This window comes from Corynebacterium sp. NML 150383 (genome assembly GCF_002285085.1).
Classification (GTDB): domain Bacteria; phylum Actinomycetota; class Actinomycetes; order Mycobacteriales; family Mycobacteriaceae; genus Corynebacterium; species Corynebacterium gottingense.
The window spans coordinates 282,383-394,581 of sequence record NZ_NSGK01000001.1; the positions used below are offsets into that span (position 1 = coordinate 282,383).

The 112,199-nt window shown below is 65.8% G+C and carries 106 protein-coding genes, 2 tRNA genes and 2 pseudogenes (2 of these 110 running past the window's edge); 51 read left to right on the top strand and 59 right to left on the bottom strand.

Going from position 1 to position 112,199, the window contains the following annotated elements:
- Positions 1–23, top strand: the end of a protein-coding gene (locus CKJ85_RS11950) for a hypothetical protein (RefSeq protein ID WP_095553182.1). It extends 493 nt beyond the left edge of the window; the window shows 23 of its 516 coding nt (coding positions 494–516); the start codon falls outside the window, past its left edge; the stop codon is at positions 21–23.
- A gap of 91 nt (positions 24–114) precedes the next feature.
- On the opposite strand, the gene CKJ85_RS01370 is transcribed toward CKJ85_RS11950, so the two are convergent.
- Positions 115–918, bottom strand: coding sequence for a Bax inhibitor-1/YccA family protein (locus CKJ85_RS01370; protein WP_095553183.1), 804 nt, complete (start codon positions 916–918; stop codon positions 115–117).
- A 116-nt stretch (positions 919–1,034) separates the two neighbouring features.
- Between CKJ85_RS01370 and CKJ85_RS01375 the strand changes: the two genes are divergently transcribed.
- The 7 genes from CKJ85_RS01375 to CKJ85_RS01395 all read left to right on the top strand — a co-directional run bounded on the left by CKJ85_RS01375 (position 1,035) and on the right by CKJ85_RS01395 (position 5,963).
- Complete coding sequence (locus tag CKJ85_RS01375) at positions 1,035–2,027, top strand: suppressor of fused domain protein (RefSeq protein WP_095553184.1); 993 nt, start codon at positions 1,035–1,037, stop codon at positions 2,025–2,027.
- A gap of 20 nt (positions 2,028–2,047) precedes the next feature.
- On the top strand, positions 2,048–2,143 hold the full coding sequence (locus CKJ85_RS12065; RefSeq protein ID WP_198947123.1) for a deoxyribodipyrimidine photo-lyase: 96 nt from the start codon (positions 2,048–2,050) through the stop codon (positions 2,141–2,143).
- Positions 2,140–2,355, top strand: coding sequence for a deoxyribodipyrimidine photo-lyase (locus CKJ85_RS12150; RefSeq protein ID WP_233126903.1), 216 nt, complete (start codon positions 2,140–2,142; stop codon positions 2,353–2,355). Before CKJ85_RS12065 ends, CKJ85_RS12150 begins: the two co-directional genes overlap by 4 nt.
- Before the next feature lie 116 nt (positions 2,356–2,471).
- A complete protein-coding gene (locus CKJ85_RS12070; protein ID WP_095535684.1) occupies positions 2,472–2,714 on the top strand; it encodes an FAD-binding domain-containing protein in 243 nt (80 codons plus the stop codon).
- Positions 2,715–2,758: 44 nt separating this feature from the next.
- Complete coding sequence (locus tag CKJ85_RS01385) at positions 2,759–3,517, top strand: SDR family NAD(P)-dependent oxidoreductase (protein WP_095553186.1); 759 nt, start codon at positions 2,759–2,761, stop codon at positions 3,515–3,517.
- Between the two features lie 37 nt (positions 3,518–3,554).
- Positions 3,555–5,111 carry a phytoene desaturase family protein gene (crtI, locus tag CKJ85_RS01390; RefSeq protein ID WP_095553187.1) on the top strand — a complete coding sequence of 519 codons (1,557 nt, stop codon included), beginning with the start codon at positions 3,555–3,557 and terminating at the stop codon, positions 5,109–5,111.
- 27 nt (positions 5,112–5,138) lie between these two features.
- On the top strand, positions 5,139–5,963 hold the full coding sequence (locus tag CKJ85_RS01395; RefSeq protein WP_143340119.1) for a hypothetical protein: 825 nt from the start codon (positions 5,139–5,141) through the stop codon (positions 5,961–5,963).
- A 4-nt stretch (positions 5,964–5,967) separates the two neighbouring features.
- Here CKJ85_RS01395 and CKJ85_RS01400 read toward each other — a convergent pair.
- Positions 5,968–6,041, bottom strand: a tRNA-Leu gene (locus CKJ85_RS01400).
- A 156-nt stretch (positions 6,042–6,197) separates the two neighbouring features.
- On the opposite strand from CKJ85_RS01400, the gene CKJ85_RS01405 reads away from it, so the two are divergent.
- Positions 6,198–7,223, top strand: a complete 1,026-nt coding sequence (locus CKJ85_RS01405) for a DNA cytosine methyltransferase (RefSeq protein WP_095553189.1) — start codon at positions 6,198–6,200, stop codon at positions 7,221–7,223.
- Positions 7,220–8,104 carry an NgoMIV family type II restriction endonuclease gene (locus CKJ85_RS01410; protein ID WP_095276872.1) on the top strand — a complete coding sequence of 295 codons (885 nt, stop codon included), beginning with the start codon at positions 7,220–7,222 and terminating at the stop codon, positions 8,102–8,104. The genes CKJ85_RS01405 and CKJ85_RS01410 overlap by 4 nt, the downstream gene beginning before the upstream one ends.
- Positions 8,105–8,517: 413 nt before the next feature.
- Here CKJ85_RS01410 and mfd read toward each other — a convergent pair whose 3' ends face one another.
- Together mfd and CKJ85_RS01420 are read right to left on the bottom strand one after the other, a co-directional pair.
- Positions 8,518–12,150 (bottom strand): transcription-repair coupling factor, encoded by a 3,633-nt coding sequence (mfd, locus tag CKJ85_RS01415; RefSeq protein WP_095553190.1) that lies wholly within the window; start codon positions 12,148–12,150, stop codon positions 8,518–8,520.
- Positions 12,147–12,830 carry a TetR/AcrR family transcriptional regulator gene (locus CKJ85_RS01420; RefSeq protein WP_095553191.1) on the bottom strand — a complete coding sequence of 228 codons (684 nt, stop codon included), beginning with the start codon at positions 12,828–12,830 and terminating at the stop codon, positions 12,147–12,149. Before CKJ85_RS01420 ends, mfd begins: the two co-directional genes overlap by 4 nt.
- 270 nt (positions 12,831–13,100) lie before the next feature.
- Between CKJ85_RS01420 and CKJ85_RS01425 the strand changes: the two genes are divergently transcribed.
- Positions 13,101–15,143, top strand: coding sequence for an acyltransferase family protein (locus CKJ85_RS01425; RefSeq protein ID WP_095553192.1), 2,043 nt, complete (start codon positions 13,101–13,103; stop codon positions 15,141–15,143).
- Here the strand turns inward: CKJ85_RS01425 and CKJ85_RS01430 are convergent.
- Positions 15,118–16,575, bottom strand: coding sequence for a multicopper oxidase family protein (locus tag CKJ85_RS01430; protein ID WP_233126904.1), 1,458 nt, complete (start codon positions 16,573–16,575; stop codon positions 15,118–15,120). The two genes, CKJ85_RS01425 and CKJ85_RS01430, sit on opposite strands and share 26 nt — an antisense overlap.
- A gap of 80 nt (positions 16,576–16,655) precedes the next feature.
- Here CKJ85_RS01430 and CKJ85_RS01435 point away from each other — a divergent pair, with 80 nt between their 5' ends.
- The 8 genes and pseudogenes from CKJ85_RS01435 to CKJ85_RS12155 all read left to right on the top strand — a co-directional run.
- Complete coding sequence (locus tag CKJ85_RS01435; RefSeq protein WP_095553193.1) at positions 16,656–17,891, top strand: MFS transporter; 1,236 nt, start codon at positions 16,656–16,658, stop codon at positions 17,889–17,891.
- 66 nt (positions 17,892–17,957) lie between these two features.
- The gene (gene glmU, locus CKJ85_RS01440) at positions 17,958–19,397 is read left to right on the top strand and encodes a bifunctional UDP-N-acetylglucosamine diphosphorylase/glucosamine-1-phosphate N-acetyltransferase GlmU (RefSeq protein ID WP_095553194.1); all 1,440 of its coding nucleotides are present in this window, start codon (positions 17,958–17,960) and stop codon (positions 19,395–19,397) included.
- Positions 19,398–19,406: 9 nt separating this feature from the next.
- On the top strand, positions 19,407–20,384 hold the full coding sequence (locus CKJ85_RS01445; protein WP_095553195.1) for a ribose-phosphate diphosphokinase: 978 nt from the start codon (positions 19,407–19,409) through the stop codon (positions 20,382–20,384).
- 79 nt (positions 20,385–20,463) lie between these two features.
- Positions 20,464–21,825, top strand: coding sequence for an amino acid permease (locus CKJ85_RS01450; RefSeq protein WP_233126905.1), 1,362 nt, complete (start codon positions 20,464–20,466; stop codon positions 21,823–21,825).
- A gap of 6 nt (positions 21,826–21,831) precedes the next feature.
- A complete protein-coding gene (gene hisC / locus CKJ85_RS01455; RefSeq protein ID WP_095553196.1) occupies positions 21,832–22,866 on the top strand; it encodes a histidinol-phosphate transaminase in 1,035 nt (344 codons plus the stop codon).
- A 472-nt stretch (positions 22,867–23,338) separates the two neighbouring features.
- The gene (locus CKJ85_RS01460) at positions 23,339–23,992 is read left to right on the top strand and encodes a 50S ribosomal protein L25/general stress protein Ctc (RefSeq protein WP_095276890.1); all 654 of its coding nucleotides are present in this window, start codon (positions 23,339–23,341) and stop codon (positions 23,990–23,992) included.
- Positions 23,993–24,012: 20 nt separating this feature from the next.
- A complete protein-coding gene (pth, locus tag CKJ85_RS01465; RefSeq protein ID WP_095535694.1) occupies positions 24,013–24,576 on the top strand; it encodes an aminoacyl-tRNA hydrolase in 564 nt (187 codons plus the stop codon).
- A 9-nt stretch (positions 24,577–24,585) separates the two neighbouring features.
- A pseudogene (locus CKJ85_RS12155) lies at positions 24,586–25,383 on the top strand (fumarylacetoacetate hydrolase family protein); the annotation flags it as partial.
- A gap of 581 nt (positions 25,384–25,964) precedes the next feature.
- Here the strand turns inward: CKJ85_RS12155 and CKJ85_RS01475 are convergent.
- Entirely contained in the window at positions 25,965–26,876 is a 912-nt protein-coding gene (locus CKJ85_RS01475) for a nitronate monooxygenase (protein WP_095553198.1), read from the bottom strand.
- A gap of 4 nt (positions 26,877–26,880) precedes the next feature.
- On the opposite strand from CKJ85_RS01475, the gene pth (CKJ85_RS01480) reads away from it, so the two are divergent.
- A complete protein-coding gene (pth, locus tag CKJ85_RS01480; protein ID WP_095546394.1) occupies positions 26,881–27,459 on the top strand; it encodes an aminoacyl-tRNA hydrolase in 579 nt (192 codons plus the stop codon).
- A 1-nt stretch (position 27,460) separates the two neighbouring features.
- Here the strand turns inward: pth (CKJ85_RS01480) and CKJ85_RS01485 are convergent, their stop codons facing one another.
- The 3 genes from CKJ85_RS01485 to CKJ85_RS01495 all read right to left on the bottom strand — a co-directional run bounded on the left by CKJ85_RS01485 (position 27,461) and on the right by CKJ85_RS01495 (position 30,095).
- Entirely contained in the window at positions 27,461–27,997 is a 537-nt protein-coding gene (locus tag CKJ85_RS01485) for an NADPH-dependent FMN reductase (protein WP_095537688.1), read from the bottom strand.
- Positions 27,998–28,075: 78 nt separating this feature from the next.
- Positions 28,076–28,750, bottom strand: a complete 675-nt coding sequence (locus CKJ85_RS01490; protein WP_095553199.1) for a TrkA family potassium uptake protein — start codon at positions 28,748–28,750, stop codon at positions 28,076–28,078.
- Complete coding sequence (locus CKJ85_RS01495) at positions 28,743–30,095, bottom strand: TrkH family potassium uptake protein (RefSeq protein WP_095553200.1); 1,353 nt, start codon at positions 30,093–30,095, stop codon at positions 28,743–28,745. The genes CKJ85_RS01490 and CKJ85_RS01495 overlap by 8 nt, the downstream gene beginning before the upstream one ends.
- Before the next feature lie 63 nt (positions 30,096–30,158).
- On the opposite strand from CKJ85_RS01495, the gene CKJ85_RS01500 reads away from it, so the two are divergent.
- The gene (locus tag CKJ85_RS01500) at positions 30,159–31,748 is read left to right on the top strand and encodes a peptide chain release factor 3 (RefSeq protein ID WP_095548458.1); all 1,590 of its coding nucleotides are present in this window, start codon (positions 30,159–30,161) and stop codon (positions 31,746–31,748) included.
- On the opposite strand, the gene CKJ85_RS01505 is transcribed toward CKJ85_RS01500, so the two are convergent.
- Positions 31,735–32,619 carry a patatin family protein gene (locus CKJ85_RS01505; protein ID WP_095553201.1) on the bottom strand — a complete coding sequence of 295 codons (885 nt, stop codon included), beginning with the start codon at positions 32,617–32,619 and terminating at the stop codon, positions 31,735–31,737. The two genes, CKJ85_RS01500 and CKJ85_RS01505, sit on opposite strands and share 14 nt — an antisense overlap.
- A gap of 21 nt (positions 32,620–32,640) precedes the next feature.
- On the bottom strand, positions 32,641–33,531 hold the full coding sequence (locus tag CKJ85_RS01510) for a patatin family protein (protein WP_095537759.1): 891 nt from the start codon (positions 33,529–33,531) through the stop codon (positions 32,641–32,643).
- Between the two features lie 83 nt (positions 33,532–33,614).
- Between CKJ85_RS01510 and CKJ85_RS01515 the strand changes: the two genes are divergently transcribed.
- A complete protein-coding gene (locus CKJ85_RS01515; protein ID WP_095553202.1) occupies positions 33,615–35,969 on the top strand; it encodes an MMPL family transporter in 2,355 nt (784 codons plus the stop codon).
- Complete coding sequence (locus CKJ85_RS01520) at positions 35,950–36,525, top strand: TetR family transcriptional regulator (RefSeq protein WP_158221598.1); 576 nt, start codon at positions 35,950–35,952, stop codon at positions 36,523–36,525. Before CKJ85_RS01515 ends, CKJ85_RS01520 begins: the two co-directional genes overlap by 20 nt.
- Here the strand turns inward: CKJ85_RS01520 and CKJ85_RS01525 are convergent.
- Entirely contained in the window at positions 36,522–37,658 is a 1,137-nt protein-coding gene (locus CKJ85_RS01525) for a YihY/virulence factor BrkB family protein (RefSeq protein ID WP_095553204.1), read from the bottom strand. The genes CKJ85_RS01520 and CKJ85_RS01525 overlap by 4 nt on opposite strands.
- Positions 37,659–37,872: 214 nt before the next feature.
- Between CKJ85_RS01525 and CKJ85_RS01530 the strand changes: the two genes are divergently transcribed.
- Together CKJ85_RS01530 and CKJ85_RS01535 are read left to right on the top strand one after the other, a co-directional pair.
- A complete protein-coding gene (locus tag CKJ85_RS01530) occupies positions 37,873–39,357 on the top strand; it encodes an HNH endonuclease signature motif containing protein (protein ID WP_143340120.1) in 1,485 nt (494 codons plus the stop codon).
- 9 nt (positions 39,358–39,366) lie between these two features.
- Positions 39,367–39,771 (top strand): hypothetical protein, encoded by a 405-nt coding sequence (locus CKJ85_RS01535; protein WP_095553206.1) that lies wholly within the window; start codon positions 39,367–39,369, stop codon positions 39,769–39,771.
- Positions 39,772–39,775: 4 nt separating this feature from the next.
- Here CKJ85_RS01535 and CKJ85_RS01540 read toward each other — a convergent pair whose 3' ends face one another.
- From CKJ85_RS01540 to CKJ85_RS01565, 6 genes are all read right to left on the bottom strand, one after another.
- Positions 39,776–41,227 carry a DASS family sodium-coupled anion symporter gene (locus CKJ85_RS01540; protein WP_095535706.1) on the bottom strand — a complete coding sequence of 484 codons (1,452 nt, stop codon included), beginning with the start codon at positions 41,225–41,227 and terminating at the stop codon, positions 39,776–39,778.
- 190 nt (positions 41,228–41,417) lie between these two features.
- Positions 41,418–43,637, bottom strand: coding sequence for a hypothetical protein (locus CKJ85_RS01545; RefSeq protein ID WP_143340121.1), 2,220 nt, complete (start codon positions 43,635–43,637; stop codon positions 41,418–41,420).
- Between the two features lie 47 nt (positions 43,638–43,684).
- Positions 43,685–45,199, bottom strand: coding sequence for a YPDG domain-containing protein (locus tag CKJ85_RS01550; RefSeq protein WP_095553208.1), 1,515 nt, complete (start codon positions 45,197–45,199; stop codon positions 43,685–43,687).
- 36 nt (positions 45,200–45,235) lie between these two features.
- On the bottom strand, positions 45,236–47,383 hold the full coding sequence (locus CKJ85_RS01555) for a hypothetical protein (RefSeq protein WP_095553209.1): 2,148 nt from the start codon (positions 47,381–47,383) through the stop codon (positions 45,236–45,238).
- Between the two features lie 515 nt (positions 47,384–47,898).
- Positions 47,899–50,217, bottom strand: a complete 2,319-nt coding sequence (locus CKJ85_RS01560) for a hypothetical protein (protein ID WP_095276923.1) — start codon at positions 50,215–50,217, stop codon at positions 47,899–47,901.
- Between the two features lie 12 nt (positions 50,218–50,229).
- A complete protein-coding gene (locus CKJ85_RS01565; RefSeq protein ID WP_158221599.1) occupies positions 50,230–53,538 on the bottom strand; it encodes a Rib/alpha-like domain-containing protein in 3,309 nt (1,102 codons plus the stop codon).
- A 295-nt stretch (positions 53,539–53,833) separates the two neighbouring features.
- Here CKJ85_RS01565 and CKJ85_RS01570 point away from each other — a divergent pair, with 295 nt between their 5' ends.
- Entirely contained in the window at positions 53,834–55,030 is a 1,197-nt protein-coding gene (locus tag CKJ85_RS01570) for an NAD-dependent epimerase/dehydratase family protein (RefSeq protein ID WP_095553211.1), read from the top strand.
- Positions 55,031–55,034: 4 nt separating this feature from the next.
- Entirely contained in the window at positions 55,035–56,153 is a 1,119-nt protein-coding gene (locus tag CKJ85_RS01575; protein WP_095553212.1) for a glycosyltransferase family 1 protein, read from the top strand.
- On the opposite strand, the gene CKJ85_RS01580 is transcribed toward CKJ85_RS01575, so the two are convergent.
- The gene (locus CKJ85_RS01580; RefSeq protein WP_095553213.1) at positions 56,131–56,571 is read right to left on the bottom strand and encodes a hypothetical protein; all 441 of its coding nucleotides are present in this window, start codon (positions 56,569–56,571) and stop codon (positions 56,131–56,133) included. The genes CKJ85_RS01575 and CKJ85_RS01580 overlap by 23 nt on opposite strands.
- 8 nt (positions 56,572–56,579) lie before the next feature.
- Positions 56,580–58,031, bottom strand: a complete 1,452-nt coding sequence (locus CKJ85_RS01585) for a glyceraldehyde-3-phosphate dehydrogenase (RefSeq protein ID WP_095535715.1) — start codon at positions 58,029–58,031, stop codon at positions 56,580–56,582.
- 276 nt (positions 58,032–58,307) lie between these two features.
- Here CKJ85_RS01585 and CKJ85_RS01590 point away from each other — a divergent pair, with 276 nt between their 5' ends.
- Positions 58,308–58,493, top strand: coding sequence for a hypothetical protein (locus tag CKJ85_RS01590; RefSeq protein WP_095276937.1), 186 nt, complete (start codon positions 58,308–58,310; stop codon positions 58,491–58,493).
- A 6-nt stretch (positions 58,494–58,499) separates the two neighbouring features.
- On the opposite strand, the gene CKJ85_RS01595 is transcribed toward CKJ85_RS01590, so the two are convergent.
- The gene (locus CKJ85_RS01595; RefSeq protein WP_095553214.1) at positions 58,500–59,501 is read right to left on the bottom strand and encodes a 3-hydroxyisobutyryl-CoA hydrolase; all 1,002 of its coding nucleotides are present in this window, start codon (positions 59,499–59,501) and stop codon (positions 58,500–58,502) included.
- A gap of 62 nt (positions 59,502–59,563) precedes the next feature.
- Between CKJ85_RS01595 and CKJ85_RS01600 the strand changes: the two genes are divergently transcribed.
- A complete protein-coding gene (locus tag CKJ85_RS01600) occupies positions 59,564–60,358 on the top strand; it encodes an HAD family hydrolase (RefSeq protein ID WP_095553215.1) in 795 nt (264 codons plus the stop codon).
- Positions 60,355–60,918: a DNA-3-methyladenine glycosylase gene (locus tag CKJ85_RS01605; protein ID WP_095553216.1), complete on the top strand. Its 564-nt coding sequence runs from the start codon at positions 60,355–60,357 to the stop codon at positions 60,916–60,918. Before CKJ85_RS01600 ends, CKJ85_RS01605 begins: the two co-directional genes overlap by 4 nt.
- Before the next feature lie 2 nt (positions 60,919–60,920).
- Here CKJ85_RS01605 and ppk2 read toward each other — a convergent pair whose 3' ends face one another.
- Entirely contained in the window at positions 60,921–61,802 is an 882-nt protein-coding gene (gene ppk2, locus CKJ85_RS01610; protein WP_095537708.1) for a polyphosphate kinase 2, read from the bottom strand.
- Positions 61,803–61,849: 47 nt separating this feature from the next.
- Positions 61,850–62,176, bottom strand: a complete 327-nt coding sequence (locus CKJ85_RS01615; protein ID WP_095276950.1) for a putative quinol monooxygenase — start codon at positions 62,174–62,176, stop codon at positions 61,850–61,852.
- Between the two features lie 191 nt (positions 62,177–62,367).
- Here CKJ85_RS01615 and CKJ85_RS01620 point away from each other — a divergent pair, with 191 nt between their 5' ends.
- The 4 genes from CKJ85_RS01620 (at position 62,368) to CKJ85_RS01635 (ending at position 67,202) form a co-directional block, all read left to right on the top strand.
- Positions 62,368–63,009 (top strand): GntR family transcriptional regulator, encoded by a 642-nt coding sequence (locus CKJ85_RS01620; protein ID WP_095545963.1) that lies wholly within the window; start codon positions 62,368–62,370, stop codon positions 63,007–63,009.
- A gap of 128 nt (positions 63,010–63,137) precedes the next feature.
- Positions 63,138–63,908 carry a LamB/YcsF family protein gene (locus CKJ85_RS01625; RefSeq protein WP_095535722.1) on the top strand — a complete coding sequence of 257 codons (771 nt, stop codon included), beginning with the start codon at positions 63,138–63,140 and terminating at the stop codon, positions 63,906–63,908.
- Complete coding sequence (locus tag CKJ85_RS01630) at positions 63,905–65,461, top strand: urea amidolyase family protein (protein WP_095553217.1); 1,557 nt, start codon at positions 63,905–63,907, stop codon at positions 65,459–65,461. The genes CKJ85_RS01625 and CKJ85_RS01630 overlap by 4 nt, the downstream gene beginning before the upstream one ends.
- Positions 65,454–67,202 carry a biotin carboxylase N-terminal domain-containing protein gene (locus tag CKJ85_RS01635; protein ID WP_095553218.1) on the top strand — a complete coding sequence of 583 codons (1,749 nt, stop codon included), beginning with the start codon at positions 65,454–65,456 and terminating at the stop codon, positions 67,200–67,202. Before CKJ85_RS01630 ends, CKJ85_RS01635 begins: the two co-directional genes overlap by 8 nt.
- A gap of 6 nt (positions 67,203–67,208) precedes the next feature.
- Here CKJ85_RS01635 and CKJ85_RS01640 read toward each other — a convergent pair whose 3' ends face one another.
- The 7 genes from CKJ85_RS01640 to CKJ85_RS01670 form a co-directional block, all read right to left on the bottom strand.
- Positions 67,209–67,997 (bottom strand): putative hydro-lyase, encoded by a 789-nt coding sequence (locus CKJ85_RS01640; protein WP_369825009.1) that lies wholly within the window; start codon positions 67,995–67,997, stop codon positions 67,209–67,211.
- Positions 67,988–69,151 carry an NRAMP family divalent metal transporter gene (locus CKJ85_RS01645; protein ID WP_198947128.1) on the bottom strand — a complete coding sequence of 388 codons (1,164 nt, stop codon included), beginning with the start codon at positions 69,149–69,151 and terminating at the stop codon, positions 67,988–67,990. Before CKJ85_RS01645 ends, CKJ85_RS01640 begins: the two co-directional genes overlap by 10 nt.
- A gap of 145 nt (positions 69,152–69,296) precedes the next feature.
- On the bottom strand, positions 69,297–71,099 hold the full coding sequence (locus CKJ85_RS01650; RefSeq protein ID WP_095553220.1) for an ABC-F family ATP-binding cassette domain-containing protein: 1,803 nt from the start codon (positions 71,097–71,099) through the stop codon (positions 69,297–69,299).
- A gap of 13 nt (positions 71,100–71,112) precedes the next feature.
- A complete protein-coding gene (locus tag CKJ85_RS01655) occupies positions 71,113–72,099 on the bottom strand; it encodes a 4-(cytidine 5'-diphospho)-2-C-methyl-D-erythritol kinase (RefSeq protein ID WP_095553221.1) in 987 nt (328 codons plus the stop codon).
- The gene (gene rsmA / locus CKJ85_RS01660) at positions 72,096–72,944 is read right to left on the bottom strand and encodes a 16S rRNA (adenine(1518)-N(6)/adenine(1519)-N(6))-dimethyltransferase RsmA (RefSeq protein ID WP_095553222.1); all 849 of its coding nucleotides are present in this window, start codon (positions 72,942–72,944) and stop codon (positions 72,096–72,098) included. The genes CKJ85_RS01655 and rsmA overlap by 4 nt, the downstream gene beginning before the upstream one ends.
- Positions 72,945–72,983: 39 nt before the next feature.
- Positions 72,984–74,126 carry a resuscitation-promoting factor gene (locus CKJ85_RS01665; protein WP_095535730.1) on the bottom strand — a complete coding sequence of 381 codons (1,143 nt, stop codon included), beginning with the start codon at positions 74,124–74,126 and terminating at the stop codon, positions 72,984–72,986.
- A 164-nt stretch (positions 74,127–74,290) separates the two neighbouring features.
- Positions 74,291–75,127, bottom strand: a complete 837-nt coding sequence (locus CKJ85_RS01670; protein ID WP_095553223.1) for a TatD family hydrolase — start codon at positions 75,125–75,127, stop codon at positions 74,291–74,293.
- A gap of 12 nt (positions 75,128–75,139) precedes the next feature.
- Here CKJ85_RS01670 and CKJ85_RS01675 point away from each other — a divergent pair, with 12 nt between their 5' ends.
- Both CKJ85_RS01675 and CKJ85_RS01680 read left to right on the top strand, forming a co-directional pair.
- Complete coding sequence (locus CKJ85_RS01675; RefSeq protein WP_095553224.1) at positions 75,140–75,535, top strand: DUF3806 domain-containing protein; 396 nt, start codon at positions 75,140–75,142, stop codon at positions 75,533–75,535.
- Between the two features lie 22 nt (positions 75,536–75,557).
- Positions 75,558–76,016 (top strand): GyrI-like domain-containing protein, encoded by a 459-nt coding sequence (locus CKJ85_RS01680; protein WP_095553225.1) that lies wholly within the window; start codon positions 75,558–75,560, stop codon positions 76,014–76,016.
- Here CKJ85_RS01680 and CKJ85_RS01685 read toward each other — a convergent pair.
- The 4 genes from CKJ85_RS01685 to rsmI all read right to left on the bottom strand — a co-directional run bounded on the left by CKJ85_RS01685 (position 76,013) and on the right by rsmI (position 81,615).
- Positions 76,013–76,810, bottom strand: coding sequence for a PHB depolymerase family esterase (locus CKJ85_RS01685; RefSeq protein WP_095553226.1), 798 nt, complete (start codon positions 76,808–76,810; stop codon positions 76,013–76,015). The genes CKJ85_RS01680 and CKJ85_RS01685 overlap by 4 nt on opposite strands.
- 4 nt (positions 76,811–76,814) lie before the next feature.
- Positions 76,815–78,668, bottom strand: coding sequence for a methionine--tRNA ligase (gene metG / locus CKJ85_RS01690; RefSeq protein ID WP_095553227.1), 1,854 nt, complete (start codon positions 78,666–78,668; stop codon positions 76,815–76,817).
- 117 nt (positions 78,669–78,785) lie between these two features.
- Entirely contained in the window at positions 78,786–80,606 is a 1,821-nt protein-coding gene (locus tag CKJ85_RS01695) for a BCCT family transporter (protein ID WP_095553228.1), read from the bottom strand.
- Positions 80,607–80,748: 142 nt separating this feature from the next.
- Positions 80,749–81,615, bottom strand: a complete 867-nt coding sequence (gene rsmI, locus CKJ85_RS01700; RefSeq protein WP_095553229.1) for a 16S rRNA (cytidine(1402)-2'-O)-methyltransferase — start codon at positions 81,613–81,615, stop codon at positions 80,749–80,751.
- Here rsmI and CKJ85_RS01705 point away from each other — a divergent pair.
- Entirely contained in the window at positions 81,566–83,278 is a 1,713-nt protein-coding gene (locus CKJ85_RS01705) for a dolichyl-phosphate-mannose--protein mannosyltransferase (protein ID WP_095277203.1), read from the top strand. The genes rsmI and CKJ85_RS01705 overlap by 50 nt on opposite strands.
- Before the next feature lie 4 nt (positions 83,279–83,282).
- Here the strand turns inward: CKJ85_RS01705 and CKJ85_RS01710 are convergent, their stop codons facing one another.
- Positions 83,283–83,924 carry a zf-HC2 domain-containing protein gene (locus CKJ85_RS01710; protein WP_095553230.1) on the bottom strand — a complete coding sequence of 214 codons (642 nt, stop codon included), beginning with the start codon at positions 83,922–83,924 and terminating at the stop codon, positions 83,283–83,285.
- Positions 83,917–84,324 (bottom strand): DoxX family protein, encoded by a 408-nt coding sequence (locus CKJ85_RS01715; RefSeq protein ID WP_095535738.1) that lies wholly within the window; start codon positions 84,322–84,324, stop codon positions 83,917–83,919. Before CKJ85_RS01715 ends, CKJ85_RS01710 begins: the two co-directional genes overlap by 8 nt.
- A 52-nt stretch (positions 84,325–84,376) precedes the next feature.
- On the opposite strand from CKJ85_RS01715, the gene CKJ85_RS01720 reads away from it, so the two are divergent.
- On the top strand, positions 84,377–85,009 hold the full coding sequence (locus tag CKJ85_RS01720) for a DNA-3-methyladenine glycosylase I (RefSeq protein ID WP_095537725.1): 633 nt from the start codon (positions 84,377–84,379) through the stop codon (positions 85,007–85,009).
- Positions 85,010–85,021: 12 nt separating this feature from the next.
- Here the strand turns inward: CKJ85_RS01720 and CKJ85_RS01725 are convergent, their stop codons facing one another.
- Positions 85,022–85,630 (bottom strand): cation transporter, encoded by a 609-nt coding sequence (locus tag CKJ85_RS01725; protein WP_095553231.1) that lies wholly within the window; start codon positions 85,628–85,630, stop codon positions 85,022–85,024.
- A gap of 355 nt (positions 85,631–85,985) precedes the next feature.
- Complete coding sequence (locus CKJ85_RS01730; RefSeq protein WP_095545977.1) at positions 85,986–86,684, bottom strand: hypothetical protein; 699 nt, start codon at positions 86,682–86,684, stop codon at positions 85,986–85,988.
- A gap of 64 nt (positions 86,685–86,748) precedes the next feature.
- Here CKJ85_RS01730 and CKJ85_RS01735 point away from each other — a divergent pair.
- Positions 86,749–86,994 (top strand): annotated as a pseudogene (locus CKJ85_RS01735) (IS110 family transposase); the annotation flags it as partial.
- 38 nt (positions 86,995–87,032) lie between these two features.
- Here the strand turns inward: CKJ85_RS01735 and CKJ85_RS01740 are convergent.
- From CKJ85_RS01740 to CKJ85_RS01760, 5 genes are all read right to left on the bottom strand, one after another.
- Positions 87,033–87,105 (bottom strand) — tRNA-Ala (locus tag CKJ85_RS01740).
- A 54-nt stretch (positions 87,106–87,159) separates the two neighbouring features.
- Positions 87,160–88,233 (bottom strand): gephyrin-like molybdotransferase receptor GlpR, encoded by a 1,074-nt coding sequence (gene glpR / locus CKJ85_RS01745; RefSeq protein ID WP_095553232.1) that lies wholly within the window; start codon positions 88,231–88,233, stop codon positions 87,160–87,162.
- Between the two features lie 114 nt (positions 88,234–88,347).
- Entirely contained in the window at positions 88,348–89,010 is a 663-nt protein-coding gene (locus CKJ85_RS01750; protein ID WP_095537727.1) for a GNAT family N-acetyltransferase, read from the bottom strand.
- Between the two features lie 12 nt (positions 89,011–89,022).
- Positions 89,023–90,324 carry a gephyrin-like molybdotransferase Glp gene (glp, locus tag CKJ85_RS01755; RefSeq protein WP_095535741.1) on the bottom strand — a complete coding sequence of 434 codons (1,302 nt, stop codon included), beginning with the start codon at positions 90,322–90,324 and terminating at the stop codon, positions 89,023–89,025.
- Positions 90,325–90,344: 20 nt separating this feature from the next.
- Entirely contained in the window at positions 90,345–91,301 is a 957-nt protein-coding gene (locus CKJ85_RS01760) for a UTP--glucose-1-phosphate uridylyltransferase (protein ID WP_095545979.1), read from the bottom strand.
- 77 nt (positions 91,302–91,378) lie between these two features.
- Here CKJ85_RS01760 and CKJ85_RS01765 point away from each other — a divergent pair, with 77 nt between their 5' ends.
- The 3 genes from CKJ85_RS01765 to mscL all read left to right on the top strand — a co-directional run bounded on the left by CKJ85_RS01765 (position 91,379) and on the right by mscL (position 93,161).
- Positions 91,379–91,963, top strand: coding sequence for a 5-formyltetrahydrofolate cyclo-ligase (locus tag CKJ85_RS01765; protein ID WP_095545980.1), 585 nt, complete (start codon positions 91,379–91,381; stop codon positions 91,961–91,963).
- 36 nt (positions 91,964–91,999) lie between these two features.
- Positions 92,000–92,629 carry an SAF domain-containing protein gene (locus CKJ85_RS01770; protein ID WP_095535744.1) on the top strand — a complete coding sequence of 210 codons (630 nt, stop codon included), beginning with the start codon at positions 92,000–92,002 and terminating at the stop codon, positions 92,627–92,629.
- A 91-nt stretch (positions 92,630–92,720) separates the two neighbouring features.
- Entirely contained in the window at positions 92,721–93,161 is a 441-nt protein-coding gene (mscL, locus tag CKJ85_RS01775; RefSeq protein ID WP_095553233.1) for a large conductance mechanosensitive channel protein MscL, read from the top strand.
- Here mscL and CKJ85_RS11735 read toward each other — a convergent pair.
- From CKJ85_RS11735 to CKJ85_RS01810, 8 genes are all read right to left on the bottom strand, one after another.
- Positions 93,158–93,352: a hypothetical protein gene (locus CKJ85_RS11735; RefSeq protein ID WP_133064050.1), complete on the bottom strand. Its 195-nt coding sequence runs from the start codon at positions 93,350–93,352 to the stop codon at positions 93,158–93,160. The genes mscL and CKJ85_RS11735 overlap by 4 nt on opposite strands.
- Complete coding sequence (locus tag CKJ85_RS01780) at positions 93,349–93,915, bottom strand: molybdenum cofactor biosynthesis protein B (protein ID WP_095535746.1); 567 nt, start codon at positions 93,913–93,915, stop codon at positions 93,349–93,351. The genes CKJ85_RS11735 and CKJ85_RS01780 overlap by 4 nt, the downstream gene beginning before the upstream one ends.
- A gap of 66 nt (positions 93,916–93,981) precedes the next feature.
- Positions 93,982–95,271 carry a S1C family serine protease gene (locus CKJ85_RS01785; RefSeq protein WP_095553234.1) on the bottom strand — a complete coding sequence of 430 codons (1,290 nt, stop codon included), beginning with the start codon at positions 95,269–95,271 and terminating at the stop codon, positions 93,982–93,984.
- A gap of 180 nt (positions 95,272–95,451) precedes the next feature.
- Positions 95,452–96,915, bottom strand: a complete 1,464-nt coding sequence (locus tag CKJ85_RS01790; RefSeq protein WP_233125473.1) for a cell wall metabolism sensor histidine kinase WalK — start codon at positions 96,913–96,915, stop codon at positions 95,452–95,454.
- Entirely contained in the window at positions 96,912–97,610 is a 699-nt protein-coding gene (locus CKJ85_RS01795) for a response regulator transcription factor (RefSeq protein WP_095535748.1), read from the bottom strand. Before CKJ85_RS01795 ends, CKJ85_RS01790 begins: the two co-directional genes overlap by 4 nt.
- Before the next feature lie 95 nt (positions 97,611–97,705).
- Complete coding sequence (rpmF, locus tag CKJ85_RS01800) at positions 97,706–97,879, bottom strand: 50S ribosomal protein L32 (RefSeq protein WP_095277040.1); 174 nt, start codon at positions 97,877–97,879, stop codon at positions 97,706–97,708.
- 21 nt (positions 97,880–97,900) lie between these two features.
- The gene (locus CKJ85_RS01805) at positions 97,901–98,173 is read right to left on the bottom strand and encodes a type B 50S ribosomal protein L31 (RefSeq protein WP_095277043.1); all 273 of its coding nucleotides are present in this window, start codon (positions 98,171–98,173) and stop codon (positions 97,901–97,903) included.
- A gap of 137 nt (positions 98,174–98,310) precedes the next feature.
- A complete protein-coding gene (locus CKJ85_RS01810; protein WP_095535749.1) occupies positions 98,311–99,075 on the bottom strand; it encodes a CPBP family intramembrane glutamic endopeptidase in 765 nt (254 codons plus the stop codon).
- A 37-nt stretch (positions 99,076–99,112) separates the two neighbouring features.
- Between CKJ85_RS01810 and CKJ85_RS01815 the strand changes: the two genes are divergently transcribed.
- From CKJ85_RS01815 to CKJ85_RS01845, 7 genes are all read left to right on the top strand, one after another.
- Positions 99,113–100,231 (top strand): sensor histidine kinase, encoded by a 1,119-nt coding sequence (locus CKJ85_RS01815; RefSeq protein WP_095545983.1) that lies wholly within the window; start codon positions 99,113–99,115, stop codon positions 100,229–100,231.
- A complete protein-coding gene (locus tag CKJ85_RS01820; protein ID WP_095545984.1) occupies positions 100,228–100,830 on the top strand; it encodes a response regulator transcription factor in 603 nt (200 codons plus the stop codon). The genes CKJ85_RS01815 and CKJ85_RS01820 overlap by 4 nt, the downstream gene beginning before the upstream one ends.
- Before the next feature lie 217 nt (positions 100,831–101,047).
- Positions 101,048–101,284 carry a 50S ribosomal protein L28 gene (gene rpmB / locus CKJ85_RS01825; RefSeq protein WP_095277046.1) on the top strand — a complete coding sequence of 79 codons (237 nt, stop codon included), beginning with the start codon at positions 101,048–101,050 and terminating at the stop codon, positions 101,282–101,284.
- Positions 101,284–101,448 (top strand): 50S ribosomal protein L33, encoded by a 165-nt coding sequence (gene rpmG, locus CKJ85_RS01830; RefSeq protein ID WP_006841072.1) that lies wholly within the window; start codon positions 101,284–101,286, stop codon positions 101,446–101,448. The genes rpmB and rpmG overlap by 1 nt, the downstream gene beginning before the upstream one ends.
- A 3-nt stretch (positions 101,449–101,451) precedes the next feature.
- Complete coding sequence (gene rpsN, locus CKJ85_RS01835; RefSeq protein WP_095277048.1) at positions 101,452–101,757, top strand: 30S ribosomal protein S14; 306 nt, start codon at positions 101,452–101,454, stop codon at positions 101,755–101,757.
- Between the two features lie 14 nt (positions 101,758–101,771).
- Entirely contained in the window at positions 101,772–102,020 is a 249-nt protein-coding gene (rpsR, locus tag CKJ85_RS01840) for a 30S ribosomal protein S18 (protein ID WP_095277051.1), read from the top strand.
- 199 nt (positions 102,021–102,219) lie between these two features.
- Complete coding sequence (locus CKJ85_RS01845) at positions 102,220–102,897, top strand: TetR/AcrR family transcriptional regulator (protein WP_095277054.1); 678 nt, start codon at positions 102,220–102,222, stop codon at positions 102,895–102,897.
- Positions 102,898–102,906: 9 nt separating this feature from the next.
- On the opposite strand, the gene CKJ85_RS01850 is transcribed toward CKJ85_RS01845, so the two are convergent.
- From CKJ85_RS01850 to CKJ85_RS01880, 7 genes are all read right to left on the bottom strand, one after another.
- Positions 102,907–103,782 (bottom strand): hypothetical protein, encoded by an 876-nt coding sequence (locus tag CKJ85_RS01850; protein ID WP_233126907.1) that lies wholly within the window; start codon positions 103,780–103,782, stop codon positions 102,907–102,909.
- Positions 103,776–104,402, bottom strand: a complete 627-nt coding sequence (locus CKJ85_RS01855) for a hypothetical protein (RefSeq protein WP_095553235.1) — start codon at positions 104,400–104,402, stop codon at positions 103,776–103,778. Before CKJ85_RS01855 ends, CKJ85_RS01850 begins: the two co-directional genes overlap by 7 nt.
- 135 nt (positions 104,403–104,537) lie before the next feature.
- Positions 104,538–105,032 carry a hypothetical protein gene (locus tag CKJ85_RS11740; RefSeq protein ID WP_143340122.1) on the bottom strand — a complete coding sequence of 165 codons (495 nt, stop codon included), beginning with the start codon at positions 105,030–105,032 and terminating at the stop codon, positions 104,538–104,540.
- A gap of 53 nt (positions 105,033–105,085) precedes the next feature.
- A complete protein-coding gene (locus tag CKJ85_RS01865; protein WP_095545987.1) occupies positions 105,086–105,997 on the bottom strand; it encodes a hypothetical protein in 912 nt (303 codons plus the stop codon).
- Between the two features lie 88 nt (positions 105,998–106,085).
- Positions 106,086–107,612 carry a bifunctional phosphoribosylaminoimidazolecarboxamide formyltransferase/IMP cyclohydrolase gene (gene purH, locus CKJ85_RS01870; protein WP_095545988.1) on the bottom strand — a complete coding sequence of 509 codons (1,527 nt, stop codon included), beginning with the start codon at positions 107,610–107,612 and terminating at the stop codon, positions 106,086–106,088.
- Positions 107,596–108,207 (bottom strand): phosphoribosylglycinamide formyltransferase, encoded by a 612-nt coding sequence (gene purN / locus CKJ85_RS01875; RefSeq protein ID WP_095535756.1) that lies wholly within the window; start codon positions 108,205–108,207, stop codon positions 107,596–107,598. The genes purH and purN overlap by 17 nt, the downstream gene beginning before the upstream one ends.
- Positions 108,200–109,498: a DUF6350 family protein gene (locus CKJ85_RS01880; protein WP_143340123.1), complete on the bottom strand. Its 1,299-nt coding sequence runs from the start codon at positions 109,496–109,498 to the stop codon at positions 108,200–108,202. The genes purN and CKJ85_RS01880 overlap by 8 nt, the downstream gene beginning before the upstream one ends.
- A 394-nt stretch (positions 109,499–109,892) precedes the next feature.
- On the opposite strand from CKJ85_RS01880, the gene CKJ85_RS01890 reads away from it, so the two are divergent.
- Positions 109,893–110,630, top strand: a complete 738-nt coding sequence (locus tag CKJ85_RS01890; RefSeq protein WP_095553236.1) for a M23 family metallopeptidase — start codon at positions 109,893–109,895, stop codon at positions 110,628–110,630.
- Between the two features lie 465 nt (positions 110,631–111,095).
- The gene (locus tag CKJ85_RS01895; protein WP_095277078.1) at positions 111,096–111,788 is read left to right on the top strand and encodes a M23 family metallopeptidase; all 693 of its coding nucleotides are present in this window, start codon (positions 111,096–111,098) and stop codon (positions 111,786–111,788) included.
- On the opposite strand, the gene pcrA is transcribed toward CKJ85_RS01895, so the two are convergent.
- Positions 111,785–112,199, bottom strand: partial view of a DNA helicase PcrA gene (pcrA, locus tag CKJ85_RS01900; protein WP_095553237.1) — the 3' end only. 1,922 nt of this gene lie beyond the right edge of the window; only the last 415 of its 2,337 coding nucleotides appear in the window; the start codon falls outside the window, past its right edge; it ends in the stop codon at positions 111,785–111,787. The two genes, CKJ85_RS01895 and pcrA, sit on opposite strands and share 4 nt — an antisense overlap.

Consider the following 112,199-nt stretch of genomic DNA (forward strand, 5'->3'; position numbering starts at 1 on the left):
TGTACCCGGAGCGCGACATGTAAGTTCGCCCTCCCTCAGGACACGCGAAACGCGCCCGGCCCGCAACCTTGATTCCTTGCAAGGTGCGGGCCGGGCGCGTTTGGTATTCAGTGATTAATCATCATTGAAGATGGACAGGAAGCGCAGGATCTCGGTGTAGAGCCAGATGAGCGTCACTGCCAGGCCGAGGGCGACGCCCCAGGCAGCCTTTGCCGGTGCACCGGAACGCACCAGCTTGTCAGCCAGGTCGAAGTCCTGCAGGAAGGACAGCGAGGCGATCACGATGCAGACGAGGCTGAAGATGATGGCCATCACGCCGTCACCACGCAGCGGGTTGATACCGGTGAACATGGCGAGCAGGAAGTTGCCCAGCGCGAGGATGGCGACACCAAAGATCATGCCGGTCAGTGCGCGGTTGAAGCGCGGGGTGACGCGGATCGCGCCAGTGCGGTAGACAAACAGCATGCCGATAAACACGCCGATCGTGCCCAGGATTGCCTGGAAGATGAGCTCACCGGCCGTCCCGCCGACGAGGAAGGAGAAGCCGCCGACAAACAGGCCTTCAAACGCCGCGTAGAGCAGCGTGACGGTCGGCGAGCCAAAGCTCTTGGAAAACGAGTGGACCAGCACAGTGATGAACGCGGCGATACCGCCGACGAACGTCAGGATCATGCCGATGCCTTGGTTCACGCCCATGCACAGGGCGAAATTCACCGCGGCGAACGCGACGATCACCGCGAGGGTGATGCCGGTCTTCGACACAATGTCATCCACCGTCATCGGGCGCTGTGAGTCCTGCGGGGCCCGCGGGGCCTCAGTCTGGACGCCACCGTAGGGGGTGTGCTCGTTGCTCCCGTATCCGTAGCCCTGCTGCTGGGCCTGGGGCAAGTTCTTCAGTACCGGATTGCTACTTCGCATCTGGTTTCCATTCCTTTCCTTGTCCATCGTCCGTGTCACCTTATGTAACGCCCCACCTTCCCAGATAGTTCCCATCCGCGTATGAAGCTCACGGCACACGGGCCTAAAGTGTGAGTATGCATCTGCCCGAATGGGGCGCGCCGGAGCTGTTTTCCCGCGCCCACCAGCAACGGTTTCGCCCCGCCGCGGTAGGCGACGCCGTGCACGAGCGGCTGCTCGAGCTCACGGGGGATGCGCACCCGTTTGCTGCGCAGTACGGGGACGTGGAAATCCTGGCCTTTCGGATCAGCCACCCGGTGGACCACTACCTGTTCAGCACGTTCGGTCTGGCGCCGGTGCGCTCCTCGCTCCCGCTCGCCGGCACGCACACCGAGCTGACGCTCCGGGTTCCCGCAGCCGGCGCGCCGCTTCCCCCGGGTTGGCCCGCGTCGGTGCTGGGCCGGTTGGTCCGCCACATCCGGAGGACTGGCCGCCCCATCGAGCCCGGCCACTACTTCGACTTCCACGCGCCGGTCGCAGATGGCGCGCGGCTTTCCGCGTTCAGCTTCGTCGCGGACCCGCTGCTTGGCGTCGTCGATTCGCGCCTGGCCGTGGTCCGCTTCACCTACGCCGTGGGATTGACCGCGCGCGACCTCGAGGACGCGCTGGCGTGGGACCCGCTGAAGTTCACGGGCGTACTCGGAGACACGTTCCCCCTCGGGCTGAGCGATCCGGGGCGCGCGGACGTAGCCACGCACCGCGCCGCCCGCCGCATCGTCACCGCGGCCACCGCCCGCGAGGGATCGACCGTGGGCGCCGTCGAGTCGCGCCTGCTCGGCGTCGAGGGCACCGGGCGTATCGACGTCTCCGTCGACGGCGCCCGCGCGATCCTGCGCGCCATGCGCCACCGCCTCCCCTTCGGCAGGCCGTTCGCCCTGGTGGCAGGTCACAACTGGCTGCTGTTCGACCCCGACCTCCCAGGAGCCATCGCCGCAGAGGAGGACGGTCTGCGCGTGCCCACCTCCCCGGACGTGCGCAACGAGATCCTGGCCAAGCTGGACGCAACACCGGGGACGTACCGGCTCGTCACCGCTCCGCTCGAGTTGCACGTCGTGGATACACAGCGCTAAACCGCACTAGCATCGGTGCAATGAGCCACGAAGCAGACGCCCCCACCACCCTCATGTGGTTCCGCGATGACCTGCGCCTGCACGACAATGCGGCGCTTGCTTCGGCGCCGCGGTGACGTGGAACCGCCGCTACCACCTCACCGACATCGACGCGCAGGTCAAGGAGGCCACCGGCGCGGTTTCGCACCCCGGCTTCCTGCTCACCGAGCCCTGGGAGGTCCGCACTGGTTCCGGCACGCCCTACCGCGTATTCACGCCCCTTTTCCAAGAAGGCACAGGGCATGCTTCTCGACGCCCCTCCGTCCCCCACACCCGCCCCTGCCGTTGAGGGATTGGAGGGGGTCGAGTGGGCGTCGACAAGCGTGGACGAGCCCGAGTCGAGCGCAACGCTTGCGGCGCACTGCACCCCCGGCGACCGTATGGCACGCGGTCGCGCACCCAGAGATGGACCCCGATGCGCAACACCTCGAGCAGCTCGCCCGCTGGCAGCGCGGGGAGACGGGCGTGCCGTACTTCCGTATCTTCAATCCGCTCACGCAGCAGCAGAAGTTCGACCGTGACGGCGCGTACGTCAGCCGCTGGGCACCCGCGGTGAGTACCCCCGCCTATCCTGGGCCGATGGTGGATGTACAGGCATCCCGCAAGGTGGCGTTAGCGGCCTACGACGACATCGCGGCGCATCATTAGTCTGGTGCGAAGATCCCATCCACCTCCACCGAAAGGACATCCCTATGGGCATCTTTGACAACCGCGTCGCGCTGGTCACCGGCGCAGCATCCGGCATCGGCAAGGCCGTTACCGCCGACCTCGCCGCCAACGGCGCGAAGGTCGTCGTCGCCGACATCAACGAGGACGCCGCCCGTGCAGTCGCCCAGGACATCGAGGCGGCCGGCGGCACCGCAGCCGCGCTCAAGCAGGACGCCGCGAGCGCGCAAGAGAACGAAACAGCAGTGAAGTTCGCTGTGGAGACGTTCGGCGCGCTCCACCTCGCGGTGAACAACGCCGGTATCGGTGACCAAGTCCCGCTCGCGGAGAAGAAACTCGAGGACTGGGACCGAATCATCAACCTCAACCTCAACGGCGTCGCCTACGGCTGCCACTACCAGCTCAACCAGATGCTTACGCAGCAGGATGGAATCCCGTGCGCGATTGTCAACATGTCCTCCATCCACGGCTCCGTCGCCCGTCAAGGCGGGATCGCGGCGTACGCCGCCGCGAAGCACGGCGTGATCGGGCTGACCAAGTCCATCGCCGCGGACTACGCCGCCAAGGGCATCCGCTGCAACGCCGTCGGCCCCGGCTACATCGACACCCCGCTGCTCAACCGCCTGTCTGAGGAGATGCGCCATCAGCTCATTGCCCGCCACCCGCAGGCTCGCCTCGGTCGCGCGGAGGAGGTCGCAGCCATGGTCCGCTTCCTGCTCAGCGACGAAGCCTCCTTTGTCAACGGCTCCTACCACCTCGTCGACGGCGGATACACTGCTGTCTAGGCCTTCTAGCCCCCTCGAAAAGAAAGGTGTACTTCCCGTGTCCACTTCAGCCTCGTCACCAACCGCAGCCGTGATCGGCGCCGGGTTCGCCGGCCTCGCCACCGCCGCGCTCCTGGCCCGCGAGGGATACGAGGTGACCGTCTTCGAGCGCTTGAACGCAGTTGGCGGGCGGGCCGGGGAGGAAACCTTCGACGGGTTCCGCTTCGACATGGGCCCGTCCTGGTACCTCATGCCGGACGCGTTTGACCACTTCTTCGCGCTCTTTGGCTACCGCACGGAGGAGCTGCTCGACCTCGTTCCGCTGGACCCCGCGTACCGCCTGTTCCCCGAGTGCCAGGCGCCACTCGACGTCCCCGCGGACCCCGCGCGCGCTGCGGCGCTTTTTGAGTCCATTGAGGCCGGCGCGGGCGCGAAACTCACCGAATACCTCGACTCCGCCGAACGCACCTACGACCTGGCGTTGCGTCACTTCCTCTACACCACATTCTCCTCCCCCGCCGCGTTCCTCGCGCCGGAGGTGCGCGCCGGCTACGCCGACCTGGCCAGGTTCCTCACCACCCCGCTCGACCGCTTCGTGGCGCGCCGCTTCAGCGATGTCCGCCTGCGCCAGATGCTCACCTACCCGGCGGTGTTCCTGTCGTCGCACCCCTCGAAGACCCCGTCGCTCTACCACCTGATGAGCCACACCGACCTCACCCAGGGCGTGCGCTACCCGCTGGGCGGATTCGCCGCCGTCGTCGACGCCATCTACCGCATCGCCCGCGAGCAGGGCGTCCGCTTCCGCCTCGGCACGGAGGTCACCGCCATCACGCACTCCGGCGGCCGCGCCACGGGTGTGCGCGTTGGCACGGAGCAATTGCTTTTCGACGCCACCGTCTCCGCCGCCGACCTCCACCACACCGAAACACGCCTGCTCCCGGCGGACAAGAGGACCTACGACGAGCCCTACTTTGCCAAGCGCAACCCCGGGGTCAGCGCCGTCCTGCTCACCCTGGGGGTGCGCGGAGCACTGCCCCAGCTGGCGCACCACAACCTGCTGTTCAGCCGCGAGTGGGGCGCGGACTTTGACGCGGTGTTCGACGGCCCCGTCGACGCGCGCCCGCTGGGCGCCTCGCGCTCAATCTACGTATCCAAGCCGTCGGCCACGGACCTCGGCACGGCGCCCGAGGGGCACGAGAACCTCTTCGTCCTCGTCCCGGTGCCCGCCCAGACGGATGTTGGCGGCGGAGATGCGTACGGAGACGGGGCGTCGACAAGCGTCGAAGCGATCGCCGACGCTGCCCTGACGCAGATCGCGGAGTGGTGCGGCATCCCGGACCTGCGCGAGCGGATCGTCGTGCATAAGACGGTCGGGCCCGCAGACTTCGCGGACCGCTACCGCGCGTGGTCCGGAGGCGCGATCGGCCCGGCGCACACGCTGCGGCAGTCGGCGTTTCTGCGCGGGCGCAACGCGTCTCGCACACTGGACGACCTCTACTATGCGGGCGCGACGACGGTGCCGGGGGTAGGCGTGCCGATGTGCCTCATTTCTGCCGAGAACGTGGTGAAACGGCTCCGCGGCGATAAAAGTTCTGGGCCTTTACCTACCGCCTGACGGCGTCGATCACGTATGGTCGGTCGCATGAAACGACACACCGTAATTGCCGCGACACTGCTGACCTCGGTGAGCCTGGCGCTTGCCGGCTGCTCGGCCGATGACTCGACCAGCACCGACACGAGCGCAACGGCATCGCAGGAGTCCCCAGCGTCTGAGAGTTCTGAAAACACTGAAAACACTGGGAGTTCTGTGGAAGCTGCGTCGGCGGAAGACCGAGGCACCGGCGAGCCGCCCGCCGAGTACGGCGAGGAAGCCAACAAGGTCATCGCCGCGTTCAAGGAGCAGTACCCCACCGCGGAGGAAACGGACCTGAATGCGCTCTACGAGCAGATGGGCGGCGACGACCAGTCGATGGAGACGCCCAGCGATGTCACCGTGGATCCGCCGCAGTGCGACTTCTCCGACGAGACCAAGGTCCTGGACAACCTCATGACCAAGCACTCGAAATCCACCCTGCTGTCCAAGCCAGCAGAGATGCCCGAGGGCCAAGACCCGGCCAGCGGTCCGTCGGTGGACCTGGTCGTCGCGGAATTTGGCAACGAGGACGACGCGAAGGATCTGCTGAAGCGCAGCGACGTCTACAGCGGCGACTGCACGGACATCACGATCACGTCCGGCACCGGAGAGCAGGCCGTCTCTTCCCACAACACGTACGAGAAGTCGGACCTGAAGTTTGAGGGCGCGGACGATTCCTTCTCCGGCGTAACCACCGTCGAGGGCGCAATGTCCTACACCGGAGAGACGGTCTACGGCCGCTTTGGCAACACCGTTGTCCAAATCACCGGTTCCGGCGAGGACCCGGAGCAGGTCACGCGGCTGCTGCAGGACGCCGTTGACGCGGTGAGTTAATCGGTGCCCCCAGTGGGACTCGAACCCACACTGAATCGATTTTAAGTCGACTGCCTCTGCCGATTGGGCTATAGGGGCAACAGGCAGTCATCGTACCCTGCGCCCCCGACGCGCGAAGAATTGCCTACCCCTCCTGAGATTAAGAACATATTTTCGATTCCATCCTCTTGGTGTTGGCTCCAAAAGTAGACTCATTACCCCAAACGGTAAGCACTATATAAAGTAGGTCTCACGATGGAAAAACAACTCACCTCGGTAGAAATTTGTGCTGGAGCTGGCGGTCAAGCGCTCGGTCTTGAGCAGGCAGGCTTTCACCACCGAGCTGTAGTGGAAATTGATGATCACGCAGTGGCAACACTTCGCTCGAACCGTCCGGAGTGGAATGTAATTCACCACGATGTTTTAGAGTTTGATATTTCCCCTTACACAGACAACCTCGACCTCTTTGCAGGTGGTGTCCCCTGCCCGCCGTTCTCCATCGCGGGAAAGCAATTAGGTCAAGACGATGAACGCGATCTATTCCCTCGCGCGATCGAACTCATCGCTAGCTCAAACCCGAAGGCAGTATTGCTGGAGAACGTTAAGGGACTGGCGCAGCCTCGTTTTGCGGCCTACAGAGATAAACTCGTCAACCAACTCGCAGAGCTTGGCTACCAGTCGTACTGGGAACTCGTTACTGCTGCAGACTATCGAGTTCCCCAACTTCGGCCGCGATTCATTTTGGTTGCACTGAAAGAGGAGTATGTCGAGTATTTCGCCTGGCCAACGCCATACGAGAACCGCCTCACGGTAGGGCAGGCTCTCGAACCGCTTATGGGTGCAAACGGCTGGCCAGGCGCAAAACGCTGGGCGCAACAGGCAAACGCCATTGGGCCGACTCTCGTCGGCGGATCTAAGAAACACGGCGGACCAGATGTCGGTCCAACCCGAGCCCGAGAAGCTTGGAAGAAATTAGGCGTCCGTGGCACAAGTATCGCAGAAGAGCCTCCTCACCCGGATTTTCCAACCGATCTCTCTGAAAATTTACCTCGCCTCACCGTGAAGATGGGCGCCGTAATCCAGGGTTTTCCTCCAGAGTGGAAATGGGAGGGGGGCAAGACTGCGGCGTGGAAACAGGTGGGGAACGCGTTCCCACCACCTGTGGCCCACGCGATCGGTGTTCGAATTGCATCTGCACTACGAAAGGAGCCTCTGCAGGGCCTCTCCCCGGCCACAGCGATCATCCCTCACGCACCGTTACTCGAGGAGCTATCATCATGAAACCGCGTCCAGCTTTAATTACATCATCGCGCCGCGCCTTACATCAGCAACTTGTTGAATCAGGCACCCTTTCCATCGCGGAGACACCACTTGGCAAGATCGCATCAAACGCTGACAAGAGTCAGTCATCGTCCCGGGCGCTTTCTCTCCACGTCGCGGAACAGCTCCATGCACACACTGCCAAGAAAAAGCCTGGACAGAGCGCTGGAGCGGGCTTCGAACACATCATTGCTGAATTCCTGGAAGCAACGTTCCCCTATATGCAATCTGTGCGCCCGGGCGATTGGTCCATCCTCAATGTGGGCAGCTCACGCCGTAGAGACCATCTCGCAGTGTATGAGCCATATACGCACCTTGCGAGTTTGGCAGAAGCAATCCGCCTTAACCCCGACTTAGGCGCGTCCCTGGGCAACAACTATGTCATATCACCGGACATTTTGGTTCTCCGAAATGCAATCTCAGACGACGTGCTAAATCAAGACCGTGTCATCGTCGATGAACACACTGGAACCCTCTCCCCTGTACGCGCTGCAAACCGCGCGGCTCCCACAGCGCATGTGCACGCTGTCATCTCCTGCAAATGGACAATGAGGAGCGACCGATCTCAGAATACGCGTGCGGAAGCGCTCAATCTGATTAGAAACCGAAAAGGTCGGTCTCCGCATATCATCGCTGTCACAAATGAACCAACGATGAGTAGGATAGCTAGCCTTGCTCTGGGCACTGGCGACGTCGACATGGTGTACCACGTTGCGTTGAATGAGCTTATGATCGCGATTGAAGAGAAGGGAAGCGACGACGCCAAGGAATTAATGCATACCTTGGTGGACGGTGACCGCCTGCGTGACATCGCTGACCTTCCACTCGATCTTTCGGTCTAATTAAATGCTCAGTAACCCTGCGTCCACTTTCCTTGTACCCATCGGCGCAGCATTCGGTCTCACATTTCATAGTGGAGGTGCTCGTGGTTAGTCGCAATCCGCTATTCGCGGGCACCTGCTGCTGAACTGACTGCCGTCATGCAAGAGACGGGCTGGCGCCAACGCTTGCAGCCCTCGTATTCAGGGCATCGTCGAGGGGCGCATCCACCGCAACCTGGTTCCACGCCACCTGCGCCCTCTCGGTGCGAATACCTGCGCCACGAAAGGCAGTCCCCACGGCTCGACGTCCTAGCACAGTCGAGATGGGCTTGGCACTACTTCTGCCACGAAGCGAACGGGCGCTTCTATTCCCCGGTCGCCACCGGCTTCAATGCGGAGCATCTTCTTGGTACTCATCTCCCCGAATCGGCTGCTTACTCGCTGACCGAGATGACCTTCTTCTTGCCCTTCTTGCCCTCCCCTCCGGCAGGCTTGGGGCCGTTGACGTCAATCTCCTCGACATCGAACATGCTGGACAGGAAGTCGGCTACCCACTGGACGAGTTCCACGTCGCGCAGATTCGGGCTGTTGATGGCCTTCGACTCGCGCGGCATCGGCACCTGGAGCGTCTTCGCGGCGGCGCGGTAGTTCGCCCCCGAGTACAGGCGCTTGAGCCGCACCTGCTTCGAGTCCGGCAGCTCCACGGGGTGGAACTTGATGCGCGTGCCCTGCACCAGGATGTCGGAGACCCCGGCCTTGCGCGCCTGGTGGCGCAGCCGCGCCACGGCCATCAGGCGCGACACCTCGACCGGCATCGGCCCGAAGCGGTCCACCATTTCCTCGGTGACGCGCGCGAGGTCCTGTTCTTCGCGCGCCTCGGCGAGCTTGCGGTAGATCTCCAGGCGTAGGCGTTCTGCGTTGACGTAGGTTTCCGGGATGTGGGCGTCGACAGGCAAATCGACCCGGATCTCCTTGGGGCCCTGGTCGGTGCCGTCGACGGTGCCGCCGTCCATCATGGTCTTAAACGTTTCGACCGCCTCGCCGACGAGCCGGACGTACATGTCAAAGCCGACACCGGCGATGTGGCCGGACTGCTCGGCGCCCAGCACGTTGCCGGCGCCGCGCATCTCCAAGTCCTTCTGCGCCACCGCGATGCCCGCGCCCAGGTCGTTGTGCTGGGCGATCGTGGCCAGGCGGTCGTAGGAGGTCTCTGTAAGCGTCTTTTCCTTCGGGTAGAGGAAGTAGGCGTAGCCGCGCTCGCGGGAGCGCCCCACGCGCCCGCGCAGCTGGTGCAGCTGCGACAGGCCCATGTTCTGGGCATTTTCCACGATGAGCGTGTTCGCGTTGGCGATGTCCAGGCCGGTCTCCACGATGGTGGTGCACACCAGCACGTCGTACTCGCGGTCCCAGAAGCCCTGCACGGTCTGCTCGAGCACCTGCTCGCTCATCTGCCCGTGGGCCACCACCACGCGGGCCTCCGGCACGAGCTGGCGCAGGGTGCGGGCGGTCTTCTCAATGTCGGAGACCTTGTTGTGGATGTAGAAGACCTGGCCGTCGCGCAGCAGCTCGCGTCGGATCGCCGCGGCAACCTGCTTGTCCTCCTGTGGGCCCACGTAAGTGAGCACCGGGTGGCGGTCCTCCGGCGGCGTGGTGATGCTGGTCATCTCGCGGATGCCGGTCAGGCTCATCTCCAGGGTGCGCGGGATCGGCGTCGCCGTCATGGTGAGCACGTCCACGTGGGATTTGAGGGCCTTGATGTGCTCCTTGTGTTCCACGCCGAAGCGCTGCTCCTCGTCCACGATGATCAGGCCGAGGTTCTTCCACTGCACGCCGGTGGTGAGCAGGCGGTGGGTGCCAATGACTACGTCCACGGAGCCGTCGGCAAGCCCGCCCGTGATCTCCTTCGCCTCCTTGGCCGAGGTGAAGCGGGACAGCTCGCGGACCGTCACCCCGAAGCCGTCCATGCGTCCGGCGAAGGTGTTGTAGTGCTGCTGGGCCAGCAGCGTCGTCGGCACGAGTACCGCGACCTGCTTGCCGTCCTGCACGGCCTTGAACGCGGCGCGGACGGCTACCTCGGTCTTGCCAAACCCGACGTCGCCGACGATGACGCGGTCCATCGGCGTCGGCTTCTCCATGTCGTCCTTGACCGCGTCGATGGCCGCCATCTGGTCCTCCGTCTCCACGAACGGGAACGCGTCTTCCATCTCCTGCTGCCAGGGCGTATCCGGGGCGAAGGCGTGGCCCGGCGCGGCCTGGCGCTTGGCGTAGAGCTCGATGAGCTCGCCGGCGATCTCGCGCACGGCCGCGCGGGCCTTGCGCTTCGTGTTCTTCCAGTCCGAGCCGCCCATCTTGCTCACGCGCGGGGCCTCGCCGCCGGTGTACTTACTCAGCAGGTCCAGCGATTCCATGGGGACCCACAGCTGGTCGCCGGGCTGGCCGCGCTTGGCGGGCTGGTACTCCAGCACGATGTACTCGCGCCGCGAGTCCTCATCGCCCGTCTTGATGGTGCGCTCGGCCATCTTCACAAACTTGCCAATGCCGTGTGTGTCGTGGACGACAAAGTCGCCCGGCGTGAGCGCGAGCGGGTCGACGCGGTTGCGGCGGCGCGGGGCGCGGCGTTTGGCGCCGGCGATGTCGCCGACCCTGTTGCCGGTCACGTCCGTCTCGGTCACCACAACCAGGTTCGGGCCCCGGAACACCATGCCCGCGTGGCTGAGCGCCTGGTAGAGGGTCACGGCGCCGTCGACGGGCTCGAGCCCCGGCGTGGCGATGCGCGCGGACACGCCGTGCTCGCGCAGGCGCTCTGCGGTGCGCTCCACGGAGCCCTTCGCCGGGGCGACGAAGGCGACCTTGCCGTGGTTCTGCTGCACGTGCAGCTTCAGGGTGGCGTAGAGCTTCTCAATCTCCTTCGGGTCGCCCTTCGGCGCGGGCGCGGGGTCGAACTCGAGCGGGAGCGTCTCCGTGTCGTCCGCGGCGAACATGCCGGGCGGTGCGAAGGTCCACCACGCCGCCCCCGCGTTGCGCGCGGAAACCTCCAGCGACTCGTAGGAACGGAAGGAGGATGCGGACAAGTCGAGGCCCTCCACGGCGACGGGTCCCTCAGCGCCCATGGCGGCGGCCTCCCAGCCGGCCTCGAGGAATTCGTGGTCAGTGGCCTCCAGGTCGGCGATGCGGGTGCGCACCTTCTCCGGGGAGGTCACCATCACGATCGCGCCGGACGGCATCAGCTCCGGCAGCGCCGCGTACTTCTGCTCGGTGAGCGCGGGGATGAGCGCCTCCATGCCGTCGGCGTGGATGCCCTCGGACACGCGGGTGAGCAGCTGCACCAGGGTTGGGTTGGACGGGAACTTCCTGGCAAGCTCGTCGGCTTTGGCGGACACGGTGGCGTCGATAAGCAACTGCCTGGCGGGGAACACCTCGACGGCCGCGACCTCGTCGATGGTGCGCTGGTCCGCGACGGAGAAGCTGCGCAGGTCGGTGACCTCATCGCCCCAGAACTCGATGCGGACGGCCTGCTCGGCGGTGGTGGGGAAAATATCGATGAGGCCGCCGCGGGTGGCAAACTCGCCGCGCTTAGCCACCATGTCCACGTGCTCGTAGCCGAACAAGGAAATCCGCTCGGTGAGCTGGGAAAAGTCGTACTCGCGGTCGGCTTCGATCCGGATCGGCTCCGGCGCGGGGAGGACGGGCTGGCACGCGGCGCGCGCGGCGGCCACGATCACCCGCGGCATCTCCCACAGCACCTTCGAGCGCCGCCCCACCACGTCCGGCGCGGGCGAGAGCCGCTCGTGCGGCAGCGTCTCGTAGGCGGGGAAATGCCCCACCTTCGCCTCGCCGAGCAGCGCCTTGAGCTCTGCAGCGAGGTCCTCCGCTTCGTGCCCCGTGGCGGTAATGAGCAGCAGCGGCACCTCGCGCGCGATCGCCCCGGCCGCCCAGGCGCGCGCCTGGTCCAGCCCCGTCACATGCAGCGAATCCATCCCTACGTTGGCCACCAGCCCCTTGAGCTTGGGGTCGGTCATGGCCATGGTGAGCAGCCCGCCAAGCGCGGGCACGGTGTCCTGTGTCATTCGTCCTTCTCCCCATCCGTGGGCTTGTAGTGCTTGTCGACGCCACCTTCTCCGCCTCCACCCGCACCCGAAAGTTCACACGGCACGATGTGGGGCTGCGCTTCCAGGCCGCGGAGCCCGTTCCAGCACATGTTGGCGATGTGGGCGGCAGTGGTGTACTTGTCCGGCTGGCGCTCATCCAGCCACCACAGCGCGGTGTTGGAGACCGTGCCGACCAGCGCCTGACCGTACAACGCCGCAACCGAGTCATCTAATCCACGCTGGCGGAACGCCTGTGCTAACAGCGCGGAGACCTGCGAGGTGACGCGGCTGAGCAGTGTGGTGTAGGTGGGCTCTTCCCCCGGCGCTTGGCCGCGCACGATAATGATGAACCCGTCGGTTTCCTCCTCGACGTACTCCAGCACCGCGACCACCCCCTTCTCGATGCGCTCGCGCCACCGCCCGTCCTGGATCACCGCGGAGATCCGCGTTTCCAGCTTCTGCATCTCCACGTCGATGACGGCGCGGTAGAGCCCCTCCTTGCCGCCGAAGTGCTCGTAGATGACCGGCTTGGACACCTCGGACCGGCTGGCGAGCTCCTCCACCGAGATACCGTCGAGCCCACGCTCCGCGAAGGCGGCGCAGCCCACGGCAATGAGTTGGTCCCGGCGTTGCTTGCCGGTCATTCGCTGACGAGCCATGCGTACTACTTTACGTCCGCGCTGCCCGCACCCGTCGAGGCCTCACCGCTGGAGACATTTTCTGGAATCGCGCGCGATACGCTAGACTGTCTTCTTGTCATTCCCCATGGTGTAATCGGCAACACTACGGTTTTTGGTACCGTCATTCTAGGTTCGAGTCCTGGTGGGGAAGCTTTTTTATGCAGCGGATTCGCTAGGCCCAATGAGCAGATTCAATCCTTTTCCGACTACACTGCCATTGTTTTAACGGCTAGTCGGAAGGCCTCCCTTATGCCGCGCCCAATTCACAGCTCAACCCGGTATGTCCCTGCGCTCGACGGGCTCCGCTCGATCGCGGTGCTGTTGGTCATTGCGTACCACCTAAACCTTCCGGGCTTTGGCGGCGGGCTGCTCGGCGTCGGCGTCTTTTTCACGCTCTCCGGCTACCTCATCACGCTCAACCTGATGAACGGCCACCTGCGCGACAACTCGCTGCACCTGGGCACCTTCTGGCTCCGCCGGTTCCGTCGTCTCGCGCCGGCAATGTTGGCCACCGTCCTGGCGGTCCTGCTTCTCTCCGTCGCCTTCGACGCCGAGCACCTGCGCGACCGCGCCTTCGAGGCTCTCAGCTCGGTGTTCTACGTGAACAACTGGCACAACATCGCCACGGGGGCGTCCTATCTTGACCAGTTCAACGGGCCCGGCCCGCTTGACCACATGTGGTCCCTGGCCATCGAGGAGCAGTTCTACCTCTTGTGGCCGCTCCTGCTCTGGGTCCTGCTCAAGGTGCTGCGCCGCCCATGGCTGGTCGCCACCGCCACCGTCCTCCTGGCCGCCGCCTCCTTTGGGTGGATGTGGGCGCTGGCCACACCCGACGTGGACCCGACCCGCATTTACGAGGGCACCGACACCCGCGCCGGCGGCCTGCTGTTGGGCGCGGCGCTCGCCATCATCGTCGCTGCGCGCCGCAACGCCGGGAAGCAGGTGGCCGCTTCACCGGTGGCCGGCACGCTCGTCGGCGCAGTCGGCTTTGCCGGCATCATCGCGCTGAGCATGGTGGTCGCCCAGGAGAACATGTTCCTGTACAAGGGTGGCATCCTCCTGCTCAACGCGGCGACTGTCCTGGCCATCTACGCCGTTTTGGGCACGCGCGGCCCCTGGCCCGCGATCCTCGGCTGGGAGCCGCTGCGCTGGATCGGCGAACGCTCCTACGGCATCTACCTGTGGCACATGCCGGTCATCTACTTCATGCCGGATACGTGGCTGCAGGAGCACCTGTTCTGGGCCTCCGTGCTCACCGTCGGTTTGTCTGTGGCGCTCGCAGCGCTCAGCTGGACCCTGTTTGAAAACCCGATCCGCCGCCACGGTGTGTTCGGCCCACTCAAGGCGTACAAGACGAAGCCGCTGCAGGCGCTGCGCCCAGTATCGCTGGGGTCCACGGTGACGTTGATCAGCGTGATCGCCATCGGCATCCCCGCCCTGTTCGCCATGGATACCGGCAGCCCCGCGAAGCCGGCGATGGCGCTGCCCGACTCCGCGAAGAGCAGCGGTAACAGGGAACAGGAGGCCGAGGAAACGACCGAATCTATGACGACGACTGAGCCGGCGGCGTCGTGGAGCGACCAGGACGCCGACGTCACCACCGCCTGCGGCCAGGTCATCCACGTGGGCGATTCCACCTCGATCGGCATGTTCGACCCCGGCCAGCTCCCCGAGGGCGCGGAGACCGCGATCGACCGCTACCTGGACGCCGGGGCGAGCAGCGTCGAGACGAGCGTCTTCGGCGCTCGCGCCACCAACCAAGGGTTTAGCGGCAACGGCGAAAACTACCCGTCTGCCATCGAGTCCGTCCAGCAGCTCCAAAACATGGGCGTGCCTGATGAGGACACCTGCTGGGTGATCGCCACCGGCGTCAATGACGCGGCCAACGCGGACGCCGCCCGCTCCTACGGCTACGACACCACCGGCGAGATCGAGACCAACATTCGCACGATGCTCGAGCTTCTCGACGGCTACCGCGTCATGTGGCCGACCGCCGCCACCGGCAACCCGAGCAACGGCTTCTACTCCAACGAGAACATGCAGGAGTTCAACGACGCACTCCGCAAGGTCGCGGCAGAGCGTCGCGACGTGGTGGTCTACGACTGGGCGTCGGAGGCTCGCGGCCACCTGGATTGGTTCCTGGCCGGAGACGAGGTGCACTACAACGTCACGGGCAACGACGCGCGCGGGAAGCACTTCGCCTCAGCGCTGTCCCACGCATTCCCACAAGGCATCGAGACCAGCGACATCCCGAAGGACGCGGAGGTTACTGCGGACGGTCCAAAATCTTAAACTGGCCCATCATCCCCTCGTCCTCGTGGAACAGCATGTGGCAGTGGTACATGTAGGCGTACTCGGAGTTGGGGAGGAACGGGATGTCCACGTAGAGGCGGACCGTGGCCAGCGGCGGGATGTAGACGGTGTCGTGCCAGCCGTCCGTGAACGCTAACTCGCCGCCTTCCACGCCGAGCACGCGGAAGCGCGCGTTGTGGATGTGGAAGTTGTGGGGCCAATCCGCGTTCTCGTTAGTCACGGTCCACACCTCCGGCCCCTCCTTATCAATGACAAAGTCGATCCGGTCCATGTCCATGGACTGCTCGTTGATCTGGAACCCGTTGAGGCGGAACTCTCGCTCCACCGCTGCCTGGACATCGTCGGAGCTCACCTCCGGCGCCGCAGCGAGCGAGGACGGCAGGTCCCCACTGCTCCCGGACGCAGGCCCGGTGATTTCCAGCAGGTCGAACGTGTCGCCCAGCCCGAAGCCGTTGGCCACCTCCTCGTCCGGGAGTCCGCCGCCGTCCGGTACCCCGATGCTGCGCAGCTTCGCGGTCTTGCCCGACTCAAGGTCCAGGATGACCTCGGCGCGCTCGCCCGGGCTGAGCAGGATCGAATCCACCTCGACGGGGCGCTCCAGCAAGCCCTGGTCCGTAGCGATGACGTGGACCGGCGTGCCGAAGCTGAGGTTGTGGAACCGCATGGTGGTCCCGTTGAGCAGGCGCAGCCGCAGCCGCGACGCTTGGGCCTCCAGCTTCGGCTTCGTAATGCCGTTGATCAGCGGGGTGTCCCCGAGCAGGCCGTAGGTCGGGTCGATCGTCTCGTCCAGCTGGCCGTCGTCGGTGAACTTGGCATCCGTGATCACCACCGGGATGTCGTCCACGCCGTAGGTACTGGGAAGGCCGAGGGCGTCCGCGCCGTCGTCGGCAATCACGATGCCTCCGGCGAGGCCGCGGTACGCGTGCAGCGCGGACACCCCGTGCGGGTGCGGGTGGTACCAGACGGTGGCGGCGTCCTGTCGCACGGTCCACTCCGGCTGCCACTGCTCCCCCGGCGCGAAGGCGAGCGCGGGGCCGCCGTCCGCATCAGCGGGAAGGTGCATGCCGTGCCAGTGCACGACGGTGGGCTCGCTCACCTGGTTGCGCACCGTCATCCGCACGGTCTCGCCGTTGCGCATGTACAGGGTCGGCCCGAGGAAATCGCCGTTGAAGCCCCAGGTCTTAGTGCGCACCCCGGGCAGGATCTCAGCGTGCCCCTCCTGCGCGGTCAGCTCGAACTCACGCGCTCCCCCGACCAACCGGCCCTGGTCCAACGGCGGGATAGGCAGGGGCCGTGCCTCCTCTTTCGCCCCGCGCGGGGTGGGTTGCCCGCTCGCGCAAGCGGCGAGTACCGCCGCACTCGAGAGGACGATGCCCCGGAAAAAGGTCCGCCGATTGATACCGCGTGCCACGGTCAAAGCCTCCTGCTCAGCCGAAAAGTTTGGTGCGCCTCATTCTGCGCACGCCACCCCTCAACTCTACTATTCCCCACATGAGCAACAGCCCGAAACCGCATCAGGAGTACAACGCGCGCAGGTTCATCTGGTCGAACGGCCTGCAAGGCATCGGCGACCAGATCGTCGCCCCCAAAACGGTCCTGCCCTGGCTCTTCACGGCGGCAGGCGTGCCGCACGTCTTCACTTCTTTCCTCGTCCCGATCCGCGAGTCCGGCTCGATGCTCCCCCAGGCCGCGCTCAGCCCGTGGGTCACCTCGCAGGCGCAGCGCAAACGCGCCTGGCTCATCGGCTCGTGGGGCCAGGCGATCTCCGCAGGCTTGATCGCGCTCAGTGCAATGCTTATCGACGGCACCGCCCTCGGCGCCGCAGTCGTCGTCCTCCTCGCAGCGCAAGCGGTGTTCCGCGCGCTGTGCTCCATCGCGGGCAAGGACGTGCAGGGGCGCACCATTGAGAAGGGACGCCGCGGCCGGATCACGGGCCGCGCCGCCGCGCTGTCCGGCGGCTTCACCCTCGCCGTCGGCCTTCTCCTCTCTTTTCTCCCCAACGACTTGCCCCGGTGGGTGATCGTGGCGCTGCTGGCTGGCGGCGCGTCCACGTGGGCGTTCGCCTCGCTGGTCTTTGGCACGATCAAGGAGCCCGCCGAGGAGCCGACTCCTGCGTCCAACACCAACTGGGCGAAGGCCACCTACGGCCTGGTCAAGGGCGACCGCCAGCTGCAGAAGTTCCTCGTCGTGCGCTCGCTGATGTTGGTCACCGCCCTGTCCACCCCCTTTATCGTGGTGCTGGCGCAATCGGAGGGCGCGAACCTCTCCAACCTGGGCTCGTTCATCATTGCCTCTGGCGGCGCGGCGCTCATTGGTGGGCGCATCTCCGGCATCTGGTCCGATAAGTCGTCGAAGACGACGATGGCTTGGGCGGCGGCGGTGGCGTCGATAAGCCTGCTCCTGCTCGTCGCGAGCGCAAACCTGCTGCCCGCGGCCGCCAACGCGTGGATCATGCCGCTGGGCTTCTTCGTGGTCAACCTGGCGCACACCGCCGTGCGCGTGAGCCGCAAGACGTACCTGGTGGACATGGCGGACGGCGACCGCCGCACGATGATCACGGGGGCCGCGAACACCGTGATGGGCGTGGTGTTACTGGTGGTCGGCGCGATCTCCTCAGCGATCTCGGTGCTCGGACCGCAGACCACGCTGGTGTTCCTGGCCCTCGTCGGCTTCGTTGGTGTGTTCTCCGCCGCGAACCTGAAGGATGTCTCTGCCCGCAACGCGTAGGCGTTATGCGTTAACGTAAACAGGACGATAGTTACTCAACTCAAAGCCATACATAAGGAGCCAAGAGTGCCAAACCACTCCCAGTGCGCCGTCGTTGTGCTCGCCGCAGGCGCCGGTACCCGCATGAAGTCGACGAAGCAGAAGACGCTGCACGAGATCGGTGGGCGCAGCCTGCTCTCCCACTCGCTGCATGCCGCAGCCTCCGTGCACCCGGAGCACGTCGTCGCCGTCGTCGGCCACCAGCGCGACCAAGTGTCTCCGGCGGTGGACGAGATTGCCCAGGAGATGGACACCACCATCCTCCAGGCGGTGCAGGAGGAGCAGAACGGCACCGGCCACGCGGTCCAGTGCGGCCTGACCGCCATCCCCGACTTCGACGGCACAGTCGTGGTCACCAACGGCGACGTCCCGCTCCTGCAGCCGGAGACCCTCGAGGCGCTCATCAGCGAGCACGAGCGGGCGCAGGCCGCCGTGACGGTGCTCTCCTTGGAATTCCAGAACCCCACCGGCTATGGCCGCATCATCCGCGACGAGTCCGGCGACGTGCGCGAGATCGTCGAGGAGAAGGACGCCAACGACGAGCAGAAGGCCGTCAAGGAGGTTAACTCCGGCGTCTTTGCGTTCGACGGCGCCGTGCTGCGCGACGCGCTGACCCGCATCAACTCGGACAACGCACAGGGCGAGCTGTACATCACCGACGTGCTCGGTATCGCCCGCGGCGACGGCAAGACCGTCGCGGCCTTTGTGGCGCCCGACGCCCGCGAGCTGGCCGGCGTGAACGACCGCGTGCAGCTGGCTGCCGCCGGCAAGGAGCTGAACCGCCGCCAGGTGGAGAAGGCGATGCGCGGGGGCGCCACCGTGGTCGACCCGGCGACCACCTGGATCGGCGTAGACGTGGAGATCGGCCAGGACGTGATCATCTACCCCAACACGCAGCTGTGGGGTGCCACCTCGATCGGCGACCGCGCCGAGATCGGCCCGGACACCACGCTGACCGACATGGAGGTGCACGCCGGCGCGAAGGTAGTGCGCACCCAGGGCGAGCTGGGCGTGATCGGCGAGGACGCAACCGTCGGCCCGTTCACCTACATCCGCCCCGGCACCGAGCTGGGCGCGCGCGGCAAGCTCGGCGGGTTCGTCGAGTCCAAGAACGCGAAGATCGGCGAGGGCTCCAAGGTCCCGCACCTCACCTACATCGGCGACGCCACCGTGGGCCGCGAGTCCAACATCGGCGCCTCCTCCGTCTTTGCCAACTACGACGGCGTGAACAAGCACCACACCACGATTGGCGACTACTGCCGCACCGGGTCCGACACCATGTTTGTCGCCCCGGTGAACATCGGTGATGGCGCCTACACCGGCGCGGGTACAGTGGTAACGGAAGATGTGCCTGCAGGCGCACTCGCCATCAAGGAAGGCCGCCAGCGCAACATCGAGGGATGGGTGGAAAAGCGCCGCCCGGACACCGATGCTGCGAAGGCTGCCAAGAACGCACGCGAGAGCTAAAGGATCGCAATGACTGGATACTCAACCGAAAGCCACAAGGACCTCAAGGTCTTTTCGGGCCGCGCCCACCCGGCGCTGGCGGACCAGGTGGCCAACGAGCTCGGTATTGACCTCGTCCCCACCACCGCCCGCGACTTTGCAAACGGGGAGATCTTCATCCGTTTCGAGGAGTCCGTCCGCGGCGCCGACTGCTTTGTCATGCAGTCGCACGCGCAGCCGCTGAACAAGTGGCTGATGGAACAGCTCATTATGATCGACGCGCTCAAGCGCGGCTCCGCGAAGCGCATCACCGCGATCCTGCCGTTCTACCCCTACGCCCGCCAGGACAAGAAGCACCGCGGCCGCGAGCCGATCTCCGCTCGCCTCATCGCGGACCTGCTCACCACCGCCGGCGCTGACCGCATTGTCTCTGTGGACCTGCACACCGACCAGATCCAGGGCTTCTTCGACGGCCCGGTCGACCACATGCACGCCCAGCCCATCCTGGTGGACTACATCAAGTCCAAGTACCCGATGGACAACCTGGTCGTGGTTTCCCCCGACGCAGGCCGTGTGAAGACTGCGGAGAAGTGGGCGAACGCGATGGGCGACGCCCCGATGGCGTTCGTGCACAAGACCCGCGACATCGACGCCGCGAACAAGGTCGTGTCCAACCGCGTCGTCGGCGACGTCAAGGGCAAGGATTGCATCCTCATGGACGACATGATTGACACCGGCGGCACCATCGCCGGCGCCGTCGGCGTGCTGAAGGAGGCGGGCGCGAAGTCCGTCGTCATCGCCTGCACCCACGGCGTGTTCTCCGACCCGGCGCGCGAGCGCCTGAGCCAGTGCGGCGCCGAGGAGGTCATCACCACCGACACCCTGCCGCAGTCCACCGAGGGCTGGAAGAACCTCACGGTACTGTCCATCGCCCCGCTGCTGGCCAAGACGATCCGCGAGATCTTTGAAAACGGCTCGGTGACCACCCTCTTCGAGGGCCAGGCGTAGTAGCCCACCGCCGTACTTTCCCATAAGCCCCCGTGACCGCACGCCGGTACGGGGGCCGCAATGAATTGTGAGGAGTCCCGTGTCCGACGTAGCAACACCGCCAGAAAGCGATGGTGGCCTGCAGCGCGGCGTGAAGCAGCGCCACATGCAGATGATCGCCTTTGGCTCATCGATCGGCACCGGCCTGTTCCTCGGCTCCGCCGAGTCCATCAACTACGCCGGCCCCGCGGTCCTGCTCGCGTTCCTCATCGTCGGCGCGATCGTCTACCTGCTCATGCGCATGCTGGGCGAGATGGCGGTCGCCCGCCCGGTCTCCGGCTCGTTCGCCGCCTACGCCCGCGAGTTCATCGGCCCGCGCGCCGGCTTCATCGCGGGCTGGAACTGGTGGTTCACCACCATCGTGGTGGGCATGATCGAGCTGACCGCCATGGGCACGTTCCTCGACTTCTGGTTCCCCTCCATCCCCCACTGGCTCACAGCCCTGGTCACGCTCCTGGTCGTGGTGACCATCAACGCGGCGCGCGTGAGCGTGTTCGCGGAGGCCGAGTACTGGCTCAGCCTGATCAAGGTCATCGCGCTCACCCTCATGATTGTGCTGGGCATCGTGCTCGTCCTGGGACTGGGACCAGAACCCGCGGTGGGCACCGACAACCTGTTCATCCACGGCGGGTTCTTCCCCAACGGCGCCACCGGCGTCCTGTTCTCCCTGGTCGCCGTCACGTTTACGTTCGGCGGCATCATGTCCATCGGCACGGCCGCGGGCGAGGCGCAGGACCCGTCGAAGTCCATTCCACGCGCCGTCAACTCGGTTATCTGGCGCATCCTCCTGTTCTACCTGGGCGGCATGAGCGTCATCTTGCTCCTCGCCCCGTGGGACGAGCAAGGCTCCTCCGCCAGCCCGTTCATCCGCGTGCTCACGGCGGTCGGCGTCGACGGCGCAGCGCACCTGCTCAACCTGGTGATCCTGGTGGCGGTGGCCTCGGTGTGCAACACCATGACGTACTCCGGCAGCCGTATGCTCCGCGACCTCTCCCGCAACGGCCAGGCCCCCGCCTGGTTCTCCGCCACCACCAAGAAGGGCTTGCCGCTTCGGGCACTGCTTTTCGACGCCACGCTGATGGGCGTCGTCGTCATCCTGAACTACTTCTTCGAGGGGAAGGTCTTCGCGGTGTTGCTTGCCATCATCGTGGGTTCAGAGCTGATCACGTGGGCGTCGATAAGCTTTGCCCACCTCCGCTTCCGCGCGGGCGGCGGGCAGTCTTCCTTCCGCGCGCCGTTCTCCCCCGCTGCCAACTGGCTCTGCGCCGGGTTCTACCTGCTGGTGCTCGTGCTCATGGCGTGCCTGCCGGATTACCGCGTGGGGCTGCTCGCGCTCATTGCCTGGATCGTCGCACTGAGCGTAATAAGTGCCCTCCGGAAGCACGATGAGGTCCTAAACTAGTCAGGCATGATCCGCCACGACCTCTCATCCCTTCCCGCATACGTCCCCGGCGCGCGCGAACTCGCGCCAGGCACCGTCAAGCTCTCCTCCAACGAGTCCGCGGAAGGACCGCTGCCCACCGTGGTGGAGGCGATGACGAAAGCGCTGGACGGCACGAACCGCTACCCCGACATGGGCGCGATGGAGCTGCGCGAAGCCCTGGCCGCGCACCTTGGCGTCGACGTTGACCAGGTCGCTGTGGGCACCGGCTCCTCGGCGCTATGCCAGCAGCTGGTCACCGCCACTGCGCAGCCCGGCGACGAGGTGATCTTCCCCTGGCGCTCGTTCGAGGCCTACCCCATCTTCGCGCAGGTCGCGGGGGCGACGCCGCGCCCGATCCCGCTGGACGCGCAGCACCGCGTCGACCTCGCCGCGATGGCCGAGGCAATCACCAATGCCACCCGCCTCGTCTTCGTGTGCAACCCGAACAACCCGAGCGGCACCACGATCACCACCGCGGAGTGGGAGTCATTTATGGCCGCGGTCCCACCGCACGTCACGATCGCGCTGGACGAGGCCTACTTTGAGTACAACCGCGCCGCAGATACGCCGGTGGCTACTGAGGCGATCACGAAGTACCCCAACGTGGTGAGCCTGCGCACGTTCTCCAAGGCGTACGGCCTGGCCGGCGTGCGCGTGGGCTACGCCTTCGGCACCCCCAGCATCATCGAGGCGCTGAACAAGGTGGCAGTGCCGTTTTCTGTTAGCTCGGTGGCGCAAGCCGGGGCGATCGCGTGCCTGAGCGCGGGCGCGGAGCTGCAGGCGCGCGTCGACGAGACATGCGCGCAGCGGACCAGACTGGTCGAGGCGCTGTCTCGCTTCGGCACGCCGAAGTCGCAGACCAACTTCGTCTGGATTCCGGATGCCCCACAGGATTTCGCCGAGCGCATGGCGGAAGAACACATCCTTGTACGCGCGTTTCCAGAGGGCGTGCGCATCACGGTCACGAACGAAGACGAGACAAACGCCTGCCTGCGCGCCCTTCACCAGATATTGGAATAGACGTTCGCCTCGCTCGGGAGCGCTTCGCCGGGTCATCTGCCGCACAAGGGTGGAGCACCACTTCCGGCTGCTGTTCTACGTGCGCTACCACCTGGTACACGAGTTCGCGCACATCCTCCTCGGCCACCTCGGGCCGATGCACGACGACGCTGCTCAGCCCCAGCGCTGGACCCCCCGAGCAGCGCGAGCGCCTGTACCTGCACACCGAGATCAAGGAGAAACGGTGGCGTACCTCGTCTGCTCGCGCCCGGGCATCCGCTCCTCCGAGAGTTTGGATTGATGTCGCTGGTGGGTTACACTTTCCACGTCTCGGCGAGGGCTGTATAGCCGTTATCGGCGCGATATGTATCCAGACTTTTTCTCATGCTCGAGTGAGCAGTGATGAGCAAGCCTGCGATCACTCGACGAGCACCTGTTCCGTTCAGTGGTCGCAGGTTTTTCCTGTGGCCCGAAACTATAAAGGAGTCACATCATGGCTGTTACCCCGACCGTCATCAAGGTTGAAAAGCGCGAAGAGTTTGGCAAGGGCGCTGCCCGCCGCCTGCGTCGCGAGGGTCGTATCCCGGGCGTCCTCTACGAGTCCGGCATCGACAACGTTCACTTCTCCGTGGACCGCATCGAGATCTCCGCGATCATCCGTAACGAGGGCGTGAACGCTATTCTCGAGCTCGACCTCGACGGCGAGAAGCTGCTCTGCATGGTCAAGCACATCGACCAGAACGTCATCTCCATGGACATCGACCACATCGACGTGCTTGGCATCAAGCGCGGCGAGAAGGTCAACGTCGAGGTCCCGGTCATCACCACCGGCGAGGCTCACCCGGACGCCGTCGTCCTGGTGGAGAACGACGTCATCGAGATCGAGATCGACGCCCTGAGCATCCCGGACGAGCTCGAGGTGTCCGTCGAGGGCAAGGAGATCGGCGACCAGATCACCGCTGGCGACGTCACCCTGCCGGCGGGCGCTACTCTGCTGTCCGACCCGGAGGACCTGCTGGTCAACGTCACCTACGAGCAGGTTGACGAGGAGCTCGAGGAAGCCGCTGCTGAGGCCGAGGAGGGCGGCGCCGAGGCTGGCGCTGAGTCCACCGAGGACGAGGCTGAGTCTGGCGACTCCGAGGAGTAAACACGATATGCTGAGGGGCCGTGTCTACTTCTGATTCGCCCCTCCTCGTTGTGGGGCTGGGAAATCCCGGCCCCACCTACGCCGGCACGCGCCACAACGCGGGCATCGCGCTTATCGACGAGCTCTGCTCCCGCGCCACACCGATGCCGGCCCAACTCGCCGTGCACAAACGCACGAACACCGAGGTCGCCGAGCTTGCCGCCGGCCGCCTCCTGCCCGACCGCCAGGTCATCCTGGCGCGCACCCGGGCCTTCATGAACGTCTCGGGCGGGCCGATCAAGGCGCTCGCGGACTACTTCCGCGTTCCCCCGTCCAACCTTTACGTCGCCTACGACGAGCTGGATCTCGAGCTCGGCCAGGTCAAGCTCCGCACCGGCGGCGGGGACCACGGGCACAACGGGCTGAAGTCCGTCACCAAATCCCTGGGCGGCAAGCCCTACCACAAGCTGGCGCTCGGCATTGGTCGCCCGCCAGGCCGCATGGCCCCGGCGGACTACGTGCTCAAGCCGTTTTCTTCCCGGGAGCAGGTCGAGATCTCCATCGCCGCGGCCGATGCGGCAGATTTGTGGCGCCATTCCGTATAAATTTGTGGCATGCGCTTAGTCACCCTGAGAGTCCCCGGCCATGACCTGACCGTCGCCGCCCGCCTCGAGTCCGACACCACCGCGGTCACCTACCCAGGTTTCCCGGACGTCGGCGCGCTCCTCCAGTCGGATTCCTGGCAGGAGGGCGAACGTGTCTCGTTTTCCCACGACCAGCTAGCGCCCGTGATTCCGAGCCCAAGCAAGATCATCTGCGTCGGGCTCAACTACGCCAAGCACATCGAGGAGATGGGGCACGAGCGCCCCGACGTCCCCACCCTCTTCATCAAGTTCCCCGAGGCCCTCATCGGCCCTTACGATGACGCGGAGATCCCCGACTTCAACGCGGATACGCTCGACTTCGAGGGCGAGCTCGCTGTGGTGGTAGGAAAGTACGCCCGGCACGTGCGGGAAACGGATGCGCACGCACACATCGCCGGCTACGCGGTGATCAATGACTACACCCAGCGCCACATCCAGAAGCGCACCAAGCAGTGGCACCAGGGAAAATCATTAGAAAAGACCGCGGGGTTCGGCCCGTGGCTGGACACCGAGTGGCAGCCCGGCCCCACCCTGACCACCACCGTCAACGGCGAGATGATGCAGCAGGCCCCCACCGACGATCTCATCTTCTCCCCCGCCAAGCTCATCGAGTTCATCTCCCACCTCTACCCGCTCAACCCTGGTGACGTGATCGCCACTGGCACTCCGGCGGGCGTGGGCCACGCGCGCGACCCCAAGCGCTACCTCGCCGACGGCGACACGGTCCGCGTGGAGATCGACGGCCTCGGCGCGATCGAGAACACCACCCGCATCCTGCGGCGACAGCACGCCATGCTCGCCAGTGCGTTCCCGCCCTCCGAGTACCTCTACGAACCAGAGTCGGACGAGAGCGACATCGCGATGATGCTCTGCCACGGCTGGAGCGCCGCCGAAATCACCGCGCATTACGAGGACGAGCACAACGTCGACGCCCTTTCGCTTCTCGACGACATCCGCGCCGAATATGCCCGCTGCATCCCCTCCCCCTCCGAGGACGCCACCAAACTCGAGGCCTTCAGGGACGCGCTCGCCGACCGCGGTCTCTCCTTCTCCTTCGACGAGGGCTGGACCAAGGCCGAAGCCGCGGACGAGGGCGCGGATCGGGCCACACGCGAGGGCCGCCGCGGCTACGCCTACTGCACCACGCAGGACGTGGACGGCCTCATCCACACCGGCAAGCTCTATTTCGGGTTTGCCTCGCTGGATGCGCCGAACACCGACGCAGACGACGCCGTCGGCCAGGAGGTCGTCGACGCGCTCAGGGACGTCGGCTTCGCGCCCGAGTGGGAAGGCACCCGCGCCGCGCGGATCACCTGCAGCGGCCTCGTGTTCGAGCTGGCGCTGAGCGACTAACGTTCGCCCAGCAGGTAGCGCTCGATCTCCTTCGCCGGCGCCTCCATCAGCTCCCCGCGGTCCTTGCCCACCAGGCAGTAATCCTGATCCTTCGTCATCGGGCGCAGGTACGGGTAGATCGGCGGCATGTCGCGGTAGCGCTTGGTCATCTCGTTTTCCAGGCCGCGCGCCCACCGGCCGGAAAACGCCTTGCTCACCACGGTTCTCCGGTCGGTGCGCAGCAGCTCGCGGTTACGCTGGCTGGTACCGGCTTCATCGGACAGAAGGAAGGCGGTGCCGCACGCAATGGTCGACGCGCCCAGATCCCGCAGCCGTGCCACATCCTCCGGCCCCCGCACCCCGCCCGCGGCGATGAACGGCGCGCCGAATTCCGCCACCTCTTCGACGATGGTGTCCAGGTAGCGGGTGTCCGGAACCTCCAGCGGCGACCAGGTGCTGCGGTGCCCGCCCGCCTCTGGGCCCTGCACGATGACGCCGTCGGCGTTCCATGACTCGCCCATCGCTTCCCACGCATCCTCGATGCGGGTCACGGTCACCCACGCCTCCGAACCGACGGAGTGCAACCGCTCCACGTGCTCCGGGTCCAGCGGCCCGAAGGTGCTGCTCACAATGGGTGGCGCGGCCTCCAGGACGAGCTCGAACTTTTCTTCAAAGCCCCCGGTGACATCCACGTTCGGGACGTCGGTGCCGAGTTCGGAGGCGATGAGTTCGACGTCGATAAGCGAAGGCTCGACCTGCGGTACGAAGAGGTTCACGCCAAACGGCGGTGTGCACTGGCCGAGCCACGTGCGAGCCTGCTCGACGGTGCAGGTGCCGAGCGCGAGAAAGCCGAAGCTGACCGCGTTGACCAGCGCCGGCGTGGTTGGTCCGCCCGCCATCGGTGCGGCGACGATGCGTGGTAGGTCCATGGTTATGCTTGTCCCCGTGTTCGATTTTCTGAAGCGACTGACATCCCAGCCACCGGCCAGCCCCCACACCGAGTGGCTCGTGGTGGGGCTGGGAAACCCCGGCCCCGAATATGAGACCACGAAGCACAACGCCGGTTTCCTGGCCGTAGACCAGTGTGCCAAAGATTTGCGCCCCGCGCCGAAGTGCCGCGCACTCGTGCAGCACATTGACGACGTCACGTTTGCCAAGCCCACCACCTTCATGAACCTGTCGGGCGAGTCCGTCTCAGCGTTCGGCGTGCGGCCGGAGCGGATCGTCGTGATCCACGACGAGCTGGACCTCCCGGCGGGGAAAGTACGCGTGAAGCTGGGCGGCAACGAGAATGGGCACAACGGGCTCAAGTCCATCACGGAGCACCTGGGCACCCGCGACTACGTGCGCGTCCGCGTCGGCATTGGCCGCCCGCCGAAGGGGACGCCCGTGCCGGACTGGGTGCTCGGCCCGCTCTCCGGGAACGAGGCGATCGAGACGGCCGCGGAAGCCGCGCGCCTCGTCTGCGCCCGCGGGCTCGCCGCGGCTCAGAACGAGATCCACGGGCGCTAGATTAGGACAGCGCCTGCTCGAGGTCGTTGAGCACGTTCTCCAGGGACTGGTTCTTCTGCTCACGGGGCGCGAAGGCGCCGTCGGCGAAGTCCTCGAACAGGGAGAGCGCGACCTGGTTGCGGACGCCGAACATGGAGAAGTTCGCAACGATCTGGCGCCAGTGCTCCACCGCGCGAAGGCCGTTATCAGCGCCGTAGGACACGAACGCGACGGGCTTCCCGGCCCACTCGGCGCCCAGCACGTCGAAGGCGTTCTTCATCGCGCCCGGCACGGAGTGGTTGTACTCCGGGGTGACAAAGATGAAGGCGTCGCAAGCGTCGACCGCCTTGGACCACGCGGTGGTGGCCTCGTCCTCGTACTGCTTGTTTGCGGCGCCCGGCACCATTTCCGCGTCGAGCAGCGGGACGTTGAACTCGGACAGGTCAAGCCGCTCGTACTCGAAGCCGTCGCGCTTCTCAGCTGCGTCCGAGACCCAGCGGGCGACGGCCTCGCCGGCGCGACCCTTGCGAATGGAGCCGAGGAAAATTCCGATCTTCATAGATGCAACCCTTTTGTTGATTCGTCTACAATTTCGACTCCCCACTCTACGCCGCTCCCCGCAACATTGTCAGCCGAATCAGCGCTGCGAGAACTGCTCCAGGTCGCGCGGGCTGCCCGCCGCCACGATGCGGTCCGACGGCGTGAGCTGGGTGCCGTCGGTAAGCGGTGCCCACCCCTCATCCCGCTTCACCGAGACGAGCTGGACATGCTGGCTCCTCCACACCTCACCCAAGTCGAGCGGGCGCCCCGTCACGCACGCGGGCGCCGCCATCTTTGTCACGCCGTAGTTGGTGGAGATCTCCGCGAAGTCCTGGAAGTGCCCACCCAACAGGTGGGCCACGCGCCTGCCCGTGTCGCGCTCCGGGCGAATCACGTGGTTGGCCCCGATCTGGTGCAGGATGCGCGCGTGCGCCTCCGAGTCCGCCTTCGCCCAGATGTCCTGCACCCCCAGCTCGACGAGGTTGGACGTGGTCAGGATGGAGTCCTCCAAGTGGGAGCCGATGGAGACGACAACGCGCTCGACATCCTCGATCCCCAGTTGCCGCATCGCCTCCGGGTCCGTGGTGTCCGCGGCGAGCGCCTCGGTGAGGTACGGTGCCCGCTCGCGGACAATCTTCTCGCTGGAGTCCACGCCGAGCACCTCCACCCCGTTCGCCATGAGTTCGGTGGCCAAGGCGGTGCCGAATCTGCCGAGCCCGATGACTACGACGGGCGGAATGTCAATCGTCGCGCGGGAAAATAACTTAGCCAATGAACGGCCTTTCTTCGGGGTAGCTAAAGCGCCTATCGAGCATCTTCGCCGACAGCGCCGCCACCAGGGTGGTCGGGCCTACGCGGCCCAGGTACATGATGAAGCAGAGCACGATTTGCGACGCCGACGACAACCCCGCCGTGATGCCGGTGGAAAGCCCCGACGTTGCAAATGCGGAGATGACCTCGAAGGACACCTGGTCACCGGTGAACTGCGGGTCGAAGACACGCAGGGCCGCCACGCCAAGAGTGACCACCATGACGCCCGCGAAGCTCAGCGCGAGCGCCTGCCTGGTCACCGAGTGCGGCAGGCTCCGGTGCCCGATCGTCGTTTTTTCGCGACCGGTGAACTCGGCCACCATCGCCGCCAGCAGCACGCACGCGGTGGTCACCTTGATGCCGCCCGCTGTGCCAGCCGAGCCTCCGCCGAGAAACATGAGGACGTCGGTGCCCATCAGCGTGATCGGGTGCGCCTGCCCATAATCAAAGGCGTTAAAGCCCGCAGTCCTCGGCGACGCGCTGGCAAAGAAGGCATTGAGCAGCTTCACCCCCACCGGCATGGGTGCAAGCACGCCGGTCCATTCCGTCGTCGCGACGAACACGGTGCCGGCGACAAGCAGGAACGCCGTCGCAGCCAGCGTCATGCGGGCGGTAATGGAGATGCGGTGGACGGCGTTGGACTTCCGGCGCACCAGTCGCACCAGTTCCGCCCACACTGGGAACCCGAGGCCGCCGCCGATCAGCGCGGCGGCTAGCGGCATGAGGATCCAGGCGTCGGACGCAAAGGACACGAGGTTGTCGCTGTGGGTGCTAAACCCGGCGTTGTTAAACGCGGAAACGGCGTGGAAGACGCCCTCCCAGGCGGCGCGGCGGAACGAGTACCCGTAGCTTACCATAAGCCGCGCGCCGACGATCACCGCGATGGTGGCCTCGGCGATCGCCGTGAACCCAACTGTGAAGATGAGGGTCCGGCGGATGCCTCCGGCGGTGATGGGGCGCCCCTCGTAAGCGCCGGTCTTGCGCGCCTTCAAGCTGATGCGCCCGGTGAGCAACAGCCCGGACAGCGAGGCAAGCGACATGATCCCCAGCCCGCCGAGCTGGATGAGCAGCAGGATGACGGCCTGCCCGGCGGGGCTCCAGAAGGTGCCGGTGTCCTCGACGACCAAGCCGGTCAGGGAGACCGCAGACGTCGCGGTAAAGAGCGCAGCCAGGAACGAGGCGTGTTCCGCCCCTGCCTCCGCGAAGGGGAGCATGAGCAACCCCGTGCCGCTCAGAATGAGCAGCAGGAACCCGATCGCGGTCAGCCGTGCTGGGCCGAGCGATCGCAAGAAAAGCAAACGCTTCACAAAGGTGAAGTATAGACGCAAGCGATTCCTCCGCACTACCCCTTGGCGGCTACACTCTGCGGCATGAGTTCTCTCACTTCCGAGGCCAAGCGCCGCCGCACCTTCGCCGTCATCGCCCACCCCGACGCCGGTAAGTCCACCCTTACTGAGGCGCTGGCGCTGCACGCACACATCATCTCGGAAGCGGGCGCCGTCCACGGTAAGGGCAACCGCAAGTCCACTGTGTCCGACTGGATGGATATGGAGAAGGACCGCGGCATTTCCGTCGCGTCCTCCGCGCTCCAGTTCGAGTACGCGCCGGAGGGGCACGAGGGCGAGCCCTACGTGATCAACCTGGTGGATACCCCGGGCCACGCCGACTTCTCCGAGGACACCTACCGCGTCCTCTCCGCTGTCGATGCGGCAGTCATGCTTATCGACGCAGCCAAGGGCCTCGAGCCGCAAACCCTGAAGCTCTTCCGCGTCTGCAAGGCCCGCGGCCTGCCAATCGTCACCGTGGTGAACAAGTGGGACCGTATCGGCCGCGAGCCCCTCGAGCTTGTCGACGAGATCGTGAACGAAATCGACCTGCAGCCCACTCCCCTCTACTGGCCGGTCGGGGAAGCCGGTGATTTCCGCGGCCTCGCCCACATCAGCGACGACGGCGAGGCCGACGAGTACGTCCACTTCATCCGCACCGCCGGCGGTTCCACCATCGCGCCCGAGGAGCACTACGCCCCGGACGACGCCTCCGGCAAGGAGGGCGAGGTGTGGGACACCGCGGTGGAAGAGGTCGAGCTGCTCGCCGCGGACGGCGCCCTGCACAACCAGGAGCTGTTCGAGCAGTGCATCACCTCCCCGATCATCTTCGCCTCCGCAATGCTGAACTTCGGCGTCCACCAGATCCTGGACACCTTGTGCGCGATCGCGCCCGCCCCGCGCCCGAAGGAGGAGCGCGACCTCGACGGCGACTTCTCCGGCATCGTCTTTAAGGTGCAGGCGGGCATGGACCGCAACCACCGAGACACGCTGGCGTTCATGCGCGTGGTCTCCGGCGAGTTCGACCGCGGTATGCAGGTCACGCACGCCCAATCCGGCCGCACCTTCTCCACCAAGTACGCCCTGACCGTGTTCGGCCGAAACCGCGACACCGTAGATACCGCCTACCCGGGCGACATCATCGGCCTTGTGAATGCGGGCTCACTGGCCCCGGGCGACACCATCTTCACCGGTAAGAACGTGCAGTACCCGCCGATGCCGCAGTTCGCGCCCGAACACTTCCGCACGCTCCGGGCGAAGTCGCTGGGCAAGTACAAGCAGTTCCGCAAGGCACTCGACCAGCTGGACGCCGAGGGCGTCGTCCAGATTCTGCGCAACGACCTGCGCGGCGACGCCGCCCCGGTGATGGCGGCCGTGGGCCCCATGCAGTTCGAGGTCATGCAGGCGCGCATGGAGGTGGAGTACAACGTGGAGACCGTCACCGAGCCGGTTCCCTACTCCGTGGCGCGCCGCACCGACGCGGAGTCCGCCGACGAGTTGGGCCGCCAGCGTGGCGTGGAGATCTTCACGCGCACGGACGGCGAAATTATCGCCCTGTTCGGCGACAAATGGAAGCTGGCCTTCGTGGAGAAGGAGCACCCCGAGCTGACGATCGAGCCGCTTATCGCAGACTAGGCGCCGGAGCAGCGAGGAACTCGACCCACCGTTCCCACTCGCGCTCGAGCTGCGCCTGGCCAGCAGCGTAATTGCTCTGCAGCTTGCTGGGGCGGCGCTCAATCGACTCGGCCTGCATGTTGTCGGGGAAGAAGACCAGCGCATCGCCTGCCCGCTCGGCGGCGAGAATCTCCCGCTTGGCGGCATTGTAGCGTCCGGCGCGCACGTGTAGCGCGTTGCCGATCTCCGGGTAGCGGCGGAACATGCCCCGCACGGCCGCAGGCTGGACCAGCGGTTTCTTCCAGTAATCGCGGGGGCGGGTGGCTAAGACGACGAAGCGCGTGAAGCCGGCCCGGCGCGCGGCGTCGATGAGTAGGCCCCCGGAGGTGCCGAGGGCGCCGTCGACGTAGGGTGCGGCGTCGATAAGCGTAATGGGCATGACTTTGGGCACTGTCGACGACGCGCGGGCCGCCCTTGCCACGAGCGACGGGTCGCGCAAGAAGTCGTCCCTGCCCCAACTGACGGTGTCACCGGTATCCGCGCGCATCGCCTCCACGTGCACCTGGGTGGAGGACGCGGCGAAGGTGGCGAAGTCGAACGGAAGGAGTTGTTCCGCCTGCCCGTAGAGGAACTCGGAATTGAAGTACCCCTTGCCGCGCGCCAGTTTGAGCACACCGCCGAAGTGCGGGTGCGAGGCTAGCTCGGTAAACGCGGCGCGGGCGCGGCGCACGTCCGCCGACGCGTAGTTCAGCGCGTGTACGGCGCCCGCGGAGACGCCGCCGACCCAGCCGAACTTCACCTGCTCGATGAGACGAACGATGGCGGGTGCGGTGTACGAGTTGCGCATCCCGCCGCCTTCAACAATCAGGGCCACGTCTTGCGCATCAATCATGCGCCAAAGTTTAGGGCTGGATCAGCGATCCCGCTGGGTGAGGAACTCGCGCATCGCGGGCCACTCGCGCGCCAGCTGCTCCTGGCCCGCCGCGTAGTTGGCTTTCAGCTTGTCCACGTTCAGCTCGGTCGACTCCACCCCCATGTGCTCGGGGTAGAACACGTACGCGTCACCCGCCGCTTCCAGGCGTTTCACCTCGGCGCGCGCCGCGTTGTAGATGCCGGGGCGTGCGACCATTGCGTCGACGACGTTGGGGGTCTTGCGCAGGATGCGTCGTAAAGCGCGCTGGCGCTTCTCTGGAGGCTTGATGTAGTCGCGCGGGCGGGTGAGCACGACGAGAAAGCGGGAGTAGCCGGCGTCCTTCGCCGCTTGGATGAGGATGCCGCCCGAGGTCCCCAGCGCGCCGTCGACGTAGGGCACACCGTCGACCTCGCGCATCTTCATCACGAGCGGCAGTGTCGACGAGGTGCGTGCTGCGATATTGATCTGTTCGATGGTCTGCATGTCCTCGCGGTTGTAGGTGACAGTCTCCCCCGTGTCCGCACGGACAGCCTCGAGGTGCACCTCTTCCTCCGTGCGAAGGAACGTCTCCATGTCGAACGGCAGTTGGTCCGCGTAGCCCTCGTAGATGAACTCGCCGTTGAGCAGGCCCTTGCCGCGGACCATGGTGCGCCAGCCGCCGAACTCGGGGTTGCCCACGAAGTCGGTGAAGGATTTCTCTGACCGGTACGCGTCGCGCGAGGCGAAGTTGAGCGCGTGGCTCGCACCAGCGGAAATGCCGCCAACCCAGCCGAACTGCACGTGCTCCGCGATGAGCTTTTCCACCACCGGAGCTGTGTACGAGTTTCTGGTGCCTCCGCCTTCGAAGATGACGGCGACGTCGCGGGCGTCAATTTCCGGCTCAACAGTCATGTGCTTCATCCTAAACGTTTTCGTATCGGCGCCCCAAGGTATCACCTTGCGCACTGCGTGCAAGTTTGCATACGCTGTGCAGCATGTCGAGTTTCTTGTACAAGCTAGGCAGCTGGTCATACCGAAAAGTATGGCCGTTCCTGGCCTTTTGGATAGTTGTCCTCATCGGCGCCGGGGTGCTCGCCTCCAACTTTGCCAAGGCGCCCAACCCCTCGTTCTCCATGCCGGACATGGATTCCACCATCACGCAGGAGGAGATGAGCGAGCGTTTTGGCACTGACGCGGATCTCACGAGCGCGCCCACCGGCACCGTTGTGATCCAGGCGGAGGGTGACCGCACCCTCGCCGACCAGGACGTGATGGCAAAGGTGGACGAGATGCTCGGTGAGCTGAAGTCCTCCGACGCGCTCGCCGATACCGACGCCATCGTGAACCCCGTGCTCGCCGCCGGTGGGATGCAGCAGCAGCTGACCGAGGCAAAAACGGCTCAGGGGGTCCCCCCGGAGCAGGTTGAAAAGGACCTCGCGCAACTCTCTCCCGTGAGCCCGGACCAGAAGACCGGGACCGTGGACGTCACGTTTAACGCCGCGGCGGTCATGGACATCTCGTCGGAGCAGCGCAGCGAGATCACCGACGTGCTGGACAAGTACGACGGCTCCGAACTGCTCAACGTGCAGTACAACGGCATGGCGTTCCAGTCGCAGGAAATGAACATGACCTCCGAGCTGATCGGCCTGGCCGTGGCAGCGGTTGTCCTGCTCATCACGTTCGGCTCCTTCGTCGCCGCCGGCATGCCGCTGCTCTCCGCCGTGATCGGCGTGGGCGTCGGCCTGCTCGGCGTCCAGCTGGCCACGCTGTTTACCGACACGATCTCGGACATGACGCCGATGCTGGCCTCCATGATCGGCCTGGCCGTGGGCATCGACTACGCGCTGTTCATCGTGGCGCGCTTCCGCAACGAGCTCATCAACGGCGCCGGCCTCAACGACCTCACGCCGAAGGAACTGGCGCAGGCGCTGCGCACCATGGACAAGGGCACGCGCGCCCACGCCATGGGCATGGCCCTGGGCACGGCGGGCGGCTCCGTGGTGTTCGCGGGCTTCACCGTGCTCATCGCGCTCGCCGCGCTGTCCATCATCGGCATCCCGTTCCTGTCCACCATGGCGTACGCCGCCGCCGCGACGGTCGCACTCGCTGTGCTGGTGTCCACCACCTTCCTGCCGGCGATGCTGGGCCTTTTGGGCACCCGCGTCTTTGCGGGCCGCGTCCCGGGGCCGAAGGTGCCGGACCCGGAGGACGAAAAGCCGACGATGGGCCTGAAGTGGGCCCGCATCATCCGCAAGCGCCCGTGGGTCATGCTGCTGGCGTCGGTCGCCCTGCTTGGCATCCTGGCCATCCCCGCTGCGGGTCTCCGGTTGGCCATGCCGACCGACGGCACGGCGTCGCCAGGCACCCCGGCCCGAGAGGCGTACGAGATGACCTCGGACGCCTTCGGCCCCGGCCGCAACGCCCCCATGATTGCGTTCGTTGACGTGGCCAACGTCGCCGAGCAGGATCGCCCCGCCGCATTCCAGGATGCGCTGACCGCCTTCAACGAGACCGAAGGTGTCGAGAACGCGCAGATCGTGCAGACCACCGACACTATGGACGCGGCGCAGGTCCTCATCAATCCGACCACGGGCGCGACCGACCCGGCGACCACGGAGACGCTCGAGCGGCTGCGCGACTACCAGTCCGAATTCGCCGGCAGCACCAGCGGCGAGTTCGGCATCACCGGTGTCACCCCGATTTTCGACGACATCTCGCAGCGCCTCCAGGACGTGCTGCTCCCCTACATCGCTATCGTCATCGGGCTTGCGTTCATCGTGCTCATGCTCGTGTTCCGCTCCCTGTGGGTCCCGCTCATCGCCGCGCTCGGCTTCGCGCTCTCCATGGCCGCGACCTTCGGCATCACCGTGGCAATCTTCCAGGACGGCATGTTCGGCATCATTTCCGACCCGCAGCCGCTGCTGTCGTTCCTGCCCATCATGCTCATCGGCCTCACCTTCGGCCTGGCGATGGACTACCAGGTCTTCCTGGTCACGCGCATGCGCGAGGGCTTCGTCTCGCGCGGCAAGACCGCCGGCAACGCCACCGCCAACGGCTTCAAACACGGCGCGCGCGTGGTCACCGCCGCCGCCCTGATCATGATTTCCGTGTTCGCCGCTTTCATGCTCATCGACGAGCCCTTCATCAAGGCCATGGGCTTCGCGCTCGCTGTGGGCGTGCTTATCGACGCCTTCGTGGTCCGCATGACCATCATCCCGGCCACCATGTACCTGCTGGATGATCGCGCGTGGAAGCTGCCCAACTGGCTGGACAAGGTGTTGCCCAACCTGGACATTGAGGGCGAGCACCTGCAGCAAACGGTGGAACACCATGAACCTGCGCGAGTCTAAGAAACAGGCAACCCGCGAGGTGATTTCCGACGCCGCGGCGCACATCCTGCTGCACCAGGGGTCAGAGAAGCTCACCGTCGCCCGGGTCGCCGCCGCCGCGGAAGTGTCCCCGCGCACGTTCCACAACTACTTCGCGGACCTGGACGCCGCCCTGCTGGTCTTTGTGGAACGCACCTTTGCGGAGATCGGCGAGGATATTCGCCGCCTCCCGCCCGAGCTCGGGCTCACCGAGGCGTTCGAGCAGATCTGCGTCGACGCACTCACCGGCGACGGGGTCAAGCTGCACTCGGCGTCGACCCTGCTGCTCACCTCGGACCGGCTTGAGCTGATTCGTGGCTCCGCCTGCCCGAACGACGACCGCGAGCGCATCCTGGACCCGGTGGTCAGCGCGCTACAGGAGCGCGCACCCCAGCTGGCCCCCTTCGAAGTCCTCGTGCTACTCAGCGCCTACGGGTCCGCCGCGAGTGTGGCGTTCAAGCGGCACCTCCGCACGCCGAGTGCCGACAGCCAGGCCCTCCTGCACAAGGCGTTCGCCGCCGTGCGCGCGAGCCGCTAGTTCCGCGCGTTTTTCACCTCGCGCGCTGTCCGCGCGATCCACCGCTCCAGCTGCAGGCGCCACCGGGCGCCCTCGCTGGAGCGTGGCCGGGCCTGGATGTGCCTCTCAGAGTCGTACCCCACCTGGAGCTCCTTCGCGCGGAGGACTTCGGCGTCCACCTTCACGCCCTCCAGCAGCACGATGTTCATCACCCACACGAGCGCCAGCACCGCGATCACGGTCCCGAACGCCCCGTACGCGGATCGCACGCCGAACGTGGACATGTAGAGCCCGAACCCCCACCACAACCAGAAGCCGACGAACAGGGCTAACGACGATCCCACCGTCAGCAACCTGAACCGCCCCGGCCTCACATTTGGCGTGAAGTAGTACAACAGCGACAGCAGGATCATCGCCATCAGCACGATCACTGGCGTCCGCAAATACACCCACACCGGCAGGAACTTCTCCGTGAGGTAGGTCAGCACATCCTCCACACCGAGCGGCCGCGCCACCGGCCCAAGCACGCTGTGCACGATGCCGTCCGTGAGCAGCGTCCCGATCAGGATCGCCAGCCCACCGACGACGAGCATCAGCGTGATCAGCCACATGGTCACCCAAGTGACCACCACGTTTCGCCCTTCCGAGCGCCCATAGACCAGGTTGGCGTTGCGCGAAAAACTCCGCACGTACGCCGACGCAGACAGCAGCGAGATCAGCAGCGAGACGATCAACGCCACAGTGCTTTGCGACGGAGTGCCCACAATCGTCTCCATCAGATCCATCGCCTCTCCGCGAAGGGCCTCCGGCACGTACACCTCAACGAGCCCGTCCAGGAGCTGATCGACCGCCCCCGGATCGCGCCCGAGTAGCAAGGTCGCGATGGCGTACGCCGAGACCAGCATGGGCGCGAGGGACAGCACCGTGTAGTAGGTCAGCGTGGCGCCTCGATCCACCATGGCGTCCGTGGAAAAGTCTGCAAACAGCCGCTTGAGCACGAGCGTCCAACCAGCCTTTCCCAGCCGGTTCCTGCGACCGAGGGGATTGGGCAACGTATCTTCCGACGGAGGGAACTCCGGTTCGCCGATGCCGTAGGGCAACACGAAGTCGACGCGTCGCGACGCAATCTCAGGGCCCTTTTCGGCATCTTCCATAGTGCCAGCGTAACGGTTTTCTGCTCGTTGACCTTGTCCTGACACGGTGAAAACCAGCGCGCTTCCAGAGCAGCATTTTATGTTCGCACGGACATTCTTTGCTCATTTGTTCGAACAGTAAGTGTGCACCATATCGTCATAGTTTAGAACGCACATTCTATTTTTGCCACCGATCTTCGAACCAGTGTTGGGTGCCACGTTTATAGTGCAAGGCATGAACACTCAACAAGCCCCACCTCGCCCCTACTTCCGAATAGACAGACCCCACGACAGCGATGCGCACCTTGGCCGCAGCCTCCGTGAATCGGAGCACGCACTGTACTCGCGCTTTAGCGACGACGGCGTGAACATCGAGGACTTCGACGTGGTCGTCGATAAGCTTGCTCAGGCCACGGGCTACTCCCGCTCTGTCATCCGTTCCGCGGTGCTGTCGTATCACCGTCTGACGGATCTGCCGCGGCTGCGTGCGCTGCACAACGAGCAAAAGCTGCTCACGCTGGGGCACCTGACCGCGATCCGGCGGAAGCTGGAGGAGCTCGGTCCCGACGCCGACGCGGAGATCCTCGCCGGTATCGACGACTTCCTGGTCGAACAGTTCACGCCCACCCGGCAGAGCCAGCCGTTCCCCGACCCCGCGGCCGTCACGCGAAAGTTGCGGGCGCACATCCGGCGCATCGACCCGGCTCTGGGCTACAACCCGAAGAAGCGGAAGGAGCGCGAGGCCCGCCGGGACCACGGAGCCGAGTTCTTCCTCGAGGACTTCGGTGGGATAACAAAGGGCATGATGAACCTGACCACGGACACCGCGACACTGGCCGCCGTGCGCGCGTTCGTGCAGCAATGCGGGTTGGAGCACAAGCTGTCTTCGCACGACACCGTGGTGAAACTGCTCACCGGCGAGATCACGCCGGCAGCGAAGGCGCGAATCCAGGTATACGCGCCGAAGGGGCGCGAGGCGGGGCAGCCAGTGTTCATCCCGGGCTTCGGCTGGACCGAGCCTGACGCCACGATCGCGTTCGACGAGATGTGCGCGCAGACCCCGCCCTCCGTCGCCGACATGGACGGCGTTCGCGAAAACACGACACCCAGCTACGTGCCGACGGCAGACATGCGGGCGCTCGTGGAGGCTCGCGACGGCACGTGCATCTACCCCGGCTGCAACCACCCCGCGGAGCAGTGCCAGTTGGACCACCGCATCCCGTTCGCTGAGGGAGGGGAAACACGCGTGGATAACCTTCACTGCCTCTGCCAGAGGCACCATAACCTCAAGACCGACCGCCGCGCCTTCTACGTCGTCGACCCCGCGACCGGGGACGCCATCTGGCTGTACGAGGACGGCACATTTGAGGTTTCGGAGCCTTCCGGGCTGCTGACCGCTCAGTTGGGTGCTGAGGATCCGCGGTGGAAGGCGTCGATAAGCGAAGTGAAGCGCAGGCGCGAACGGGCCGCGGAGTTTCATGCGCGCGGACACGCGATTATGGACCAATACGAGAAAGATCAGGACATCATCGAGTGTGAATTCGCGCTGGACCAGCTCGAAGAACAGTTTGACATGCGCTTTCCGTTCCACCCGGAACCGGAATGGTGGATGGGGCTCACACCACCGGTGGATGCACCATTTCCCGACTATGAATGGGAGGACAACCCGGACAACCTGCGCTTTGACGACGCCAACATTCCGCTCCCGGAGGCCGGTTAGACTCGCACCATGGCATTTCTTGAGCGAATCCGCGCACTGTTCGCGGGCGACCCGACCCTGCCGCTCGTGGAGTACCCGGAGGAATTTGAGCGATTCGAGGTCACGCACCTGCACGTTCACACCGCGAACCTGTCCCCCGACACCGACGAAAAGATGGTGATCATCACGACAACGCCCGCCGCGCTCCCCGCTCTTCAGGAGGCGAACGGTCCGGTGCAACTTGTCGCAAAAAACGAACGTCCCGTGACGTTCGTCCCGATGGACAAGCAAGCAGACCCGCTGCTCGACCCGAACCTCGGATGGCTCATTCCAGTGACCGAAGCAACCGGTCGTGAAATTGCGACCACGCAACAAGGCCCCGGCGCGCACGAGCTGGACTCGCTGCACCTGGGCCTTGTGCTGGAGGGCGACTAGGCGGCTACACCAGCCCCATCCACTTCCAGTACGTCGCGGAAAGGAGCAAGATCAACAAGTACGCCACGATGGTCAGCGGGATGCCCGCCCGGAGGAACTGCTTCGTGGTGAACGCGCCCGTGCCGTAGGCCAGCATGTTCTGCGGGGCGGAGATGGGCAGCAAGAACCCGAAGCAGATGACAAACTGCTGGATGATGACGAAGCCGATGCCGCCATTCGGCACGTCGAGCGTCGCAGCGAGCGCGATGAACACCGGGATCAGGGCGGAAGCGAGCGACGTCGCGGACGCGAATCCCAGGTGAATGATGATGTTGAACAGGGACACGATCGCGATCGTGGCGAGGATCGGCATCGAGGAAATGCCCAGCGCGCCAAACGTCTGCTCCGAAAGCCAGGTCGCCGCGCCCGTTTTCAGGAGGAACGAGCCGAGCGAGATGCCCACCGCGAACACGATCAGCGTGCCCCAGTTGATGTGGTTCTGCGCGTACTTGAAGTCCATCACCCCGATGCCCGGTAGGAGCATCACGCCGATCGCCACGAGCGTGATCGTGGACGAGTTGATGGGGTGCAGCAGCCCCTCGGTCGCCCAGAAGAGAAGCAGGACCACGGCGATCGCAGTCAGGCGCTTCTCTGCGCCAGTCATCGGCCCCATCTCGTCCAGCTGCTGCTGCACCAGTTCGCGCCCTCCCTCAATGCGATCCACCTCGGGTTTCATGACAGCGAGCATGATGAAGTACAGCGCAATCGACATCAGCACCGCCCATGGCGCGGCCCACAGGAACCACTTGCCCCAGGACACGGTCTGACCCATCTGGTCCTCAATGAAACCGATGGCCACAAGGTTTTGCGCCGCAGCAGTCTTAATACCGACGTTCCAGATCGACACCGCCTGCACCGCAGTAATTACCAGCAGCGCCGACAGTTTCGAATCCACCGTCATGCCGAACGCGGCCACCATGCCCAGGAGGATCGGCACCACGGCGCCCGCGCGAGCGGTTGCGGACGGCACGAAGAACGCGAGGATGATAGAAATCACGATCGCGCCGGCGACAATGTGCGACGTCTTCTCGCCCGCAACTTTGAGCACGTTGAGCGCGATGCGCCGGTGCAGCCCCGTCGCCTGCATCGCCGTGGCCAGCGCCAACGCGGCCGCGACCAGCGCCACCGCGCCCGACGAGAAGCCCCCGAGCGCAATGCTCAGCGCCGGGCCCGTACCGAAAATCTCGCCCGGATTTTCCGGATCGGGCGACAGCCCCACGAGCATGGCAATGAGTCCGATGATCAGCACCGAACTGACCGGGTAGCTCACCGCCTCGGTCACCCACATGATCACGGCAAACGCAAGCATTCCGAGCGCGATCTGCCCCTGCCACTCGATACTGTCAATGGGGATCAGCAGCACCACGATGAGCGCGATAAACGCAAGGAAAAACGAAATGAGCTTCCCCTTGCTCATCGACGCCCCCTCGTCACCCCCTCCCCGCGTCACCGTTCCCGAATCCGCCGTTTGGTGCGGTTTTGCTGGTTGAGTTGCAGCCGATGCCACGAGAGCCTCCCTACCGAAAGTGGTGTTATAACCAATTCTAACCAGGGAAATTGGGCGAAACAAAAGAATACAAACGGTCAGGACCGGGCACTACCAGGCATTAAAACGGAAGCATTCCCGCAGACCAGGCGCCGCCCGCGATGAGCGCGATCACGCCGCCGAGCGCCGCGAGTACCGCGATCACAATGTCGGTGGTGCTGGACCCCCGCCCGGGCTCTTGAGATTGCGTGTCAGTCGGCGTCTCCGTCGGCCCAATCGGCGCACCCAGCTTTGCCTCTGCGAGCTCGCGCAGGGTCTTCGGGGCATCCGGGTCCGCAAGCACTTCCTCACGCACCTGCTTCGCCTCTTCTGCAGAGTAGTCCAGGAGCGACAGGTCGTAGTGCTCGGCAAACACCTCCTCACCGTCCTTGTTGCGCACCGCCACGTCGAGCGGCATCGTTGCGCCCTTGAGGTGCTGCACCCCGGTGATCGGGATGTCGAAGGTCGCCGACGGCGTCTCCGCCAGCTGGCCGGGCACGCGGATCGTATCCGAGTAGTGCCCGCCGGGGTACGAGACGTCGACGGTGAAATCGTCCAGGTCCAGCCCCAGGTTCCGGAGCTGGGCAGTGACGCTGTTGTCGTTCCGGGAGGTGACGATGGAGTTTGTGGAAGCGTCGAAAAGCCTGAAGCCCGCCTGGCCCGCGTTGTGCTCGGCGGCCGCGATCTCCAGGTCCCGCACGAGCATATGGTCGTGGGTGACCACGGAATCGTCCGCGCCGACGGTGGCGTTGACCTTCCCAATGAACTTGCCGCCCAGGTCAAGGTGCTCCCAGTCCGGGGCCACCTCGTAGGCCCCGGTGTAGCAGGTGTAGTCGCCGCAGTGGGGGTCGTCGCCATTGCCCTTGGCCACCGTGTCGCTGTAGTCAAAACGGGCGAACTGGTAGAGGTAGTTCATCACGGACTCGTAATTGCGCAGCAGGTCAGTTGTCTCCACACGCGTGTCCGACAGCGCGGACCCGGTGTGAGTCAGGCCCAGATTGTGGCCGAACTCGTGCAAAATCGTGTTGCGCACCTGGTCCTGGCCCGTAAGCCCCTCATGCTTCGCCACGTAGAACACCGAATCGCTCACCAGCCCCATGCCGGTGGTGTAATCGTCCTTGGCCAGCTGGTCGCCGATGATGCCGACGCGGAAGACGGACTCGCGCGGACCGAGGAGCCGGTCGCGGTCAGCGGCCAGGCGGGAGTGATGGTCGGCGTCCTTGAAGTAGTACGGCTCGAAGTCCTCGGTCGCGCCGCCGTGGCTCTCCCCGTAGTTGGGGATGTTGTTGAAGAGGCTGCCGGCATCAATGTGCAGGTTGATCCCCTGCCGATCAAAGAGGTCGACGAGCTCCAGGAGCGAGCTTCTCGACGGCCTGTACACGTTCGCATTCGCCGCATTGCACGCCGCGAACTCGCCGAATTGCTCCGCGCTCACGCCGAAGCGCTGCTCGCGGTCGCACCCCAACGTCTCCCATTCGGACTTCGCCCAGTTGAGCTGCAGATACAGGTCGGGCCGGTGCGGGTCCGCGCCCCACGCCTGCAACGGGAACTGCTCCCCGCTCGCGGTGGTGAAGCCCTGGCGCTCCCACGCGTCCGGAAGCCCGTCGCGGTCCGAATCCACCGCGGATCCCTGCGTGGCGATGTCCATGGTCATGCTAGCGTGCAGCTTGCCCTGCGCGGGAACCGCCCGCTCCCAGCGCCCGCGCTGGAACGCAGCGCCATCCGCGCCCACGCGCCCGACCTTGCCCTCGGCTGTGGTCGCGGCCTTGTCGGCCGCGACGCCGGACGACGTGGGGTCCTTGTAGCGCAGCGTCGTCTCGTAGCCGCCGTCCTGCGGGGCGATCACAAACGCGCCGTCCCGGAAGCTCGCCCGGTCCTTGTCGTAGGCGGTGATGCGCGAGTTCATGTCCACGCTGAGTTCGCGGTCCTCGTTGCGCAGGTTGGTCAGGGTGACGTCGACAGCCATGGACTTCTTGCCCACCGTGAACGTCCGTTCCACCTTCACGCCCTGGGACGCGTCTTCGTGCGTCAGGGTGACCACATCTGCGCCGCCTTTGGCCGATGTGTGCACCCTCGTCGCACTCGGCAGATAACGGACGCTGTCGCCGTCGGCACGCAGCGCGACGTCGAAGCTGCCGGCCATAATCCCCGCCACGGAATACGGGTGCTCGAACGTAAACGTCGTAGTGCGACCCTTCGAGATGTCCATTACAGCGAACCCCTCGTCGTCGGCGCTGGGCGTCATGTGGACGCCAAAGGGCATGTCCTCCACGCCCGCAATCGCCGGGCTCGTAGTCCCCATCGCGACCATCGCCGCGGCAATCGCGGCGGCCCCCGCTCCCCTCAAGTTCACCGGGCACCCCCGGAGAAGGTGGTCCACGCCCAGTTGCCCACGGCTCCGGCGACAGCCATCGCGACCATCACCACCGGGATCCACCACGCCTTGCTGAAGTCTGCGCTTTGATCCGGTGCGTCCGCAGTCAGGGTGACGGTTGTCTCCTTCCCGTCGACGCGCAGCTTGACCGGGTACACCGCACCGCGCATCGCGTCCGACGGCACCGACGCCTTCACCGCTCCGTGCTTGTCCACGGCGACGTCGGCACCGCCACTATCGACGATCACCACATCCGCTCCCCCGCCAGCAAGGATTTCCTCCTCCTGCCCCGGTCGCAGCGTGTGCTGTTGGGGCGCTGATTTCGGTGCCACCCGGAGGCGCACCGGGGCCGTCGACTGCGAGCCGTCCGAGTAGCTCACGCGCACGTTGACGTCTGCGTCCTTGGCCGTGTCTGACGGAGCGGCGGAGACGGCGCCCGTCGCTGGATCGACGGAGATGGCCCACCCCTTCAGCTCCGGGTTGTCCGCACGGCGCCACACAAACTGAGCGTCCGCGGGAACGCCAGCGTCACCGGTCTGCTCCACCGTCACCCGCTCCCCTGGTGCCGCGGCGAGCGTCTCCCAGCCGGGGTGGAACTGCTCCGCGGTTGGCAGGTCGCTGACCTGGAAGACGGCCGTGGCCTCGGCGGTGGCGCCACTGGGCAGGCCGACTTCCAGCGGCACCGTGACCGAGTCGCCCGCCTTCGCGCCCGACGCCGCAGTGTCTAGCGTGACCTGGCCAGTGTTGACGTCCACCCACGCGCCCTCCGAGACGGTGTGAAACGTCATTCCCCCCGGGACCGGCTGGCTGGAAAACTCGCGCCCCTGGTGCCAGATGGTCACCGTCGGTGCCGCGCTCCGCACCTTGCTCCCTACCCGTACCTGCGTCACCGGGTACGTCACGTCTTTCGGGTCCTGCGGTCCGGTCACGCGCACCGGAATGGTCTCGACCTGCCCTGCCGACGTGCGCACAATGAGGTCGTGCACCCCCGGTTGCTCGTTCGCCGGGGGCATGGCCTCGACCGTGCCGTCGGTGAACACCTCTGCCCACTCCGGGCCGTCAATGCGCTCCACGGTGACCCCGCTCTCGTTGCCCGTCACCGTCGGCACCACGGTCGCGCGGCTCCCCGCGGAAACGTTGAGTGCATTCCACGCGTAGTCGACTGTGCGGCTCGGCCCCGGGATCATCAGGCTCGATTCCAGGTCTGCAGTGAGCTCGATTCCCGACTGCGTGTACTCCTCGCCGTCCCACGTCGCACGGTAGGCGTACGTGCCGACCGGGACTTCTAATGATACTCTGCCCGCGTAATCGGTCGTGGCCTGGAACGACCCGCCGCTGCCAGTGAGCTCGACGTCGACGTGTTCAAGCGGCCCGGCCGGGGTTGCAACCGTCAGAGTGTAGCGGGCGGTGTCGGCCGCGAGCGCCGCCGGGGCGACCAAGGCGGTGGTGACCGCCGCGCACGCCACGATGGGAGTCGTTGTCCAGTTCATTATTCCGCCTTGCGCTGTTGAGCTTTGTTGAAGAGTTTAAATGAGGCCGCTCGCCCACGCCGCCGCTGCACCACCGGCAATGGCCAGCAGGAGGAGCAGCGGCACGACGATGGCCGCCGAGCTGCTGCCGCTTTCCGGCTTGGGCGTTGCCTTGGGGGCTTGCACTGCCTTCGTGGTCGGTGTTGCTTTGGTGGTCGGCGTGGTCTCGTTGTGCACCTGCGCGATCGCCGGGCTCGACTTCACAGCCCCGCCCATCGGCGTCGAGTCGGTGTTTGAGTCCTCAGCAACCGGGACGGCGAAGCGGTCCTCGAAGGTGGTGTTGCCAAGCTCATCGGTCGCGCGGACGTCGAGAGGCAATGCCGCCGGCTCCGTGGGTGTGACGGGTACGGTGATGGTCGTCGTGTTCTTGCCGGAGCGAACGCCGCCGAGCACAACGCGCTGGGTGTTGCCGCCGACGGCGACCTCGTAGCGGTGCAGATCCAGGCCCGGGTTCGTGAGCTTGAGCGTCACCTCGCCGCGCTTGCCGCTGGTCAGGTCGCCTTCGTCGGTGACCTCGACCTCGACGCGGTCACCGCTCGCGTCGGCGCGCTCCATCTCCTTGTCCAGCTTCTTGAGCGCTGCGGTGTCGACCTTGCGCGCGTCAACGCCCGCAGTACCGACGTGGCCGCCGAGGCGCAGGGAGTTAATAAGCAAGTTGTCCCAGTCCGCGGGGACGCGGTAGTCGCCGCGGTAGCAGTTCACGCCCGAACGGTTGCACTCCTCCGGGAGCGGACCGCCGGACACGGCCTCCACATCCGAGTAGTCGAAGTAGGAGAACTGGTACAGGTAGTTCATCACGGACTTGTAGTTGGGCAGGTAGTCAGATTTTGGCACCTTGCCCTCAAACTTCAACGAGCCGTTGTGGTTGAGGCCCAGGTTGTGGCCCAGCTCGTGCATGATCGTGTTGCGCAACTGGCTGTCTTCGGTCATGCGCTCGTGCTTGGCCACGTAAAAACCATTATCGCCCATGAGGGAGATGCCAACCGAGTAGTTGCTCGGGTTCATCTGGTCACCGATCACGCCGACGTGGAAGACGGAGGCACGCTGGCCCAGCAGGCGGTTGACGTTGTCCACCATGCGCAGGCCAGGGATGGAGTTACTGAAGTAGTACCGCTCGTATCCCTCGGTCTGTCCACCGTGGCGGGTGTCGTAGTTCGGGATGTTGGAGTAGGTCTCGCCAGCGTCGATGTGCAGGGAAACGCCGTGCTCATCAAACTTGTTCGCCAGCTCATCCAGGATGTGGCGGGGCGGGCGGTAGGTCCGGGTGTTCGCGGTGTCGCACTGCTCGGCGTCCGGCGTGTTCAGGCAGCCGAGCTTTTCGTACTCGGATTCCATCCAGTTCAGCTGCAGGAAGACATCGGGACGGTGCGGGTCTGCGCCCCATTCGTTGAGGGGGAGCTGGGTGCCGTCGTCAAGCGTGACGCCCTGTTCCTCCCACTGGTCGGGCAGGCCGTCCCGATCGCTGTCCACGGCGGAGTCCTGCGTGTCAAAGGTGATCGTTGCCTTTGCCGTGAGCTGGTCGCCGGGGTCGACCGAGCGGAACCAGCGGCCACGTTGGAACTGTGCGCCATCGGGGTCGACGTAGCCGACCTCGTCGGTCGCGGTGGTCGCATTGAAGCTGTTTGCCACACCGGAGAAACCGGGGTCTGCGAACTCCACCAACGTGTCGTAGCCGCCGTAATCCGGGCCGACGGTGAAGCGTTCGCCGTCGAAACTGCCGGTGAGCGTGCGGTTGGTGTTGATGGAATTGGTCAGGTCCAGCTGGAAGTAGGCGTCCTCGGAGCCCTGATTCGTGGCGGTGACCTCGACCGTCATCTCGGTGTCGGTGGTGCGCACGACCCGCTCGATTTGCACTCCCCTCGCGGAGTCTGCGTACTGAGCAGTTGTCACCCGCGCTCCCCGCTCATCCTTCGTGGTGACTGGCGCGTTGTCCGGTGCCATGATGCGGGCGCCGTTGACAAGAATATCGGTGTACAGCGTGTTCGACTGGGTACCCGCAACTGAATCCTCGTCGTGGTGGGAGAACTGCGTCAGGCGGGAAGCGTCCACTTTTGCCTCGACGGCACCGGCGACCGCGGGCTGCCCGCCCACGACGAGCGCTGCACCGAGCGCGACTGCGATGCAGCGTGATGCCAGCTTCCTCATGCGGCTGCTCCTCAACATTCTTACCCTGACCATGTATGCGCCGATGCATAAAAAATATTCACGGTCGATACATGAGCCAATGCTTATCAGTTCAGTTCTGGTGTCAACTGCTTAAGCTACCCCAAAACCGCAGATTAACAACTCCCCTTGCTCCAAAACCGCGACCAATCGCCAATTCATAGACACCGGTACATCAGATGTCCGAAAGCTTTCGCAGCCTGTTGAACAATCCTAGAGTGCATATTATTCACCGAGGAGTGTCCTATCAGATGAGAAGCTGTAAGGCTAATTCACACAATCAGTATCCTTTTCTCAGAATTGAGCCGGCGTTCGGCCGTTAACTAGCACAAGTCAACATTTCTTCATTAAGGTTCGGCTTGGGCATCCTCTTAGGCCACGTGAATACCTTAGCCGGGACAGATATGGACAATTCAACGCTTGTCAATAATGCGCTTGCCCCGCAGTGCAACGCGGGACAAGCGCATTATTTTTAGTGATTTTTACCACACTTGGCGCTAGATGAGCCCCTGACTCAGCGCCCACCCGGCCCCTGCAGCGGCAATTCCGCCGAGTGCAAGCAGCACGGCGACTACGATCGCAACTGCAGAAACGGGCTCCTCCTGCTGCCGGGCCGGCTTCTCCGCCTGCTTCTCCGTCGGCGTCTTCGTGTTCAGTTTCGTGGCCGCTGCCGGGGCGCGATCTGTCACGCCGTCCAGCTTGGATTTGGCCATCCGTTTCACCTGCGGCGAGGCGTCGGACTTGAGCACGTCGTTGAGCACGCGCTCCGCCTCCTCAGCGGTGTAGTCCAGCACCGAGAGCTCGTAGCGGTCGGTGAAGACGCTCTCGCCCGAGTGGTTGAAAATCTGCACGTTGACCGGCAGGGTCGGGCCACTGATGCTGTTCGCGTTGCGGATCGGAATCCTCACCTCGCGCTCCGAGCGCTTGTCCTTGATCCCGGCGAGCGTGATCTCCTCGGTGTAGCGCTGCCCGCCCGGGTAGTTGGCCACCAGCGTGAACCGCTCCGCGTCGGCGCCAAGGTTGCTGATGGTGCCCGTAGCAAAGTTCTCTTCGCTGGCGGTCACGATGCCGTTGTCGCCGCTTGCAGTGGTGTCCATCTGGAAGCCGGCCTTGCCCACGTTGGCAACGGCGGCGTTTTCTGCCAGCTTGCGGGGAGTTTTTTCGGACTGGTCGTCGTCGTCGTCAAGCTGCCCGGAGCCCGTCGTCACATTGCCCTGGCCGATGTTAAAGCCAGGCAGGTCCAGATTGGACCAGTCAGCTGGGATGGTGACGGACTGCTCACCGCACCCGCCGCCCTTGACGCAGGCGTTTACCCTCGCGTCGGTCGGTTCCTTGGCGTAGTCGAAGTAGCTGAACTGGTACAGGTAGTTCATCACGGACTTGTACTCCGGCACGTACACGTCCCCCGAGAGCGGGTTGTCGGGCACCTCGGGCCCTGAGTGCCCCAGGCCCAGCGTGTGTCCGAACTCGTGGAAGATCGTGTTGCGAAGCTGCTCCTGCGTGGTCATGTCCTTGTGGTCCGCAATGTAGAAGGCGGAATCGCGGACGAGCGCGACGCCGGAGGAACGGTTCCCCTCCGCCATCTTGTCGCCGATGATGCCAAGGCGGAACACGGCCTTGCGGGGCCCAAGCAGGCGATTGCGCTCGTCGAGCAGGCGCTGAGCTTGCGACTTGTCCTGGAAGTAGTACTGCTCAAAGCGCTCGGTCTTCCCGCCGTGGGGCTCCTCGTAGCCCGCGAGCGAGGCGCTCTGGTAGGTCTCGCCCGCGTCGATGTGCAGCGCAATGCCCTCCTTGGCAAAGACGTCCTCCAGGTCGCGGAGGGTCGAGGTGGAAGGGCGGTACGAGTTAACGTTGGCGGTCGCGCAACCGGCGAATTGCTCGAATTCTTTCACCGTCGGCGCGAAGTCGTCCTTGCGCGCGCAGTTCAGGGTCTCCCACTCTGCCTGCATCCAGTTGAGCTGCAGGAACAGGTCCGGGCGATCGGGATCGGCGCCCCAATTCTGAATCGGCAGTTCGGTCCCGTCCTCCAGCTTCAGGCCTTTGAGCTCCCACTCGTCGCGCAGCCCGTCGCCGTCCGTGTCAATCGCGGACTCTTGCGCCGCCACGCTTACCGACGCCCGCGCCTCCACCGATTCTCCAGGATCCAGCACCTCGATCCACTCGCCGGCCTGGAGCTTCGGCGTCCCTTCGCCGATCCCCTTGCTCTGCTCCTGCGTCAGCTGCTCGCGGGTGCCGGAAAAGTTCGGGTCTGTAAAGGACACGGTGGTGTCGTACCCCTCGGACTCTGGCCCCACCTTGTAGGTGTCCGCCTTCGTCTCGCGGGCGCTCACCTGATAGGGGTTCTGCAGCTCGTTGGCAAGCTCGATGTCCACCTGGCGGCGCTGCTTGCCCGCGTTGCGCGCCCGTACGTCGACGTCGATGCGGTTCCCATAAATACGGAAGGTGCGCGTGATCTCGACGTCCGAGCGGGCGTCCGTGTAGGTGTAGGTGATCACGTCCGCCCCGCCGTCCTTGCGCACGTCGGTTGACGCGCCCCAGTTGGGTGCGAGGTTCTTGCCATCGATCCAGATGTTTGAGTACACGGTGAACTCGTGAATACCCACCGCGGCCGCAGGGTGGACGTAGGCGAGCCGGGCGCGGGAGTCCTTGCGGACCTCGCCGTCGATCCGCCCCTGCTCGGCGTTGGGGGTCTCGCCGTGGACGCGCACGGAGATTTCTCGCTGCTCCGTGGCGGCGGAGGCCTGCGGGACGGCGACGCCTCCGAGCGTGAGGGACGCGCACAGGGCGATGGCAACGGTTTTCAGGGAAGTATGCATGGTATTCACCTTTTAGATCCGGATCCCGAACTGTGAGAGCATCCGACGAATGTGGTCTTGGTTAACGAACGCGGCGTAGCCCACCCCGCCAATCGCGGCGAGGAGGCCGAGGACGATGGGCACCCAGTTGTACCCAGACGATGCGCCCGACGGCGCGTCCTGCGGGGTGGGGGTCACGGTTTGCAGGGCCGGGGCGTCGGCCTCGACATTCTTGATCCGCTGCGAACCGTCCGGGTACGAGACCACCACTGGAACTTGCACCGACTTCTTCTTGGTGACGGTGTCGTCCACGTCGACCGAGAGCTCGCCGGTGCGCTTATCGACGCTCACGTACCACCCCGGCTCGTTGAACTTCTCAGAGAGACCGAAGGTGGTCCCCTTCGGCGCGGTCGCGGTGCCCTTGCTGTCCTTGCTGTCCTTGCTGTCACGGCGTGCTTGCGAATCGGTGGTGACCTTTAGCGGGAGCAGCGCGGTAGTGCCGTCCGGGTACTGGGCGCGAACGCGGACGGTGTACGTGGCGTTGGCGGGCGCGTTCGCGGGAACATCGGCGCGGACCTTGCCGGTGCGCTGGTCAACGTCGACGCGCATGCCTGCGTCGTCCATGAGGACGAAGACGGTGCCCTCGGGGACGGAGCCCTTTGGCTCCGCGGTGACGGCGCGGCCCGTCTTGGCGACGGTTGCTGGGTATGTCAGCGTGGTGCCCCGCTTCGGCGCCGATGCGGTAGCCACGCCGATCCTCGCGGTGATGGTGCGCTCCGACCCGTCCGGGAAGCGGACCCTCACCGGGACTTTGACCGGCTTGGCGTCGGCAGACGGGGCGGTGACGTCGAGCGCGCCGGTGCGCTCGTTGACTCCGACGACCCACCCGCCAAGTCCAGCGTCCTCGTCGAGCGCGTACTCGGTGCCGTCCGGCACGCCCTTGGAGGTGTGCGCGGTGATCATCGTGTGCTGCCCGGGCCCGACCAGGACCCCGGCCTCGTAGCTCGGTGCGAGGCGGTCCGCGATCGGGGACTCGACGATTTCAAACGGGACGATCGCTTCGTCCTCCGACCCATCGGGGAAGGTGATGGCGACTTTCACCTTGATGGTGCTGCCGGGTTTCGCGTCCTTCGGCACCTTCAGCTCCACGCGGCCGTCGCTAGTGACGGTCGCGTTCGGGTTTTCAATGATGCGGTACCCGGTGCCCGCCGGCAACGGCTGCCAGCCGTACTTCTCCGGGGTGATCGTGCGGGTCGCGGCCGGCTTCGGGCTGCTGGCCCGCTCCCCCGCGCGGACGGTGCGCGGTTCGTAGGACACGTCGTACAGCGCAGCCTCAGACTGCGGCTTCCCGACCGTGATGGTCACAACGTTGTGCCCTCCGGTGGAGTTGCGGATCTCCGCCGTGTACTTCCCCGGGGCGACATTTGCCTGCGGGGCTGCTGCGACGGTGCCGTTCTGGTCGACGGTGATCCAGGTGGCGTCGAGAAGCGGCTGCCCGTCTTGGCGGGTAACCCCATCCACGACGAAGGTGACGCCTCTGCCGGCGGCCTTTTGGGGGTTCGCGATCTCGATCTCGCCCGGGCGGACCTCGATGTCGCCCCAGCCGAAGTTCTCAACCGGTGCGAGCGTGGGCTTGGGTGCGGGCTTCTTCGTGGTGGGGGTCGGCTTGGGTGCGGGTTTTGGCGCCGGCTTCTTCGTGGTGGGAGTTGGCTTGGGCGTGGGTTTTGGCGCGGGCTTCTTCGTCGTGGGAGCTGGCTTGGGCTTTGTGGTGGTCTTCGGTGTGGTCTTCTTCGTCGTGGGAGCTGGCTTGGGCGTGGGCGTTGGCGTTGGTGTGAGCTTGACCTCGAGCGCCTCAGTCTCATTGGGCGAAACCACTACGCTCGTAGTGCTCGCTGTATAACCATCCGCAACCACGTCGACGATGTACGTACCCGGGACAAGGCCCGCGGCCACGAACAATCCCTCGCTGTCCGTGGTGGCGGCAACTGCCCGGGCCGGGTCGTCCTCAGGGTGCACCTTCACCATGGCTCCGGCGATCGGGGTATTGCGGTCCGAGACGACCACCCCGGACAGCGCGCCGGGCAGCAGATTGACCTGAACGTCCGCAGACGCCGTCTCGCCCGGAGCGACGGTCACCCCCTGGTGCACGCCGCCCTCGATCGTTTCTGTCGCGGACACGGAGATGTTGTACGGGCCCGGTTTCAGGTCAGGGAACTGGAACCTCCCGTGTCGATCCGTGACGGTTTCATGCTGGCCGGTGCGTACTTTTACCCCGGCGACGGGGGTGCCGGAGGAATCGACCACTTTGCCGGTAATCGCGCCCGGTTGCGCGGCGACGGTGATGTCCCCCGCCCGGTTGCGCTCGGTGGGCTCGACCCTCACGCCTCTGCTTTTAGGCAGCGTGCGCGTCGAGGCTCCGACACGGATTTTTTGTTCCCCCTCCGGCACGTGGGTGAGGGTAAACGTTCCGTTGGCGTCCGTGGTGGTTTCCAACTCGCCGATGGAGACGGGGACGCCCTCGACGGGATTCTGGTGATCGTCGATCACGCGGCCCGTCACGCCGATGGGCGTCAGCTCGATCGGGGTCGGAGTGTATTCCTGGCCGCTCGCCACGGTGAGGGAAACTGGCTGCTCGGCAAAGTACCCGTCCAGCGTGCCCGACTTGATGGTGTAGGTTCGGCCTGGTTCCACGTCGGCGAAGGTGACGGTACCGTCCGCGTCGGTGGTTTGGGTTTGGAGGGTTTTGCCGTCGGCGCCAACAAGCGAGACCTCGACGCCCTCGGCCGGCTCGGCGGAGTCGGCGCGCACCACCTTGCTGTGGATGGTGGCGGGCTGCGCGTCGAGCGGCTCTGCAAACCCGCGGGCGCCGACGGATGAGTTGTATGCGCGCCAGGGCAACGTGTCCGCGCCAGCCGCGTTGCTGATGAACAGCGCCTCCGCTTGGCCGATGGTCACTGTCTTGGGCAGGGTAATGTCCAGCCATTTGTAGCCGCGGGCGTCCTCGAACCCGTAGCCCGTCAGCGCGCCGAAGTCCTCGGTGACCTTTCCGTTCGTCTTCAGCTGAACCTGATATTTCTCCTCTGCGGGGAAGAACCGATCCACGTTGGAATAGCGGCCCGTTGGCGTTGGGTAGTTCGGGTTCGCTTCCCGGTCAGGCAGGAAGTACATTCGCACGGACCGGACCGATTTCGACTCATAGTCGCCATCCTCGAGTTTGAAGAACCCACCCCAGCTCCGTCGCGCGTTGATGCTTTGATCATCCGTCGTGGCGTAGAGCGCAAACCCGGCTGCCTCATCAAGCACGTCGGCCGCGTGCGCGACCGGGAGCAAGGTGGGCGGCACGGCGACGACACCGGACGCGAGACAAGCAACGACTGTGGCTACGGCGAAATTACGGCTCCGAAAACCCCGCACCATATCAATTCCCAGACTTTCCTTGAGGGCAACACAGGTAACTCCATTAATTTAACTACAGATATGCCTAAACTGCACGTTTGCGGAACGCGGGCCAAATTCCGCGCGAGCGGAGTCGTTTTACTCAGCAAAGGAGGCGCGTGCTGGGTATCGTGAACCGGAGGTGTCGGCGCGCTCAGCGTCGACAAGCTTTTGCATGTGTTGACGGAAAGGTTGTTCGGAAGTGAAGATTGCGGTTCTTGGTGGGGATGGATTCTGTGGCTGGCCGGCCTCGTTGCACCTCTCCGACCTCGGCCACGACGTGGTGATTGTGGACAATCTGTCACGCCGCGCCATCGACGAGGAACTGGGCGTGACCTCCCTGACCCCGATCGCTTCCATTGAGGAGCGCCTGCAGGCGTGGAACGAAATCTCCGGGCACACGATCGGCTTCCGCCATCTCGACGTCGCGCAGGACTACGAGGGGCTGCTCGCCTTCATCCAGGAGTTCCAGCCGGATGCAGTGATTCACTACGCCGAGCAGCGCGCCGCGCCGTACTCCATGAAGACGCCTCGAGCGAAGCGATACACGGTAGATAACAACGTCAACGCGACGCACAACCTGCTCGTGGCCATCGTGGAATCCGGACTGGACGTGCACGTCGTACACCTGGGCACCATGGGCGTCTACGGCTACGGCACCGCCGGGATGGAGATCCCAGAGGGCTACCTGGACATCAAGGTGGACACCGAGGACGGCACCACCGTGGAACAGGAGATCCTCTACCCCACCAACCCGGGGTCGGTCTACCACATGACCAAGGTGCTGGATCAGAACATCTTCGCCTTCTACGCCAAGAACGACGAGCTGCGCATCACTGACCTCCACCAGGGCATCATCTGGGGCACCCACACCGCGCAGACGCAGCGCGACGAGCGCCTCATCAACCGCTTCGACTACGACGGCGACTACGGCACCGTGCTCAACCGTTTCCTCATGCAGGCCGCCGTGGGCTACCCGCTCACCGTCCACGGCACCGGCGGGCAGACGCGCGCCTTCATCCACATCCAGGACATGTGCAAGTGCATCCAGATCGCCCTGGAGAACCCGCCTGCCAAGGGCGACCGCGTGAAGATCTTCAACCAGATGACGGAGACGCACCGCGTGCGGGACCTGGCGCAGCTCGTCGCAAAGCTCTCTGGCGCCGAGGTGCAGATGGTGCCGAACCCGCGCAAGGAATCCGCCGAGAACGAACTACACGTGAAGAACGACACCTTTATCGGGCTCGGGCTCGAGCCCACCAAGCTGGCGGAGGGCCTGCTCACCGAGGTCGAGGACGTAGCACGCAAGTACGCCGACCGGGCGGACCGCTCGAAGATCCCGGCGCGCTCGCTATGGACGGCGAAGCAGACGGCTGGCGTCCCCACCGGCGAGCAGTAAGCGCATGCGCATTGCGATAGTCACCGAGGTTTTCCTACCGAAAATCGACGGGGTGGTCACACGCATCACCCGCCACCTCGACCAGCTGGCAGAAATGGGGCACGAAGTCATCATCTTCGCCCCGGGCAACCCTCCCACGGAGTATGCGGGATTCGAGGTCGTGCCTATCCCCTCGCGGGCACTGAAGGTTTACCCGGAGGTCAAACACGGCATGCTCGGGCCGAAGGCGTTTCGTCGCCTCCGCGAGTTCAACCCCGACATTGTGCACGCAGTCAACCCAATCTGGACCGCTGGCTGGTCATCGCTTGTCATCTCGCGCTTTTTCCCCATGCTCGCCTCGTTCCACACCGACGTGCCGGAATACTGCGTCAAGCTGGGGATTCCGTGGGTCAAGCCCATTGCGAAGTGGGGGCTTCGCACGTTCCACGGCCGTGCAGCAATCAATCTGGTCACATCCGGTCCGATGATGGACAAAGCTGCTGAGTATCGCATCCCCAACGTTCGCCTGTGGCCGAAGGCCGTCGACACGCAGCGCTTTACCCCCGAGGCTCGTTCAGTGTCGATGCGCGAGCGCCTGGGCGGCGGCCCGCTCGTAATGTTCGTTGGTCGTATCTCCGCGGAAAAATCCGTCGAGCGCTGCTTCCCCATCATGGAGGAAGTCCGCAAGCGAGTTCCTGGTGCGCGTATCGCGTTCGTGGGCGAGGGCCCGCTTTACGACGAGGTACGTTCCAGCCCTCCCGACTGGGCCGTCTTCACCGGCTACCTCTCGGGGGCCGAGCTCGCTGCCGCCTACGCTTCCGGCGATGTGTTGTTGTTCCCCTCCACCACCGAAACGCTTGGCTTCGCCGCACTTGAATCCTTCGCGTCGGGCCTTCCGGTCGTGGCTGCCAACGCCGGCGGCCTGCCCTTTGTCATTGACGACGGCGAAACTGGCATCCTTGTGGATCCAGATGCGCCGGAAACCACGTGGGCCGATGAAATTGTGCGCGTGCTCCAAGACGACGCATTGCGCACCCAGCTTTCCACCGCAGCCCGGGCGGAAGCGCAGCGCTGGACGTGGCGAGCTTCCTCAGAGCAGGTGGTCGATTACTACGACGAGGTTATTCGAAACGCAGGACGGTAACCTCGGCGGTCTCCCCGCCCGCGTATTCGCGGGATTCCGTCGCTGTCCGCACTCTCGCCGAAGGATCAATGTCCTGGTAAGGGTCCACACCCGGACCACAGGCATCAACGTTGCGCGGGTCGAACCACTCGATATTTGCGCGGCCGTCTGCGATCACGCCGATGCCGGAGGCGGTCTCCCAAGCCTGGACATCGCCGTCAATGCCGGGCACGTCGTCTGGGTTGAAGCCGAGGCGCTGCGCTTCGGCCTTGTCCGTGTACGGGCAGAATACGTACGCCCGCTCCACTCCCGGCCCCGCCACATCCGCGACGGTGAAGTCTCCGGCGAGCGCGGCGTCCTGCAACCCCATTTCGGTGCCGTGCGCACCGCAGCCGGCCAGCGCGAACACGCTGGCAACGGCGGCGAGCTTACGGCGCATGACCCTAGTTACTTGATCTCTTCCGGAGCCTTGCGCTCCGGGTAGATCTTCGGGCGCACACCCGCGATCTCCTCCACCACGCGCACCACCTGGTGGGAGTAGCCGTACTCGTTGTCGTACCAGACGTAGAGCACCAGGTGATTGCCGGAGGCGATCGTGGCCAGGCCGTCCACCACGGAGGCGTGCGTGGTGCCGAGCAGGTCCGTCGAGACGACCTCGGGCGACTGGATGTAGTCGATCTGCTGGCGCAAGTTAGAGTCCGTGGACACGCGACGCAGGAAGTTGTTGACCTCCTCCTTCTCCACCTCGGTCTCCAGATCCAGGTTGAGCACCGCCATCGACACATCCGGGGTGGGCACGCGGATGGCGTTGCCCGTCAGCTTGCCCTCAAACTCCGGCAGTGCCTTGGACACGGCCTTGGCAGCCCCCGTCTCGGTGAGCACCATGTTCAGGCCGGCGGCGCGGCCGCGGCGATCGCCCTTGTGGAAGTTGTCCGCCAGGTTCTGATCGTTCGTGTACGCGTGCACGGTCTCGACGTGGCCGTGCTTGACCCCGTAGCGGTCATTGATCACCTTGAGCACCGGCGTAATGCCGTTCGTGGTGCAGGACGCGGCGGACAGCACCTTTTCGTCGCCAATCATGCCCTCGTTGATGCCGTAGACAATGTTCGGGATGTCCCCCTTGCCCGGCGCGGTGAGCAGGACGCGGTCGACGCCCTTGGACTCGAGGTGCTTGGACAGCCCCTCGCGGTTGCGCCACGCGCCGGTGTTGTCCACCACGATCGCGTCATTGATGCCGTAGGCGGTGTAGTCCACCTCAGCCGGATCGTTGGCGTAGATCATCTGGATCGGGGTGCCGTTCGCCCAGATGATTTCCTTTTCCTTATCCACGGTGATCGTGCCGTCGAACGCGCCGTGGACAGAGTCGCGGCGCAGCAAGGACGCGCGCTTCACAATGTCGTCCTCGCCCTTCTTGCGCACCACTACGGCTCGCAGACGCACGCCGCCGTAGGCAGCCTCGCGGGAAATGAGGATGCGGGCGAGCAGGCGACCGATGCGCCCGAAGCCGTACAGGACAACGTCGCGAGCCTGCAGCTCAGAGGAGGTCCCGACGACCTCGGCGAGCTCCTCTTCCAGGAACTCGCGCAGATCCTTGCCATCCGTGCGGGAGTAATTCTTTGCCAGGCGGCCCAGGTCGATCGACGCGGTGCCCAGGTCCATCTTGACCAGTTCCTTCAGGATGGGCAGCGTGTCATCAAGTGGCAGTTCGCGCTCGACGATGCGGCGCGCGTAGCGGTGCGCCTTGATGATGTCGATGTCCGTGGCCCCCAGGAGCAGGCGGCCGTAGATAGACGTGACCGCGTTGTGCTCGCGGTGCAGCTGGCTGATCAGCGGGAGCATCTCCTGCGCGAGGGTGAGCTTGTGGTTCCAGTCAGCGGCGGGGGTAGTTGATTGTGTCACTGTAGTCCTCAAATACGGTCGTTGGTGTACGAATCATGTTCGGTTCGGGGGCATTCCGAAGACCCACATGCACCCCTATATTAGCGCGCCAGGCCGCGCGCGATGACGAGAGTTCGCCCTAAAGAAAACCGCGTGTCACCTAGGCATTCTCTGGCGCACACATCACACCATTAATTGGTTCGGTGTCAGTTTCCGCGCACACCCCGGTTCGTACTTTCGCTCAGAGAGGGAGTTCCTGCGGTGCCAACACCGCTACTTCGGCGTAGCATGTCTGCCATGGATTTGAGCTCGCAGCTGAACTACAACATGCATTCCGGCGCGCAGGACCTTCGCGACGCCCTTTTCACCCCGACGACGGAGATCCTCCCCGTATCGTGGCAGGCCTCCCTCGACGACCTGAGCTACTCGGTCATCGGCCTGTGGGACTCGATCGTCCGCGCAGTGGAGACGTTTCTGATTTAACCTCCCCTACTTCAGCACCGCCCTGTACTTCTCCGGCGACGGCTGGGGCGCGAACGACGGCGCCTGATCCTTGTCCACCAGCACCGCGCGCACACCCTCCGCAAAGTCCGGCTCTTCGCGCATCAGCTCGCCGAGCACGCGCTCGTTGTCCAGGGAGCCGGCGAGGTCTTGGTTGGCGTTGGCGTGAAAAAGCTCGGCCGCGGCGACGAGCGCGGAGGGCGAGGCCTGCGCGGTAAGTTCGCGGACCTTGGCGCCGAACTCGCCAGCGGCGTCGAGTCGGCCCTCAATCTCGGCCCACGAGCCGGCGAAGACCTCCTCGATCTGCTCGTACCACCGGGCAAGCCCGCTCTCGCCGGCGGGGAGGGCGAGGACGTCAAGGGCGGTGACGCCTTCGTCGATAAGCCTTTCCACGAGCCCCTCGAGCGTCTCCACCTTGTGCGAGGCCAGGCCGAGCGCGAGCATGTCGTCCGCGGTCATGCGGTAGCCGGTCAGCCCAAGGAACTTCCCGAGCGCGAGCGACGGGCGCGCCGGCAGGTGCTGCAGCTTCCAGGATTGACCCACGTCCGTGATGTAACCGATGTTCATCTCCGGCATGGAGGCGAACGCGTCCTTGTGCACCACCAGGTGCGAGCCGAGCGCTGAGATCCCCATGCCGCCGCCCATGTCCACGCCGGAGACCAGCGCGATATACGGCTTGGGGTAGTTGGCAATGTAGTTGTTCATCTCGTATTCCTCGGCGAAGAACGCGCTGATCTCCTCGGCCCTTCCGGCGAGGACGCCCTCGCGCGCGTACTTCACGTCGCCACCCGAGCAGAAGTGCTTGGAACTCGAGCAGACGATCACCTGCGTGATCGCCTCGTCGGCCTCCCACGCGCGCAGCGCCGTGTAGATGCCGTGGATCATCTCTCCGTTGAGCGAGTTCAGGGCCTTCGGCCGGTTGAGCGTGATGATGCCCGTGGTGCCGCGGACATCGATGTTGAGCAATTCGGTGTTCAAGGATTCAGTCATACCCCCTAGTGTTGCACATCACAGCGAATGCGGGTGTGGAGACAGCGGGTATGGTGTGAAGAATGAATGCCCCGCGCTTGGTTGCCCTGGATATGGACGGAACGCTTCTCACCCCCAGCGGGGCGATCCCCGAGCACTTTTGGCACACGCTCGACCGGGCGCGCGCCGCCGGCATCACCGTCGCCCCCGCCTCCGGCCGCCAGCTGGCCACGCTGCGCTCCATGTTTGCGCGCAACGAGCCCGACACCTTTATCGCGGAAAACGGAGCCGTGGTCCAGCACCTGGGCGAGATCGTGTCCGCCGTCACCATGCCGGAGGACACCGTGCGTCGCTTTGTCGACGCCTTCCCGCACGCCCCCTTCACCGCCCACCCCGTCATGTGCACGCCCGAGGCCTCCTTCACGCTCGCCGACACCCCCGCCGAGGTGCAGCGCGAGGTGGACAAGTACTACCTGGCCAACGCGCAGATCAGCACGCTTGCCGACGCCCCCGCGCACCGCATCGTCAAAATCGCCCTCTTCGTCGACGGCGACGCCGAGTTGGACGGCCTGCCCTGGGTCCGGGAGACGGTGCCGGAGCTCGAGGCGCTCGTGAGCTCCAAGCACTGGCTGGACATCATGCCGCCGGCCGCGTCCAAGGGCGCGGCGCTCACCGCGCTGGCGGCAACCCTCGGCATCGCGCAGGAGGACACCGCCGCGATCGGCGATTACCTCAACGACCTCTCCATGCTGCAGGCCGCCGGCACCGCCGTCGCGATGGGGAACGCGCACTCGGACCTCAAGGCGATTGCGCATGAGGTCATTGGGACGAATGGGGAGCACGCGGCCGTCGATAAGCTTGCCCAATGGGCCAAATGATCGACTTCGCACAACCCGCTGACCTCGTCGCCCCGCAGTTGCTGGGGTGCCTGATCACGCACCGCGGCGTGACGGTGCGGCTGACCGAGGTGGAGGCCTACACGGGCGCGAACGACCCGGCCGCGCACACGCACCGGGGGAAGACCGCCCGCAACGCCGCCATGTTCGGGCCGGGCGGGCGGCTGTACGTCTACCTGTCGTACGGGATCCACCTCAACGGCAACATTGTCTGCGCGCCGGAGGGCGACGGGCAGGGCTGTCTCATGCGCGGCGGCGAAGTCATCGCGGGCGAGCCGCTCGCGCGGAAGCGACGGCAGCGGCCTGATCGCAACCGGATTCCCTTTGCAAATCTGGCGCGTGGTCCAGGGAATTTAGGGCAGGCGCTGGGGCTCGAGCTCGCGGACAACGGGACGCCAGTTGAGCTCACGCCGCGAGAGACGGAGCCGGAATGGGTGGCCGGGCCGCGCATTGGTATTAGCAAAAACGCGGACGCCCCACTCAGGTTCTGGATCCCGCGCGACCCGACCGTGTCCACGCCGCGCGGGTACCCGAAGCAGTAACGCTACTTCTTCTTCTTTTTGCCCTTCTTGTGCTTCTTGCCGGGCTTTTCCGACTCAACGCGGCGCTGCTCCAGCTTCGCGGCGGCGTCCGGCACGTAGCGGAACTCCTCGCGCGGGGGGCGCTCGTAGTCGGTGATCTCCGGGCGCTCCGGAATCTCCGGCAGGTCCACCTCGACGTGCTCGTAGGGCACCGTGGACAGGAGGTGCGAGATGACGTTGATGCGCGAGCGCTTCTTGTCCTCGCTCTCCACCGTGTACCAGGGCGCGGACGGGATGTCGGTGTGGATGAACATCTCGTCCTTCGCGCGGGAGTAATCCTCCCAGCGGGTGATGGACTCCAAGTCCATCGGCGAGAGCTTCCACTGGCGCAGCGGGTCCTCCTTGCGGGACTGGAAGCGCTTGTATTGCTCCTCGTCGGACACCGAGAACCAGTACTTGCGCAGCATGATCCCGTCTTCTACCAGGAGACGCTCGAAAATCGGGGCCTGGTGGAGGAAGCGGCGGTACTCCTGCGAGGAGCAGAAGCCCATCACGCGCTCGACGCCGGCGCGGTTGTACCAGGAGCGATCAAAAATCACGATCTCGCCCGCTGCTGGGAGCCGCTCGACGTAGCGCTGGAAGTACCACTGCCCCTGCTCGCGCTCGGTCGGCTTTGGCAGCGCCTCGATACGGCACGTGCGCGGGTTGAGATACTGGGTGATTCGCTTGATCGCGGACCCTTTTCCGGCAGCGTCGCGCCCCTCCATCACGATGACGAGGCGCGCGCCGGTGCGCACGACCCATTGCTGCATCTGCACAAGCTCCGCCTGGAGTCGCACGAGCTCCTGCTCGTACGCCTTTTTGGAAAGCTTCGGCGGCTTCTTCGCCGCATGTTCTTCGCTCATGTCTTTCACCGTACCCAGGATGAAAGCTGCCGAGCAAAATGCTCAACCTAGCGGTTGACCTTGAACTCCGCCATCTCGTCCCACTCGGTCTTGCCCTCGATGAGCGTGTTGATGATGGTCGGGGTCTCCTTCAGGACCTTCGGGAACAGCTCCTGGGCGTCCTTGAAGTGCTGCGAGTTGACGTGCGCCTCAGCGGCGTCGTCCTTGAACGCCTCAACGAGCAGGTACTCCTTCGGGTCATCCTCGGAGCGGTACCAGTTGAAGAAGAGGCAGCCGTCCTCGGCGCGGCTGGCGTTGGTGAACTCCGACACGACCTCGCGGAAGTTCTCTACGTGCTCATCAAGCGGCTTGAATCGTACGTTAATCAAAATCATGTGGACCACCGTACCCGGACTTGGCGGATGGGGTTGCGCGCCAATTGTTCAACAACTCTGCGCTACGCTTGTCTGCAATGTACGCGCTCGCGCTCGGCCCGGTGCATAAAAGGGGGAGTTTCCCCTCCTCCACCCGGCTGTAGCGAGTACCGTAAATATGTTGTCTTCTTCCCCACCTCGAGCCGGATGCCATGCTTGCCCAAAATGTTGCCGCCGAAGTTCGCCGCGCCATCTCGCGTGGCGAGTTTTCGCCTGGCCAGAAGCTCAACGAGGTAGCGCTGGCCGAACGTTTCGGCGTCTCGCGCAACACGCTGCGCGAGGCGTTTGCCATGCTGACGTCGGAGGGGCTGTGCGAGCGACTTCCCAACCGCGGCGTATTTTTGGCCACCCCCTCCCCCGAGTTTGTCACGGACACCTACCGCGCCCGCGCCGCCATCGAGCCCGCGGCGTTGCTGTGGGGCGAGCACCTCGACATCGAGCGGCTCACCCTGCTCAACGAGGAAGCACGGGAGGCGATCGCACAGAACGATGATGACCTCGTCTCCGCGATCAATCAGGCGTTCCACCACGTCGTCCTCTCCGCGATGGGGTCCAAGACGTTGGGCGACACGATGGACCAGCTCGACGCCTTCTTGCGCTTGGCCACGCTGCCGATCGTGCAGCAGCAGCCAACGTTTCACCGCCAGTTCATTGACGTCAACGAGCATCTCGTCGAGCTCCTGCTTGAGGAGCGCCGGCAGGAGGCGTCCGATTACCTGCAGGAATCGCTGGAAGAGCAGGGGCGGATGGTCAACGAGCTGATTGCCAAGATCAACAACGGCGAACCGATTTAGCCCACCGCATACGTGGCGGAGTATAACTGTGTCAGGATCTGCCTGTGGCCCACGAGCTAGCACCCGCCTCGTGTGAGCCGCACCATGCATTCCGTCGCCCACGTTCAATGCTTCAGCTGTGAGAAGGGATGCCGCCTGTGAGCACCACCATTGACCTCAACGCCGACCTGGGAGAAACCACGGCCGGCAACCCCGTCGCCGACGATGCGGCCATGCTCGGCATGGTGTCGAGCGCCAACGTCGCCACCGGCTTCCACGCCGGCGACCCCCACACCATCGCCGCGACGCTGGCCGCCGCCGCGGAACACGGCGTTTCGGTCGGCGCCCACATTGCCTACCACGACCCGGCCGCGTTTGGCCGCCGCTTCGTGGACTACGAGCCGGGCATGCTTGCCAGCGAAACGCTCTACCAAATCGGCGCCCTCGACGCACTCGCCCGCGCCCAGGGCCTGCAGGTGCGCTACGTCAAGCCCCATGGCGCCCTCTACAACGCGATCGTGCACCACGAGGCGCAGGCCAAGGCGGTCATTGACGGCATCAAGGCATTCGACCGCGACCTGCCCGTCATGCTGCTCCCGGGTGGCGTGGCCTGCGACATTGCTGAGCGCGCTGGGCTGCGCGTGATCCGCGAGGCCTTCGCCGACCGCGGCTACAACCCGGACGGCACGCTGGTGTCGCGCCGCGAGCCGAACGCGGTGATGCACGACCCCGAGCAGGTCGCCCAGCGCGTCCTGCAGGTCGCCGCAACCGGCTCCGTGACCGCCATCGACGGCACCGAGGTGCAGGTGCAGGCCGAGTCCGTTTGCGTCCACGGCGACTCGCCCGGCTCCGTCGAGCTCACCCGCAGCGTGGTCGAGCGACTCGGCCAGTCCGGAATCACGATCGCGAGCTTCCTATGAGCGTACGCATCACCCCGGTAGGCACCCGCGGGCTCATGGTGGACCTGCCCGACCTGACCACCGTGATGAACTGGCACGCCTTCCTCAAGGCGAACCCGCTGCCGCGCCAGACCGACGTCATCGCCGCGGCCCGCACCGTGCTCCTCACGTTCGACTCCCCGACGGCGACGCGAGAGGCGGCGGGGAGGTTGGCGTCGATAAGCCCGAGCTCCGCCGAGCAGCGCGCACCCCGCGACGTGGAGATCGCAGTTCTTTACGACGGCGCCGACACCGCCTCCCTGGCCGAATCCCTGCACATGAGCGTGGACGAGCTGATCGCGTGGCACACCTCCACGACGTGGGTCGCGGCCTTCGGCGGGTTTGCCCCCGGTTTTACCTACTGCGTGCCGGAGGACCCGGCGCGGGCGCTGAGCGTGCCGCGGCTGACTTCCCCGCGGACCGAGGTTCCCGCCGGCGCCGTGGCCGTGGCGGGCGAGTTCTCCGCGGTCTACCCGCGCACCTCGCCGGGCGGCTGGCAGCTCATCGGCACCACGCACACCCCGATGTGGGACTCCGCCGCGACCCCGCCAGCGCTCGTCGCGCCCGGCGACCGGGTCCACTACCGCGCCGTTGACGCGCTCGAGGACGCGACCGAGACGAGCCACCACCACCTGGCCGCGCCGCCGCGCCGCCCCATCTTTTCCGTGGAAGACCCGGGCATGCAGACCCTCTACCAGGACCTGGGCCGGCAGGGCAACGGCAACCTCGGCGTGACCACGTCCGGGTCGGCGGACCGGGCGAGCGCGCGTGCCGCCAACGCCGCGGTGGGCAACAAGCGCAACGCCACCCTGCTGGAGAACATCGGCGGGCTGACGCTGACGGCGCTGGCTGAGACGGTCATCTGCGTCACTGGCGCCGACGCGGACGTGACGGTAGGCGGCCGCCCCGCCCTGCTGGCCACGCCGACGATCGTGCCCGCCGGCGCGGAGGTCGTCGTGGCGCCCGCCCGCCTGGGGATGCGCACCTACATCGCGGTGCGCGGCGGGCTCATCGCCGACACGGAGCTGGACTCCGCCGCGACAGACATGCTCTCCGGGCTCGGTCCCGATCCGATCCGCGCGGGTGACACCATCGCCATATCGCTCACGCGACCCCAGTCCGCGAACGCGCTGCTGTCCAACCCACTGCGCGTGCGCAAGGAGGGCGCGACCACCACGGGCACCGTCCGCGTGGTGCTCGGGCCGCGCGACGACTGGTTCAGTCCCGCGGCGATCGAGCAGTTCCTCTCCACCACCTACACCGTCACCGCGGAATCCAACCGCGTCGGCCTGAGGCTGGACTCCGAGCAAGGCCTCGAGCGGGCGCGCACCGAGGAGCTTCCCTCCGAGGGCATGGTCGCCGGCTCCGTGCAGATCCCGCCGTCGGGCCAGCCCGTCGTGTTCCTGCGCGACCACGCCGTCACCGGCGGCTACCCGGTCATCGCCACGGTGATCAACGAGGACGTCGACATTGCCACCCAGCTCCCGCCCGGGGGCACCATCCGCTTCGAACTGTTTGAGGAAAAGAATGACTAACGCCACCCCGCACCAGCCGCTGACCGCCGTCCTAATTGCCAACCGCGGAGAGATCGCCGTGCGCATCGCGCGCACCGCCCGCGACCTGGGCATCCGCTCCATCGCCGTCTACTCCGAGCCGGACACCGGCGCGCTGCACACCCAGGTGGCGGACGAGGCCTACCTCCTGCCGGGCAAGACCTCGGCGGAGACGTACATGAACATCCCGGCGCTGATCGACATCGCCTACCGCGCCGGCGCGGACTGCCTGCATCCCGGGTACGGCTTCCTGTCCGAAAACGCCGACTTCGCCCGCACCGTCGAGGAAGCGGGCCTGCGCTGGGTGGGCCCACCGCCGGAGGCTATCGAGCTGCTGGGCGACAAGCTGTCCGCCCGCGCGCTCGCCGTCAAGGTCGGCGCGCCGCTCGCGCCCGGCACCGGGGAGCCGCTGGAGACCTGGGAAGAGGCGCGCGACTTTGCCGCCGAGCACGGCATGCCCATCGCCATCAAGGCGGCGTTCGGCGGCGGCGGGCGCGGCCTGAAGGTCGTCTTCGACGAGGCCGACATTGAGGAGGGCTTTGCCTCCGCGGGCCGCGAGGCGAAAGAGGCGTTCGGGCGCGGCGAGTGCTACGTGGAGAAGTTCCTCGTCCACCCGCGCCACGTCGAGGCGCAGGTGCTTGCCGACGCCCACGGCAACGTCGCCGTCTTGAGCACCCGCGACTGCTCCACCCAGCGCCGCTTCCAGAAGCTCATCGAGGAGGCGCCGGCGCCGTTCCTCACCGACGAGCAGCGCACCGCCATCGAGGAGGGCGCGCGCGCCATCTGCCAGCAGGCCGGCTACCAGTCCGCGGGCACGGTGGAATACATCGTCTCCGAGGACGGCACGGTCTCCTTCCTGGAGGTCAACACCCGCGTGCAGGTGGAGCACCCGATTACCGAGCAGGTCACCGGCGTGGACATCATCGCCGAGCAGTTCCGCGTCGCCGCGGGCCTGCCCCTTTCCTTCGCCGGGAAGGACCCCGAGGTCAACGGCCACGCCTTCGAGTTCCGCATCAACGCAGAGGACGTCACCAACGGCTTCGCCCCCTCCCCCGGCACAATCACCCGCTTCGACCTGCCCACCGGCCCCGGCATCCGCGTCGATTCCGGCGTGATGACCGGGTGGACCATCCCCGCCTACTACGACTCGCTGATGGGCAAGCTCGTCGTCTGGGGCCCGGACCGCGAGACCGCGATGCGCCGCGCCGAGCAGGCGCTCAAGGAGTTCTCCATCGGCGGCGTGCGCACCGTCCTGCCGTTCCACCGCGACATGATCACCGCGCCGGAGCTCACGGGCGACTCGCTCGACGTCTACACCGACTGGGTCGACCACAACTACTCACCCTCGGCGCAGCACGAGGTGGAGGACATTGAGCACATTTACGACGATCGCACGTCCCTGGTCATCGAAATCGACGGCAAGCTTCACACCGTCGGCGTGCCGGTCGCGCTGCTCTCCGGCGGCGGAGCTGCGGGCAGTAGTGCCGAGCCGGCTCCTGGTGCGGCTGATGCCGCTGGCGCAGTCACGGTGAAGTACGAGGCCACCATCGTTGAGTGGCTCGTTGCCGACGGCGACGTGGTGTCCAAGGGCGACGCCGTGGCCACCATCGAGGCAATGAAGATGGAGTCCAGCGTGAAGGCCACCCGCGACGGCCAGATCTCCCTGACGGCGGCCGCGGGCGAGCGCGTGAAGGCGAACGCGACGATCGCCACGATTTCCTAGGGGACGCTAGGGCACCTGGTACTCGGCGTCGTGCACGTCCGTGATGAGCATCTTGCCCGGCGAGTGGCAGATGGCCAGGTCCGGCCTCGAGTGCATGACGATGGACTGCGGGGTCACCCCGCACGCCCAGAACACGGGGACGGTGCCCGCCGGGATGTCGATGGCGTCGCCGAAGTCGGGCTGCCCGAGGTCCTCGATGCCGATCAGGGAGGGGTCGCCCACGTGCACGGGCGCGCCGTGCACCGCCGGGTAGCGCGAGGTGATGCGCACCGCGTCGGCGACCTGGCCGGCCGGGATCGGGCGCATGGACACCACCATGGGTCCCGCGAATACGCCGGCGGGCTCGCACTGCAGGTTCGTGCGGTACATGGGCACGTTGCGGCCCTGGGCGATGTGGGCGACGGGGACGTGGGCGTCGAGAAGCGCCCGCTCAAACGTGAATGAACAACCGATGAGGAAGCCGACCATGTCTTTCGTCCAATACTCGGTGGCGTCGGTGGTTTCCTCAACGAGCTCGCCGTGGCGGTAGATGCGGTAGGCGGGGATGTCCGTGCGGATGTCGCCGCCCTCCATGAGGTGTGAGCTGACCTGGCCGGGCTCGAGGACGCCAATGACGGGGCACGGCTTCGGGTTGCGCTGCGCGAACAACAGGAAATCGAAGGCGTGCTGCTTGTCCACCGCGATCAGGTTGGCCTGCACGTTGCCCGGCGCGAAGCCTGCGGTCGTGGTGACGTTGTGCTCGCGGAAGTAGGCGCGCGCCTCCGCCGGAGTCATGGCTGCCGGGTTTATGCCCACAGCGCGCCCAGCTTCGTCAGGGACATCACGCCCAGGACGACGGAGCCGAGCAGCACAACGAAGCCGATGATGAGCAGCGACTTCGGGTACCGGTACCCCTTGAGCAGGTCCGGGCGGCGCCACGCGGCCCACATGACCACGGCGAAGCCGATCGGCAAGATGATGCCGTTAAACGCGCCCGCGAAGATGAGCAGCATCTGCGGCGCGGCGCCCATGAGCAGGTACGCCACCGCGCACACCACGATGAAGGAGACGGTAAGCAGGTTGCGGGTGCGCTCCGAGGTCGCTTGCGTGGTGACGAAGGAAACCGAGGTGTAGGAGCAGCCGATCACCGAGGACAGCCCGGCCGCGAAGAGGACGAGGCCGAACGCGCGGAGGCCGAACTCGCCGGCCGCCTGGTAGAAGGCGTCCGCCGCAGTGTTGTCCTCGGACAGCGCCACACCCGTCGCCACCACGCCAAGCACGGCGAGGAAGAGCAGCACGCGCATGATGCCAATGACGATGATGCCCAGCACCGAAGAGCTCGTGATTTGCTTGATGTTTTCTAGGCCCGAGTTACCGGAGTCAATGAGGCGGTGGACGCCGGCGAAGGTGATGTAGCCACCGACGGTGCCGCCGATCAGGGTGGTAATGGTGAGGAAGTCGACGCGCTCGGGCAGGACGGTCTGCTTGAGCGCCTCCCCCACCGGCGGCTGCGAGACGATCGCCACGTACAGCATGAGCAGGATCATGATGGCGCCGAGCACCACCACAATGCGGTCCAGCGCCACGCCGGCGCGCTTGGACAGGAAGACGAGGACGGCGATCGCCGCGGAGATACCGCCGCCGATCTTCGGGTCCAGCCCCAGCATGGCGTTCACGCCCAGGCCGGTGCCCGCGATGTTGCCGATGTTGAAGACCAGCCCGCCGATGAACACCAGCGCCGCCATGAACCAGCCCAGGCCCGGCAGCACGATGTTGCCCAGCTCGTTGGCGCGCAGCCCGGAGATGCCCAGGACGCGCCACACGTTGAGCTGGATCGCAATGTCCACGATGATGGACAACAGGATGGCAAAGCCGAGTGCTGCGCCCATCTGGACGGTAAAGACCGAGGTTTGGGTGAGGAACCCGGGGCCGATGGACGAGGTCGCCATGAGGAAGACGGCGCCGACCATCGCACCGATCCCCTTGCCAGAGCCTTGCGCGGCTTCTCTGGTCTGCTGCTCTTGAGTGGCCATTGCGGTGACCCCCATTTCGTTATACGCGGGAAAGTGACCCACGTAATGTTAGGCGATCATGTGACCTACGCGCCACTGCGGCCTACCCCTCGAGCTGCTCACCCAGCTCCAGCCACTCCATCTCCAGCTCGTCGCGCTGGTCCTTCAGCTCGCCAACCTGCCTCGTCTTCGCCCCGATCGCCTCGAAGTCGGGCGCGTCCTGCGCGGACATCGCAGCAATCTCGCCCTCCACGGCGGCGATCTGCTCGTCCGCCTTCGCAATCTTGCGGTCCAGCGCCTTCATCCTTTTCTGCAGCTCTCGCGCCTCCTGCGAGCTCAGGGCCTGTTGCTTCTCGACGCCCCCGTGCTCCTTCTCCCCCAAATCCAGGGGACCCGACGACGTGGACGTGGCCGCGCGCCGGTCCAGGTACTGCTGGATCCCGCCCGGCAGGTTGGTCAGCTTCCCGTCGCCGAACAGGGCGTAGGTGACGTCCGCGATGCGCTCGATGAGGTAGCGGTCGTGCGAGATCACCACGAGCGTGCCCGGCCAGGAGTCGAGCAAGTTTTCCAGCTCCTGGAGGGTGTCGATGTCCAGGTCGTTGGTTGGCTCGTCCAGGAGCAGCACGTTCGGCTCGCTCATGAGCACGCGGGTCAGCTGCAGGCGCCGGCGCTCGCCGCCCGAGAGGTCGCGCACCGGGGTCCGCTGCCGCTTCGGCGAGAACCCGAGCCGCTCGGCGAGCTGGGAGGCGGAGATCTCCTTGTTGCCCACGTGGACGTAGTTGGCCACGTCCTCCACCGCGTCGATGACGGTGCGGGAGGGATCCAGGTCGTCGAGCTCCTGGCGCAGCCACCCGATGCGGGTGGTCTGGCCTTCGACGCGTTTGCCGTCGTGAAGCGCGTGCTCGCCGGCGAGGGTGCGCAGCAGCGTGGTCTTGCCGGAGCCGTTGACGCCGACGAGGCCGATCCGCTCGCCCGGGGCGAGGCGCCAGGTGAGGTGGTCCACGAGGGTCCGGCCGTCGGGGGCGTCGATGCGCGCGTCCTCCAGCTCGATGACCACCTTGCCCTGGCGCTGCTTGGAAAAGGCCATGAGCTCGATCGAGTCGCGCGGGGCGGGCACGTCCGCGATGAGCGCCTCGGCGGCCTCGATGCGGTAGCGGGGCTTGGAGGTGCGGGCCGGGGCGCCGCGGCGCAGCCACGCGAGCTCCTTGCGCGCCAGGTTTTGCCGGCGCTGCTCAATCGCGTCGGCCTGGCGGGCGCGCTCGGCGCGGGCGAACGTCCAGTCGTTGTAGCCGCCCTCGTACACGTCGACCGTGCCGTCGTGGACCTCCCAGGTCAGGGTGGCTACGGTGTCGAGGAACCAGCGGTCGTGGGTAACCACCACCACGGCGAGCTTGCGCGAGAGCAGGTGCTTGGCCAACCACTGCACCCCCTCCACGTCCAGGTGGTTAGTCGGCTCGTCGAGCACGATCAGGTCCAGGTCCTGCACGAGCGCGGCTGCGATGTTCACGCGGCGGCGCTCGCCGCCCGAGAGGTTGCCCACCTGGGTGTCCAGGCCGAGCTCCGCGACGCCGGTGCCCTGGAGGACCTCGCGCACCTTGCTATTCGACGCCCATTCGAACGTCTGCAACCCCAGCGGCTCCACCACCGCCTGGCCCACGGTGAGCTGCTCATCCAGGTCGAAGCGCTGCGTCACCACCGCCATGCGCAGGTCCGAATTGTGCGACACGCGGCCCGCGTCCGGCGGCTCGATGCCGGTGAGCACCTCGAGCAGCGTGGTCTTGCCGCCGCCGTTGACGCCGACGATGCCGATGCGGTCGCCGGTCTGCACGCCGAGCGAGACCCCGTCCAGCAGGGTCTTCAGCCCCCACGTCTTGGACACGTTTTCCAGATTGATCAGATTCGCCATAACGAACCTGAGTTTACTGTGCCGCCTGTGCCCCAGGCGAAGGTCCCGTGGCGCCGAAGGACTCGTAGTCCGGGTAGCGCTCGCGCACCTGTCCCAGCACCTGCTCGGCCGCGGCGGCGTCGCGGCACAGCAGCGCGATCGTCGGCCCGGAGCCTGACACCATCGAGCGCGCGACGCCGGGCAGCGCGCCGGCAAAGGCGAGGATCTCCACGAGGATCGGGCGCATGGTCGTGGCGGCCGCCTCGAGGTCGTTGTGCATCGCGCGGCCGAGCTCGTGGGCGTCGCCCCGCGTCAGGGCCCGCGCTACCGTGGCGGTGCCCAGGCGCGGGACGAGTGCGGGGTCATTGTGCCGCAAGTCATCGAGCAGGCCGAACGCCTGCCCGGTCGGGATGCCGACCTTGGGGTTGAGGAACACCCAGTGGGTGCTGCCGCGGGTGAGCATCTCCACGAGCTCGTCGCCGCGACCGGTGCCGAGCGCGGTGCCGCCCATGAGCGAGAATGGGACGTCCGCGCCCAGTTGTGCGGCGAGCCGGTGAAGCGTGTCTCGGCCGAGCTCGCTGCCGGCAAATTCGGCGAGGTAGGCGTCCGCCGCCACGAGCGCGGCCGCCGCGTCGGCGGAGCCGCCGGCCATCCCGCCGGCGACGAAGACCTGCTTGTCCACCTCGATGTGCACCGGCGGCAGCGCGGTGACCACCTCTGCGCCGCTGCGGCGGTACTCGTCCACCACCGCGTCCACGGCGCGCCAGGCCAGGTTGAAGGGGGCGTCGATGTGTTCCTCCGGGCGCCGCACCCCGAACGTGGTGGTCATACCGGTGACCACGCTGCCGGTGGACACCGGGGGCGCGTCCTGCACGACCAACGTCACCGTCTCGCGGCGATCCACCGCCTGGAAGACGCTGACCAGGTCGTGGTAGCCGTCCGAGCGGGCCTCGCCAACGCCCAGATGCAGGTTGACCTTGCCGGGGGCAGATGCGGAGAAGCGTTGCGCACCGTTGCTCATCGCGCCTCCCCGAGCCGGATGAAGTCCTCGACCCCCAGCTTTTCGCCGCGCAGTCCGGGGTCGATCCCGGCCGCCGTGAGCGCCTCCTCGGCGGCCGCGGGGGCGCCGTAGACCTGGGCGAGGGTCGAGCGCAGGGTTTTGCGGCGTTGGGAAAACGCGGCGTCGATAAGCGGGAAAACCTTGGGGCGCACGGCGCGGCGCGCGGCATCAGCGGTGACGTCGATGCGCACGAGGCCCGAGGAGATGTTCGGCGCGGGCCAGAAGACGTGCTTACCAATGGTGCCGGCGAGCGAAACGTCGCCGTAGAACGCGGCCTTGACGCTCGGCACGCCGTAGATCTTCGAGCCCGGCGCGGCCGCGAGGCGATCAGCGACCTCTTTTTGCACCATCACCAGCACGCGGCGGATGGTGGGGAACTCTTCCAGCAGGTGCAGCAGGACCGGCACGGAAACGTTGTAGGGCAGGTTTGCCACCAGCGCGGTCGGCGCGACGTCCAGATCGGCGCGGGTCACCGCGAGCGCGTCGATGTTAGTCACCGTCAGCTTCGCAGCGTGGTCGGGGGCACGCTTTTCGACGGTCTGCTGCAGCCGGCCCGCCAACCGCGGATCAATCTCCAAGGCGGTGACGTGGGCGGCGGTGTCCACCAGGCCGAGGGTGAGCGAGCCGAGCCCGGGGCCGACCTCCACGACGACGTCGTCCGGGGTCAGCTCCGCGGCGGCGACGATGCGGCGCACCGTGTTCGGGTCGTGCACGAAGTTCTGGCCGAGCTTCTTCGTCGGGGTGACGCCCAGCTCAGCGGCGAGCTCGCGGATCTCGACGGGGCCCAGCAGGTGGGATTGGCTCATGGGGACCCAGCTTACCCAGCCGGGTGGGGCGCGGAGCGACTAGCCAATGCCCAGCTTGGCGGTGCAGGCGGGCCATGCGCCCCAGCCCTGCGCCGCCTGGACCTTCTCGGCCACGGCGATCTGCTGCTCGCGGGTCGCCTGGTTGGCGCTCGGAGCGTAGGCGGTGCCGCCGAAGCCTGCCCAGGTGCTCGGGGTGAACTGCAGGCCGCCCTGGAAACCGTTGCCGGTGTCGATGGCCCAGTTTCCGCCGGACTCGCACTGCGCGATGGTGTCCCACACGGAGCCGCCCGCGACGGACGGGGCGGCGGCGCCGGTGTTGCCCTGCTCGGACTTGGCGGGCCTCTTGGTGCCGCGGTGGATCACGGCCGGGCGCGCTTCCTTGGTCTCGTGCGCGGACGCGATGAAGGTCTCCTCCGGCACGCCGTTGACCACGACAGTGTGGCGCACGACCTGCTTCTCGCCCAGCACCTCTTCCTTGCGGACCTCCTCGGTGCCTTCCTCGAGCTCCGGGTCGTCGACGTACTCGGCCGGAGCCTTCACGTCCACGATCTCGCGGTCCTTGAGCAGCTCGACGCGGTCCAGTGTGATCTGCATGTTCGGGGTCACCGGCGCATCCAGGGCGACGTTGAGGCGGTCATTAGAGTCGAAGGTCACACCGCGCTCGGCGAGCAGGTCGCCGACGGTCTTCGCGGCAGCGGAGGTGTAGGTGACGTTGCCGCCGTCATTGATGGCCACGATCTTCGGGGTGGTCACATCCACGTTCAGCCCCTCGGTCACAGGCTGGTCGCGGTCCACGTCGGTCGCGGCGTTGGCCGCCAGGCCCGCCTCATCCATGAGGTCGCCCACGGTGGCGGCGGTGGAGGTCAGCTCCTGCGCCACGCCGTCAACCACCACGGCGACCGGCTTGGCGGTGCGCACAGTGACGGTGTCGCCGTTGGCCAGCTTCTCGCCCGGCGCCGGGTAGACCACGTCCTTGTCGCTCACCTGCACGCCGGCGGCCTCGAGGGCCTTGTTCACGTCGCCGGAGAAGGTGGAGACGTTGGTGGTCTCACCGTTCACGTCGACGGTAATGTCCTTCTGCGCGGCGACGGCAGCGGTGGCGCTGCCGACGATCGCGGCGCCAGCCACAGTGCTGGCCACAACGCGCCGTGCAGCGGGGGTGCGGGAGGTGGTGCGGGACATAGCGGGGATGGTTCCTTCTGTGATACGGCCGTGTACTACTGCGGTAACAATACGGTAACGGCGCGGGGTTTACAAGATTGTGACCTCCGCGCGTGTCGCACTCCACACCCCAATCGCAAACGTGCCGCCACTCGGCGCTTCTCCCTCCTCAGGCACCACTTTTGTCACACGTTGAACACACGATCAAACGTTGCCGTGACCTCCTCGGCGAGCGCCTCGACCGCCATCCCGCGCGCCTCGGCGACCACCTTCGCCGTGTGCCCGATGAGCGACGGCTCGTTGCGCGCGCCCCGGAACGGCTCCGGCGTCATGTAGGGAGCATCCGTCTCAATGAGCAGCTGGCCGGCCGGCGCGAGCGCCGCCGCCTCCCGCATGCCCTCGTTGCGCTTGAACGTCACGTTTCCCGCGAAGCTCAGCACGTAGCCTCGCTCGATCGCCTCGCGCGCCACCTCCACCGGAGAGGAGAAGCAGTGCAGCATCACCTCGCGCGGGGCTGGCGCGTCCGCCAAGATGCGCATGAGCTCGGCGTCGCCCTCGCGGTTGTGAATCATCAGCGTCTTGCCGCTCTCCACCGCCAGGTCGATGTGGAAACGCAGCGCCTCCTCCTGCACGTCCAGCGGGGCGGTGCCGTCCGCGTCGTGCTTGAGCCAGTAGGTATCGATGCCGGTCTCCCCCACCGCCACACAACGCTCGTCCTGGACCATTTCGCGCAGGCGGTCTCTCGTGGGCGCGTCAAGCTCGTGCGCGCGGGTCGGGTGGAGTGCGCAGGCAGCAAACACACGCTCGTTGAAGTGCGCGGCAGCCAGTGCCAGCTCCGCCTCGGCCAGCCCATCGCCGACGGTGCACATCCGCTCGACGCCCGCGTCCACGGCGCGGGCCACGATCGCATCGACCTCGTCGCGGGTGCGGGCGCCGGCGGAGGCGAGGTGGGTGTGGGCGTCGATAAGCTTGGCGACGCGCTCTGCGGGCACTGGTGTGGGGCGTGGCTTCTTTTTGCTCATACAGTAGAGCCTATGGCATTTACGGATTTGGACCCGCAGACCCGCACCCAGCTCGACCGCAACCTGGCCGAGGCCGCGGGCCGTGGCATCAACGGCGATGTCGACGCAGTGGTGAAGAGCTTCGAGCACACGCTCGGGTACTACCACCGGCTCCCCGAGGACGTGCGCCGCGGCTACCCGCGCGGCGAGACCGCCCGCATCTTCGGCGCAGCGCTTGGGGCCGCGCTCGTGCGCGACCACGGCTTTGCGTGGCAATTGCTTTTCGACGACTACGGCACCGACCTCGTCGTCGCCCGCGACATCGATACCGCCGAGCCGAAGTACGCCGCCCCCATGGTGATCGTGGACGCCCGCTTCGAGGACGCCGAGCCCGGCAAGCTCACCGCCTTCGTGCAGCAGTTCCTGTGAGCTCTTTGCTAGGTTCAAGCCCATGGCTTCCTTTGATCGCGTCACCGTCCCCGCGCACACCGCAATCCTCGTGCGCGACACCGTCAGCCCCACCGAAATGGCCGCGCTGACCGGCGAGGCCCTGCCCAACCTGCGCGAGTTCCTCATCTCCACCGGCGCCGAGCCCGGGGCCGCGCGCGCCTACATCTTGTCCGAGCCTCACGGCACCTTCGACGTCGGCGTCGGCTTTGTGGTGGACGAGCAGGATCTGCCACTGGTGGAGCCGTTCGCGGGCGACACCGGCGACGACCGCGTCGAGCTGGCGCACTTCGATGCGACGACGGCGCTTGTCCACCGCCACACCGGCCCGCGCACTGAACTCTCTGGGGCGTGGCGCGAGTTCGCCGCCGAGGCCGAGGCCGCCGGCGAGCCGCTCGGCGCGGGCAGCTTCGAGGAGCTCGTGTCCGATACCGTGACGGACCTCTACCTGCACCTGCGCTAGCAAAGCAGCTTGTCGACGAGCCCCGCCCCCGTCACCTCGCGCGTCCCCGGCCCCAGGCGCGGGTCAAGGTCCTTCGCGCACGGCACCATGTGGCCGAAGCCCTCGATGGTGGCCAGGTGCACCGGGGCATCCCCGTCCCAGGTATCGAGGTGAATGTGCTCGCTCAGCTGCGTCCGGCCCCGAAACGATGCTCCGTTGCGTGCCGCGAAGTACGCGGCGGAATCGACCGCCGAGCGGGTCACGCCGCGGTTGTTGCCGCCGATGCCGGCCATGCCTCCTTCGTACGGGACGAGCGGGTCTGCGGTCCCCTGCACGCACAGGATCGGGGTCGGGTGCCATGCTCGCGACGGGTCACGCGGGGGAAGCGTGTTCTCCTCGGTGGGCATGGATGCCCCGAAGAGGGCGGCTGCGTGGAGGGTGGCGGGGGCGTCGATAAGCATGCGGATGAGCATCTGACCCCCGTTGGAGAATCCGCAGCCGATGACGCGCTCGTGGGGGTAACGCGCGAGGAGCGCGGTGAGGAAGCCGACGTCGTCGACGCCGAGCGTGCGGGCCGACTCGCGGAAGCCGCGGCGCAGGTCGTTGAAGTGACGGCCCACCCCGTCCGGGTAGATGATGGTGTGTCCGAGCGACTCGAAGGTGCGGTCCGTGAAGTTGCGTGCGACGTTGCCCGACTGGCGCGAGCCGTGCAAAAACAGGATCAGCGTGCCGGTGTCCCCGCCGGGGACCTCGACCCAGGTGCGCGTGCGCCCGCCGAATTCCAGCGAGCGCTTCCGCGGTCGTTGCTCGGTCACCCTGCTACTGGACGGGCGCCCACTCGGGGCCCGTCTGCCCCAGCTCCGGATCCAGCTTGGCCACCAGCGGCTTCGGCTTGGCAAGCTCGGTGCCGGCCTCGATGTCCACGCGCTGCCACACCGCCTGCTGGCTGGTGTAATCGCCGGTGATGGTCAGGTACGTCTGCCCCTTCTCCGGCAGACCGACGCCGACGAGGTCGTAGTCAGCGTCGTCGGTGATCTCCTCGATGCGCGGCTCCGCGGCCCACACGCCGGAGCGGCCGAGGGTCTCGTGGACCTTCTGCGCGGTGTGCGGCAGGAACGGGGTGAGCATTGCGTTGCAGTCCGAGACCACCTGCAGGGCGGTCCACAGGACGGTGGCCAGGCGCTCACGCTGCGTGTCATCCTTTGCCAGCTTCCACGGCTCCTGGTCCGCGATGTAGGCGTTCGCCTCGCCGACGACGTGCATGACCTTCGTAATCGCCGCCTTGAAGTGCGCCTTGGACAGGTCCTCGCCGGCGGTGGCGAAGGTCTGCTCGGCCAGGTCCAGGATGGCTCGGTCCGCGTCGTCGAGGTGTCCCGGGGTGGGCACGGCACCGAAGTTCTTGTGCGCCATGGACACGGTGCGGTTGACCAGGTTGCCCCAGCCGTTCGCGAGCTCGTTGTTCACGCGGCGGACAAACTCGTCCCAGGTGAAGTCCGTGTCATTGTTCTCGGGGCCGGCCACCGCGATGAAGTAGCGCAGCGGGTCCGGGCCGAACTCCTTGAGGAAGTCCTTGACGTAGATGACCACACCCTTGGAGGACGAGAACTTGGAGCCGGACATGGTGAGGAACTCAGAGGAGACGACCTCAGTGGGCAGGTTGAGCTCGCCGAGCGCGTGGGACTCGCCGCCCTTTGCCCCCTTACCGGCGTAGCCGAGCAGCTCGGCGGGCCAGATCTGGGAGTGGAAGGTGATGTTGTCCTTGCCCATGAAGTAGTAGCCCTCGGTGGCGGGGTCCTGCCAGAAGGTTTTCCACGCTTCCGGGTCGCCGGTGCGCGCGGCCCACTCGATGGAGGCAGACAGGTAGCCGATGACCGCGTCGAACCAGACGTAGAGCTTCTTCGACGGGTTGTCCTGCCAGTCCTCCACCGGGATCGGGATCCCCCAGTCGATGTCGCGCGTCATCGCGCGCGGGCGCATGTCCTCGAGCAGGTTGAGCGAGAACTTGAGCACGTTCGGGCGCCAGTCCTGGCGCGTCTCCAGCCACGACGCGAGCGCATCGTGCATGGCCGGCAGGTCCAGCATGAAGTGCTCGGTCTCGATGAACTCCGGAGTTTCCCCGTTGATCTTGGAGACCGGGTTGATCAGGTCCGCCGGGTCGAGCTGGTTGCCGCAGGTGTCGCACTGGTCGCCACGGGCGTCGTCGGCGCCGCAGATCGGGCAGGTGCCCTCGATGTAGCGGTCCGGCAAGGTACGGCCTGTCGACGGGGAGATCGCGCCCTTGGTGGTCTCCTTGACCATGTAGCCGTTGGCGTAGAGGCCTTTGAACAGCTCCTGGACCACCGCGTAGTGGTTGCGCGTGGTGGTACGGGTGAACAGGTCGTAGGACAGGCCCAGACCAGCAAGGTCGTGGACGATCTGCTCGTTGTAGCGGTCCGCCAGCTCCTTCACAGTCACGCCCTCTTTGTCCGCCTGGACCAGGAGCGGGGTGCCGTGCTCATCAGTACCGGAGACCATGAGCACATTCTTGCCGCGCATTCGCTGGTAGCGGGCAAACACGTCGGAGGGCACGCCGAAGCCGGCGACGTGGCCGATGTGGCGCGGGCCATTGGCGTAGGGCCAGGCCACGCACACAAGGACGTTCTCAGGGGCCGAAGGGGTCTCAGGTGAAGTCATGGTGTTTAGCATAATCAACGCGCGTGCCCGGTCGAATCAGGGCATGAAAAATCCCCAGCACCCGGCTGGTGGGGTGCTGGGGACGGTGACGCGGTGGCGTCGAGAAGCGAGCGAGCGCTACTTGCGCTTGCCAGTGAAGGCGCGCTTGACCTGTGCCTTGCGCGCGTTCAGCTCGCGCTGATCGCGGTGCATGCGGCGCTCAATGGCCAGCTGGCGGGAGAAGCGCTCCTGCTCCTTCTTATCCAGGTAGATCGTGTCGTTGGACAGATCCTTCACAATCGCGAACATCAGCGCGATGAGGATAAGCAGGAACGGGGTTGCCGCGACGATGGTCACGGACTGCAGCGAGTTCAGCGCGTCCGAGCCACCGGAGATCAGCAGGGTGAGGCCGACGGCTGCGGTGGCCAGACCCCACATCGCGGCGATCCACGGCTTCGCGTCGGACTTGCCGTTCTGGGTCATGGATGCCATGACGGTGGAGGCGGAGTCCGCCGAGGTGATGAAGAAGGTGGCGAGCAGCAGCAGCGCGAACACGCCCATCACCACGCCACCTGGCAGGGAGTGCAGCAGGTTGAACAGCTGCTGCTCCGAGGAGCCGTCTGCGTAGATGGACTCGCCGGTCTGCTCCATGTGGATGGCGGTGCCGCCGAAGATGGCGAACCACACGGTGGACAGGCCGGACGGGACGAGCAGGACGCCCAGGCAGAACTCGCGGATGGTGCGGCCGCGGGAGATGCGAGCCAGGAAGGTGCCCACGAACGGGGACCAGGAGATCCACCATGCCCAGTAGAAGATGGTCCAGCTGGACAGGAAGTCGCCAGCCTCGCCGTCAGAGCTCTCGGCGGTACGGCCTGCCATCTCGAAGAAGTTCTGCAGGTAGGTGCCGACAGACGTCGGCAGCAGGTTGAGCTGTACGACGGTCGGGCCGAAGACGAACACGAAGATTGCCAGCAGCGCGGCGATCACCATGTTGGCGTTAGACAGCCACTGGATGCCCTTGGACACGCCAGACATGGCGGAGAGCAGGAACGCGAGCGTCAGCACGGCGACAATGCCGATGATGAGGCCGTTCGACGGGTCGTGGACAAAGCCGGATGCCTCGAGGCCGGAGCTGATCTGCATCGCGCCCAAGCCCAGGGAGCAGGCGGTACCGAAGATGGTGGCAAAGATGGCAAAGCCGTCAATGAGCTTGCCCAGCGGGCCGTCCGCGGCCTTCTGGCCGATCAGCGGGATGAACGCGCTGGACAGCAGCTGCTTGCGGCCGAGACGGAAGGTGGAGTACGCAATTGCGAGACCCATGATGGCGTAGACCGCCCACGGGTGCAGGGTCCAGTGGAACATGGTCTGCGACATCGCGGTGCCCACCTCGTGCGGCTCGTGGCCCGGCACGCCGTCGCGGTACATGGCCAGCGGCTCGGAGGCGCCGTAGAACATCAGGCCGATACCCATGCCCGCGGCGAACATCATGGCGATCCAGGATGTCGTCTTAAACTCGGGCCGCTCGTCGGCGGAGCCCAGGCGGATGGTGCCGAAGTTCGAGCAGGCGATGACCAGCACGAAGATCACGAAGGCGGTGCCGCCGAGCACAAAGGCCCAGCCGAGATTGTTGATGACCCAGCCAAAGGCAGCGTCGGCGAAGCTGGAGAAGCTCTCGGGGGCTAGCAGGCCCCACCCCACGATCGCGACGATGATGACGGCGAGCGGAGCGATAATGCCCCAGTCCACGGGTGCGTTTTCCGCGTCAGCCTGGCGCTCGATCTGCTCTTCGGGGTCCTGGTAGTTGCCACGTTCGCCGGCGCTATCGGCCTGCAGCAGCGAGACGAGCTCGCCAGCCGCGGACGGCGCGGGGTCGGTGGAGTTGTTCTCAATTTGCGGATCTGCAGTCCGCGGTTCTGCGCCCGGATCGTGCGGATCCAAGCCAGTCTCACGCCGAGACATCAATCACTCCTCAAGTATCGAAAAACTCGTATGACCTTTGCAGGGTATCTGATAAATAGTCTCAGCACGAACCGAGCGTAATGTTTTCTCGGATCTGGTAGAGGGACGTTGTCGCTGCGTACTTCTGTGTCTAGTCCGCGGTCTAGTCCGCGCGCGCGGCAAGGGCCGCATCATAAAGGTCGCCCGTCTTCACGCCGTGCACCTTGGCCACGGCCTTGCACGCGTCCTTCATCCGCTCACCCGCATCGACCCGCTCGAGGACGAGTTCCACTAGGTCCTCGGGGTTCTCCTCCGCCCTGGTGCTGCCCTCAATGACGACGGTGATCTCCCCGCGCACGCCTTCCTCGGCCCACGCGGCGAGCTCCTCCAGCGTGCCGCGCTTGACCTCCTCGTACGTCTTGGTCAGCTCGCGGCACACCGCGGCGCGGCGGTCGGCGCCCAAGATCTCGGCCGCGCGCGACAGGGTCGCGGCGGTGCGGTGCGGGGACTCAAAGAAGCACACGGCGCGCTCCTGCCCCACCAGCGAGCGCAGCCAGGTCTCCTGGGCGCCGGGCTTGCGGGGCGCGAAGCCGTCGAAAAGGAAATGCCCCACGCTCAGGCCAGACAGGGCAAGCGCCGTGGTCACCGCGCTCGGCCCCGGCAGGCAGGTCACGGGAACGCCCGCGTCGTGCGCGGCGGCGACGATGGAGTGGCCTGGGTCGGATACCAGCGGCATGCCCGCGTCGGTGACCACCAGCACGACCCCGGCCCGCGCGTCCCGGAGCAGTTCCTCGGTGCGCGCGTCCTCGTTGTGGTCAAAGTTGGAGACGATCTTGCCGCGCGGCTCGACCCCCAGCGCCGCGGCCAGCGCGCGAGTCCGCCGGGTATCCTCCGCCGCGATCACGTCCGCGCTCTCGAGCATTGTGCGCAGCCGCTCACTCGCATCCGCGACGTTGCCCAGCGGCGTGGCCGCGAGCACGATGCCGGTCTGTGGCAGCGAATCCTGGGGCAGATCTGTGGAGGCAACCATAAACGCCAAGCATACGCACGAACCAGTAAGATCCTTGTCCGTGAGTACCCAAGTGCCAGCTTCCGCCCCACCCGCGTCGCCTACGCTGCCGCCTGCGCCAAAGCGCTGGCGCGCGAAGCGCCCCGAGCCGTCCGCGCCCGTCACGGTCCCGTGGACCAAGCGCGATACCGTCTCCGCGACCGTGATCGGCGTGCTCGCACTGCTGACCCGCTTCATCGGGTTGACCCAGCCGACGTCGGGCGGCACGCCGGTGTTTGATGAGAAGCACTACGTCCCGCAGGCGTTCGACATGGTGCGCGACTACATCAACCCGGTCCTGGGCGGCATCGAGTCCAACCCGGGGTACGGCCTCGTCGTGCACCCGCCGCTGGGCAAGCAGCTGCTGGCGTGGGGCGAGCAGCTCTTCGGCTACACCCCGCTCGGCTGGCGCCTCATGACCGCGCTGTTCGGCACCGCCATCGTCATCTTCGTCTTCCTCATCGCGCGCCGCGTGAGCCAGTCCACCAGCATCGGGGTGTTCGCGGGCATCATCGCGCTTTTCGACGGAGTGCTGCTGGTCACCGCCAAATTCGGCATGCTCGACGTGTTCGAAGTCTTCTTCGTCGTCGCGGCGGCGTGGACGCTCGCCGGCGACATGCAGCAGGTGCACCGCCGCTGGCACGACGCCTACCTGACCGGGAAGCTGGACGGCATGGACGCGCTTGGCCCCCGGCTGGGCTTCCGCTGGTGGCGCTTCGCCACCGGCGTCCTGCTCGGCCTGGCCATGGCCGTGAAGTGGTCGGGCATGTACTACATCGCATTCTACGGCCTGCTCTCCGCGTTCTGGGACCTCTGGCTGCGCAAGCGCTACGGGGTGAAGAAACCGCTGGCGGGCGCGCTGCTTCGTGACGTCCCCTCCGCCCTCGCCTCCATCGTCCTCGTCCCCGCGCTGCTCTACATCTGGTCCTGGCGCGCCTGGTTCGCCTCGGAGACGTCCGTGTACCGCCACGCGGTTGCCGACGGCACCGTGGCCGACTCCGACTGGCCCTGGCTGACCAATCTCCCCTCCCCCGCCGCGGACTGGCTGTACTACCACTTTTCCGTCCTCGAGTTCCACAGCTCGCTGACATCCTCCTCCGGGCACTCCCACCCGTGGGACTCCAAGCCTTGGTCCTGGCTCGTGGCCTCGCGCCCCATCCTCTACTACTCCAACACCGACCTGGCCTGCGGCGAGGGCGGCACCTGCCGGGAAATGATCTTCCTCTTCGGCACCCCGGTGATCTGGTGGCTCACCATCCCGATCCTGCTGTGGGGCGCGTGGGTGTGGATCACCCGCCGCGACTTCCGCGTCATCGTCCCGATGGTGGCGTTCATGGCCGGCTTCCTCCCGTGGCTGGCCGCCTTCGACCGCCAGATGTACTTCTTCTACGCCGCCCCGCTCGTCCCGTTCACCGCGGTCCTGCTCGCGCTCGCGCTGGGCAACCTGGCGCAGAAGGGTGCGCCCAGCGGCAACCGGCTCGTGCGGCGGTTCGCCGGCGCGGACCTGCGCACCGGGCAGCTCGCCGTGATCGTGTACCTGGCGCTGGTCGTGGCCAGCTTCGTGTACTGGTCCCCCATCCTCTACGGCTTCATGGTGCCGGAGGACTACTACCACTCGCTCATGTGGCTGCCCAGCTGGAAGTAGCGCGCTAGCTGGGGTTCGCGTCCAGCAGATGCCAGGCGCGGCGGATTTCAATCCCGCGGTCCGCCACCCACGTCCAGACGAGCCCGAAGAGGGTGACCAGCGGGATGAGCACAATGCCGGGCACGAACTCGCCGGTGGAGAGCACCCAGTCGCGCACCGCGAAGCCCGCGGTAAAGGTGAACATCGTGCCCACGATAAGCAGGACGCCCGGGATCTGGCGCGGGCGCCAGGCGGTGACGCCGAGCGCCAGCGCGACGCCGAACCGGACTGCCGCAGTGGAGGTCTGCAGCGAATCCGTACCGCCGCCGTGAACCAGCAGCAGCACCGCCCACACCGCCCACACCACCGCAGCAGCGACAAGCGCCACGCGACCAATCGCCAGGGTGACAAGGCGGCGCTGCTCGAGCTTGCGCCACGTGTCGTCCACGCCCGCCATGATGACCTCGGAGAGGTCGTGGGGCGGCGCCATTCCGCCGTCCACTTCGGCGAAGCTCATGCGCCTGGAGAGGGAAAGCGCGCGCTCCCAGTAGGCGGTGCACTCCTCGCACTGCGCCAGGTGGGCGTCCACGACGGCGTCGTCAAGCCCGGGCGACTCGCCGTCGATACGCGCGGAGAGTGCAGCCTGGACCTCCTCGTGGCTAACCACGGGTGAGCACCCCGTCCAGGCTCGCGCGGCCCGTGCCAAAGACCACGAGAGCGAAGAGCGCGGCGGCGAGCACCAGCGTGTACTCCACGCCTCCCTGCTCCACGAAGAAGCCGTTGCCCAGGTGCACGAAGTAGGCGGCGGCGAGTGAGAGGATGAGCAGCAACGACGCCGCGATCGTGGTGAGCAGCCCGATCACCAGGAAGGTCCCGCCGATCAGCTCGACGGCGCCCGTCACATACGCGCTCAGCTGCGGCTGCGGTACCCCCGCGTACGCAAGCTGTTCGGCAGTTTTATTCATGCCGACAGCGAACCAGTGCTGGTAGCCGCGGGCAACAAACACGGCCCCAACGACCAGGCGTAAGAGTAGGAGTGCGAAGTCTCGAACGGCAGGCCTGTTCATGCCATTTACCCTACCGATGGAACCGAACGGCCATAAATCGAGTCAAATATATATGAGCAATTTCAACGAAACACCCAAGTCCCTGCCCATCACCTGCGACGACGGTCTGGTCCGCCCGCCGTGGGCCGCCACCGATCCCCTCCTGCGCGAGTACTACGACACCGAGTGGGGCATGCCGCTTACCGACGAAGCGTCGCTCTTCGAGCGCGTCTGCCTCGAAGGGTTCCAAGTCGGCCTGTCCTGGCGCCTGATCCTGTCCAAGCGCGACGCGTTCCGCGAGGCGTTCCATGGCTTCGACCCGGACGAAGTCGCCGCCATGGACTCCGTCGACCACCTGATGGACAACCCCGGGCTGATCCGCAACCCGAACAAGCTCAAGGCCGCGGTCACTAACGCGAGGGCGACCCTCGCGCTGCGCGAGGAGGGCACGCACCTCGGCGAGTTCATCTGGTCCTACAAGCCCGCCACCACTCCGCGTCCCCGCACCGCCGAGGAGGTGCCGACCACCTCGCCGGAGTCCAAGGCGCTCGCGCGGGACTTAAAGAAGCGCGGCTTCATCTTCGTCGGCCCCGTCACCATGTACGCGCTCATGGAGTCCGTGGGCATCGTGGACACCAACCTCGTTGGGACGTGGCGGCGCGGCGCCTCCGGTGTGTGGAGCGCCGAGGAGCTCGGCGAGGGCTGACGAGGGGGTGAGCTAGCAGTCCTCCATATCCGCGAAGGCCTCCTCCACGGAGGCGTGCTCCTCGCGGGATTCCTCCCACACCTCCTTGGCTGCGGACAGGTTGATGACCGCGATGATCGCGCCGACGACGATGTCGAACCAGGCGGTGGACCACACGAACGTGAGGAGGCCTGCCACGATGATGAGGAGGTTGGCCAGGGCGTCGTTTCGCGCCGCGAGCCACGCGCCCTTGGCCAGCGAGGACCCCTGGTCCCGCAACCGCAGCAGAATGACGGCGCAAATCACGTTCACGACGAGCGCGCCGACCGCGACGCCGGTCAGCCCCTCGGGCGAGGGCGCAACCGGGTTGATGAGCTTGGTCACCACCATGACGATGGCGGCAATCGCCGGAATGAGGATCAGCGCGGCGAGAACGCTGCCGGCAGCGCGACGGCGCTGTGCCGGCCACGCGACCGCGACGAAGACAAGCATGTTGATCGCGGTGTCTTCCAGGAAGTCCGCGGAGTCTGCAGCGAGCGACGCCGACCCGATTGCGAGCGACGCGACGAACTCGACGAAGAAGTAGGCCAGGTTCAGCAGCGCGACGATGAGGACGGCGCGGCGGAGCTTCTCTGTAGTCACGGGGTCCTTCTGTCGGGCCGATAATAGCGGTGTAAGGATACGCCGACGTATCTCTTGGCGGCAAACGTGGGAGCTTGCGGGGCTACGTAGTAATCGTCGTTAGAAGCGGTATCTGGAGCTGGGTCGCAATCGGAGTATAGAGATCCACTTCTTGTTCCTGAGTTTTCAGCGAAATCAGAAGCGCATTCGTCGCCGGATTTTATACTCGATATGTCGTAGCCATGGCCTCACGCTACAGCTTCTTCCCACTTTTCGACGCCCATTCACCCACCTTTACGCCAGCCCCAGAGATGACGCTCGTATCCACTACAAAAGAAAAGGGCCTGCCGTAGTGGCAGACCCTCTCAGAATCGAGTTAGCGCGGAAGTGGGATCTTCACGCCTGGGATAGCGCCTGCCAGTGCGGCGACACCCACGCCTAGACCGACAAGGACCAGTAGGCCGATGATGACATCGATGACCGAGTCATTCGAGGGCTCGTCACCCTGAGGAGCTGGGGTGCTAGTGTTCGTAGGCGTTGGCTCCGCCGTTGCCGTTGGCTTCGCGGTGTCGGTAGGGGCAGGCTTCGTGCTCGTCGTAGATTCCTTTGGCTTTGGACGAGCGAGCAAAGAGACCAACTTGGGATCAACCGGCACCGAAATCTTTCCAGGGAACAGTCCACTGGAACCGTCAGTGAATGTCACTTCAGCTTCAAAATCAATTTCGAAGCGAGATGGGTACCGCGTGCCTTCAACCGGCTCTACCCAGAGCTTTTCAGTCCTTAGGTCGAAGAAGGTATATTCCCCGGTAGTCACTTTTACATCGTACGGAGAATCCCACTTCTTCAGTTTGATGGAGCGCACGTACTTGGAGTCATCCGCCATATCCACATCGATGAACGTGCTGTTCAGATCCGTCCCCAGCCAAGCAACGCCTCCCTTCAGGCGTGGATTCAGCCTCTCAGCCATCGATGCCGAAACAGTTTCTTCCTCACCAAAAGCAGACGGTCCCGCAACAACAGTCAACGGCGCCACAAGCCCTACAGCAAGCGCGCCCGCCATGAGTTTAGCCTTCATGGAAGCTCCTTCTCCCTAGTATTTCCAACTAAACACACATATTAACCCAAGGCCATCACAAAGTGAGCATCGCCAACAAGTCGAGCAGGAAGTCATCGAATCATCAACGACATCCCCCACACTCAGATCCTGCTATCCATGCCGGGAATCGGACCAAAGACGGCAGCCCAAATTCTTCATGACCGCTGGCGACAAGTCCGACTTTCCTACAGCTGAGCACCTAGCCTCCCAGGCTGGCTTATCACCCCGAACAAATCAGTCCGGAACCTCAATAATGTCGAAGTTCCCCAATACCTGCACGAACACGAAAAAACCCCCAGGCCGTGACACCTGGGGGTTTGGATTCAGTGGAGCTAAGGGGAATCGAACCCCTGACCTTCGCATTGCGAACGCGACGCTCTACCAACTGAGCTATAGCCCCTCGCTGGTTTGAAAGGTTACTCCTTTCACCCCAGAGCATGAAATCCGCAGGTCACTAGCTTGCGCGGGGCGTGTACTCGCCGTAGCCGTCCTCCCGCGGCTGCGGGCGCACGTAGCCAGGCAGTGCGTCGAAGTCCGGGTGTTCCTCGTCCAGGTCCAGGATCACGGAGCCGACGCGGCGGCGCTCGCGGGGGGTGGGCTGCGGGCGGTCCACGTCAACGCCGAGGCGGGCGCGGCGCAACTGGCGCACGCGGCGCTCGTGCAGCGCGCGCTCCTTCTTCACCACGCCACGAAGGACGATGAGGAACCAGGCGGTCAGGCCGGCGGTGATGGCGGGCAGGACCCAGGTCCACCCGCCCACGACGAACGCGACGACAAAGGTGACCACGAAGGAGGCGATGAGCACCAGCAGGGTGCGCTGGCGGCGCTGGAACCGGTCCGCTTTTGCGGTGCGCTCGCGCTCCGGGTCGTAGCCGCCGCGCCCACGGCGGGTCTTGGCAAACTCCAGGTCGCTGTCGTCCGGTTCAAAATCGGGCTCGGGTTCCGTTTCAGGTGCGGCCTCGGCGGTGGCGGAGTCGCCGGCGTCCTCAGAGTCCTCAGGGTCCTCGGGGGCGTAGCCGAAATCTGAGGGCGCGCCGTAGGACTCGCTCATCTCGTAGCGGTCGGCTTCCGCGTCAGTGTCCACGACGGTGGAGCCGCCCTGAGGCTCCCCGTCAATCGCCTCGTCGTCCTTCTCGTCACTCTCCTCGTCAAGGTCGACGACGGTGGAACCCGCCTCCTCGTCCTCCGGCTCGGCGTCGATGACCACGGGGCGGTCCTCCTGGGTCGCGACCTCTTTGCGGAAGAAGTTACGGAGGGTGGGTGTGTCGTCGATAAGCACCTGCTCCTCCTCGGCCTCGACGATCTCGACGTCATCTTCGGCGGCGGTGTGGTGGTGCACATCGGCGGACGTGAGCTTGGGGCGGCGGCGGGCCACGACGGGTTCGGTGCCTCCCTCGTGCAGGACGCGCGTTTCCTCGTACCCCTCGCCAGAGCGGCGAATCTTCTTCGTGTTCCCCAGCATCATCGGCGCAAGCACGATGACCCACACGACGAGAATGAGGACCAGAATGAGGCTCGGGCTGCCCATGGGCAATGCCACCTTTCAACGCAACCAATTGGGTGTGTACACAGAACTGGCCCCAACGCTATCCGCGCGCACTCGGCCCCACCGCCAGGCGCGCCGAACCCTGCGCCTGAAAAATTACTGAACCGGCCGAACGCGCCCCGCCGCGCGCAGCCGCTCCACGGCGGTGTGCGGGAAATCGTCCGCGTTCAGCGCCACGAAGTGGTGGTCGCGCCACTGCCCGTCGATGTGCAGGTTCTTGCGGAGGTAGCCCTCCTCGCGGTAGCCATTTGCCAGGAGCACGCTTTTCGACGCCGGGTTGTCCGGCAGGAACGTCGCCGTCACCCGGTGCATGCCCACCCTCGCAAAGGCGTGGTCCGTGCCGAGCGCGCACGCCGCTGTCGCGATGCCGCGCCCCATGAACGGCGAGTGGACCCAGTAGCCGATCCAGCACTCGCTCACCGCACCGTGCTGGATATTGCCCAGCGTCACCTGCCCGGCGAACTCGCCGTCCGCGACGATGACCAGCGGCACGACGACCCCGTCAGCCGCCAGCTTTTTCAGGTTGAGCCAGTTGGCACGCCAGGCTTGCGGCGAGTGCGCGTCAGCCCACGTCCCTTGTACGGTCGGCTCGACCGGCTTGAGCCAGTGCTCGTCCAGCACGCGGGTTTCGCTCCATGCGCGACCGTCGCCGGATTTGAGCGGGCGCAGGTGGACGTGTGTTCCGTCCGCCAGCCGCAGCGCGGGCGTCGTTTCCGGCCAGCCCGGCGTGGGCTCGCGGAAGAGTGCAAACAGGTCCACCGGGGCAGGTTCCTAGCTGCGCTGCTGCAGGAATTCAACATCCACGAACTCGCCCGGGCGCACCTGGAGCACGTCCTCGGGGATGCGAATCATGGCGTTGGCCTCGGCGAACCCGGCAAGCAGGTGCGCCGCGCTACCGTCGAGTGTGCCCAGCGACTCCACCAGGTACTCCCCCGTCTCCATGTCGCGCATGAGGCGCGCACGAATGTAGCCGCGGCGGCCCTTGATGGAATCAATGTGGCGCACCGAGCGGGCCTGTACCGTGCGGCGCGCGACGCTCGCCTTCCCAAGCGACTGCCGGATCGCCGGGCGCACCAGCGTCTCCGCAATCACCAACGCGCTGACCGGGTTGGACGGCAGCAGGAAGACGGGCGTACGCTCCTCGCCGAGCAGGCCGAAGCCTTGCACAGACCCGGGGTGCATGGCCACGCGCTGCGTGTCGAGCTCCCCCATCTCGCGCAGCACGTCCTGGATGACGTCCGCGCCCGAACCGCCAACGGCGCCGATCACGATGACTACTTCGGACCGCGCGATGTGCCCGGCGATGGTCTCGCGCAGGCGGCGCGGCTCCGCGTTGACGATGCCCGCGCGCACCACGTCCGCGCCGGCCTCTTCGGCGGCGGCTGCAACGGCGTACGACGCGACGTCGTACACCTGCCCAAGGCCCGGGTCGCGGTCTACGTCCACCAGCTCGAGGCCGTAGCTCATCACGGTCACGCGCGGGCGCGGGTAGACCAGCACCTTCTCGCGCCCCGCGGCGGCCACGAGCCCGATCTGCGCCGGCCCGAGCACCGAGCCCTGGCGCACGGCGATGTCCCCCGGCTGGATGTCCGAGCCGGGTTTGCGGACAAAGTCGCCGGTGCGCACTGCGCGCGACGGGGTGACGCGCTTGCGCCCCCGGTCACTCCATTCCAGCGGGAGGACGGCGTCCGCGAGCGTTGGCAGCGGCGCGCCGGTGGCAACGCGCACGGCCTGGCGCGGCTGGAGGCGAAGCGGCTTCTGCGAGCCCGCCGCGACCTCCCCCACCACGGGCAGCGTGCGGTCGCGGTGCGGTGTGCGGCGTTCCGTAGTCTCCCCGCCGTCCTGCTCCTCCGGGGGCTCCGCGGCGAGGCGCAGGCCCGCGGTGCCGCCCACGTCCACGGAGCGCACGGCGTAGCCGTCAACCGCTGCCTGTGAAAAGCTGGGCAACGGGGCGGTTGCGGCGATTTCCTCGGCGCACATGAGGCCGAGGGCATCAAGGATTCCGACGCGGATCGGCTCAGGCGTCACCGCCGCGTCTACCACCATTGCTTGCTGGTCTTCAACGCTGCGCATTGGACCAATCCTAGTGGGAACTAGCGGACAATATCGGGATTCTCCGCTTCGAAGTCGCTGATAATCTGCTTCAGCGCCGTGTACAGGGCCGGACCATACTTCTCGTTGTGCAGCCCAAAGTCCACATTCGCCGGGATGTAACCACCCGGATTGCCCAAATCGTGGCGCTTCCCGTCATGCACCACCACGTGCACCGGGTGGCCCTCCGTGATCATCAGCTCGATCGCATCAGTCAGCTGCAACTCACCACCCTTGCCCGGCTCGATCCGACGCAACGCGTCAAAAATCGCCCGATCCAGCAGGTAGCGACCCGTGGCCACCAACGTCGACGGCGCATCCTCCACCGCAGGCTTTTCCACCATGCCACGCACACGCTTGACCTCAACACCATCAACCTCGGTGTCCACCTCCTCAACGTTAAACACGCCGTAGTTGAACACCTCCTCACGGCTGACGTTAAACGCGCACAACACCGAGCCACCAAGCTCCTGGCGCACCTTGACCATCTTCTCCATCACACCCGCCGGCAACACCAAATCATCCGGCAGCATGACAGCGACAACGTCCTCGTCATCATCCAGCGCGTCCTCCGCACACCCCACGGCGTGCCCCAACCCCAGCGGCTTATCCTGCGTCACCGAAATCGCATCAATCAGCTCACCAGCGCGGGCGACCTTTGCCACCTGCTCGTCCTTACCGCGCGCAGCAAGCGTTTCGCGCAGCGTGGAAAACTCGCCGAAGTGAGCCATGATCTCCTCTTTCTGAGGAGCCACCACCACCGCCAAGCGCTGCGCACCCAGCTGGGCCGCCTCCTCCGCGATCAGCTCAATACCGGGAGTATCCACCACCGGCAAAAGCTCCTTCGGCACCGTCTTCGTCGCCGGCAGAAAACGAGTACCCATACCCGCCGCCGGCACGACAACCGTCTTCACCGCACCATGGGAAGGCACGGATGATACTTCGTTAGAATTCCGCATAAATGTCGAGCCTACATGGCCAGTTGCTGCTATTTTGCTCCGACCCACGTTCTCCGCCCAACCCGAAGGGGGCCACCATGCCAACGCCAACCGAGGACAAGCGAGCCCTGCGCGCCCGCCACACCGAATTCCGCCGCCGGCTCCGCCACGACCCCGCCCGCAAGACAGCGCTCGACGCGGCGATCCTGACCAACGCTGTTGCCTGCATCGACGCGTTCGGCGCACGTGGCGCCAACATCTCCGCCTACAATCCGCTCCCCACCGAGCCAGGCCCGGCAGACTTCGCCGCGCAGCTGCGCCGCCACGCGCGGAGCGTCTTCGTCCCAATCTCGCTGCCGGACTGTGTGCTGGCGTGGTCGCTGGCGGACGGGGCGACGCAGCCCGGCGCGCTCGGCGTCGCGGAACCGACCGGTGCCCGGTTCAACTCCCGCGTCCTCTCCTCCTGCGCGCTGCTCCTGGTTCCCGCGCTGGCCGTCGATGCCCGGGGGATGCGGCTGGGCAAGGGCGCCGGCTATTACGACCGGGCGCTCGCTGGGCTGGACGTGCCCACGGCGGCGGTGCTCTACGACGAGGAGGTCGTCGACGCTGTCCCCCACGACGCGCACGACGTCCCCGTGCGCGCGATCATCACGCCGCGCGGGTGGCGGGCAATTTCGGTGTAGAGGGAACCGCCGCGCGTCCGGCTGCGTCTAATATGCATGGACCTCTCGCAACGACTCACTGGACTCGCCCACCGCCTGCGCACCCCGGGCTATCGACGCTCCGTGCTCCTCCGACGCGCGCTCGCCGCCGCACTCGTCTGCGCCGCAGGCCTCAGCGCGCTGCTCAACGCGTCCCGCGCCGACCCCCTGGTTGTCACCTTCGCCCGCCCCGTCGCCGCGGGCGCCCGCGTCACCGATGAGGACCTGCAGCTGCAGCGGGTGCCCGAACGCGTCGTCCCGGAGGGCGCGCTGCGGGAGCAGTCCCTGGCCAGCGGGCACATCCTCGCCGCGGGCGCCGCGCCCGGCGAGGTGGTCACCTCCACCCGGCTCGTCGGCCCCGACCTGGTGAGCGAGCTCGTTGCGGGCCAGCCGGAAGGAGAGCCGTTCACCATGGTGCCGGTGGCGCTCGCGGAGCCGGACATCCTGCCCATGCTGCACCACGGCGCCGTCGTGGACGTGATCGCGGAGGGGCCGACGACGGTCGCCTCCGGCGGGCGCATTGTCACCGTTGGCGAAGAGGGCACGGTGCTCGTGCTGATGCGGCGGTCGCAGGCGTCGGCGGTGGCGGCGGCGTCGTTAAGCATGCCCCTCGCCGTTGTTTTGGCCTCTGCTGGCACGCCGGCATAAACTGCGTATCCTTGACACCTGCCATGCGCACGCATGGCGGTGCCGTTTCTTCCCCCACTACGCAATGCTCTTGCAAAGGAGTGCATGTTTCATGCTGAAAGGTTTCCGCGATTATATTCTGCGCGGCAACGTCATCGATCTGGCCGTCGGTATTGTCATCGGCGCCGCCTTCACCGGGCTGGTCACGGCGTTCTCTGACGCCATCATCAACCCGCTGCTCAACATCTTCGGCGACGCCGAGGTGGGCGAAGGCTGGAAGATTCCGGTCATCCCGGGCCGCCCCGAGACCGCCCTCGACCTGGGCATGCTGGTCTCCGCCGCGATCAACTTCCTGCTCATCGCCGCGGTGGTCTACTTCCTCATCGTCGCGCCGATGAACAAGCTCAATGAGATGCAGAAGCGAAAGCGGGGCATCCCCGAAGACGTCGCTGCCCCGACCGAAACGGAGCTGCTCACTGAGATCCGCGACCTGCTCGCCGGCCAGTCCCCGGAGCAGGCAGGCAGCACCACCCCGCCCGCGACCAGCAACTAGTCCCCACCGTGGTGGGGCGGGCGCTCGTAGTCGTAGAACTCCCGCCCCGTCAGCTCCGCGGCCGGGTCGCCGTCTTCCTCAAAGGACACCGCGCGTTCGCCATCGCCCCCGGCCCCCGTGAACGGCGCGTCCGCCGTGCGGTCGTAGTCCACGTCCGCGACGCGCCGCGCCCTTCGCCGCTGCCGCGTCATTTCTGCACGGTGTAGCTGTTGAGCTCCGAGATCAGGTGGTCCACCAGCGGCGCGATGGTGGCCACGCCGTCACGAATCGCCTGCCGGCTCGGAGCCAGGTTGACCACCACTGTGGAGCCGGACACACCACAGATGCCGCGGGAGGTGCACGCGTCGACGGCGCCGCAGGCCTGGCCGGAGGAGCGAACCGCCTGCGAGACGCCCGGCACCAGCTTGTCAATCACCGCGCGCGTGGCCTCCGGCGCCTTGTCGCGCGGGCCGACCCCGGTCGCGCCGACGGTGAGCACGAGGTCGACGCCGCCGACCACACCGGTCTCAATCACCTTGCGGATTTCGGACTTCTTCGACTTGGTGCGCACCACGCCATCGACGTGGTAGCCGTACTCGCCCAGCAACTCCGCGACCATCTCGTGCGTGTTGTCGCCGGGGGCCTCGTAGCGGTGATCACCGATGAGCACGATGATGGCCCGGGACGGGGCGGGAGTGTCCTCCGCGAGCTCGGTGGCCCGCAAAAACGCGTCGTCCGGCTCCACGTTTTCCAGCGCATCAAGTGTTGTGGACATGTGCCTTCTTTCCCTCTCTCGCTTCGACGTTGTTCCGGCCCCGCGACCGGAGGAGTGTCCTTTAACTTACTCGGAACTCAGCGTCACATCTACGGAAACGGGAGCCTCCTCCCCCTCCCGCCGGATCTGCAGGGTGACCGTCTCGCCGAAGTCGTGGGAACGCGTCGCCGCGATGAGCGCGTCGGCGGAATCGATCAGCCGGTCGCCCACTTTGGTGATCACGTCGCCCCTACGCACGCCAGCCTGCTCCGCCGGGCTATTCGGCTCCACGCCGGCGACGACGGCGCCGTCGTCGCCCATGTCCATGGCGCTGACTCGCACGCCCAGCATCGGCTGAGAGGCGCTGCCCTTGTCAATCAGCTGCTGCGCCACGCGCTTGGCAAAGTTGGACGGGATTGCAAAGCCCAGGCCGATGGAGCCGCCCTGCGATTCCTGCCCGTAGCCGCCCGCAGACAGCGACGCAATCACGGAGTTCATCCCGATGAGGTTGCCGTGCATGTCCACCAGCGGTCCGCCCGAGTTACCGGGGTTAATCGCGGCGTCCGTCTGGATGCCGTCCATCAGCGAGCTCTCGCCACCGCCTTGCGACGCCCGCACCGGTCGGTTCAGCGCCGAGACGATACCGCTGGTCACCGTCGCGGACAGGCCCAGCGGAGAGCCGACGGCCACCACCTCCTGGCCGACGGCGAGCTGGTCGGAGTCGCCGAACTGCATCGTCGGCAGGTCCTTCACGCCCTCAATCTTGATCACGCCGACGTCGGTGTTCACGTCGCTGGCCACGAAGGTGGCGTCGTGGCGCGAACCGTCATTCAGCGTGACCTGGATCTGGGACTGCGAGCTCGCCGCATCGGCGATCACGTGGTGGTTCGTCAGCACGTAGCCGTCCGAGGAGATAATGGAGCCGGAGCCTTCCGCCGACGCACGCGGCGTCTGCACCACGATCGAGACCACGGCGGGCAGGACCTGCGACGCCACGTCTTCGACCGAGCCCTTCGGCGCCGCGTGTGCCTCCCCCTGGTCGTTCTGCTGGTCGTTCTGCGGAGCCGGGGCTGCCGGCGCCTCCAGGGCGCTGTACGAGCTCTCCTCACCGTCGTTGGTTTTGCTCACCACGTACCCGGAGCTAGCGCCACCGACAAGCGCGGCGACGAGGGCGGTGGCGATGACGGTCCCCGCCCCGAAACGACGCTTCTCGCGAGCCCCCTCCGGCGCGCTTGGCACCTGGTCGACGTGGTACACGGTCGGCTGGCCCTGGCGCGTCTCGGTCAGTGCGGGAGATGTATCTGTGTTGCTGGTAACACGATCCGAGCCGCCGCTCGCTGCGCGACGGGGGTTGCGTGGATCCTCTGGAAAAGTCATGGAGGTAATTATCAACCTTTCTGCTGGAGCCAGTCTTGATGCCTGAACAGACTCCACCTAAAGTTATCTGAACGTTCCCTGTGCGCTGTGCACTGGTGCAATGCCGCTTATCGACGAAACCCCGCCCGGTGAGATCCCTCCCACCAAGCGGGGCAACGCGACCGTGCGCACACGCGCTTGCTAGTCCTCCGCGGGCGGGCGCCACCCCGGGAACACAACACGCATGCGGGTGCCCCCGTCGTCGGATTCCTCGACGAAGATCTGGGCGTCGTGGCGGTCGAGTACCTGTTTCACAATCGCCAGCCCCAGGCCCGAGCCCGGCATCGCGCGCGACTCCGGGGCGCGGTAGAACCGTTCGAAGACGCGGGCGCGCTCCTTCGGCGCAATGCCGGGGCCGGAATCGTCGACAATCAGCACCGCCTTCGTCGTGGCCGCCTTGAGCGAGATGCGGACGGTGCCGCCGTCCGGGGACCACTTGGCGGCGTTGTCGATCAGGTTAATCGGCGCGCGCCCCATGGCGAAGTGGTCGCCCATGATGACCCACGGGTCGGCGTGGAACTGGAACGTGACGTCCGGGCGGCGGCGACGCACGCGGTCCAGCGCCTCCTCCAGGATCATGTCGAGACGGAGCTCAGTAAACTCCGTGTTGGGAGAGTCCTCGCGCGCAAGGTCGACGAGGTCTCCAATCAGCGTGGACATCTCCTCCATCTGCGCCAGCACGTCCCGCTCCAGGTTCTCGCGCTCCTCGGGCGAGATCATGTCCTGGTGGCCGGACTTGTACATCATCATGAACAGCTCAATGTTGGTGCGCATGGACGTCAGCGGCGTCTTCAGCTCATGGCCCGCGTCTGCGACGAGCTGCGTCTGTCGGGTACGCGAGTCCTGGAGCGTCTGGATCATCCGGTTGAACGAGCGGCTGATGTTCGCGAGCTCGTCGTCGCCCTCAACCGGGAGCGGCTTGAGCTCCTCGGTGCGGGTCACCTCGTCCACCGCTTTTTGCAGCCTGCGCAGTGGATACAAACCGGTCGCGGCGACAACGGACGCGACGGCCCATGCCATCGCAATGCCGAGGCACAGGATGACCAGCAGCGCCGCACCGGAGCTGCCCTGCAGCCGGCGCGAGGGATCCACCTGCTGGGCGAGCGCCACCGCAGAGCCGTCGTCCTTGCGGAGGACCAGGATGCGCTCCCCGCCCGCAGTACGGACCGAGATTTCTTCGCCGTCCGCTTCCCTGTGGAACGCCCCACCGATCGCGATCGCATCGCCGTAATAGCGATTGGACTGCGGCGGCGACACCGCTGCGTGGATCTGCGGGTTGAAGTACTTAAACGCCGCTATCTTCCCCTCAAGCTCATCGACGGGATGCCTTTCCACCTCGTCCATCAGCGCATCCGCCTTCACCCGGAGGTCGCTATCCATTGAATTCGTGATCGTCGTGGCGGCAGCCCAGAAGCTGACCAGGGCGGTGACCAAGATGGTGAAGGCGACCATCACGCCAGTCAGCACCACGAGCTGCTGGCGCAGAGAAAGTCCGAGCCCAAGGAACCGAGAGCCGCGGAAACCTGACGCCTCCGCGCCCCCCTGCTCGTCGATCCACGCGTCCTTATCGCGCTGGTAAGTCTCGGCTGATTGCCGAAGGATCACGGTGCAGTCTCCCGCAGCACGTAACCAACGCCTCGGACGGTGTGGATCAGGCGCGGCTCGCCCGCAGCCTCCGTCTTGCGCCGGAGGTAGCCGATGTACACCTCGAGCGCGTTGCCGGAGGTTGGGAAGTCGTAGCCCCACACCTCTTCCAGGATGGTCTGGCGGGTGAGCACGCGACGCGGGTTCTGCATCAGCAGGTGCAGCAGCGCGAACTCGGTGCGCGTCAGCGAGATGGTACGGGAGCCGCGCGTGACGTCTCGGGTCTCCGGGTTGAGCGTGAGGTCCTCGAACTTCAGCGCGGAGGACTCGTGGTCGCCGCCCTCGATGGAATCCGCGCGGGCACGGCGCAGCAGGGAGCGAACGCGGGCAAGGAGCTCTTCGAGCGCGAACGGCTTGGGAAGGTAGTCGTCGGCACCGGCATCCAGCCCCGCCACCCTGTCAGACACGCCGTCACGCGCCGTAAGCATCAGCACGGGCCGATCGTAGCCGGACGAACGCAGCGTACGGCACACGCCAAGCCCGTCAAGCTTAGGCATCATCACGTCAAGGATGGTCAGGTCCGGCTCTTCCGCGCGGATCAGATCCAGCGCCTCTTCGCCATCTTCCGCCAGGCACACCTCGTACCCGTTGAAGCGAAGAGAGCGCCGTAAGGATTCACGCACGGCCTGCTCATCATCGGCCACAAGAATTTTCATGTTTCTATTATGGCTTACTCGATGATTTTTGGTGCATAAGACCGCAAAAAAGCCGATTCCCCAGGTCAGGGAACCGGCTTCCGGTGGAGCTGCGTTTAGAACTGCTCCACGTCAATCAGGCCAGCCTGCGCGGCCTTGACCAGGCGACGCGGAATGCGAACTTCCTGGCCGTCGATCTTGACGGTCTGCAGTGCGGCGTTGTCAGCCTTCCACTGCGAGCGACGCATGCGGGTGTTTGCGCGGGACTTCTTAAACTTCGGGGTAGCCATTTCTCAATTCCTCCTTTACGCCTAGTTAGCGGACTTCTTCTTACGGCGAGCCATGCCACCGAAGCGCTGGTTGAACTTCTCAACGCGGCCAGCGGTGTCCATGAGGCGCTGTGCGCCGGTCCAGAACGGGTGGGACTCAGCGGTCACGTCGACAACGATGAGCGGGTACTCGTTGCCGTCCTCCCACTGATCGGTACGGTCGGAGGTCTTGGTGGAGCGAGTCAGGAACTTGTGGCCCGTGTTCGCGTCCTGGAAAATCACCGGGTGGTAATCCGGGTGAATATCCTTCTTCATATACTTCGTCTCCCTCAGGATTGAACTTCAGGTCGTCTCCTCCGCGAGGATCGTGCCTGAGTTGGGTGCGAAAATGGTCAAGTGCACAGCGATTGCTGAACAACCTGCAGAATTATACTGCTTCAGGGTGCATTTCCCTAATCGCGCATGTTTGCTTTTCGACGCCACAGCACCAGCGCCCCAGCCAACGCTTGCGCCAGGCCGAGCACGAGCCATGCAACGTTGCCCAGCTCAACCGGATAAGCCAAGCTCAATACCGCAAGCATGAGGTGCATGCCGCCGTGCGAGCCTGCGGCCCACCAGAAGCTACCAAAGCGGTAGACCAGCGCCGCACCCAAAATGGACATCCCGAAGGGCATCACCAGGTAGACGAGGTGGTCCAGCGCACTTTGTTGCCCACCGGCAGAAGTCAGGTGAATCAACGTGAAGGCGGCCGTTGTCCACACGATGGTGAGAGTTTCTCGGTGCCGCGTGAGATCGAACAGCCAGCCGCGGTAAAGCAGCTCTTCGGGGATCCCTTGCAGCAGGTATGCGCGCACCAGGATCCACGCCAATACTGCGCCCAGCGGATAGTCGCCAGCGTCGACTGCCTCTGGCACCGCCGGCCCGGGCCCGAGGATCGCCGCGAGCACCGCCCACCCCACGAGCATCGGCACGGACACCACGAGCGTGCCGCCGACAAGGCCCCAGGCCCCGCGCCAGTTGATGCTGGAGCGCTCAACGAAGCGCGCCCACACAACGACGAACGCGACCACCAGGACGGGTGTAAGGCAGAACAGGAGCGTTTCATCTACGTATGGGACGAGCGGGACCCGAGCGAAGTTTGCGCCCATGAGCACACCCGTAGCAATGATGGCGCGGAGCACGAGACCGAGTGCGTTAACAGGAATTCTTGGGTTCATGGTGCACGACTTTATTGAGCACACACTGGCTTAAATAGTGGATGCGGTCACCAAAATCCATGACCCGAGTCATGGGTGTCAGCCGGTACGTTTGGACACCATGAACCGTGTCCACCTCCACCTTTTGGACAGCATTCTGGTGTTCGCCACCATGCTGTACCTCAACTTCGCGTCAGCCGCGCTCGCGCGAGAGGAAGTACTTTTTGCGGTCGCCCTGCTCACCGTCGCGGCGTGGGTGGCGTGGCGCAAGACGGAGCATAAGGCTGCCGCAGTGGTCTTCTCCCTGTGCGCGTTCGCTGTCTTCGCTACGGCGAATAACCCGATCAGCATCCTCGTCCTGTGGTGCGCCGTCGTTGCGTTACATATGAGCCTGGGCAAACGTGCAGCGTACCTCTACGCTGGTGCGATCGTCGTGGCTTCTTTTCTCGCACAGCTGAAGGTCCAGGCCCCGGTGAGCAAGGTCGCGATCGAGACACTCTCCGGCGCTGCCGCAGCCGCAGCGGGACTCAACCTGGCTTCGACGGTCGCTCGGCAGCGCTGGCACGAGGCGCGCCAGCAGGACATGGCGATGGCGAAAGAGCGCGAGAGAATCGCCGCAACGCTTCACGACGCCCTCGGGCACCGCCTCACCACTATCGGGCTTAGCCTCGACTACGCACTCCGCATCCCCGACGCGGAAAAGCGCGATAGTGAGATCGCGAGGGCACGCGCTAGTGTCTCGGAAGCTTTGCACGAGATGCGGGCAACTGTGCGGGCGATGAAGCCTGCCGCACATCCGGACGAAGACATCGAGTCCGCACTTTCCCATTTAGCGGAGTCATTCGCCTCAACTTCGCTGGAGGTGCAATTCACCCACGCCCCGCACACAACGGGCGCAAAGCACTCCACCGAGGAGCGTATGCTCATGCTGCATTTTTGCCAGGAAGCATTGACAAATGTGTTGCGGCATTCGCACGCAACGAAAGCACAGATCCTGCTTGATCATGGCTCACTTGCCGTGGTTGACAACGGGACCGGCATGGCCGGGCCGGAGGCGTTCGGCATCACGTCTCTTCGCGAACGCGCCGCAGGCCTCGGGGGTGAGATCACTACGCTCGCCCACGGCGGCATTGACCGCGGGTTCCGCATCGAATTGCACCTGAAGGAGAAGTCATGACCACACGCGCGCTGCTTATCGACGACCACGAGATGCTCCTGCGCGGCCTCAGGCTCATCTTGGACACCAACGACCGGGTCGAAGTCGCCGCAACAACTACCGACGGAGCAGAAGCGCTCAACCTTGCCCGCCGCTATAACGTCGACGTGGTGGTCACCGATGCTGCAATGCCGGGCACCGACGGGCTCGAGGTCGTTCGCGCCTGCAACCCACACGTCCCTACCCTCGTGCTCACCACGTTTGATGACGCAAACCTGGTCAAGAGCTTGCTCGACGCCGGCGCCTCCGGATACATCCTGAAAGACGTTTCCCCGGAAGAATTGGCAAACGCTATCGTCGCGACCGCCCAAGGTGGACTCGTTCTCGACCCGCGGATCGCCCGCTACGCAGCGGGAAACCCGCAGCTGGCAATCCTAACCCCCACAGAACGCTCCGTCGCCGAAAAAGTCGCACGTGGAATGAGCAACCAGGAAATTGCCGGTGCGCTTTTCCTGGCTGAAGGCACCGTGAAAAACCACGTGTCCGCTCTACTCCGAAAACTCAAAGCACGCGACCGAACGGTGCTCGCCTTGCGTTTAGCCAAAGCATTAGGGCTCTAGGCTCCGCCCCCTGTGTGGCCGGGAAGCGAAATCGCCTGAGATTAGGAAATTTGGCGCTAAACATGTATCGTTGACTCTCGCTGTTGTCGAAGTACACGTATACGCCTACGTCAACCGATTGCACCAGACGCTCTCGCGGACCCTCACTCCGCTTTGCAGTGGCGTCATCCTCACTTGTGATCAGTGCGTGGGCGGCAGAAGAGAAAGAAGTCAACCCATGTCGGCACATTGCCAGGTCACGGGACGCGAGCCAAAGTTTGGCAAGACCGTCTCGCACTCGCACCGCCGCCACTCGCGCCGTTGGAACCCCAACGTGCAGAAGCGCCGGTTCTACCTGCCCTCCGAGGGCCGTACCATTACTCTGAACGTTTCTACCAAGGGTCTGAAGATCATCGACCGTGACGGCATCGAGTCCGTCGTGGCAAAGATCCGCGCACGAGGTGAGAAGATCTAATGGCACGTAACGATATTCGCCCGATCATCAAGCTGAAGAGCACCGCGGGCACTGGTTTTACCTACGTCACCCGCAAGAACAAGCGCAACAACCCGGATCGCATCACGCTGAAGAAGTACGACCCGGTTGTGCGCAAGCACGTCGAATTCCGCGAGGAGCGATAATCAATGGCTAAGAAGTCGAAGATCGCCAAGAACGAGAAGCGCAAGGAGATCGTTGCTCGTTACGCAGAGCGACGCAACGAGCTCAAGGCAATCATCCGCAACCCGGAGACCTCGGACGAGGACCGCCTGGACGCGCAGTTTGAGCTGAACCGCCAGCCCCGCGACGCTTCCCCGTCGCGCGTGCGCAACCGCGACTCTCGCGATGGCCGCCCCCGCGGCTACCTGCGTAAGTTCGGTGTGTCCCGTGTCCGTATGCGCGAGATGGCTCACCGCGGTGAGCTGCCTGGCGTCCGTAAGTCTTCGTGGTAAGGAGGAATTGACCAATGAAGCGCAATAACCAACGCAAGGCGCGCATGGAGCAGTCCCGCCGCCCGAAGAAGAACCCGCTCAAGGCCAAGGGCATTGAGAAGGTCGACTACAAGGATATTGAGACCCTGCGTCTGTTTATCTCTGACCGTCACAAGATCCGTTCCCGCCGCGTCACCGGCTTGACCCCGCAGCAGCAGCGTCAGGTTGCTACCGCCGTCAAGAACGCGCGCGAGATGGCTCTTCTGCCGTTCACCACCCGCTAACCAGCGGTTGACGTCAACAGCGTAGAGTTTTCGACCCAAAGCCTGCCCCGCCCGGATGTGATTCCGGTGCGGGGCAGGCTTTTTCATGCGCTGCCGCTACCTTTCTAACGATTGAAAGGCCGCGGCGTGCAGTAGACTAGGAACGCACACGCGTCGCTGCCTTCCCTGCAGACCGGCGCCGTTTTGAGAGGAGTAGTGGATGAGCGGAAACGTGGGTCGCCCCCGCAAGAACAGCCCCCGTCGTCGCGGCAAGACAGCCCGCGACGAAATCCTCGACGCATCCTCGGAACTGTTCACCCGCCGCGGCTTCTCCACCACGTCTACGCACCAGATCGCCGAGGCCGTGGGCATCCGCCAGGCGTCGCTGTACTACCACTTCCCCTCCAAGAACGACATCTTCCTCACCCTGCTCAAGGGCACGATCCAACCGGCGTTAGACCTCGCCTCGGACTTGGCGGAGTCGGACGCGTCGCCAGCGCTGAAGCTGTGGGCGCTGTGCGCCGCCGAGACGCGCATCCTGCTGTCTTCCAATTGGAACATCGGTCGCCTCTACCAGCTGCCGACGCTGGAATCGGAGGAGTTCGAGGAGTACCACGAGGCGCGCGCGAAGCTCGAGGGCATCTACCGCGACCTTGCCGCGCAGATCGTCGGCGATGACGACCCCCGCATCGAGCTTCCGTTCCACATGACGCTCGCCGCGATTGAGATGCGCGACAACACCGGTGTGGCGCCCTACCCGCTTGTCGACGATGCCCTACCCGCCCCCTCAGTCATGATCGCCGATGCCGTGCTCGACGTGCTCCACGCCGAGCTCCCCTCCTGCCGCGGCGAGCGCACCCTGGAGCTGGTGGCGAAGGTGTCGGGAAACCCGGAGTAGCAGCGGGGCTTACGGCTGGCAGCGCGCCGCCGGCAGCAACTCGGTCCCCTCCCCCAACCGCTGCGCCATCGCGCTGAGCATCTGCTGCCCTGTGTCGTACGCGCCGTCCGCGGGAAACGCGGCGAGCGCGACGGGCGCGTAGCTCCCGTCCGTGCGCGGCACAAGCCCGAACTGTCGCACCTGATACATGCCTGCTGTGTCCGGGCCCCACCCGCCCTTGAACAGGGCCCCAAGCGTCCCCAGGCCGTAGGACTGGCCCGGGTCGACCTGCCCCATGAGCTGGAGCACCTGCCCGGCGCCAGCAATGCACGCGAGCGAGTCGGCGAGCTGCGCTTCATCGCTGACCGAGAGGGCGGTCTGGCCGAACGTGGAGAACTCCGGGCGAGTCTTCGCCGTATTTACGGGCACGGTAAGGCCGGACTCGCTGAGCACCGCATCCACCGCGTCGGCACCTGCGGTGGCGTAGAGCCGTTCCGCAGCGGCGTTGTCCGAGGCGGTGATGGCGGCGGCGACGTCGCCGGAGGCAGCGGGATCGGCGCGGAGCGCGGCGATCGCGATGGGCACCTTGATCGTCGACCACGCCGCGGTCGCCCCCTGCTCCCCTGAGGCCACTACTCCGTTCGGCCCGGAGACGGCGGCGCCGGCGGTTCCCCAGGCGGAGGCGGCCTGCACGGTGGCGTCGAGAAGCGACTGCGCGTCTGGGGTCGCTGCGCTGTGCTCAGTCGTGGACGGGGCAGGTGCGGGCGCGGGCGGAGGCGTGACGAACTCGGTGGACTTCACCACGACTGTCGGTGGTTCCTGCTGCGGCCCAGTCGGCACGGTACAGGACGACAAGACGCAGGCGGACGCGGCGAGCGCAACGCCGAGCCGGAGAGGGGCTACCAAATCCGGACCCTGGCGTTATTGCCGCCGGAGCAGTACACGGTGCTGCCGCCGCTGCACGACATGGTGTAGGTGTATCCCGTCCGCGGGCTGTACGCAGAGATCGTGACGTTCGTGCTGCCCGAACTGTTGTACGCGTCGACGAACTCGCTGTACACGTTCGCGGCAAACGGCCCGGTGGTCACCCCGGTATCGGCCGCGTAATGCGAGTACGTGTGACGCGAGGGCGCCGGTGCTGCCGGGGCGGGCTCCTCGGCCTGCTGCTGGGCGGGCGCCTCCTGCTGGAGCGTCTGGGTCTCCACATCCGTAATGGTCACCGGCTCACTCGAGCCGCTGAACGCCCCGGAACCAAACAGGTACGCAAGCACGCCCACTATCGCGGCGAGCAGGACCCCAATGATGGCGATGAGCCACGGGGTCCAGTTTCGGCGATTCTCCTCGTGGTACGGGTACTGCCCCTGGCCGTACGCCGGACCGTATTGCTGTGGTGGATATTGCTGCGGTGCGTATTGCTGCTGGGGCTGCTGCGGGTACTGGCCCGAGAACTGTACCGTCTCGGTGTCCGCGGCGGCCCACTGCTCCGTGCTGAGGTTCACGTCGCCTTGGCCGTACTTACTGCTCATTGTCGCGCCTTTCCCGAGGCGCGGGGGCGCGCCGAGGGTCATGTATGCAAATTGGGGGTTCTGGGAAATGATAAATCAACATCTGCCAAAATGTTGAAATTCACCGCGCATTTCCCTCACCGCAAGCTGGGTGCGCTACCGGCTCGTCGTCGGGCTGGTCTTGGTCGTCTTCGAGGCTTGTGACTTCTTCGTCTTGCTCGCCGTTGCAGTGCTTGTCGACGCCCCCATGCTCGCCTTCGACGACGCCACAGCCGAGGACTTCTTCGACGTCTTTGAGGCTTTCGGTGTCTTCGACGTCTTCGGCGCCGTCGTGCTCGTCGGCGCGGGAGCCGGCGCCACCCTCGTCGTCGTCACCTCCGTGACCTGCGTCGACGTCACGACCATGGTGCTGGTGACGCTCTCAGGTTGCTTCGCGCCCTGCGCGAGGCCACTCACCGAGGTGTAAAAGAGCGCCCCCATGATGAGCGCGGCCGCCCCGACCAAGCCGCCGACGAGCCAGGTACCGATCCTCCCGCGACGGTCGTCGTCCTGAGTCTCGTCCTGATATTCATCGACCTGCTGCGCGGGAAGGACCTGGGTAGGCGGGTCAACCTCCTGGTCACGCTCGTACTCGCGTTGTCGGTCGACCACGCACTACCGCCTTTCTTATTTCGGCCTGCAGAGTGTGCAGGTTTCACAAGAGGTTAGCAGCGCGCGGTGGGCAGGGTCCCGCGCATCCCGTCAAGGCCGCGTGCGAGTTCGCTGAGCATTTGGGTGCTCTCCGCGTAGCCGCCGTGGCTGAACGCGGTGATCGCCACGGCGACATCGCCGTTCGGGCCCGGGACCAGGCCGAACTGCCGGGCCACGTAGCCGTCCTCGTGCGTGTTCCAGCCGCCCTTGAAGCGGGCACCGCCAATCTGGCCAAGGCCCCAGCGCTGGTCCGGGGTGATCTGCCCCATGAGGTCCAGCACCGGCTCGTGGCCCGCGACGCAGCGCAGCCCGGAGGCAAACTGCGCCTGGCCGGAGGTGTTCCAGAGGGTATCCATCCCGTACGCCGCGGAGGTCGTCGTGGCGGAACCCGCCTGCTGGATCACCTTGACGGACTCGGCGCCAGGGACCTGGTTGTACATGCGGTAGGCGGCGTCGTTGTCGGAGACCGTGATGGCCAGGCGGGCGTCGTTGGCAAAGCCCGGGCTCTGGCGCAGGGCGGCGATGGCCAGCGGCACCTTCATGGTGGAAAACGCCGGGTAAGCGGCGTTGTCTCCGGCGGTGATCTGCGCGCCGTTGCCCGCGACCGAGACGGCGACGCGGCCGTTGTGGTGCCCCTCCACCGCGCGTACCAGCCCGTCAAGGGCCGCCTGGTGGTCAACGGCGGGCTGCGCGGCGGCGCCCGGCGCGTGGGACGGCTGCCCCGCCTGGCCGGGCTGCTTCGGCCGCAGCTGCGGCGGGACCTGTTGCTTGATGTTGTCGGGCAGGCCGTTGTAGGCCTGCACGTACGCATCGCCGATGACGGGGAGATCCTCCACCGCCGGCATCACCGGCAGGGAGATCCCCATGGCCATCAGCGCCGCGGTAATTTGCTTCGCCCACGGCTGCGAAGAAAGTTGCGAGGACACGAATCTGCGCTCCCTACGTCACGTTACTGCCGTTTATTTACGGCTGACCTTAAAAGTATACGTAGGATACCATTCTGTGCCCCGCAAATTAGTGAGCGAAGTGGCGAGTCCCCGTCAGGTACATCGTCACACCGGCCTCCTTGGCGGCGGCGATGACTTCCTCATCGCGGATGGAGCCACCCGGCTGCACCACAGCCTTCACGCCCGAGTCGGCGAGCAGCTGGAAACCGTCGGCGAAGGGGAAGAACGCGTCGGAGGCTGCCACGGCCCCGTTGGTGCGGTTCTTGCCCTCGTCCAGGGTGTTGGCGCGGTCGACGGCGAGCTTCGCCGAGTCGACGCGGTTGACCTGGCCCATGCCAATGCCTACCGACGCCCCCTGGGCCGCAATCAAGATCGCATTGGACTTCACGCAACGCACACTGCGCCAGGCAAACTCCAGGTCGGTCAGGGTCTGCTCGTCGGCGGCCTCGCCGGCGACCAGCTTCCAGTTCGAGGCGGCGTCCCCCTCAGCCTGGTAGGCGTCGCGGTCCTGCACCAGCCAGCCGCCGGAGATCTGCTTCCGCTCCTCGCCGGGCTGCTTCGGCTCGACCTGCAGGATGCGCAGGTTCTTCTTCTCCTGAAGCACCTCGATCGCCCCGTCCTCGTAGGACGGAGCCAGGATGACCTCGGTGAAGATCGGCTTGACCTGCTCCGCCATCTCGACGGTGACCTCGCGGTTCGCGGCGACGACGCCGCCGTACGCGGAGACCGGGTCGCAGGCGTGGGCCTTCGCGTGCGCGTCGGCAATAGAATCGTCCGACACCGCGACACCGCACGGGTTTGCGTGCTTAATGATGGCCACGCAGGGGCGCTCGTGGTCCCAGGCCGCGCGCCACGCGGCGTCGGCGTCCTGGTAGTTGTTGTAGCTCATCTCCTTACCACCGAACTGGGTGGCGTTGGCGATGCCCCAGCCCTCGTTGACCAGGCGGGCTGCCTGGTGCGGGTTCTCGCCGTAGCGCAGTGCGTCGCCCTCGGCAGCCCCCTCGGCGCCGAGCTGTTCGGCGAACCAGGAGGAAACGGCGGCGTCGTACTGCGCCGTGTGCGTGAACGCCTCGAGCGCGAGGCGCTTGCGGTCCTCCAACTCGAAGCCGTCGCCCTTCACAGCATCAATGACGTCCGCGTAGCGGGACGGGTTGGTCACGACGGCGACGGACGGGTGGTTCTTCGCGGCGGCGCGCACCATGGAGGGGCCGCCGATGTCGATCTGCTCCACGCAAGCGTCGAAATCCGCCCCGGAGGCGACGGTCTCCTCGAACGGGTACAGGTTCACCACGACGAGCTGGAACGGCTCGATGCCCAGCTCCTTGAGCTGCTCGGCGTGGGCGTCCTTGCGCAGGTCCGCCAGGATGCCGGAGTGCACGCGCGGGTGCAGGGTCTTGACGCGCCCCTCGAGCACCTCGGGGAACCCGGTGAGCTCGGCGACCTCGGTGACGTGCACGCCGGCGTCGGCAATGCGCTTGGCGGTCGAGCCGGTGGAGACGATCTCTACGCCGGCCTCGCCGAGCGCGCGGGCGAGATCCTCCACGCCAGTCTTGTCGTACACGCTGATCAGCGCGCGCTTAATCTGAATTCCCATTGAACAGTACCTTCCCGTCGGAGATGGTGGCGCCGCGCAGCAGACCCACAATCTGCTCGCGCTCCGCCTGCTTGATTCGTTCGTGCAGAGTGGACTTCGTGTCGCCCTCCTGGATGCGCACCGCGCGCTGAGCGATGATCTCGCCGGTATCCATCCCAGCATCCACGTAGTGGACGGTGCAGCCGGTCACCTTCACGCCGTACTCCAGCGCGTCCTCGACGGCGTGCGCGCCCGGAAACGCGGGGAGCAAGGAGGGGTGAGTGTTAATTGTGCGCCCTTCAAACTCATCCAGGAACGCGCTGCCCAAGATACGCATAAAGCCCGCGGAAACGACCACGTCAGGCTGTGCCTTGGCCACGGTCGCCGCGAGCTCTCTATCCCAGGCAGCGCGATCATCGCCGACTGGCACGACCGCGGTGCGCACACCGGCGTTCTTCGCACGCTCGATGCCGGGACATACTTGGTCCGCGACGACAAGATCGACGCGGTACGGGCTCTGGATGTCGTCCAAAATCGCCTTGAGCAGGCTGCCTGTGCCGGAAACCAGCACAGCAACGGACAATGATTGGCTACTCACGGGCCATAGCTTAGTCATCCTGCTTCGCACTGCGGAATACGGCAACCGCCCACACCAGCAGGCTCAGCACCGCGAGCCACCCGAGCAGGAGGACTCCCAGCTTCCACGCGGTGGGGCCGACGGTCCCGTAGGCGCCGGCCTCGCCGGAGGTGAGCACGCCGAGGACCAGACCGATCACGCCGCCCCAGACGCCCGTTGCGCCAGCCTGTGCCAGCGTCGGCCGGACTTTCCAGAGCGACGCCAGGATCACGCCGGCCGGGATCAGCATGCACACCGGCGCCCACGCAGGCACACTCTCCGGCACCGCGGCCAGCAGCGGCAGCGGCGGCAGCGCGACGTTGCCGGAGGCGAACAGCGAGGTGGACACCCCGGCGTAGTCGAAGGACCCGCCGAGCAGGACCGCCATCGACGTCACCGCAGCGTTGGGCAGGTAGAGCAGGCACAGCAGCGTCAGCCACAGCCCACCCGCGGCCCCGAGGTTGGGGTAGGCGGCGACCAGGTCGCCGACCCGCTGGTAGTGCAGCGCCAGCACGACCAAGGCAACGACGCCGCCGGCGAGTGCGAGGTTCCGGATGGCGTTGAGGGCGGTGAGCGCGGCGTCGATAAGCACTTCCGGCACCCCGCCTCGCTTGGCCAGCGCGCGCCACAGGACGGTCCGAAGGCCGAAGCAGAAGCCAATGAAGTGCAGCGCTGGCGGCAGGAACAGCGCCAACGCGGCGGGCGGGGCGCTGACCGGGTAGACCGCCGAGGCGTCCGACACCATGAACAGGGCGATGCCGGACAGCGTGAGCGGGATGAGGAGAGTGAGTACGAGCAGCACCCCCAGGTCGAGGATGCTCACCCGGTGGGCGGTCGCGGCGCGGACGCGAGCAGCCACGATGGCGATCGCGCCGAGCGCAGGCAGCAGCGGGACCGCACCGAGGGTCACGCCGTCGAACTCGAACGGGACGCCGTGGCCGACCAGCCACGTCTCGCCGATGGCCATCGGGAGGTACGAGAGTGGCCAACCACCGATCAGCAGCACCGCGAAGCACAGTGCGATCGCGCCGAGCCCGAGTACCGCGTTGGGGACCAGCACGAAGCCAAGGTAGTGGCGGATGCGCTCGCTCCACGTCTGCGGGACCGCATCCGCCTTGTCGGTGCGGCCTCGCAGCTGCTGCGTGCGACGAGTCCGGTTGCCTTGTCGCAGCCGTTTGCGCTTCTCGACGCCTCCACGCGGCCGGCGAGCCTGCCCGCGCCCGCCAGCATCACTGCGCTCACTCGGCTCACTCGTCGCACTTGCTTCACTGTATTCTCGCTGTTCACGCAAGGTAACGCGCGGGCGGCTCCGCTGCGGCCTCGAGGAGGGCCCTGTTTGGGGGCTTGAATTGGTGCTCATCGTCGTTAACTTTGCCACTGAATTGCCGCTGCCCGATGTCCAACACTCCCCCGCGTACCCACGCAGCGGCGGTAAAATACCCGGACGACTCCCAACAAAATGCAACGTCCTGGGCCCGCCCGGGCATGAGGCGCTACACGCTCGCGTGCGAGCGCATTTATGTAACGAATCAACAACCTGAAAACGATTAAGAAAATTTTAGAATCCAGCTTGCCATGCCGAGACCAATTCGTTACAGTGACCTCTCGTAGATAACAGGAAGGTTACGATCCGCTACCGGGAAGGTTGCGGAACGCAGACCAACGGAACGCTTCAAAGAGGGCACATGTACAACGCATCGAAGCAGGGCGGCAAGCACCGCAAGCAGACCCCGAACAAGGGTCGCGTCGCCATGGTCGCCGTCACCACCGGCGCAGTCTCCACCGCCGGCCTCTCCGGCGCCGCCGCCGCAACCCTGGCTGCAGACGGTCCGCAGACCTCCAACGTTGACATCGAGCTGGCTGCGGATACCAACCAGCTTGTTGATCACGCCGTCGCCACCGCCGACGCCCTCGCCTCCTCCCCGCAGGTGCTGGCCATCTCCGAGTACAAGCCGGTCACCAACCTGACCGACCAGCTGGACAAGGCCGTTGCACACTCCGACGAAGTAGCAAAGGCCGACGAGGCCGCCCGCGCACCGCAGACCGTCAAGCCAGCAGAGGGCGCATTCACCTCCCCGTTCAGCCCGCGTTGGGGCTCCTTCCACTACGGCGTGGACATCGCAAACTCCCCGGGCACCCCGATCCTCGCCGTCATGGACGGCACCGTGATCGACTCCGGCCCGGCCCAGGGCTACGGCAACTGGATCCGCCTGCGCCACGACGACGGCTCCGTCTCCGTCTACGGCCACATGCAGACGCTCAACGTGGCAGTCGGCGAGCGCGTCCACGCCGGCCAGAACATCGCCGGCATGGGCAGCATGGGCTTCTCCACCGGCTCGCACCTGCACTTTGAGATCCACCCGGACGGCACCACGCCCGTCGACCCGGCCGCTTGGCTGGCAGAGCGCGGCATCTCGCTCTAAGACCTTCCTTCCCCTCTTGACGCCCCGGTTTTCCCGGGGCGTTTTGCGTTGCTGCGGCGTTCGCTGGGATCACGGGCCCGGCTCGGTGTGCCGTTGGGGTGCGCTTTGGCCTGTTTGACGAGAACGCGATGACGAAGACGCGGAATTTCGTCGCACCCTCGTCATCCAGTCTTCGTCATGCAGGACGGGCCGTTTGGGGCGCGCCTTTTCCACCCCAGGCCAGGTCGGGCGTGGAGCATCCGCCCAGCTTCCAACCAAACCGACCCCCCATCCCCGGACTCCCCCTCAACTCGCGTCACTTTTGCAACAATTTTCACTCCAGTAACACCCGTGTTGACCTGCGCGGATGGCGAAAAATAACACAACCTTTCGACAAAAATGCACGTCAGAGCGTTGCTCACGGGGTGCCGGCGCGCTAAGTTTTAACGCGGTATACGCTCCCCTCAATGTAAAGGTTTGTCGCACATGCAACGTCGCCTGCTTGCCGCAGTCGCTGCCACGGCGCTTTCGCTCACCCTGCTGCCCGCCCCGGCATTCGCCGGCCCGGCCATCCAGATCAACGGCGCCCCGGTAGAAAACCAACAGGATGCGGTCAAGCACCTGGCCAAGGCCGCGGACACCATTTTGGAGTCCGGCGCCACCCTCACCGTCGGTGACTACAGCATTGTCTACGACCCACGCGCGCTCGGCCAAGAGATCAGCAGCCAGTTCACCCCCGACAACGGCGCAGGCGGAGTCACCATGCAGCGCGGCCGCACCGCGGACGGCCGCACCGTGGTCACGCCGGCCACCGGTACGTTCACCTCCGGCTTCGGCATGCGCTGGGGCACCATGCACCGCGGCATCGACATTGCCAACAGCCTGGGCAGCCCGATCTACGCCGTGATGGACGGCACCGTGATCAACGCCGGACCTGCGCAGGGCTTTGGCAACTGGGTCGTCATCCAGCACGACGGCGGCGAGGTGTCCGTGTACGGCCACATGTCGCAGTACAACGTGTCCGTTGGCCAGCGCGTCAAGGCTGGCGAGCAGATCGCTCAGATCGGCTCTGAGGGCCAGTCCACCGGCCCCCACCTCCACTTTGAGATCAAGCCCGACGGCGTGAACCAGGTCGACCCCGTCCCCTGGTTCGCCCAGCAGGGCATCCGGATCTCCTAAATCTTCTCCATCGGCAGCCCGCCGATGAGCATGAGCCGGACGGTGCCGGAGGAGCCGAAGTCCACCGTCACGGTCTCACGCACTCCCGCGCCGTCCACGGACTGGACGGTGCCGAGCCCGTACTTGGCGTGGTTGACCCGGTCGCCCGGCGCCAGGTTGAGGTTCTTGTGCACCTTCACCCCGCTGGAACCGGCCCCGCGACCCGAGCGCCGGCCCGAACCCGAGCGCCGGCCACCGCCGAGGGGCGCGGGCGAGCCCCAGGCGCCGGACGCGCCGGTTCCGCTCGGCTCAGTCCTGCGCCAGTCGATGAGGTCCTCCGGGACTTCCGCGAGGAAGCGGCTGGCGGGATTGGTCACCGGGTTCCCCCACGAGGAGCGCAGCATCGCGCGCGTGAGGTACAGCCGCTGCTTG

Coding starts and splice junctions, on each gene's coding strand:
- CKJ85_RS01540 (WP_095535706.1), bottom strand. CDS start 41,227: ATGAGCAAGGGGAAGCTCATTTCGTTTTTCCTTGCGTTTATCGCGCTC.
- CKJ85_RS11735 (WP_133064050.1), bottom strand. CDS start 93,352: ATGACGCGGCAGCGGCGAAGGGCGCGGCGCGTCGCGGACGTGGACTAC.
- CKJ85_RS01555 (WP_095553209.1), bottom strand. CDS start 47,383: ATGAGGAAGCTGGCATCACGCTGCATCGCAGTCGCGCTCGGTGCAGCG.
- CKJ85_RS12065 (WP_198947123.1), top strand. CDS start 2,048: ATGAGCCACGAAGCAGACGCCCCCACCACCCTCATGTGGTTCCGCGAT.
- CKJ85_RS01405 (WP_095553189.1), top strand. CDS start 6,198: ATGGAAAAACAACTCACCTCGGTAGAAATTTGTGCTGGAGCTGGCGGT.
- CKJ85_RS01460 (WP_095276890.1), top strand. CDS start 23,339: ATGGCTGTTACCCCGACCGTCATCAAGGTTGAAAAGCGCGAAGAGTTT.
- CKJ85_RS01845 (WP_095277054.1), top strand. CDS start 102,220: ATGAGCGGAAACGTGGGTCGCCCCCGCAAGAACAGCCCCCGTCGTCGC.
- CKJ85_RS01795 (WP_095535748.1), bottom strand. CDS start 97,610: ATGAAAATTCTTGTGGCCGATGATGAGCAGGCCGTGCGTGAATCCTTA.
- CKJ85_RS01385 (WP_095553186.1), top strand. CDS start 2,759: ATGGGCATCTTTGACAACCGCGTCGCGCTGGTCACCGGCGCAGCATCC.
- CKJ85_RS01520 (WP_158221598.1), top strand. CDS start 35,950: ATGAACCTGCGCGAGTCTAAGAAACAGGCAACCCGCGAGGTGATTTCC.
- CKJ85_RS01765 (WP_095545980.1), top strand. CDS start 91,379: ATGCCAACGCCAACCGAGGACAAGCGAGCCCTGCGCGCCCGCCACACC.
- CKJ85_RS01575 (WP_095553212.1), top strand. CDS start 55,035: ATGCGCATTGCGATAGTCACCGAGGTTTTCCTACCGAAAATCGACGGG.
- CKJ85_RS01785 (WP_095553234.1), bottom strand. CDS start 95,271: ATGACTTTTCCAGAGGATCCACGCAACCCCCGTCGCGCAGCGAGCGGC.
- ppk2 (WP_095537708.1), bottom strand. CDS start 61,802: ATGAGCGAAGAACATGCGGCGAAGAAGCCGCCGAAGCTTTCCAAAAAG.
- CKJ85_RS01580 (WP_095553213.1), bottom strand. CDS start 56,571: ATGCGCCGTAAGCTCGCCGCCGTTGCCAGCGTGTTCGCGCTGGCCGGC.
- CKJ85_RS01560 (WP_095276923.1), bottom strand. CDS start 50,217: ATGCATACTTCCCTGAAAACCGTTGCCATCGCCCTGTGCGCGTCCCTC.
- CKJ85_RS01590 (WP_095276937.1), top strand. CDS start 58,308: ATGGATTTGAGCTCGCAGCTGAACTACAACATGCATTCCGGCGCGCAG.
- CKJ85_RS01475 (WP_095553198.1), bottom strand. CDS start 26,876: ATGGACCTACCACGCATCGTCGCCGCACCGATGGCGGGCGGACCAACC.
- rsmA (WP_095553222.1), bottom strand. CDS start 72,944: ATGAGCCAATCCCACCTGCTGGGCCCCGTCGAGATCCGCGAGCTCGCC.
- CKJ85_RS01545 (WP_143340121.1), bottom strand. CDS start 43,637: ATGGGGACTACGAGCCCGGCGATTGCGGGCGTGGAGGACATGCCCTTT.
- CKJ85_RS01895 (WP_095277078.1), top strand. CDS start 111,096: ATGCAACGTCGCCTGCTTGCCGCAGTCGCTGCCACGGCGCTTTCGCTC.
- CKJ85_RS01665 (WP_095535730.1), bottom strand. CDS start 74,126: ATGTCCCGCACCACCTCCCGCACCCCCGCTGCACGGCGCGTTGTGGCC.
- CKJ85_RS01605 (WP_095553216.1), top strand. CDS start 60,355: ATGATCGACTTCGCACAACCCGCTGACCTCGTCGCCCCGCAGTTGCTG.
- CKJ85_RS01770 (WP_095535744.1), top strand. CDS start 92,000: ATGGACCTCTCGCAACGACTCACTGGACTCGCCCACCGCCTGCGCACC.
- rpmG (WP_006841072.1), top strand. CDS start 101,284: ATGGCACGTAACGATATTCGCCCGATCATCAAGCTGAAGAGCACCGCG.
- CKJ85_RS01505 (WP_095553201.1), bottom strand. CDS start 32,619: ATGATTGATGCGCAAGACGTGGCCCTGATTGTTGAAGGCGGCGGGATG.
- CKJ85_RS01805 (WP_095277043.1), bottom strand. CDS start 98,173: ATGAAGAAGGATATTCACCCGGATTACCACCCGGTGATTTTCCAGGAC.
- CKJ85_RS01650 (WP_095553220.1), bottom strand. CDS start 71,099: ATGGCGAATCTGATCAATCTGGAAAACGTGTCCAAGACGTGGGGGCTG.
- CKJ85_RS12070 (WP_095535684.1), top strand. CDS start 2,472: ATGGACCCCGATGCGCAACACCTCGAGCAGCTCGCCCGCTGGCAGCGC.
- metG (WP_095553227.1), bottom strand. CDS start 78,668: ATGACTTCACCTGAGACCCCTTCGGCCCCTGAGAACGTCCTTGTGTGC.
- CKJ85_RS01635 (WP_095553218.1), top strand. CDS start 65,454: ATGACTAACGCCACCCCGCACCAGCCGCTGACCGCCGTCCTAATTGCC.
- rpsR (WP_095277051.1), top strand. CDS start 101,772: ATGAAGCGCAATAACCAACGCAAGGCGCGCATGGAGCAGTCCCGCCGC.
- CKJ85_RS01620 (WP_095545963.1), top strand. CDS start 62,368: ATGCTTGCCCAAAATGTTGCCGCCGAAGTTCGCCGCGCCATCTCGCGT.
- CKJ85_RS01445 (WP_095553195.1), top strand. CDS start 19,407: ATGACTGGATACTCAACCGAAAGCCACAAGGACCTCAAGGTCTTTTCG.
- CKJ85_RS01705 (WP_095277203.1), top strand. CDS start 81,566: ATGCCGGTCTGTGGCAGCGAATCCTGGGGCAGATCTGTGGAGGCAACC.
- glpR (WP_095553232.1), bottom strand. CDS start 88,233: ATGGGCAGCCCGAGCCTCATTCTGGTCCTCATTCTCGTCGTGTGGGTC.
- purH (WP_095545988.1), bottom strand. CDS start 107,612: ATGGGAATTCAGATTAAGCGCGCGCTGATCAGCGTGTACGACAAGACT.
- CKJ85_RS01425 (WP_095553192.1), top strand. CDS start 13,101: ATGCCGCGCCCAATTCACAGCTCAACCCGGTATGTCCCTGCGCTCGAC.
- CKJ85_RS01730 (WP_095545977.1), bottom strand. CDS start 86,684: ATGAAGGCTAAACTCATGGCGGGCGCGCTTGCTGTAGGGCTTGTGGCG.
- CKJ85_RS01375 (WP_095553184.1), top strand. CDS start 1,035: ATGCATCTGCCCGAATGGGGCGCGCCGGAGCTGTTTTCCCGCGCCCAC.
- CKJ85_RS01655 (WP_095553221.1), bottom strand. CDS start 72,099: ATGAGCAACGGTGCGCAACGCTTCTCCGCATCTGCCCCCGGCAAGGTC.
- CKJ85_RS01780 (WP_095535746.1), bottom strand. CDS start 93,915: ATGTCCACAACACTTGATGCGCTGGAAAACGTGGAGCCGGACGACGCG.
- CKJ85_RS01600 (WP_095553215.1), top strand. CDS start 59,564: ATGAATGCCCCGCGCTTGGTTGCCCTGGATATGGACGGAACGCTTCTC.
- CKJ85_RS01395 (WP_143340119.1), top strand. CDS start 5,139: ATGAAACGACACACCGTAATTGCCGCGACACTGCTGACCTCGGTGAGC.
- CKJ85_RS01715 (WP_095535738.1), bottom strand. CDS start 84,324: ATGAACAGGCCTGCCGTTCGAGACTTCGCACTCCTACTCTTACGCCTG.
- CKJ85_RS01510 (WP_095537759.1), bottom strand. CDS start 33,531: ATGACTGTTGAGCCGGAAATTGACGCCCGCGACGTCGCCGTCATCTTC.
- CKJ85_RS01615 (WP_095276950.1), bottom strand. CDS start 62,176: ATGATTTTGATTAACGTACGATTCAAGCCGCTTGATGAGCACGTAGAG.
- CKJ85_RS01500 (WP_095548458.1), top strand. CDS start 30,159: ATGAGTTCTCTCACTTCCGAGGCCAAGCGCCGCCGCACCTTCGCCGTC.
- CKJ85_RS01595 (WP_095553214.1), bottom strand. CDS start 59,501: ATGACTGAATCCTTGAACACCGAATTGCTCAACATCGATGTCCGCGGC.
- CKJ85_RS01645 (WP_198947128.1), bottom strand. CDS start 69,151: ATGGTCGGCGCCGTCTTCCTCATGGCGACCTCGTCCATCGGCCCCGGG.
- CKJ85_RS01525 (WP_095553204.1), bottom strand. CDS start 37,658: ATGGAAGATGCCGAAAAGGGCCCTGAGATTGCGTCGCGACGCGTCGAC.
- CKJ85_RS01695 (WP_095553228.1), bottom strand. CDS start 80,606: ATGTCTCGGCGTGAGACTGGCTTGGATCCGCACGATCCGGGCGCAGAA.
- pth (WP_095546394.1), top strand. CDS start 26,881: ATGCTTGTCCCCGTGTTCGATTTTCTGAAGCGACTGACATCCCAGCCA.
- CKJ85_RS01820 (WP_095545984.1), top strand. CDS start 100,228: ATGACCACACGCGCGCTGCTTATCGACGACCACGAGATGCTCCTGCGC.
- CKJ85_RS01630 (WP_095553217.1), top strand. CDS start 63,905: ATGAGCGTACGCATCACCCCGGTAGGCACCCGCGGGCTCATGGTGGAC.
- CKJ85_RS01760 (WP_095545979.1), bottom strand. CDS start 91,301: ATGCGGAATTCTAACGAAGTATCATCCGTGCCTTCCCATGGTGCGGTG.
- CKJ85_RS01530 (WP_143340120.1), top strand. CDS start 37,873: ATGAACACTCAACAAGCCCCACCTCGCCCCTACTTCCGAATAGACAGA.
- glp (WP_095535741.1), bottom strand. CDS start 90,324: ATGCGCAGCGTTGAAGACCAGCAAGCAATGGTGGTAGACGCGGCGGTG.
- CKJ85_RS01420 (WP_095553191.1), bottom strand. CDS start 12,830: ATGGCTCGTCAGCGAATGACCGGCAAGCAACGCCGGGACCAACTCATT.
- CKJ85_RS01675 (WP_095553224.1), top strand. CDS start 75,140: ATGGCATTTACGGATTTGGACCCGCAGACCCGCACCCAGCTCGACCGC.
- CKJ85_RS01890 (WP_095553236.1), top strand. CDS start 109,893: ATGTACAACGCATCGAAGCAGGGCGGCAAGCACCGCAAGCAGACCCCG.
- CKJ85_RS01485 (WP_095537688.1), bottom strand. CDS start 27,997: ATGAAGATCGGAATTTTCCTCGGCTCCATTCGCAAGGGTCGCGCCGGC.
- CKJ85_RS01535 (WP_095553206.1), top strand. CDS start 39,367: ATGGCATTTCTTGAGCGAATCCGCGCACTGTTCGCGGGCGACCCGACC.
- CKJ85_RS01680 (WP_095553225.1), top strand. CDS start 75,558: ATGGCTTCCTTTGATCGCGTCACCGTCCCCGCGCACACCGCAATCCTC.
- mfd (WP_095553190.1), bottom strand. CDS start 12,150: ATGACACAGGACACCGTGCCCGCGCTTGGCGGGCTGCTCACCATGGCC.
- CKJ85_RS01720 (WP_095537725.1), top strand. CDS start 84,377: ATGAGCAATTTCAACGAAACACCCAAGTCCCTGCCCATCACCTGCGAC.
- CKJ85_RS01550 (WP_095553208.1), bottom strand. CDS start 45,199: ATGAACTGGACAACGACTCCCATCGTGGCGTGCGCGGCGGTCACCACC.
- CKJ85_RS01810 (WP_095535749.1), bottom strand. CDS start 99,075: ATGAACCCAAGAATTCCTGTTAACGCACTCGGTCTCGTGCTCCGCGCC.
- mscL (WP_095553233.1), top strand. CDS start 92,721: ATGCTGAAAGGTTTCCGCGATTATATTCTGCGCGGCAACGTCATCGAT.
- rpmF (WP_095277040.1), bottom strand. CDS start 97,879: ATGGCTACCCCGAAGTTTAAGAAGTCCCGCGCAAACACCCGCATGCGT.
- CKJ85_RS01625 (WP_095535722.1), top strand. CDS start 63,138: ATGCCGCCTGTGAGCACCACCATTGACCTCAACGCCGACCTGGGAGAA.
- CKJ85_RS01670 (WP_095553223.1), bottom strand. CDS start 75,127: ATGAGCAAAAAGAAGCCACGCCCCACACCAGTGCCCGCAGAGCGCGTC.
- CKJ85_RS01855 (WP_095553235.1), bottom strand. CDS start 104,402: ATGAGCAGTAAGTACGGCCAAGGCGACGTGAACCTCAGCACGGAGCAG.
- CKJ85_RS01515 (WP_095553202.1), top strand. CDS start 33,615: ATGTCGAGTTTCTTGTACAAGCTAGGCAGCTGGTCATACCGAAAAGTA.
- CKJ85_RS01435 (WP_095553193.1), top strand. CDS start 16,656: ATGAGCAACAGCCCGAAACCGCATCAGGAGTACAACGCGCGCAGGTTC.
- CKJ85_RS01410 (WP_095276872.1), top strand. CDS start 7,220: ATGAAACCGCGTCCAGCTTTAATTACATCATCGCGCCGCGCCTTACAT.
- rpmB (WP_095277046.1), top strand. CDS start 101,048: ATGTCGGCACATTGCCAGGTCACGGGACGCGAGCCAAAGTTTGGCAAG.
- purN (WP_095535756.1), bottom strand. CDS start 108,207: ATGACTAAGCTATGGCCCGTGAGTAGCCAATCATTGTCCGTTGCTGTG.
- CKJ85_RS01370 (WP_095553183.1), bottom strand. CDS start 918: ATGCGAAGTAGCAATCCGGTACTGAAGAACTTGCCCCAGGCCCAGCAG.
- hisC (WP_095553196.1), top strand. CDS start 21,832: ATGATCCGCCACGACCTCTCATCCCTTCCCGCATACGTCCCCGGCGCG.
- rpsN (WP_095277048.1), top strand. CDS start 101,452: ATGGCTAAGAAGTCGAAGATCGCCAAGAACGAGAAGCGCAAGGAGATC.
- rsmI (WP_095553229.1), bottom strand. CDS start 81,615: ATGGTTGCCTCCACAGATCTGCCCCAGGATTCGCTGCCACAGACCGGC.